The 115,070-nt window shown below is 70.9% G+C and carries 97 protein-coding genes and 1 tRNA gene (2 of these 98 running past the window's edge); 50 read left to right on the top strand and 48 right to left on the bottom strand.

All coding sequences use genetic code 11. The annotated features are described in order from the left end of the window. The 10 genes from secF to WC969_03860 all read right to left on the bottom strand — a co-directional run. Positions 1-863 carry the 5' portion of a protein translocase subunit SecF gene (gene secF, locus WC969_03905; GenBank protein ID MFA6028981.1) on the bottom strand. 148 nt of this gene lie to the left of the window's left edge, so only the first 863 of its 1,011 coding nucleotides appear in the window; it begins with the start codon at positions 861-863; its stop codon lies beyond the left edge, outside the window. Between the two features lie 10 nt (positions 864-873). Further along, a complete protein-coding gene (gene secD, locus WC969_03900) occupies positions 874-2,301 on the bottom strand; it encodes a protein translocase subunit SecD (GenBank protein ID MFA6028980.1) in 1,428 nt (475 codons plus the stop codon). Positions 2,302-2,323: 22 nt separating this feature from the next. Continuing rightward, the gene (yajC, locus tag WC969_03895) at positions 2,324-2,632 is read right to left on the bottom strand and encodes a preprotein translocase subunit YajC (protein ID MFA6028979.1); all 309 of its coding nucleotides are present in this window, start codon (positions 2,630-2,632) and stop codon (positions 2,324-2,326) included. 92 nt (positions 2,633-2,724) lie between these two features. Continuing rightward, positions 2,725-3,873, bottom strand: coding sequence for a tRNA guanosine(34) transglycosylase Tgt (tgt, locus tag WC969_03890; GenBank protein ID MFA6028978.1), 1,149 nt, complete (start codon positions 3,871-3,873; stop codon positions 2,725-2,727). Next, positions 3,870-4,907 (bottom strand): tRNA preQ1(34) S-adenosylmethionine ribosyltransferase-isomerase QueA, encoded by a 1,038-nt coding sequence (gene queA, locus WC969_03885; GenBank protein MFA6028977.1) that lies wholly within the window; start codon positions 4,905-4,907, stop codon positions 3,870-3,872. Before queA ends, tgt begins: the two co-directional genes overlap by 4 nt. Then, a complete protein-coding gene (locus WC969_03880) occupies positions 4,904-6,100 on the bottom strand; it encodes a SpoIID/LytB domain-containing protein (GenBank protein MFA6028976.1) in 1,197 nt (398 codons plus the stop codon). The genes queA and WC969_03880 overlap by 4 nt, the downstream gene beginning before the upstream one ends. Further along, positions 6,097-7,125: a Holliday junction branch migration DNA helicase RuvB gene (gene ruvB / locus WC969_03875; protein MFA6028975.1), complete on the bottom strand. Its 1,029-nt coding sequence runs from the start codon at positions 7,123-7,125 to the stop codon at positions 6,097-6,099. Before ruvB ends, WC969_03880 begins: the two co-directional genes overlap by 4 nt. Then, complete coding sequence (ruvA, locus tag WC969_03870; protein ID MFA6028974.1) at positions 7,122-7,739, bottom strand: Holliday junction branch migration protein RuvA; 618 nt, start codon at positions 7,737-7,739, stop codon at positions 7,122-7,124. Before ruvA ends, ruvB begins: the two co-directional genes overlap by 4 nt. Next, positions 7,736-8,254 (bottom strand): crossover junction endodeoxyribonuclease RuvC, encoded by a 519-nt coding sequence (gene ruvC, locus WC969_03865; protein ID MFA6028973.1) that lies wholly within the window; start codon positions 8,252-8,254, stop codon positions 7,736-7,738. The genes ruvA and ruvC overlap by 4 nt, the downstream gene beginning before the upstream one ends. A 4-nt stretch (positions 8,255-8,258) precedes the next feature. Further along, a complete protein-coding gene (locus WC969_03860) occupies positions 8,259-9,011 on the bottom strand; it encodes a YebC/PmpR family DNA-binding transcriptional regulator (protein MFA6028972.1) in 753 nt (250 codons plus the stop codon). A gap of 151 nt (positions 9,012-9,162) precedes the next feature. Here WC969_03860 and WC969_03855 point away from each other — a divergent pair, with 151 nt between their 5' ends. The 5 genes from WC969_03855 to WC969_03835 are packed head-to-tail and all read left to right on the top strand — an operon-like array spanning position 9,163 to position 14,389. After that, positions 9,163-10,116, top strand: a complete 954-nt coding sequence (locus WC969_03855) for a glycosyltransferase family 2 protein (GenBank protein MFA6028971.1) — start codon at positions 9,163-9,165, stop codon at positions 10,114-10,116. Between the two features lies 1 nt (position 10,117). Continuing rightward, positions 10,118-11,404: a radical SAM protein gene (locus WC969_03850; protein ID MFA6028970.1), complete on the top strand. Its 1,287-nt coding sequence runs from the start codon at positions 10,118-10,120 to the stop codon at positions 11,402-11,404. Beyond that, on the top strand, positions 11,401-12,207 hold the full coding sequence (locus WC969_03845) for a class I SAM-dependent methyltransferase (protein MFA6028969.1): 807 nt from the start codon (positions 11,401-11,403) through the stop codon (positions 12,205-12,207). The genes WC969_03850 and WC969_03845 overlap by 4 nt, the downstream gene beginning before the upstream one ends. Then, positions 12,204-13,970 (top strand): hypothetical protein, encoded by a 1,767-nt coding sequence (locus tag WC969_03840; GenBank protein ID MFA6028968.1) that lies wholly within the window; start codon positions 12,204-12,206, stop codon positions 13,968-13,970. The genes WC969_03845 and WC969_03840 overlap by 4 nt, the downstream gene beginning before the upstream one ends. 11 nt (positions 13,971-13,981) lie before the next feature. Further along, positions 13,982-14,389 carry a hypothetical protein gene (locus WC969_03835; GenBank protein ID MFA6028967.1) on the top strand — a complete coding sequence of 136 codons (408 nt, stop codon included), beginning with the start codon at positions 13,982-13,984 and terminating at the stop codon, positions 14,387-14,389. 354 nt (positions 14,390-14,743) lie between these two features. On the opposite strand, the gene WC969_03830 is transcribed toward WC969_03835, so the two are convergent. Further along, the gene (locus WC969_03830) at positions 14,744-17,134 is read right to left on the bottom strand and encodes an SDR family NAD(P)-dependent oxidoreductase (GenBank protein ID MFA6028966.1); all 2,391 of its coding nucleotides are present in this window, start codon (positions 17,132-17,134) and stop codon (positions 14,744-14,746) included. 130 nt (positions 17,135-17,264) lie between these two features. Between WC969_03830 and WC969_03825 the strand changes: the two genes are divergently transcribed. From WC969_03825 to WC969_03795, 7 genes are all read left to right on the top strand, one after another. Next, positions 17,265-17,336 (top strand) — tRNA-Arg (locus WC969_03825). 172 nt (positions 17,337-17,508) lie between these two features. Next, positions 17,509-18,645 carry a HEAT repeat domain-containing protein gene (locus WC969_03820; GenBank protein MFA6028965.1) on the top strand — a complete coding sequence of 379 codons (1,137 nt, stop codon included), beginning with the start codon at positions 17,509-17,511 and terminating at the stop codon, positions 18,643-18,645. Beyond that, entirely contained in the window at positions 18,642-21,872 is a 3,231-nt protein-coding gene (locus tag WC969_03815; protein ID MFA6028964.1) for a FlgD immunoglobulin-like domain containing protein, read from the top strand. Before WC969_03820 ends, WC969_03815 begins: the two co-directional genes overlap by 4 nt. Next, positions 21,869-23,095 carry a PorV/PorQ family protein gene (locus WC969_03810; protein MFA6028963.1) on the top strand — a complete coding sequence of 409 codons (1,227 nt, stop codon included), beginning with the start codon at positions 21,869-21,871 and terminating at the stop codon, positions 23,093-23,095. Before WC969_03815 ends, WC969_03810 begins: the two co-directional genes overlap by 4 nt. Positions 23,096-23,266: 171 nt before the next feature. After that, positions 23,267-24,832, top strand: a complete 1,566-nt coding sequence (locus WC969_03805) for an SDR family NAD(P)-dependent oxidoreductase (protein ID MFA6028962.1) — start codon at positions 23,267-23,269, stop codon at positions 24,830-24,832. Positions 24,833-24,918: 86 nt separating this feature from the next. After that, positions 24,919-26,043: a hypothetical protein gene (locus tag WC969_03800; GenBank protein ID MFA6028961.1), complete on the top strand. Its 1,125-nt coding sequence runs from the start codon at positions 24,919-24,921 to the stop codon at positions 26,041-26,043. Between the two features lie 319 nt (positions 26,044-26,362). After that, positions 26,363-26,893, top strand: a complete 531-nt coding sequence (locus tag WC969_03795) for a DUF350 domain-containing protein (GenBank protein ID MFA6028960.1) — start codon at positions 26,363-26,365, stop codon at positions 26,891-26,893. Positions 26,894-27,114: 221 nt separating this feature from the next. Here WC969_03795 and WC969_03790 read toward each other — a convergent pair whose 3' ends face one another. Next, a complete protein-coding gene (locus WC969_03790) occupies positions 27,115-28,995 on the bottom strand; it encodes a YfhO family protein (GenBank protein ID MFA6028959.1) in 1,881 nt (626 codons plus the stop codon). 103 nt (positions 28,996-29,098) lie between these two features. On the opposite strand from WC969_03790, the gene lgt reads away from it, so the two are divergent. Then, complete coding sequence (gene lgt, locus WC969_03785) at positions 29,099-29,929, top strand: prolipoprotein diacylglyceryl transferase (protein ID MFA6028958.1); 831 nt, start codon at positions 29,099-29,101, stop codon at positions 29,927-29,929. Positions 29,930-30,056: 127 nt separating this feature from the next. On the opposite strand, the gene WC969_03780 is transcribed toward lgt, so the two are convergent. The 7 genes from WC969_03780 to WC969_03750 all read right to left on the bottom strand — a co-directional run bounded on the left by WC969_03780 (position 30,057) and on the right by WC969_03750 (position 39,332). Continuing rightward, positions 30,057-31,205 carry a glycosyltransferase family 4 protein gene (locus WC969_03780; protein ID MFA6028957.1) on the bottom strand — a complete coding sequence of 383 codons (1,149 nt, stop codon included), beginning with the start codon at positions 31,203-31,205 and terminating at the stop codon, positions 30,057-30,059. Next, positions 31,202-33,109, bottom strand: a complete 1,908-nt coding sequence (gene asnB / locus WC969_03775) for an asparagine synthase (glutamine-hydrolyzing) (protein ID MFA6028956.1) — start codon at positions 33,107-33,109, stop codon at positions 31,202-31,204. Before asnB ends, WC969_03780 begins: the two co-directional genes overlap by 4 nt. 4 nt (positions 33,110-33,113) lie before the next feature. Continuing rightward, the gene (gene typA / locus WC969_03770) at positions 33,114-34,952 is read right to left on the bottom strand and encodes a translational GTPase TypA (protein MFA6028955.1); all 1,839 of its coding nucleotides are present in this window, start codon (positions 34,950-34,952) and stop codon (positions 33,114-33,116) included. Next, positions 34,949-36,742 carry a mechanosensitive ion channel domain-containing protein gene (locus WC969_03765; protein MFA6028954.1) on the bottom strand — a complete coding sequence of 598 codons (1,794 nt, stop codon included), beginning with the start codon at positions 36,740-36,742 and terminating at the stop codon, positions 34,949-34,951. Before WC969_03765 ends, typA begins: the two co-directional genes overlap by 4 nt. A gap of 90 nt (positions 36,743-36,832) precedes the next feature. After that, positions 36,833-37,618 carry an undecaprenyl-diphosphate phosphatase gene (locus WC969_03760; GenBank protein ID MFA6028953.1) on the bottom strand — a complete coding sequence of 262 codons (786 nt, stop codon included), beginning with the start codon at positions 37,616-37,618 and terminating at the stop codon, positions 36,833-36,835. Next, a complete protein-coding gene (locus WC969_03755) occupies positions 37,615-38,442 on the bottom strand; it encodes a carboxypeptidase-like regulatory domain-containing protein (GenBank protein MFA6028952.1) in 828 nt (275 codons plus the stop codon). The genes WC969_03760 and WC969_03755 overlap by 4 nt, the downstream gene beginning before the upstream one ends. After that, on the bottom strand, positions 38,442-39,332 hold the full coding sequence (locus WC969_03750) for a hypothetical protein (protein MFA6028951.1): 891 nt from the start codon (positions 39,330-39,332) through the stop codon (positions 38,442-38,444). Before WC969_03750 ends, WC969_03755 begins: the two co-directional genes overlap by 1 nt. A 229-nt stretch (positions 39,333-39,561) precedes the next feature. On the opposite strand from WC969_03750, the gene WC969_03745 reads away from it, so the two are divergent. The 7 genes from WC969_03745 to WC969_03715 all read left to right on the top strand — a co-directional run bounded on the left by WC969_03745 (position 39,562) and on the right by WC969_03715 (position 49,728). Next, entirely contained in the window at positions 39,562-44,892 is a 5,331-nt protein-coding gene (locus tag WC969_03745) for an ATP-binding protein (GenBank protein ID MFA6028950.1), read from the top strand. Further along, complete coding sequence (locus tag WC969_03740) at positions 44,892-46,097, top strand: response regulator (GenBank protein ID MFA6028949.1); 1,206 nt, start codon at positions 44,892-44,894, stop codon at positions 46,095-46,097. The genes WC969_03745 and WC969_03740 overlap by 1 nt, the downstream gene beginning before the upstream one ends. After that, positions 46,094-46,852 carry a LysM peptidoglycan-binding domain-containing protein gene (locus WC969_03735; GenBank protein ID MFA6028948.1) on the top strand — a complete coding sequence of 253 codons (759 nt, stop codon included), beginning with the start codon at positions 46,094-46,096 and terminating at the stop codon, positions 46,850-46,852. Before WC969_03740 ends, WC969_03735 begins: the two co-directional genes overlap by 4 nt. 2 nt (positions 46,853-46,854) lie before the next feature. After that, positions 46,855-48,528, top strand: coding sequence for an outer membrane beta-barrel protein (locus WC969_03730; protein MFA6028947.1), 1,674 nt, complete (start codon positions 46,855-46,857; stop codon positions 48,526-48,528). Further along, positions 48,525-49,121, top strand: coding sequence for a ribosome biogenesis GTP-binding protein YihA/YsxC (yihA, locus tag WC969_03725; protein MFA6028946.1), 597 nt, complete (start codon positions 48,525-48,527; stop codon positions 49,119-49,121). Before WC969_03730 ends, yihA begins: the two co-directional genes overlap by 4 nt. A 72-nt stretch (positions 49,122-49,193) precedes the next feature. After that, positions 49,194-49,358: a hypothetical protein gene (locus WC969_03720; protein ID MFA6028945.1), complete on the top strand. Its 165-nt coding sequence runs from the start codon at positions 49,194-49,196 to the stop codon at positions 49,356-49,358. 127 nt (positions 49,359-49,485) lie between these two features. Then, the gene (locus WC969_03715) at positions 49,486-49,728 is read left to right on the top strand and encodes a YtxH domain-containing protein (protein ID MFA6028944.1); all 243 of its coding nucleotides are present in this window, start codon (positions 49,486-49,488) and stop codon (positions 49,726-49,728) included. A 52-nt stretch (positions 49,729-49,780) separates the two neighbouring features. Here the strand turns inward: WC969_03715 and WC969_03710 are convergent, their stop codons facing one another. The 3 genes from WC969_03710 to WC969_03700 are packed head-to-tail and all read right to left on the bottom strand — an operon-like array spanning position 49,781 to position 52,472. Then, positions 49,781-50,374 (bottom strand): DUF502 domain-containing protein, encoded by a 594-nt coding sequence (locus WC969_03710; GenBank protein MFA6028943.1) that lies wholly within the window; start codon positions 50,372-50,374, stop codon positions 49,781-49,783. Between the two features lie 11 nt (positions 50,375-50,385). Next, positions 50,386-51,408 carry a hypothetical protein gene (locus WC969_03705; protein ID MFA6028942.1) on the bottom strand — a complete coding sequence of 341 codons (1,023 nt, stop codon included), beginning with the start codon at positions 51,406-51,408 and terminating at the stop codon, positions 50,386-50,388. Positions 51,409-51,410: 2 nt separating this feature from the next. Then, on the bottom strand, positions 51,411-52,472 hold the full coding sequence (locus tag WC969_03700; protein MFA6028941.1) for a PilT/PilU family type 4a pilus ATPase: 1,062 nt from the start codon (positions 52,470-52,472) through the stop codon (positions 51,411-51,413). 130 nt (positions 52,473-52,602) lie between these two features. Between WC969_03700 and dusB the strand changes: the two genes are divergently transcribed. After that, positions 52,603-53,571, top strand: coding sequence for a tRNA dihydrouridine synthase DusB (gene dusB / locus WC969_03695; GenBank protein MFA6028940.1), 969 nt, complete (start codon positions 52,603-52,605; stop codon positions 53,569-53,571). Positions 53,572-53,695: 124 nt separating this feature from the next. Here the strand turns inward: dusB and pyk are convergent, their stop codons facing one another. From pyk to WC969_03675, 4 genes are all read right to left on the bottom strand, one after another. Continuing rightward, the gene (gene pyk / locus WC969_03690) at positions 53,696-55,135 is read right to left on the bottom strand and encodes a pyruvate kinase (protein MFA6028939.1); all 1,440 of its coding nucleotides are present in this window, start codon (positions 55,133-55,135) and stop codon (positions 53,696-53,698) included. Next, positions 55,132-55,950 carry an alpha/beta hydrolase gene (locus WC969_03685; GenBank protein MFA6028938.1) on the bottom strand — a complete coding sequence of 273 codons (819 nt, stop codon included), beginning with the start codon at positions 55,948-55,950 and terminating at the stop codon, positions 55,132-55,134. Before WC969_03685 ends, pyk begins: the two co-directional genes overlap by 4 nt. Before the next feature lie 50 nt (positions 55,951-56,000). Continuing rightward, the gene (locus WC969_03680; GenBank protein ID MFA6028937.1) at positions 56,001-58,610 is read right to left on the bottom strand and encodes a cation-translocating P-type ATPase; all 2,610 of its coding nucleotides are present in this window, start codon (positions 58,608-58,610) and stop codon (positions 56,001-56,003) included. Between the two features lie 159 nt (positions 58,611-58,769). Continuing rightward, entirely contained in the window at positions 58,770-60,686 is a 1,917-nt protein-coding gene (locus WC969_03675; GenBank protein MFA6028936.1) for an MFS transporter, read from the bottom strand. Between the two features lie 152 nt (positions 60,687-60,838). Between WC969_03675 and WC969_03670 the strand changes: the two genes are divergently transcribed. Then, a complete protein-coding gene (locus WC969_03670; protein ID MFA6028935.1) occupies positions 60,839-61,693 on the top strand; it encodes a hypothetical protein in 855 nt (284 codons plus the stop codon). A gap of 87 nt (positions 61,694-61,780) precedes the next feature. Here the strand turns inward: WC969_03670 and WC969_03665 are convergent, their stop codons facing one another. From WC969_03665 to WC969_03615, 11 genes are all read right to left on the bottom strand, one after another. Further along, a complete protein-coding gene (locus WC969_03665; protein MFA6028934.1) occupies positions 61,781-62,191 on the bottom strand; it encodes an ACT domain-containing protein in 411 nt (136 codons plus the stop codon). Continuing rightward, complete coding sequence (locus tag WC969_03660; protein MFA6028933.1) at positions 62,188-62,706, bottom strand: DUF2914 domain-containing protein; 519 nt, start codon at positions 62,704-62,706, stop codon at positions 62,188-62,190. Before WC969_03660 ends, WC969_03665 begins: the two co-directional genes overlap by 4 nt. A gap of 80 nt (positions 62,707-62,786) precedes the next feature. Then, positions 62,787-64,199, bottom strand: a complete 1,413-nt coding sequence (locus WC969_03655) for a glycoside hydrolase family 13 protein (protein ID MFA6028932.1) — start codon at positions 64,197-64,199, stop codon at positions 62,787-62,789. Then, positions 64,199-64,894 carry a M23 family metallopeptidase gene (locus tag WC969_03650; GenBank protein MFA6028931.1) on the bottom strand — a complete coding sequence of 232 codons (696 nt, stop codon included), beginning with the start codon at positions 64,892-64,894 and terminating at the stop codon, positions 64,199-64,201. Before WC969_03650 ends, WC969_03655 begins: the two co-directional genes overlap by 1 nt. 1 nt (position 64,895) lies before the next feature. Then, entirely contained in the window at positions 64,896-66,068 is a 1,173-nt protein-coding gene (locus tag WC969_03645; protein MFA6028930.1) for a hypothetical protein, read from the bottom strand. Beyond that, positions 66,065-67,003, bottom strand: a complete 939-nt coding sequence (locus WC969_03640) for a DUF2157 domain-containing protein (GenBank protein MFA6028929.1) — start codon at positions 67,001-67,003, stop codon at positions 66,065-66,067. Before WC969_03640 ends, WC969_03645 begins: the two co-directional genes overlap by 4 nt. Continuing rightward, positions 67,000-67,779 (bottom strand): 3'-5' exonuclease, encoded by a 780-nt coding sequence (locus WC969_03635; protein MFA6028928.1) that lies wholly within the window; start codon positions 67,777-67,779, stop codon positions 67,000-67,002. The genes WC969_03640 and WC969_03635 overlap by 4 nt, the downstream gene beginning before the upstream one ends. Continuing rightward, positions 67,776-70,298, bottom strand: coding sequence for a DUF3536 domain-containing protein (locus tag WC969_03630; GenBank protein MFA6028927.1), 2,523 nt, complete (start codon positions 70,296-70,298; stop codon positions 67,776-67,778). The genes WC969_03635 and WC969_03630 overlap by 4 nt, the downstream gene beginning before the upstream one ends. Further along, positions 70,299-72,239 (bottom strand): 1,4-alpha-glucan branching protein GlgB, encoded by a 1,941-nt coding sequence (glgB, locus tag WC969_03625; GenBank protein ID MFA6028926.1) that lies wholly within the window; start codon positions 72,237-72,239, stop codon positions 70,299-70,301. Further along, on the bottom strand, positions 72,236-73,270 hold the full coding sequence (locus tag WC969_03620; GenBank protein ID MFA6028925.1) for a DHH family phosphoesterase: 1,035 nt from the start codon (positions 73,268-73,270) through the stop codon (positions 72,236-72,238). The genes glgB and WC969_03620 overlap by 4 nt, the downstream gene beginning before the upstream one ends. Further along, positions 73,267-74,424, bottom strand: coding sequence for a diadenylate cyclase (locus tag WC969_03615; protein MFA6028924.1), 1,158 nt, complete (start codon positions 74,422-74,424; stop codon positions 73,267-73,269). The genes WC969_03620 and WC969_03615 overlap by 4 nt, the downstream gene beginning before the upstream one ends. A gap of 164 nt (positions 74,425-74,588) precedes the next feature. On the opposite strand from WC969_03615, the gene WC969_03610 reads away from it, so the two are divergent. The 4 genes from WC969_03610 to WC969_03595 are packed head-to-tail and all read left to right on the top strand — an operon-like array spanning position 74,589 to position 78,188. Further along, entirely contained in the window at positions 74,589-75,581 is a 993-nt protein-coding gene (locus tag WC969_03610) for a sugar phosphate nucleotidyltransferase (GenBank protein MFA6028923.1), read from the top strand. After that, complete coding sequence (locus tag WC969_03605) at positions 75,578-75,721, top strand: hypothetical protein (protein MFA6028922.1); 144 nt, start codon at positions 75,578-75,580, stop codon at positions 75,719-75,721. Before WC969_03610 ends, WC969_03605 begins: the two co-directional genes overlap by 4 nt. Before the next feature lie 47 nt (positions 75,722-75,768). Then, on the top strand, positions 75,769-76,443 hold the full coding sequence (locus WC969_03600; GenBank protein MFA6028921.1) for a response regulator transcription factor: 675 nt from the start codon (positions 75,769-75,771) through the stop codon (positions 76,441-76,443). Further along, positions 76,440-78,188, top strand: a complete 1,749-nt coding sequence (locus tag WC969_03595; protein ID MFA6028920.1) for an ATP-binding protein — start codon at positions 76,440-76,442, stop codon at positions 78,186-78,188. Before WC969_03600 ends, WC969_03595 begins: the two co-directional genes overlap by 4 nt. A gap of 10 nt (positions 78,189-78,198) precedes the next feature. Here WC969_03595 and WC969_03590 read toward each other — a convergent pair whose 3' ends face one another. Beyond that, a complete protein-coding gene (locus tag WC969_03590) occupies positions 78,199-79,125 on the bottom strand; it encodes a patatin-like phospholipase family protein (protein MFA6028919.1) in 927 nt (308 codons plus the stop codon). 155 nt (positions 79,126-79,280) lie between these two features. On the opposite strand from WC969_03590, the gene WC969_03585 reads away from it, so the two are divergent. The 6 genes from WC969_03585 (at position 79,281) to phoU (ending at position 84,891) form a co-directional block, all read left to right on the top strand. Further along, on the top strand, positions 79,281-80,420 hold the full coding sequence (locus tag WC969_03585; protein MFA6028918.1) for a putative porin: 1,140 nt from the start codon (positions 79,281-79,283) through the stop codon (positions 80,418-80,420). Between the two features lie 108 nt (positions 80,421-80,528). After that, positions 80,529-81,548, top strand: coding sequence for a phosphate ABC transporter substrate-binding protein PstS (gene pstS / locus WC969_03580; protein ID MFA6028917.1), 1,020 nt, complete (start codon positions 80,529-80,531; stop codon positions 81,546-81,548). After that, complete coding sequence (gene pstC, locus WC969_03575) at positions 81,545-82,522, top strand: phosphate ABC transporter permease subunit PstC (GenBank protein ID MFA6028916.1); 978 nt, start codon at positions 81,545-81,547, stop codon at positions 82,520-82,522. The genes pstS and pstC overlap by 4 nt, the downstream gene beginning before the upstream one ends. Further along, complete coding sequence (gene pstA / locus WC969_03570) at positions 82,519-83,370, top strand: phosphate ABC transporter permease PstA (protein ID MFA6028915.1); 852 nt, start codon at positions 82,519-82,521, stop codon at positions 83,368-83,370. The genes pstC and pstA overlap by 4 nt, the downstream gene beginning before the upstream one ends. Then, positions 83,367-84,182, top strand: a complete 816-nt coding sequence (gene pstB / locus WC969_03565; protein ID MFA6028914.1) for a phosphate ABC transporter ATP-binding protein PstB — start codon at positions 83,367-83,369, stop codon at positions 84,180-84,182. Before pstA ends, pstB begins: the two co-directional genes overlap by 4 nt. A gap of 10 nt (positions 84,183-84,192) precedes the next feature. Beyond that, positions 84,193-84,891 (top strand): phosphate signaling complex protein PhoU, encoded by a 699-nt coding sequence (phoU, locus tag WC969_03560; GenBank protein ID MFA6028913.1) that lies wholly within the window; start codon positions 84,193-84,195, stop codon positions 84,889-84,891. Between the two features lie 63 nt (positions 84,892-84,954). Here the strand turns inward: phoU and WC969_03555 are convergent, their stop codons facing one another. Together WC969_03555 and WC969_03550 are read right to left on the bottom strand one after the other, a co-directional pair. Further along, positions 84,955-86,187 carry a hypothetical protein gene (locus WC969_03555; protein MFA6028912.1) on the bottom strand — a complete coding sequence of 411 codons (1,233 nt, stop codon included), beginning with the start codon at positions 86,185-86,187 and terminating at the stop codon, positions 84,955-84,957. Continuing rightward, positions 86,184-87,077, bottom strand: coding sequence for a TIGR01777 family oxidoreductase (locus WC969_03550; GenBank protein ID MFA6028911.1), 894 nt, complete (start codon positions 87,075-87,077; stop codon positions 86,184-86,186). The genes WC969_03555 and WC969_03550 overlap by 4 nt, the downstream gene beginning before the upstream one ends. 46 nt (positions 87,078-87,123) lie before the next feature. Here WC969_03550 and WC969_03545 point away from each other — a divergent pair, with 46 nt between their 5' ends. The 5 genes from WC969_03545 to WC969_03525 all read left to right on the top strand — a co-directional run bounded on the left by WC969_03545 (position 87,124) and on the right by WC969_03525 (position 92,257). Further along, positions 87,124-88,368, top strand: coding sequence for a hypothetical protein (locus WC969_03545; GenBank protein MFA6028910.1), 1,245 nt, complete (start codon positions 87,124-87,126; stop codon positions 88,366-88,368). A gap of 505 nt (positions 88,369-88,873) precedes the next feature. Beyond that, entirely contained in the window at positions 88,874-89,185 is a 312-nt protein-coding gene (gene groES / locus WC969_03540) for a co-chaperone GroES (protein MFA6028909.1), read from the top strand. 27 nt (positions 89,186-89,212) lie between these two features. Continuing rightward, a complete protein-coding gene (groL, locus tag WC969_03535) occupies positions 89,213-90,841 on the top strand; it encodes a chaperonin GroEL (GenBank protein MFA6028908.1) in 1,629 nt (542 codons plus the stop codon). Between the two features lie 190 nt (positions 90,842-91,031). Further along, on the top strand, positions 91,032-91,181 hold the full coding sequence (locus tag WC969_03530; GenBank protein ID MFA6028907.1) for a hypothetical protein: 150 nt from the start codon (positions 91,032-91,034) through the stop codon (positions 91,179-91,181). An 11-nt stretch (positions 91,182-91,192) separates the two neighbouring features. Continuing rightward, entirely contained in the window at positions 91,193-92,257 is a 1,065-nt protein-coding gene (locus WC969_03525; GenBank protein MFA6028906.1) for a hypothetical protein, read from the top strand. Positions 92,258-92,328: 71 nt separating this feature from the next. Here the strand turns inward: WC969_03525 and WC969_03520 are convergent, their stop codons facing one another. The 5 genes from WC969_03520 to WC969_03500 all read right to left on the bottom strand — a co-directional run bounded on the left by WC969_03520 (position 92,329) and on the right by WC969_03500 (position 96,621). Then, positions 92,329-93,903 carry a hypothetical protein gene (locus WC969_03520; GenBank protein ID MFA6028905.1) on the bottom strand — a complete coding sequence of 525 codons (1,575 nt, stop codon included), beginning with the start codon at positions 93,901-93,903 and terminating at the stop codon, positions 92,329-92,331. Between the two features lie 104 nt (positions 93,904-94,007). Next, entirely contained in the window at positions 94,008-95,231 is a 1,224-nt protein-coding gene (locus WC969_03515; protein ID MFA6028904.1) for a hypothetical protein, read from the bottom strand. Between the two features lie 199 nt (positions 95,232-95,430). Then, positions 95,431-95,700 (bottom strand): cupin domain-containing protein, encoded by a 270-nt coding sequence (locus WC969_03510; GenBank protein MFA6028903.1) that lies wholly within the window; start codon positions 95,698-95,700, stop codon positions 95,431-95,433. 4 nt (positions 95,701-95,704) lie between these two features. Continuing rightward, the gene (locus WC969_03505; protein MFA6028902.1) at positions 95,705-96,196 is read right to left on the bottom strand and encodes a hypothetical protein; all 492 of its coding nucleotides are present in this window, start codon (positions 96,194-96,196) and stop codon (positions 95,705-95,707) included. A 32-nt stretch (positions 96,197-96,228) separates the two neighbouring features. Then, entirely contained in the window at positions 96,229-96,621 is a 393-nt protein-coding gene (locus tag WC969_03500) for a hypothetical protein (protein MFA6028901.1), read from the bottom strand. A 151-nt stretch (positions 96,622-96,772) separates the two neighbouring features. Between WC969_03500 and WC969_03495 the strand changes: the two genes are divergently transcribed. The 11 genes from WC969_03495 (at position 96,773) to WC969_03445 (ending at position 107,334) form a co-directional block, all read left to right on the top strand. Then, complete coding sequence (locus WC969_03495) at positions 96,773-97,243, top strand: cyclic nucleotide-binding domain-containing protein (GenBank protein MFA6028900.1); 471 nt, start codon at positions 96,773-96,775, stop codon at positions 97,241-97,243. 14 nt (positions 97,244-97,257) lie between these two features. Continuing rightward, positions 97,258-99,543 carry a carbamoyltransferase HypF gene (gene hypF / locus WC969_03490; GenBank protein ID MFA6028899.1) on the top strand — a complete coding sequence of 762 codons (2,286 nt, stop codon included), beginning with the start codon at positions 97,258-97,260 and terminating at the stop codon, positions 99,541-99,543. Next, positions 99,521-99,778 carry a HypC/HybG/HupF family hydrogenase formation chaperone gene (locus WC969_03485; protein ID MFA6028898.1) on the top strand — a complete coding sequence of 86 codons (258 nt, stop codon included), beginning with the start codon at positions 99,521-99,523 and terminating at the stop codon, positions 99,776-99,778. The genes hypF and WC969_03485 overlap by 23 nt, the downstream gene beginning before the upstream one ends. Continuing rightward, on the top strand, positions 99,775-100,869 hold the full coding sequence (gene hypD / locus WC969_03480) for a hydrogenase formation protein HypD (GenBank protein ID MFA6028897.1): 1,095 nt from the start codon (positions 99,775-99,777) through the stop codon (positions 100,867-100,869). The genes WC969_03485 and hypD overlap by 4 nt, the downstream gene beginning before the upstream one ends. Further along, the gene (hypE, locus tag WC969_03475; GenBank protein MFA6028896.1) at positions 100,866-101,918 is read left to right on the top strand and encodes a hydrogenase expression/formation protein HypE; all 1,053 of its coding nucleotides are present in this window, start codon (positions 100,866-100,868) and stop codon (positions 101,916-101,918) included. The genes hypD and hypE overlap by 4 nt, the downstream gene beginning before the upstream one ends. Positions 101,919-101,922: 4 nt before the next feature. Continuing rightward, a complete protein-coding gene (locus tag WC969_03470; protein ID MFA6028895.1) occupies positions 101,923-103,635 on the top strand; it encodes a putative transporter in 1,713 nt (570 codons plus the stop codon). Continuing rightward, positions 103,636-104,538: an AEC family transporter gene (locus WC969_03465; GenBank protein ID MFA6028894.1), complete on the top strand. Its 903-nt coding sequence runs from the start codon at positions 103,636-103,638 to the stop codon at positions 104,536-104,538. Between the two features lie 67 nt (positions 104,539-104,605). Further along, positions 104,606-105,247, top strand: coding sequence for a hypothetical protein (locus tag WC969_03460; protein MFA6028893.1), 642 nt, complete (start codon positions 104,606-104,608; stop codon positions 105,245-105,247). Positions 105,248-105,249: 2 nt separating this feature from the next. Beyond that, positions 105,250-105,963, top strand: a complete 714-nt coding sequence (locus tag WC969_03455; GenBank protein MFA6028892.1) for a GNA1162 family protein — start codon at positions 105,250-105,252, stop codon at positions 105,961-105,963. A gap of 115 nt (positions 105,964-106,078) precedes the next feature. Then, the gene (locus WC969_03450) at positions 106,079-106,675 is read left to right on the top strand and encodes a hypothetical protein (GenBank protein ID MFA6028891.1); all 597 of its coding nucleotides are present in this window, start codon (positions 106,079-106,081) and stop codon (positions 106,673-106,675) included. Then, positions 106,672-107,334: a GNA1162 family protein gene (locus WC969_03445; GenBank protein ID MFA6028890.1), complete on the top strand. Its 663-nt coding sequence runs from the start codon at positions 106,672-106,674 to the stop codon at positions 107,332-107,334. The genes WC969_03450 and WC969_03445 overlap by 4 nt, the downstream gene beginning before the upstream one ends. A 69-nt stretch (positions 107,335-107,403) precedes the next feature. Here WC969_03445 and WC969_03440 read toward each other — a convergent pair whose 3' ends face one another. Both WC969_03440 and WC969_03435 read right to left on the bottom strand, forming a co-directional pair. After that, the gene (locus WC969_03440) at positions 107,404-108,390 is read right to left on the bottom strand and encodes an inorganic phosphate transporter (protein MFA6028889.1); all 987 of its coding nucleotides are present in this window, start codon (positions 108,388-108,390) and stop codon (positions 107,404-107,406) included. Further along, positions 108,387-109,013 (bottom strand): DUF47 family protein, encoded by a 627-nt coding sequence (locus tag WC969_03435; GenBank protein ID MFA6028888.1) that lies wholly within the window; start codon positions 109,011-109,013, stop codon positions 108,387-108,389. The genes WC969_03440 and WC969_03435 overlap by 4 nt, the downstream gene beginning before the upstream one ends. 88 nt (positions 109,014-109,101) lie before the next feature. On the opposite strand from WC969_03435, the gene WC969_03430 reads away from it, so the two are divergent. Then, positions 109,102-110,067 (top strand): metallophosphoesterase, encoded by a 966-nt coding sequence (locus WC969_03430; protein MFA6028887.1) that lies wholly within the window; start codon positions 109,102-109,104, stop codon positions 110,065-110,067. 704 nt (positions 110,068-110,771) lie between these two features. Further along, complete coding sequence (locus WC969_03425) at positions 110,772-111,632, top strand: DMT family transporter (protein MFA6028886.1); 861 nt, start codon at positions 110,772-110,774, stop codon at positions 111,630-111,632. 117 nt (positions 111,633-111,749) lie between these two features. On the opposite strand, the gene WC969_03420 is transcribed toward WC969_03425, so the two are convergent. After that, positions 111,750-115,070: the 3' portion of an ATP-binding protein gene (locus tag WC969_03420; GenBank protein MFA6028885.1), read on the bottom strand. 156 nt of this gene lie beyond the right edge of the window; the window shows 3,321 of its 3,477 coding nt (coding positions 157-3,477); its start codon lies off the right edge, out of view; its stop codon occupies positions 111,750-111,752.

Below are 115,070 nucleotides of genomic sequence, written 5' to 3'. Positions count from 1 at the left end.
AGCGGGGCCGCGATGGCGACGCTCGAGTAGCAGCCGAGGATGGTGCCCCAGGTCATGCCCATGGCGAAGTCGTGGATGACGGGGCCGCCGAAGATGTAGAGCGCCACGACCGCGATGAGCACCGTCAGGACCGTGATCACGGTCCGGGAGAGCGTCTCGTTCATGCTCTGGTTGATGACCTGCCCGAGGTTCTCCTTCCGGTAGATGCGCATCTTCTCGCGCATCCGGTCGAAGACGACGATGGTGTCGTTGATGGAGTAGCCGGCCAGGGTGAGGATGGCCGCCACCAGGGTCAGGTTGAACTCGCTGCGCATGAACGAATAGAAGGCGAACAGGAACAGGACGTCGTGGACCAGCGAGAGCACGCCCGCCAGGCCCCAGACGAGGTTGTTGAAGCGGAAGGCCACGTAGACCACGATGCCCAACAGCGAGAGCACGATCGCCAGCAGGGCCTGCCGGAAGAGGTGCTTGCCGACCGCCGGCCCGACGTAGTCCTTCTGGTCGATGCGGAACTTGTTGTCGGGACGCGCCGCCTGCAGCTCCGCGAGGAACTTGTCGACGCTCTCGGCCGAGCCCTCTCCTTCGCCCTTGATGCGGATGGTGAAGGTGTTGGTCCCGGTGAACTGCTGGATGCCCGCGTCCTTGCTCGCGGTCTTCTCCGCGTCGAGGCGCACCTCGTGGATGGCGACGGGCTTCTCGTAGGTGATCTGCGTCACGTTGCCGCCGGTGAACTCGATGCCGTAGTTCAGGCCGCGCACGGCGAGAACGACGACGGACAGGATCGTGATGATCCCGGAGACCGCGAAGAACTTGTAGCGGTTTCCGATGAAGTCGATGTGGGTCCGCTGGTGGAAGAATTCCATGTCGGGCTCCTTATCCGATGTGCAGCTTGTCCACGCCGCGGTTGGCCAGGTAGGCGTGGAACATCATGTGCGTGACCGTGATGGCCGTGAACATGCTGCAGAGCAGGCCGAGGGTCAGCGTCACGGCGAAGCCCTTGATGGGGCCGGTGCCGAACTGGAACAGGAACACCGCCGAGATGAGCGTCGTCAGGTTCGAGTCCAGGATGGCCGAGAAGGCGCGGTCGTAGCCCGCGTCCACGGCGATGCGAACGGGCTTGCCCGCGCGCAGCTCCTCGCGGATGCGCTCGTAGATCAGCACGTTGGCGTCCACGGCCATGCCGGCGGTGAGCAGGATGCCGGCGATGCCGGGCAGGGTGAGCGTCGAGCCGAAGTAGGCCATCATCGCGAGCAGGAAGAGCAGGTTCAGGAAGAGCGCGAAGTTGGCGAACACGCCGGCGAGCTCGTAGTAGACGAGCATGAAGCCGACGATGAGGACGCCGCCGATGAGGCAGGCGAAGAGGCCGGAGCGGATGGAGTCCTCGCCGACGCTCGCGCCGACGGTGCGCTCCTCGATGACCTTGACGGGGGCCGGCAGGGCGCCGGCGCGCAGGACGATGGCGAGGTTGCGCGCCTCCTCCATGCGGAAGTTGCCCTCGATGATGCCGCTGCCGCCGCGGATCGGGCTCTTGATGACGGGGGCCGAGTAGACGAGGCCGTCGAGCACGATGGCCATGTTCTTGCCCACGTTGGCCGCGGTGAGCTCGCCGAAGATCCGTCCGCCATCGGGCTTGAACTTGAAGGAGACGATCGGGATGCCGTTCTGGCCGGTCTCGACGCGCGCGGACTCGAGCATGGCTCCCGTGACGGGGGCGGTGGCCTTGAGGAGGTGGAAGCTGTTCTCCTTGCCCGGGAAGAGGGCGTCGCCGGCGGGCACGAGCTTCGCCGCCGCGGGAGTGATGGTCGCGGTGCCGTCGTCGGCGTGCGTGAAGGGGTCGCCGAGCTCGGCGATCTTCGTGCGCGCGTCGCGGCCCTTGTCCGTATCGTCCTCCATGCGGAACTCGAGCAGCGCGGTCTTGCCGATGATCTCCTTGGCGCTGCGGGTGTTCGTGATGCCGGGGAGCTGGACGACGATCCAGCGCTCGCCCTGGCGGGCGATGAGGGGCTCGGCCACGCCGAACTGGTCGACGCGGTTGCGGATGATCTCGATGGCGCGGTCGAGCGCGTCCTTGATGTCCGCGTCCTGGGGGAGCTTCGTGACGTCGAGCTCCATGAGGAGGTGCGTCCCGCCGCGCAGGTCGAGACCGAGGTTCAGGAGCCAGCGCGGGCGCAGACGGCCCGCCTCGAGGCGGTCGCGCTCCTGCGGCGTCTTCGAGTACCAGTCGAAGCTGGGGTAGAGCGCGGCGCACGAGAGTACGACGAGGGCCAGGACGCCGGCCCACTTCAATTGGAGTTTGCTCATGTTGGCTCCGTTGGGGCCCCGCTCAGGAGGCCTTGGCTTCGACGGCGGCGTTCTCGGGGCGGACGACCTTGGTGATCGTCGAGCGGGCGACGGTCACGACGACCTTGTCGGCGATCTCGACCTCGACCTCGAGGCCGCGCAGGCCGCGCACGGTGCCGAAGATGCCGCCGCCGGTGACGACGCGGTCGCCGCGCTGGAGCGCGTCGAGCATCTTCTGGTGCTCTTTGACCTGCTTCTGCTGGGGCCGGATGATGAGGAAGTAGAAGATGGCGAAGATGGCGAGGATGGGGAGCATGCTCATGATCGGCGACGGCTGGGCGGCTGGATTCATCGAAGGCCCCTTGGTGTATATATATGACGACTGTTGCGCCGGAATCTTACCAAATAAGGTGGGGGAAGGAGAAATGACGGCCCGGAGGGGGGCTAAGCGGGGGGGACTTCGGGGGCCTGGCGATAGCGCGACAGGAAGTCGCGGCGGGCCTCGGAGAAGCGCCCGGCGCGGATGCTCTCGCGGATCTCGCGCATGAGCCCGAGGGTGAAGTGCAGGTTGTGGAGGGTGAGGAGGCGGTAGACGGAGAGCTCCTCGCAGCGGTAGAGGTGGCAGAGGTAGGCCCGCGTGTGACGGCGGCAGGCGAGGCAGGGGCAGCCCTCCTCGATGGGCCGCTCGTCGCGCCGGAACTGGGCGTTCTTGATGTTCATCCAGCCCGTGCGGGTGAAGACGCGCCCGTTGCGCGCGTTGCGCGTCGGCCAGACGCAGTCCATCATGTCGACTCCCCGGGAGACGGCCTCCCAGAGGTCCTCGGCCGCGCCCATCCCCATGAGGTAGCGGGCCTTCTCCCCCGGCAGGGCGGCCGTGGAGGTCTCGAGGATGTCCCAGGTCCGGGACTTGTCCTCGCCCACCGAGAAGCCGCCGAGGCAGAAGCCGTCGGGCTCCAGCGAGAGCAGATGCTCCGCGGCCGCGCGCCGCAGCTCGGGGACCATCCCGCCCTGGAGGATGGGGAAGAAGAGAGACCGCTTGCCGCGCTCGCGCTCGCGGCGGACGGCCTCCTTGGACGCCTCGGCCCAGCGCTGGGTGCGGCGCAGGGCCTCGCGCGCGGCGGAGTCCTCGCAGGGCCAGGGCACGCACTCGTCGAGGGCCGTCCAGATGTCGGAGCCGAGCCGCGCCTGCAGCGCGATGACGCTCTCCGGGGTCAGGACGTGCTTCGAGCCGTCGTGGTGGGAGGCGAAGGTCACTCCTTCCTCGGTGACCTTGCGCAGGGGGGAGAGGCTGAAGACCTGGAAGCCGCCCGAGTCGGTGAGGATGGCGCCGCCGTAGTCCATGAAGCGGTGCAGGCCTCCGGCGCTCTCGACGGTCTCGGCCCCGGGCCGCAGGTAGAGGTGATAGGAGTTGGCGAGGATGGCCTTCGCGCCGAGCCCGTCGAGGTCGTCGGCGGCGAGCGCCTTCACGGTGCCCTGGGTGGCGACGGGCATGAAGACGGGGGTCTCGACCTCCCCGTGGGGCGTGCGCAGGAGCCCGCAGCGCGCGCGGCTCGAGGGGTCCTTCGCGGTCTCGGTGAAGCAGGGCTCGCTCATAGGACCAGGTTCGAATCGCCGTAGGAGAAGAGGCGGTAGCCCTTCGCGAGCGCTTCGCGGTAGGCGTCGAGGATCCGCTCGCGCCCGGCGAAGGCGCAGGCGAGCAGCAGCGGCGTCGAGCGGGGGAGGTGGAAGTTCGTGAGCAGGGCGTCGACCCCTTTGAACTCGTGGCCGGGCCGGATGAAGAGGGCGGTGCTGCCGCGCAGGGTCCCGGGCGCGCGCGCGAGGGTCTCGAGGGTCCGGGTGGCGGTGGTGCCGACGGCGACGACGCGGCCGCCTTCGGCGCGCGTGCGCGCGAGGAGCTCGGCGCTCGGCGCCGGGACCTCGAACTCCTCGGGCAGCATCGCGTGCTCGCGTACGTCCTCGGCGACGACGGGCTTGAAGGTCCCCCGTCCCACGTGCAGGACGAGCTCCGCGACGCGCACGCCGCTCCCGCGCAGGCGCTCGAGGAGCTCCGGGGTGAAGTGGAGGCCGGCGGTCGGGGCGGCCACCGAGCCGTCGGAGTCCGCATAGACGGTCTGGTAGCGCGCGAGGTCGCAGGGAGCGGCGTCCGGGGCCCCGGCCGAGCGCCGCGTCTTGAGGATGTAGGGCGGCAGGGGCGCGGTGCCGAGCCGGGCCATGAGCCCGCGCACGTCCGTCGTCGAGAAGCGCAGAAGGCACTCCCCGTCGTCGGCGACGGCCTCGACGAAGGCCTCGGCGCCGTCGAGAAGGATCGTCCCTCCGGCCTTCACGCGCGAGGCGAGCGCGGTCCAGGTCCCGGGGGAGAGCTCCTTGAGGAGGAGGAGCTCGACGCGCCCGCCGCTCGGCTTGGCTCCGACGAGGCGCGCGGGCACGACGCGGGTGCGGTTGAGGACGAGGCAGTCCCCGGCGCGCAGCCAGCGCCCGAGTTCGGAGAAGCGCGCGTGCTCGAGCGTCCCGAGGCGGCGGTCGAGGACGAGCAGGCGCGAGGAGTCGCGGGGCTCCGCCGGGGCCGAGGCGACGGCGGTCTCGGGGAACGCGAAATCGTAATCGGCGAGACGGAAGGAATCCGTCATCGCAGCTCGTCGCGCACGACGATGTCCGCCCCCGGGAAGTAGTGGGAGAGGATCTTGCGGTAGCTCTTGGCGTCGTCGGCCATGGCCCGCGCGCCCCACTGGCAGAGGCCGACGCCGTGGCCGTAGCCGCGGCCGACGAACTCCCAGCCGTGGCGGCGTCGGACGATGCGCCAGATCTGGGAGCTCTTGATGTCCGCCGCCCCGAGCCAGGAGCGCAGGTCCCCCGCGCGGACCGTGAAGGAGCGCCCGTCCACGCGCAGGCGGATCTCCTTGAGATGGCCGGAACCGTCGCGCTCTCCGGGGGCGATGCGCTCGAGACGCGCCCCCATCATGCCGCGGCCCTGCAGGGCTTCCAGGATCGTGTCGTCGGTGAAGTAGGCGGTCCAACGCGCGTGCGGGGAGTCGGCGCACCAGCGGTCGCGGACCCCGCGCAGGGGCTTCGGCGGCTTCTCCTCGCCGCCCCAGACCGCGGTCGCCGGCGCGGTGTGCCCGCCGCAGCAGGAGTGGAAGAAGACGTTGAGGGGCGCGCCTTTCCAGGAGAGGGTCTGGCCCGCGGTCTCGCGGACGGCCCGGCGCGCGCGCTCGTCCTCGACGTCGAGCCCGCTGTAGACCTGGGAGCGGTCGTCGTCGGTGAGGTCGTAGCCGAGCTCGGCGTACTTCCCGAGGTTGTTGAGCGCCCAGGTGCGGGCGACGACGGCCTGCGCCTTGAGGGCTTCGAGCGGCCAGTCGGGGCTCATCTCCCGGGGGAGGACGCCGTAGAGGTACTCCTCGAGGCCGAGTTCGTTGACGACGGTCACCGTCCCGCCCTCTCCCGGCTTGAGGAGGAGGTTCCCGCGGTAGCGCCGCGTGCCGACGAGCACGCTGCCGCCGGGGTTCTTCGGCGTGAGGCGCACGATGCCGCCCAGGGACATGTCCCCGAGCCGGACGCCGCCGCCCCGGGAGGCGCGCACCTCGAAGGCCCGCCCTTGCGGGAGGGGATGGGAGCGGCCGTCGCTCTGATCCGTCGCGACGAACGGCGCCTCGGGACGCAGCACGGCCTTCTTGACGCGGCTGAAGAGGCCGATCTGGACGATGGAGCGGCTGACCCTCTCGAGCGCCGCGCTCGGGGCGGCCGGGCCGGACGAGGCGTCCGCGCCGAAACAATGGAGGAGGAGGAGCAGCGCCAGGACTCCTTTGAGCGCGGCGCGCTTCACAGGAACAGGTCGCCGGCCCGCTTCGGGAGGGGGACGCCGAGGTGCTCGAAGGCGCGCTTGGTGGCGACGCGGCCGCGGGGGGTGTGCTGGAGGAAGCCCGCCTGGATGAGGTAGGGCTCGACCACGTCCGTGAGCGTGTCGACCTGCTCGGAGACCGCGACCGCGAGGGTCTCCACGCCGACCGGACCCCCGGAGAACTTCTCGATGAGCGTGCGCAGGAGGCGCCGGTCCATCGCGTCGAGGCCGGTGGCGTCGACCTCGAGGGACTCGAGGGCGCCGCGGGCGGAGTCGAGCCGGATGACCCCGTCGCCCTTGACCTCGGCGAAGTCGCGCACGCGCCGCAGGAGGCGGTTGGCGATGCGCGGGGTCCCGCGGCTGCGGCGCGCGATCTCCTCGGCCCCGTCCGCGTCGGCGCGGATGCCGAGGAGCTTCGCCGAGCGGCGCACGATGGAGGTGAGCTCGGGCAGCGAGTAGAAGACGAGCTGGCCGATGATGCCGAAGCGGTCGCGCAGGGGACCGGTGAGCAGGCCGGCGCGCGTTGTCGCGCCGACGAGGGTGAAGCGCGGGACCGCGAGGCGGACGGTGGAGGCGGCCGGGCCCTTGCCGGTCGTGATGTAGAAGGTGAAGTCCTCCATCACCGGGTAGAGGGCCTCCTCGACGAGCCGGTTGAGACGGTGGATCTCGTCGATGAAGAGGACGTCCCCTTCGGAGAGGTCGGTGAGGAGGGCCGCGAGGTCGCCGACGCGCTCGAGCACGGGGCCCGCGGTCATGCGCATGTTCACGCCCATCTCGCGGGCGAGGATCGAGGCCAGCGTCGTCTTGCCCAGACCCGGGGGGGAGTAGAAGAGCGCGTGGTCGAGCGGCTCCTTGCGCCGCCGCGCGGCCTCGATGAAGACCTTGAGGTTCTCCTTGAGCTTGTCCTGGCCGGTGAACTCGTCGAGCGTCTTCGGCCGCAGGGCCAGGTCGACGCGCTCCTCCTCGGGCTGCGGCGCTCCGTCGAGCACGGGGTTGCGTTCGATGGTCACAGGCGTTTGAGGGCCATGCGCAGGATCTCCTCGACGCTCGCTTCGCGTCCGCCGAGCTCGCGGGCGATGGACTCCACGGCGGGCGCGGATTCCGAAGGCTTGTAGCCGAGCGCGGAGAGCGCCTCGACGGCGCGGGAGAGCGTCCCGGCCTCCGCGCGCCCCGCGCGCAGGACCCGTTCGGGCCCGCGGACCTCGATGCCGCCGAGCTTGCCCTTGAGGCCGGCGAGGAGCTTCTCGGCGGTCTTGCGGGTGAAGCCGAAGACGGCGGAGAGGACTTTCGCGTCGCCCTCGAGGACGGCGCGGTGGAAGTCCGGCAGGGAGCGCGAGGCCTTGTCGAGGTACTCGAGCGCCTTCTTCGCCCCCGTCCCGGGGACGTTCTCCTTGAGACAGAGGAAGAGCTCCTTCTCCTCGCGCTCGAGGAAGCCGTAGAGGGTGACGGTCCCGCCGTAGAGCGCCGCGCTCTCGACGACGTGGAGCGCGGCCTCGCCGCCCTCCCCGCTCAGGCGCGCGGAGGTCGCGCCGTTGACGCAGACCTCGTAGCCGACGCCGCCCGCGTCGAGGACGACCCTCTCCGCCGAGCGTTCGAGCACGCGGCCGCGCAGGAAGGCGATCACTTCCGTCCGCCTCCGATCCGGTCGAGCACGCGCATCCCCTGCATGCGCGCGCTGCGCAGGTGGCAGAGCGCGATGGCGGCGGCGTCCGCGACGTCGTCGGGCCGCAGGACCGCGTCGAGGCGCAGGGCCGAGCTCACCATGCGCTGCATCTGGGCCTTCTCGGCGGAGCCGGAGCCCGTGAGGGCCGACTTCACCTGCCGGGGGTTGTACTCCCGCACGGGCGCGCCGTAGAGCTCGGCGGCGAGGAGGATGACGCCGCGGGCCTGAAGGGTCGCGCGGACGCTGGAGGCGGCTTTGACGAAGAACATCTCCTCGATGGCGACGACCTCCGGGCGGCCGATGCGCAGGACCTCGAGGAGGTCCTGGTGGATCGTGCGCAGACGGGAGGTCAGCGCGGCCGACGCGGGGGTCCGGATGAGGCCGCTCGCGCGCAGCGAAGGGGCGCCCCCGCGCTCGCCCTCGAGGAGGGCCCAGCCCGTGTCCGCCATGCCCGGGTCCACGCCGAGGACGCGCATCCGCTTACTTGGCGAGGGCGTCGAGGACGCTGTCGGGGATGTCGAAGTTCGCGTAGACGTGCGAGACGTCGTCGTGCGCGTCGAGGCCCTCCATCAGCGCGAGGACCTTCGGGGCCAGGTCGGCGCCGACGGGGACGCGCGTCTTGGCGAGCATCGTGATCTCGGCGGACTCCGGCGTGAGGCCCTTGGCCTTGAGGCCGTCGAGCACGGCCTGGAAGTCCTGCGGCGGGGTCACGACCTCGAAGACCTCGGAGTCGTCGGACTTCATGTCCTCGGCGCCGAGGTCGAGGACCAGGGACATGAGGTCGTCCTCGGAGGTCTTCGAGCGGGGGACGGCGATGAGGCCCTTCTTCTCGAAAAGGAAGGCGACGCAGCCGGACTGGCCCATGCTGCCGCCGTTGTTCTCGAAGATCTTGCGGACCTCGTTGGTGGAGCGGTTGCGGTTGTCGGTGGTGCCGTCGGCGAGGATGGCGACGCCGCCGGGGGCGTAGCCCTCGTAGGAGAGCTCCTCGAACGTCGAGCCCGGCAACTCGCCGGTGCCCTTCTGGATGGCGCGCTTGACGTTCTCGGCCGGCATGTTCGCCGCCCGGGCGTCGTCGACGGCCTTGCGCAGGCGGGGGTTGCCCTCGGGGCTGCCGCCGCCGATCTTGGCCGCGATCGTGATCTCGCGCACGATGCGGGTCCAGACCTTGCCGCGCTTCGCGTCGACCAGCGCCTTCTTGTGCTTGATGCCGGCCCAGTGGGAATGTCCGCCCATCGAATCCTCCGTGGGAATGCCTGCTCGTCCCCGAACAGCGCCGCTATTGTAGGAAAATTCCCATGGATATACTAAGGGTACCTTGAAGTTCCGCGCGCGTACGCGGGCGGCGCGCTGGCGTGCGCGCGCGAAGATGGCTATAATCCCGCGCATGGAGAAGCTTTCGGTCGTCGTCCCCGCGTACAACGAGCAGGAGGTCCTTCCCGAGTTCCACCGCCGGCTCTCGGCGGCGCTCGAGGGTCTGGGCCTCGAGGCGGAGATCCTCTTCGTCGACGACGGAAGCCGCGACGCGACCGCCGCGGTCCTCGCGGGCCTGCGCGAGCGCGACCCGCGCGTGCGCGTGCTGCGCTTCTCGCGAAACTTCGGGCACCAGATCGCCATCACCGCCGGACTCGACCACGCCGTCGGCGACGCGGCCGTCGTCATCGACGCGGACCTCCAGGACCCGCCCGAGACCCTCCGCGACATGGTCGCGCGCTGGCGCGAGGGCTTCGACGTGGTCTATGCGGTGCGCTCTCAGCGCGAGAGCGAATCCTTCTTCAAGCGCGCGACCGCGGGGCTCTTCTACCGGCTCCTGCGCTCCATGACCGACGTCGACCTGCCGGTGGACGCCGGAGACTTCCGCCTCCTCAGCCGCCGGGCGTACAAGGAGCTCAACGCGATGCGCGAGCGCCACCGCTACGTGCGCGGCCTGGCCAGCTGGCTCGGCTTCCGCCAGGGCTCGGTGACCTACCGCCGCGAGGCGCGCTTCGCCGGCGAGACCAAGTACCCCCTGCACAAGATGCTGCGCTTCGCGCTCGACGCGATCGTCTCCTTCTCCGAGAAGCCGCTGCGCCTGGCGACCTACCTCGGCTTCAGCGCCTCGCTCGTGAGCCTCCTCTCCATCGTGTACTTCCTCGTCTACAAGCTCTTCCCGGACTTCGTCGGCTTCCCGCCGCTCCCGCCCGGCACCACCGCCGCGATCGTCGCCATCTTCTTCCTGGGCGGCGTCCAGCTCATCTGCCTCGGCATCATCGGGGAGTACCTCGGCCGCCTCTACGAGGAGTCCAAGCGGCGCCCGCTCTACGTGCTCGACGACTCCGAGCCGCGCCCAGAACCGCGCTGACGTGTTCTCCTTCCAGACCAAGCTCTCGATGCTGCGGGCCGTCCTCACCAAGGACGCGCCCTTCTACATCCAGTACTACATCGACTCGCGCTGCAACCTGATGTGCCGGCAGTGCAACATCGTCGAGGCGAACGCCGACGCGCCCGAGGCGGACCTCGACGGCGTGCGCCGCATCGCCGACAACCTGCGCGCCGTCGGCGCCGGCGTCGTGCTCCTGACGGGGGGGGAGCCGTTCCTGCGCCCCGACCTCCCCGACATGGTCCGGGTCTTCCGCGAGCGCGGCCTCGACGTGCGCCTCCAGACCAACGGGATGCGGATGGCGACCCCCGAGCGGCTGAAGGCCTGCGTCGACGCGGGCGCGCGCGACATCAACGTCTCGCTCGACTCCCTCTACCCCGACAAGCAGGACTACATCAACAGCGTCCCGGGCTCCTGGGAGCCGGCCCTGCGCACGGTCGCCGACATCTCGAGGATCTTCCCGACGAAGGGCTCGATCTGCAGCTTCGGCTGCGTCCTCTCGCGCTACAACTTCCGCGAGATCCCGCATCTCCTCGAGTTCGCGACCCGCATCGGCTGGCACCTCTCGCTGGTCCCCGTGCACATCACGCGGCCCGACCTGCCGATGGGCTTCCGCTCCTACGACGCGCGCTTCAACTTCCGCCCCGAGGACCTCCCGGCGCTCGACGCCGTCTTCGAGCGCCTCTACGCGATGAAGCGCGAGGGCTTCCTCCTCTTCGACTCCTTCACCTTCCTGCGAAGCGCGCAGAACTTCATCCGCACGGGGACGCCGACCTGGCGCAAGGACGGGGTGTGCGACAGCCCGCACCTCTACTTCGCGGTGCGGCCCAACGGAGACTTCGCGGTCTGCTGCGACCATCGCCTCAAAGGGGAGCGGGTGAGCCTCCTCGACCCGGACTTCCCGGAGGTCTTCCGCAGCCGCGCCTTCCGCGAGCGCGTCGCGGCCCAGACGGGCCCCTGCGGCGGCTGCCATTACGGGAGCTACCCGGAGATGACCATCTCGGTGCGCGACCCGCAGGCGCTCTGGGAGCGCTTCCTCCTGAACTTCAAGGCGGAGCGCAAGAGCATCCGGCCCGTGAGCGCCGACGAGCTCCTCGCCCTCGCGCGGGGGATCCGCGAGGCCCATCCCGAGGTCTACGACCTGCGGGCGCATCCCGAAGAGGGGAACAATCCCGTCATCCTCCGCTGGGAGGACCCGAAGGGCCGCGCCGAGCTCATGAAGGAGTACGCCGAGGAGCGCCTGCGCGAGGGCCGCGTGAGGGCTCCATGAGCGTCGACGAGGGACGCGTCCGCCGCGAGGCCGAGTTCCACGACCGCTGGGCGCGCTCCATCGAGCTCGACGCCCTGCCCGTGCTGGAATCCTTCGAGGCCGCCACCGCCGTCGAGAACCGCCGCGCCTACGAGCATCTTTCGCCGGTACGCGGGAAGCGTCTCCTCGACCTCGGCTGCGGAGCCGGAGAGAGCTCGGTCTACTTCGCCCTCCAGGGCGCCGAGGTCGTCGCCTCGGACGTGTCCCCGGAGATGCTGCGCGTCGCCGAACGGCTGGCCGAGCGCCGCGGCGTCCGCCTGAGCACGGCGCTCGCTCCCGCCGAGAAGCTCCCTTTCCCCGACGCGCACTTCGACCTCGTCTTCGGCAACGGCGTCCTCCATCACGTCCAGCTCGAGCCGGCCCTGCGCGAAGTCCGCCGCGTCCTGAAGCCGGGCGGGAAGGCCGCTTTCGTCGAGCCGCTCTCGCACAACCCGCTCATCGGGGTCTACCGCGCGCTCGCGAAGGAGACCCGCACTCCCGACGAGCGGCCTCTGCGCATGTCGGACATGGCGGCCGTGCGCGCGCTCTTCCCGGGCGCCGAGCACCGGGAGTTCTGGCTGACCTCCCTCTACCTGTTCATCCATTTCTTCCTCTTCGAACGGCTCTCCCCGAGCAGGACCCGCTACTGGAAGCGCGTCCTCGTGGAGGCCCCGCGCTACGAGCGGATCTTCCTCCCGCTCAAGCGGCTCGACGACCGCATCCTCGACGCCTTCCCCTGGCTCGGGCGCTTCTGTTGGAACACCGTCCTGATGGTGGTCAAATGACACGATGGAGACTCTCGCTCTGGGCGCTGGCCGCGGCCGCGGCGCTCTGCGCGCCCTACGCGCTCTCCGGCGCGTTCCGGCACGCCTGGCAGGCCCACTACCCCGCGGAGGCCTCCGCCTGGGCCAACGACGGCCGCGCCACCCTCCTCGGCCTCTACGGGACCGAGAACCAGGGCGACGAGCTCGTCTACGCCGCGCGCGTGCGCGAGGCCTCGGAGCGCCTGCTCCCCTACGACCCCTTCATCCTCGAGAACCGCAGCCGCCGCGTGCTCGCCGCCGACGGACTCTCCTACCATGCCATGGGGCTGGTCCTGCGCGCGGTCGGCGACATCAATCGCGCGTGGCTCCTCGTGCGCGTCCTCTGCGCGCTGCTCTGGTTCTGGCTCGTGCGCCGCCTCGCCCTCGCGCTGGGCGCGGCCGAGCCGCTCGCGCTCTTCTGCGCCGTCTTCGTCGTGACCTTCAGCTACGCCCTGACCCTCTGCGGGGTCTGGATGCTCGACCTCTCGGGGCCGCCGCTCAAGGCCCTCGCGCGCGGAGCCTGGACGCTCCTCTCGGCGGGCCGCACCGAAGGGCTCCAGCGCCTCCCGCGCCCGGGCGTGACCTACGTCGTGCTCTTCCTCGCCGCCCTGCTCTGGACGCGCGCGGCCGAATCCTCCCGCCGGCGCTGGGCGCTCGCCGCCGGACTCTTCGCGGGCCTCACGCCCTACTTCCGGCTCGACGTGGGGAGCACGGTCCTGCTGGGCGCCGCCCTCTTCACGCTCGCTCACGCGCGCACGCGCCTCCTGAAGCCGCTGGCCGCCGGCCTCGTCCTCGCCGCGCTCGTCGCCCTCCCGTACGCCCTCGTGAACTATCCGCCCGACCCCGAGCTCGTGATGCGCTCGAAGGGGAGCTTCGGTCGGCAGCTCTACCCGCTGAGCCTGCCCTACCTCCTCGGCGCGCTCGCGGCCTGGCGCTGGGCGAAGCGGCCCGCCCAGACGCTCCTCGGCTGCCTGCTCGCCGCGGTCTTCCTCATCCAGAACTCCCAGCTCCTCACCGGAGTCTCCATCGGCTGGGACCACTGGAGCTACTTCGCCAACGTCCTGCTCTTCCTGCTGCTCCTCTCCTGGCTGCCGCGCCGCTGGGCCGAGAGCCGCGCGTGGCTGCCGGCGGCGGGCCTGTGCTGCGTCCTCGCCTTCATCCAGGGCGTCGGCTACGCGGCCATCCACTACCCGTTCCAGGGCCTGCCGAAGGAGCACGACGCGGCGCTGCGCTGGCTCGAGCGCGAGGCCCCGCTCGACAGCGTCGTCCTCTCGCTGGACCCCGAGGTGAACCTCCTCGTCCCGGCCTTCACCCCGTCGAAGGTCGGCTTCAGCGAGACCGTCGCCCACATCTCGGACCTGCCGCTCCTCGAGAGCACCCGCCGCGTGCAGGAGGGGCTGCGCCTGCTCGGAGCCGACTCCCGGCGCTTCAAGAAGGACTGCGTCGACCCCTACTTCTTCCCCGACCGCCGCCTCATGGACACGCGGAGCTTCCCGGCCTGCAGGCTCGTGAAGACCTTCTACTTCCACGAGACGCTCGACGACAGGGTGCAGGCGCTCTGGGCCGAGGCGGCCGCGAAGCCGCTGGAGAAGCCCTACCGCGTGGACTTCGTCTGGATCGGCCCCTTCGAGCGTCAGTTCATCGGGAAGGGCTTCCCCGCGTCGGGGAAGCTTCCGCTCGAGAAGGCGTTCGAGACGGGCGCCGGAGAGCGGGCGATCACGCTCTATCGCGTCCGCAGAAGCTGAGGGGGACCATCATGCTCACGCTCCGCAGGATCTTCGTCGGGACGCTGGCCGGGGCCTCTGCCGGAGCCCTCGCGGGCGCCGCGCTGGCCTGGGGCCCCATGGCGGCGTCGTTCGTCGCATGGCCGAGCGTCTGGCGCGACTGCGGCCCGCACCTCTTCATCCCTCTCTGGATGGGCGCCGTCATCGGCTTCGCCGCCCCGCTCTGGAAGGGGTCCTTCAGCGGCGTCTTCCTGACGCTCGCGGCCGGGATGGGCGCGGGCCTCACGGCGACGAGCGCCTACGAGGCCGCTTTCGGCAAGGCGTACGTCCTCCCGTCGGGCTTCGCGTCCTACGCCGGGATCTTCCCCATGCTGCTCCTCTTCTGCGGCGGCGCGGCCGCCGCCGTCTGGACCTTCAGCGTCGCCCGCCTCCTCGACTAGCGGGAAATCCCCTGAGGGGATTTTCCGCTCTCTAAGCTCAGTTGTTCCCACCATCGAGTCCCTAATAATCACAGCGTTTCATCGGGAACTCGATGCCTGGAATAACTTGTCTTAACGTCTGAAAATCCGGCGCCCCCAAGTCCGTCGCAAGAATATGGGCGCCGGATTTTCAGAAAGAGTAAGGCCCCGGTGAAGGATTCCGCGTGCTCCACGCACGGGCACCGAGGCCCTACACCCACAGCATAGCCCCGCGCGCGCCGGGCGTCCCGAGACTTCCGGGCACGGCTGGGGAGTCTTGCGGTCTATGCGCGCGGGTTCGCGGGAGGGGGGAAGAAGGTAACCGAACGGTTCGCCTTACCGGGACGCGTCCATCATGCGCTTCCAAAGCCGCGCGCTGTACGAGCGCGGAAGGACGCGGGCGAGCAGGGACATCGCGAACGTGCGCCCTCCGACGAAGAGCGTCTCGGAGCGGCCCGCCTCGAGCGCCCGCATCACGCGGTCGGCGACCGCCTCGGGCGCGAGCAGCTTCTCGCCGGGAACGACCTTCACCCCGGCGCTCGCCTGGAAGTTCGTGGCCGTCCCGCCGGGGCAGACCGTCACGACGCGCACGCCGGGGGGGAGGTCCTCCTCGGCGAGCGCCTCGCTGAAGAGCAGCGCGTACGCCTTGCTCGCCGAGTAGGCGGCCATCCCCGCCAGGGGCTGGAAGGCGGCCGAGGAGGCGAAGTTCACGAGGACGCCCTCGCCCGCGGCGCGGAAGTTCCGCATCGCGGCCTCGCTCAGGGCGGTGAGCGCTCCCGCGTTGACGGCCAGGAGGCGCTCGAGGCTCCCTTCGGGCGAGCGGCCGACGTCCGCGCGCAGTCCGACGCCGGCGCAGTTGACGACGATCCCCGTGTCGGGATCCTCCGCCTCGCGGCGCGCGGCCGCGAGGCCGGAGGGCTCCGCGAGGTCGGCGAGGACGGCGCGCGCGCCGGGCAGACGCTCCGCCAGCTCCCGCACGCGCGGGTCGCGGTCGAGCAGCACGACCTCGCGGCCGGAGGCGCACAGGCGGACGGCGAGCGCGCGGCCGATGCCGGAAGCGGCGCCGGTCACGAGCGCGCGCTCGCGCGCGCGTCCGGGCCGGAGCTCCAGCGCGGCCGAGCGCAGCATCGGCAGGAGATACTCCGGACCGCGCGGGGCGGCCGCGAAGCCGAGCGCGCGCAGGCGGGCGTCGGAGACCGTGAAGACGTCGAGGAAGAGGCTGCGCAGGGTGAAGGGGAGCAGCGCGCGCAGCGGACGCCCCAGCCGCGCGAGCGGCTCCGGCAGCGTGAGGGAGCCGCCCGGCCCGCCGGCCGCCGTCGACATGTCGCGAAAGAGCGTCCCGAAGCGGACCGGCTCCCCGTCGCTGATGAAGAACACGCCGCCCTCGGCCTTCGGCTCGGAGGCGAGGAAGCGGAAGGCGCGCGCGCACTCCGAGGTCTCGACGAGGCTGAGCCGACCGGGCCAGTCGATGCGCGCGGCCGGGGAGCCGGCCGCCGCCATCGCCGAGAGCTTGCGCACGTGCGTGAGGGGGGACATGCCCGCGCCGTAGCACCAGGGGATGCGCAGCACGGTGAAGGGGAGGCCGCTCTCGCGCAGGAGCCGCTCGCCGTCGGACTTCGCGCGCCCGTACGCGCTCGTCGCATGGGAAGGCGCGTCCTCGTCGACGGGGACGCGGCACTCGTCCGCCGCGGGTCGGTCGACGGCGCCGAAAGAGCTGGCGAAGAGGACGCGGCGCAGGCTGGAGAGTCCGGCGAGCGCCGAGATGAGCGCACGCATGCCGCGGACGTTGTTCTCGTAGACGCGCTCCCCGCCGAAGAAATCCTTGTCGGCCGCGAGATGGAAGACCGCCTCGACGCCCTCGAGCTCCGCGCGGCGCGCGGGCAGGGATTCGAGGTCGCCCTCGAGGACCCGGCAGCCGGAGAGCTCGTCGCTCAGGCGCGAGCGGTCGCGCACGAGAAGCAGAGGATCGGCCGGCCGTCCGCCGAGCCCCTCGGCGAGGAGGAGGCGCGCGAGATGGGCGCCGATGAAGCCCGTCGCGCCGGTGACGAGGACCTTCGCCGCGCCCGGCGCCGCCCGCAGAGGCGCGACGGACATGCGGCGGCGGCAGACGAAGACGGTCCGCGAGGCCGGCCAGGGATGGCGCACGCGCTCGACGCGCAGGAGCGCGAAGCCGCACGCGTGCAGGAGCGCTCGCCAGGCCGCCCCGTCGCGGAAGTTCAGGACGTCCTGCGGATAGAGCCAGGCGTCCCAGAACGAGGTCCAGACGCGGTCGGCGCGGTCGCGCGCGTCGACCTCCTTGACGACGAGGATCCCGCCGGGCTCCAGGGCCGCGGCCGCCTTGAGGAGCAGCTCCTTCTGCCGGTCGTCGGGATGGTGGTGGAGGACGTCGTTGAAGAGCACCGCCGCCGCTCCTCCGTGCGCGCAGCCGAGGAAGTCTCCCGCCTCGAAGGAGGCGTTGGGGGGGGCGCTCTTCGCGGCGAGCGCGACGCGCGCGGCGTCCCGGTCCACGCCGAGCACGCGCAGGCCGGGGAGGGCGTCGGCGAGGAGCCCCGCGAGCATCCCCTCTCCGCAGCCGGCGTCGAGCAGAAGCCCCCGCGAGGGGAGGACGTCGCGGAGCAGGGAGAGGGGGACCAGGGAGTGCTTGAGCAGCGCTCCGCCGAAGCCGACGCCGTTGCGGGCGTAGACGCCGCTTCTGCGGAGGATGCGGCCGAGGTCGGTGGAGGCCATGCCGTTCGCGCGTACGCGCGCGAACAGAGTCAATCAGATTCCCGGCGGCCTTTCAAGCGGGGCCGCGGAGGTCGACCGGGGTGGTTGACAGCCCGTCGGGGGGAACCTACAATACCCGACGGAGCAGAACGCGCCCGTAGCTCAACGGATAGAGTAGCGGTCTTCGGAACCGCTGGTGCAGGTTCGATTCCTGCCGGGCGCACCCCTTTCCGGCGATTCCGGCCCGGCGATTCCGGACTCCGCCGATCCGGAATCGCCGGAGGTGTTTCTTGAAGGAGCTTCCGCTCTCCCGCGAGCCCTCTGCGATCGCCGCCAGGGGATCGCAGACCCCAAGTACGAAATCTTTTCGCAACCGCGCGCGGCTAAAGTATGGCGTGCCCGCAACGGCCCTGCTCCTGCTCCTCGCTCTGCCCCTGAAGGCCGCAGAGGTCTCCGCGCCCCCGATCGGGAAGCGCGCCTTCGCCGCTCTCACGGCCGGCCTCTCCGCGACCGACCCCGACGTGCGGGCGCTCGCCGCCGAGCAGTGGGGACGCCTCGGGAACCCGGCCGCGGTGAAGCTGCTGCTGCCGCTGCTCGAGGACCCTTCCGACGCCGTCCGGGTGAGCGCCGCCGCCGCGCTCCACGCGCTGGGAGACGACGCGGGCGTCAAGCCCCTCTTCGTGGTCGCCCTGCGCGGCGCGGCCCCCGCCGTGAAGGCCAAAGTCCCTCCCGCTCCCGCGGCCAAGGGCGCCGAGAAGGACGAGGACCCCTTCGCCGCCGCCGAGGAGATGAAGTCGGCCGCCCGCAACAAGGTCCGCGCGACGGCCATCCGCGTCCTCGCGGAGATCCGCCCGGCCCCGCTCAAGAAGATGCTCGACCGGCTCCGAGACGACCGCGACGGCGGCGTGCGCGACGCCGCGCTCCTCGCCCTCGGCCTGCTCGGCGAGACCCGGGAGCTCGACCGACTCGCCGAAGCCCTCTCCGACGAGGATCCCGGGGTGCGCGCCCGCGCGGCCGCGGTCCTCGGGGAAGTCCCCTCGCCGCGGGTCTCCTCGCTCCTCCTTCCGCTCTCCGCCGACAAGGACCCTCGCGTGCGCGCCGCCGTCATGCACAGCCTCGGGCTGACCCAGGATCCCGAGGCCCTCGAGGCGCTCGTGGGCGGGGCCAAGGACCCCGACGAGCTCGTCCGCGCGAAGGCGGTCGAGGCCCTCGGCCTCCTGCCCGGAGACGGGCCCGTGAAGGCTCTCGAGGAGGCGCGCGCGACCTCGAACACCCACGTCGAGCTCCTCGCGACGGCGGCGCTCGCGCGCCACGGCGCGAGCGAGGGCGTCCTCCTCGCCCAGCGCGCCCTCTCCCAGACCGACGTCGACGCCCGCATGCTCGCCGTCGAGGTCCTCGAGCTCATCGCGAGCAAGGATGCCTCGAGCGTCCTCGAGGCCGGCCTTGACGACCGCGAGGCCCGCGTGCGGGTCCGCGCGGCCGCGGCCCTCCTGAAGATCGTCGCCCGACCCGCCCCCGCGAGGGCCCCGTGAGACTCCCTCTCTGCGCCCTCCTCGTGCTCCTACTGCCGCTCGGCGCGGGGGCCGCGCGGCCGGATGCCCGCGCCGAGGCCCGCCGCTTCGGACTCGACGTCCCCGAGCTCCCCACGGGCGACGAGCTCAACCGGGCCGCGGCCGGGCGCCGGGCGCTCCAGCGCTTCAACTCGGAGAACCGCGGAGGCAACGCGGGCGCCATGCGCGCCGCGGCCGCCGGGGGGGGGACCGTGCTCCCGGCCGCCCGGCAGGTCGCGGAGACCTTCCTGCTGAAGAGCCGCGAGGCCCTCGGCATCGACCCCGGGGAGCTCCGCCTCGAGCTCGCGCGCACCGACGGGGGGTACACCCATCTGCTCTTCGTGCAGGTCCACGCGGGGCTCCCGGTCGAGTTCTCCCGGATCAAGGTCCACGTCGACGCGGACGGCAACATCCTCTCCCTGCAGAACGGCTTCCGCCGCGTGGGGCCGCTGGACTCCGCCCCGACGATCCCCGAATCGGCCGCCGCCGCCGCCGCCGCCGCCGACCTCGGCATCGGAGGCCCGACGCCGCGCGGCGGCCGTCTCGTCTTCTATCCGCGCCGGGACACCGGGGAGCTCGCCCTCGCGTGGAAGTTCCGCCTGGAGGGCGCCGGCGGCCGCTGGTTCTATTATGTGGATGCGCGCGACGGGAGGATCCTCTTCCGCTACGACGACCTGCGCCACCAGGTCTGCATGGCCTCGGGGACGGTGAGCGGCGAGGTCTATGAGTACGACCCCGTCACCTGGCCCTCGCCGACCAAGGTGACCCGGCCCATCGCCCATCAGCGCGTCTACGTGGGCAACGCCGCGACCTCCGCTCTCACCGACAGCGCGGGCTTCTTCTGCAGCGCGACCCCGGGAAAGGTGTTCTCCCAGCTCCAGGGCCCCTACGCCAGCGTCGCGAACTACACGGTCCCCGCCGCGCATTACGACAACGGCGCGGGCGTCTGGGCCACCCAGGGGACGCCCGTCGGCTCGGCGCACCCCTACGCCGACAACTCCATCACCACCGCCACCATCAACGCCAGCGCGGGGGTCTGCCCGGGAGGCCGGGACCCCGTGAAGGTCCTCCCCGTCTTCAGCGCGTTCCAGGTCGGCGTGCTCACGCCGGAGGGGGACATCTCCGACGACGACCAGGTCGAGGTCGTGGACCCCGTCTCCGGGAACGCGGTCGCGGCCTACGTCGGGTCGAAGGGCGCCTTCCGCGGGACCGCCGTCCCCGGCCGCTCGCTGCAGATCCGGCTCAGGACCAACGAGGCCGGCACGCAGTACGGCTACGACGTCGGCATCTCCTCTTATCTCTGCCTCGTCAACGCGCCGACCGTCTCCGAGAACACCACCTCCACCTACACCTGGACGAACCTCCAGACCTACGACGGCACGCGCGACGAGATCAACATCTTCTATCACATCAACAAGGCGCACGATTACTTCATGGCCGGGCCGAACTCCTCGACCTCGACCTGGATCAGCAAGCCCATCGTCGCGATGGCCCGCGTCGGCCCGAACCTCGCCAACGCCTTCTACGACCCGCTCCAGCAGTCCCTCTACTTCGGAGACGTGGCCAACGGCTTCGCGACCGACGGGAGCGTCATCCGCCACGAATACGTCCACTTCGTGGTCGACCAGATCTACCCCGTGCTGAACTTCGGCCAGAACGGCGCGATCTCCGAGGCCCTCTCCGACTACTTCCCCGCCAGCGACCTGGCCTACAGCGCCATCGGCAAGTACACCTCGGGCGCCTTCGGCGGCGAAGGCGCTCTGCGCGAGCTCGATTACACGAAGCCCGGCGGCTCGCTGCGCGTCTTCCCGACCCACTGGGCCGGGGAGGTCCACGACGACAGCCTCATCCTCAGCCAGGCCCTCTGGGAGATCCGTCAGGCCCTCATCGGCTCGCTCGGAGCGACGAACGGCCGCAAGTGCTCCGACCGCCTCGTCTTCCGCTCCCTCTTCTTCTACCCCGACAGCTTCCGCGACTTCCTCGAGGCGATGCTCCAGACGAGCTATCACGCCTCGACGCTCGCGCCCGCCTGCGGAGGCGACAACGTCGCCAACGGGCCCATCACCGCCCAGTTCTCCGCGCACGGGATCGTCGAGTCTCCCGCGCGCGACGGCGGGGACTCCTACGAGCCCAACGACGGCGTCCAGTCGGCGACCGACGTCTCCACGGCCACCCTCCTGCACGGACGCATCTATCCCGCCGCGGACCTCGACTACTACGCGATCGCCGCCGCCCCCGGGCCGATGTCCCTGACCCTCTCGCTGCCCGCAAGCCCCTCGCAGCCCGGGAGCTACTACGCGTACGGCATGACGCTGCTCGACAGCAGGTTCAACCTGCTCGCGGAGGCCCTGCCCTCCATCGACATCAATCCGACGCTCTCGGGCAACTGCCCCAACGACCCGCTGAACCCCTGCCTCACCACCAGTTCGCAGGTCCGGCTCACCTATTCCGCGCCCGCCGCCGGCCAGTACTACGTCATGGTCGCCGCCGCGCCCGCCGACTACGCCTCCAACGACGTGACGAACTCGACGCTCTTCTACTCCCTCAGCGCCGATTACTCGCGCACGGGGCCGGTCGACTCCAGCGTCGTCGCCGCCTCCTTCGACAACGACCTCGTCGGCTTCCGGGTCAAGGTCGCGAGCTTCGTGCAGTCGCAGAACTACGGGTTCTCCTACGCCCGGTTCCGCGACCACGCCCTCAACGTCGTCCCGCAGACGGAGACCAACGGCGCGGGAGTCCCGTACCTCGCCTTCGTCTCGTCGTCCGGGAGCATGGGGACCATCACCGGCACGCTGCGCCTGGTCCCGGGCTTCTCCGACCGCTTCCCGGCGGTGGGCTCGGTGCACCTCGAGGTCTTCGGCGTGAACCCCCTGGGCCACTCGCAGTCGCTGGGCCTCTCGCCCGAGCTCCACCTCACGGCCCAGCGGGCCTCCTTCACGGCGTGGAACAACGTCTTCAACCCCGCGCGGGGGGAGAAGGCGACGCTCAAGTACGAGTCCACCGACGCCGGGCACGTGCGGCTGCGCCTCTTCACGATGGCGGGCTCGCTGGTGCGCACGCTCATCGACGAGGACCGGCCGGCGGGCAAGGGCTCGGTCGACTGGGACGGCTCCAACCTCTCCGGGATCCGCGTGGCCAGCGGCATCTATCTGCTCCATCTCGAGGCGCCCGGCATCACCAAGATCCAGAAGGTGGTCGTGGTCAAATGAGCAAAAATTTCGCTGCGCGAAATTTTTGGGGTTTCGTCCCGGCAGGGCTGCTCTGCAGCCTGCTCCTCTCCTTCTGCGCACTCCTTTCGCCGGCGGCCGCATCCGCCGGCGAAAATGCCGGGGTCACCGCGGCGCCCATCCTCCAGCTCAACACCTCCGCCCGCGCCGCCGGCATGGGTTCGGCGTTCACGGCGGTCTCCGACGATGCCTCCGCTCTCCTCTTCAATCCCGCCGGGCTCAGCCTGCTCGACCACCGCGAGCTCTCCTTCGACTACATGAAGGGCTTCGTGGACCAGAACGTCGAGCACATCTCCCTCGTCAGCCCCCTTCCGCTCTCCGGCCTCCTCGGCAACGGCTACGCGAGCATGGGCGGCTCCATGCTCTTCGCGCAGAACGGGACCATCGAGGTCAACCGCACCAACCCCGACGGCTCCCTGCGCGACTCCCGGAGCATCAGCGCGGGAGGAGACTTCGTGGGACAGCTGGCGTACTCCGAGCGGCTCCTGGAGACCACCCTGGAGAACGAACGCGGGGGACGCGCCCTCGAGATGAACCATTACTTCGGTTTCGCGGGGAAGTACATCCGCTCGACGCTCGCCGAGCAGTACTCCGCGAGCGCCTTCGCGGGCGACGCGGGCTACCTGGTGAAGATCCCCGACTACCGCCTCACGCTCGGCGCGGCCGCGCAGAACTTCGGCAGCGAGATGAAGTTCATCGAGGAGGGGGACCCGCTCCCCCTGACCTTCCGCGGCGGAGCGGCCTGGGTCCTGCCGCTCGACGCCTACACGAACCCGCCCAACCAGGCCCTCCTCTTCTCCGGGGACGGCGACTGGCTCTACCACGAGAAGGAATGGCACGCCAACCTGGGCATCGAATATTCCGCGATGCGGACCTACTCCGCGCGCATCGGCTACCAGCTCAACCGCGACGCCGCCGGCCTGACCTTCGGCTTCGGCGTGCTCTGGCAGGGCCTGCGCTTCGACTACGCCTGGGCGCTCAGCGAGGCCCTCGGGGACGTCCACCGCTTCAGCGTGACCTGGCGCTTCGGCCGCGTCTCGCAGCGCAAGCGCGAGGTCGCCCCGCGTCCCTTCATCGAGAGCATGCCCGAGCGCGAGGACATCCGCGAGATCGAGAAGAAGACCCCCGAGGTCATCGAAGACCGGCCGAGGAGGCCGCGTCGCACGATCTCGGATAATGATGTGGCGCCGGGCTGGATCTACTAGGAGCACCCAACGAAGCCCAGGACGGCCTTGGAAGCCCCGCGGAGCGAAAGCCCTGCGGGGCTTCCCTTCGGGCGACGTCTCCCCTCGAAACTAGACCACTACTGATTGTGACCTAAGATGACGAGGCGGGAATCACCGACGGGGATTCCCGCCTCGTGGTACAATGTACGTGTGAAGACCGACGCGGGAGGGCTCCCGCACTCCTCTAAGAGCCCGTCGAAGAGCCCGTCCATCGAAGAATTCCGCCGCTGCGTGGAGACCCTCGAGGGGCTCATCGCCGACCCGCGCCTCTTCGTGGAGGTCCCGGCCGAGGAGCGCCGCCGCCTCATGAAGGCCGCCGGCCGCCTCTCGCGGCCCTCCAAGCTCGAGCGCATCCAGACGGCGAAGTCGGTGCGCAAGCTCCGCCACCGCATCGCCCGCCAGGAAGACCGGGCCGCGCGCGCCTCCACCGGCATCCGCGAGGCCCGCACCGCCTCCGTCTTCACGGCCCCGCAGAAGGCCCTCCCGGCGCCCGAGACGCCCTCCGCGACGCTCAACGTCCCGCAGGCCTGCTACGTCTGCAAGGCGCAGTACGCGCGCCTCCACCACTTCTACGACAACATGTGCCCCGAGTGCGCCGAGTTCAACTACGCCAAGCGCTTCCAGAGCGCGGACCTGGGCGGCCGGACGGCCTACATCACCGGCGCCCGCCTCAAGATCGGCTACCAGGCGGGCCTCAAGCTCCTGCGCGCGGGGGCCCGCGTCATCGTCTCGACCCGCTTTCCGCACGACGCCGCGGCGCGCTACGCGGCCGAGCCCGACGCGAAGGACTGGCTCGCTCGCCTGCGCGTCTTCGGCCTCGACCTCCGGCACTCGCCGAGCGTCGAGGTCTTCGCCCGCTACCTGCTGAAGACCGAGACCCGCCTCGACGCCCTCCTGAGCAACGCGGCCCAGACGGTGCGCCGGCCGGTCGCCTTCTACCAGCACCTCCTCGAGCGCGAGGCGCTCTCATGGAACGGGCTCTCGGAGTCCGAGCGCGCGATCCTGTCGGGGCACTACGAGTGCGTCTCGCTGCTCGGCGGCCCCGGCCGGGAGGACGCGCGGGACACCCGCGCGCTCACCTCCTGGGACGGCGGCGCCGTCGGACTCGGGATGAAGGAATCGGCGCGGCTCTCGCAGGTCCGCATGACCTACGACGACCACATCACGGGACGGGACATCTTCCCGGCGGGGAAGCTCGACGCGGACCTCCAGCAGGTGGACCTGCGGGTCACGAACACCTGGCGCATGGCGCTGGCCGACGTCCCGACGCCCGAGCTCCTCGAGGTCCTGCTCATCAACGCCGTGGCCCCTTTCGTCCTGGCGGCGCGGCTCAAGCCGCTCATGCTCAAGGCCGGCACGCGCGAGGTCCACGTCGTCAACGTCTCGGCGATGGAAGGCATCTTCTCCCGCGGGACCAAGACCGACAAGCACCCGCACACCAACATGGCCAAGGCCGCGCTCAACATGATGACGCTCACCTCGGCCCCGGACTACGCCAAGGACGGCATCTGGATGAACGCGGTGGACACGGGCTGGGTCACCGACGAGGACCCGGCCGCGCTCTCCCAGCGCAAGCAGGCCGTGCACGATTTCCAGCCCCCGCTCGACGCCGTCGACGGCGCCGCCCGCATCCTCGACCCCTTGTTCGCGGGCCTCAACACCGGCGTCCACGTCTACGGCAAGTTCCTCAAGGATTACAAGCCTTCCACGTGGTGACTCCCCTCTCCCGCCACGCCGGGAGAGGGGGCACGGGGGTGAGGGGGGCGATTCCTCTCCCGTCGTTTTTATATAGAATCGCCCCCGTGAGAAGCCCTCTCGCGCACGCCGCCGCCCTCTGCGCCGTCTTCGCCTTCCTCTTCTCCTGCACGCGGTACTTCTCGCCCCGCCCGTCCGCGCCGTCGGACCGGGAGAGCGTCGAGACCTACGCGGAGTTCCAGAGGGGCTTCCGGCCGTTTCGCACCTCCGGCGGGAACGCGGGAGGAGACGCGGCGCCCTCGGAGTCGGCGTCGGACCCCGCGGAGAAGACCTACCAGCATATCCGCCGCCTTCCCGACGGCTACGCGCTCGACTACGGCTTCCTGAACTTCAACGGGGACGCCCTCGAGGTGCGGGCCACGCTGAGCGACGCGATCGTCGCCGAGTCCGTGCGGGAGTTCGGCTTCCGCGACGAGGATCTGCAGGCCCTCGACGCCTGGTATCAGAAAGCGCAGAAGGACTCCATCGACATCGCCAAGGGGGACAGCTTCTCCGGCAAGGTGACCGCGAAGGACCAGGCGGAACTCGCGCGCAAGCTCCAGGAGCTCAAGACGAAGAACGCACAGGTCCAGAAGGACCTCGACGCCACCCTCGCCGCGCTCTCCGTCGAATACCGCCGCCGCCGCGTCGAGCTCTACCAGAAGGCCGGCTTCCGCTACAAGAACGCGAACACCATCGAAGCCGACGTCCCGTCGCTCGCCCGCCGCAACGCCCCTCGGATGCGATCGATCGTCGAGGCCTACTCCTCCATCGCCGGGGGCCGGAACTACGGCAGCGAGGAGCTCGTCGGCGCCGTCGTGGCCATGGCGCAGACCGCCGTCCGCTACGAGATCCCGCCGAACCGCGCCGGCACCAAGGTCACCGGAGGCATCCTGCCGCCGCCCAAGACCCTGGTCCTCGGCCAGGGGGACTGCGACACGAAGACCGCCCTCATCGCGAGCATCCTGCGCAGCTGGCCCAACGTGAAGACCGTCGGGCTCGAGATCCCGGAGCACTACCTCATGGCCGTGCACCGCGTGCCGCGCAAGGGGGAGGTCTATATCGAGTACGAGGGGAAGCCCTACCTCCTCATCGAGTCCGCCGGTCCCGCCTGGCTCCCGCCCGGCCAGGTCGGGGACTACACGATGTCCTATCTCGAATCCGGCAAACAGTTCGCCATCCAGCCCATCTGAGTACTCCGACCGCATAATTATGGCGATTTTGGCGGCCCGGGCCTGATGCGGATTCAAGAAGCGACGACTGAAGATAGCTTGAGCTATCTGAAGGAGGAGCGACGACGAAGCCGCCCAGGGACGGGCCGCCCCGTCCGTAATAGTTTCGCCGCCTCCGGCAGCGAAACTTCCTGGAGAGGGGCCGGGCGCTTTCGGCCGCCAGCCGCGTTGCTCCTCGCTCACATACCTCGGGCCGGTATGCTCGCTCCTCGCGCCTTGCCGGACGGCCGAAATCGCCCGGTCAAAATTGCCATAATTATGCGGTCGGAGTACTAAACCCATGACCAAACTCCTGCTCAGCATCGTGCAATTCGCCCTCTCCGTCGGGCTCTCCGCCCTCGTCGTCTACCTGACCTACGAGGGCTTCAAGCGCACGATGCCGCACATGGACGCCGAGGAGGAGATCCGCAAGGGCAACGCCGCCGTCGCCATCATGATCGGCGCCCTGATGATCGGCTCCGCCCTCATCCTCCAGGAGTCGGTCTACCCCATCATCTCCATCTGCACCCTCGTCGCGGCGGGGGAATGCGGATGCGTCATGGACTTCCTCCGCATGGCCGGTTATGCGCTCGGGCACCTCGTGCTGGGAATGCTGCTCGCGATGGGCTGCGTGCGCCTGGCGCTGGAGTTCTTCGAGCGTCTGACGGGGGACATGAACGAGGACCTGCAGGTCCGCAAGGGGAACACCGCCGTCGCCCTGATGATGGCCGCGGTGGTCATCGTCCTCTCGGTCTATATGCGCTCGGGCGCGAGCGCCGTCACGAAGGCCCTCATCCCCCAGCCGAGTCTGGGCAGCATCGAAAATCCCTAGAAGCCATCCAGAAACCCCGCTGCGCCTGCAAACGCGGCTTTCGGCCTCCGGCGTCGTTGTTCGAACCGCTGCGTACCTCCAGTACGCCGCGGTTCTCTTGCCTAGCCGGAGGCGCGAAATCCACGTTTTCGCGTATCAACGGGGCTTCTGGATGGCTTCTAACGGGATTTTCGATGTTTCAGATTTATCTTAACCTTCCGGAGACTTCGAGCGCCTTCCGTTCAAACGGAGGGCGCTCGAAGTTTCCGGACCAGCGCGAGCGAGAGCACGAAGAGGGCCAGCGCGAGCCCGGCGATGAGGCCCGGAGAGCGGAAGCGGAACTCCACGCGGTGCGCGCCCGCCCCTACGCGGACCCCAGGAAAAAAGCCCTCGAAGCGCTCGATGCGCCGGGGCTCGCCGTCCACATACGCCTCCCACCCCGGATAGTCCGACTCCCCGAGCACGACGAGAGACTCCTCGGCGCCTTCGACGCGCGCCCAGGCGCGGCCCGGGCGCCAGGCCGCGAGCGCCGCGCGCGCGGCCGACGCGGGCTGCGCGAACACCCGTCCCCGGTAGCCGGGGTTGGGCCGCACGAAGAGCGCCGCGCGCTCCACGCGCGCGGCCCCGGTGGAGACGGAGACCCAGGCGGCGGCGCCCGCCCAGTCGAGCAGCGGCGAACCGGGCCCTTCCTCGTCGAGGCGCCGGCGGTAGTCGTCGGCGGAGCGCAGGCGCAGGGTCTGGCAGTCCGACACGTCGTGGACGCCCAGCGCGGTGCCGTAGGCGGGGGCCAGATAGTCGCGCATGAGGAGGTAGTCTTCCTCGCGCTCCAGCGTCCCCTGCTGCCAGAGGGTCATCAGCGCGCGGCTGTGATGGAGGCGCACGGGGCCCGGGAGCGCGGCCAGGCGCCGCGCGAGCGGGGGAGGATCGGTGAAGAAACCGGGGCGGGCCCACGCGACGCGGTCGGGAAGGGCGAAGACGGCGAGGTCCAGCGCGACCAGGGCGGCGGCGAGCCAGCGGCCGCGCGGCAGACGCGCGACGCCGAGCGCGGCGAGCGGCGCGCTCGCCGCGGCCGCCAGCAGCAGCCAGTTCGAAGGCGAGCGGAAGAAGCGCAGGGGCGCGAAGGCGGAGTAGCCCGGCAGATGCGCGCCCAGCGAAAGCAGGAGCCCGGCGAGGCCGCAGGCCGCGAGCGCGCGCTCGAGCCGTCCCCCGCGCAGGACGGCGAGCGCGCAGAGGGCGAGCGCGACGGGCCCGATGTAGAAGACCGCCATCGCCGGGTCTCCCTCGACCGCGGGGCGCAGCGCGTACCATTGCGGCAGGAGGAGCTCCTTGAGGAGCTGGAGGGGCGGGACCGAGAACTGCACGGCGGCTTCCGCCGAGAGCAGCGTCCCGCGGCTCGAGCGCAGGAGGAACTCGAGGAACGGGATCCACTGCGCCGCGCTCAGGGCGGCGCCGAGCGCCGCTCCCTTCGCCAGGCAGCGCAGACCCTCCCGCCCCTGCGTCGCGGCCAGGACCAGCGCGAGGAGCGCCGTCTGGATGAGGAAGGGCGGGTAGCCCCCGAGCCAGCCGAGGGCGAGCGCGGCGGCGACGCCCCACGGGGAGAGCGCGAGCTGGGCGTAGAGCACGGCCGGCAGCCAGGCCGCGGCGGCCGTGCAGTGGGGGAACACGACCCGGGCGGTGAAGAACGCGTTGAGCGCGCCGAGGGCGGCGGCGGCGAAGGCCGCGGGGCGCTCGCGCGTCAGACGCCAGCCCAGGGCGCCCGAGAAGACGGCCGCGACGAGCGCATGGAAGACGGTCCAGCCGCGCAGGAAGCCCGCGAAGTCCGGAGCCAGGGAGAGCAGCCAGAGCGGCGGATAGAGGGCCATCGCGATCGGGTCGGCGGCGAAGGGCGCGCCGAGTCCGCGAGCGCCGTTCCAGAGCGGGATCCTCCAGGGCCAGGAGGACTTGAAGACCGCCCAGTTGGGATAGGCGACCGTCAGCGCGTTCCCGTCGACGGGGACGAGCCCCTCGAGCAGGAGCCGCCGCCAGACGACGAGCAGGAGGGCGACGCCCGCCAGCAGAAGCCCGGCGAGCAGGAGGCGCTCGCGCGGCGTTCGAAGGGGACCTTCCTGAGGGGCGGGGGACATCCGCCGCGATTATAGGATTTCCGGGAATCCCGGACGCGGGGATTCCCGGAGGGGTTTTTTGTAGACTCCCTCGGGGAGCCGCGTCGAGGCTCCCCGGAATCACATGCACCCGATCCTCGTCTGGACCGACGGCGGCCCCGTCCACGGCTACGGCATCCTCGTGGCCGCGGGCTACCTCGCCGGCATCCTCTGGCTCTGGTCGCGCAGGCGCGAGGTGGAGGGGGGGGACGCGGAGTTCTGGGCGCTCGTCTACACGATCTTCTTCTGCGCGATCCTCGGCGCGAAGCTCGGCTACGTGCTGCTGGACTGGAAGCAGTTCCGCGGCGACCCGGCGGGAGCGCTGAGGGACTGGCGTTCGGGCTGGGTGTTCTGGACCGGCTTCGCGGCCACGATGGCCGGCGGCTGGGTCTTCCAGCGCGTCTACAACCGGAGCCATCGCCCGCGGCGCTACCTGCCGATCGCCGACTACTTCGGGCCGGCGCTCGCGCTCGGCCACACGCTCGGGAGGCTCGGATGCTTCCTCGAAGGCTGCTGCCACGGCCGCCCCACGACGCTCCCCTGGGGAGTCCGCTTCACGGACCCCGCGGCGGGGCTCGACGAGGCCTTCCGCGGGCTCGCGCTGCACCCGACGCAGCTCTACGAGGCGGCCGGGGAGGCCGCGATCTTCGCCTTCATGCTGGTGAAGGTGCTGCCGGGCATCCGGAAGGGCCGCTACGCCTACGGCACGGCCTTCTTCGGCTACATCCTGCTCTACTCGGTCCTCCGCTTCGTCGTGGAGTTCTTCCGCGGAGACGACCGGGGGACGTTCTTCCTTCCGTGGCTCTCGCCGTCGCAGTGGTTCTCGCTCATTGGTTTAATTCTTGCCGCATACGCCTTGAGGCGGAACGGAATAAGAGAACGAAATCTTGAGGGAAGGAGCTTATACCTTCCGTAGCTCCTCTCCCTGCGGGGGGAGGCTGGAGGGGGGGGGGGAACCCCTCACAGAGAAAAGGCCCGCGTCAGCGGGCCTTTCCCTTTGGGGTTCTCCCTCCCCCTGCACCCCCTCCCGAGGGGAAGGGGAGTTAAGGAACAACGTTTCTCTTCGTCTTCTCTTCCAGCACTTTCTCGAAAAGTCCCCGCGTCTTCGCAAAATTCGAGTCCCAGGTATTTCCTTTAACGGCCACCGGGCCCGTATTGCGCAGGGCGGAGCGCAGGGCGGCGTCGCCGAGCAGGCGCGTGAGGTCGGAGGAGAGGCGCACCGCCTCGGGCCGCTCCGGCAGGAGTTCTCCGTAGACCGTCCCTTCCAGGAGCTCGGCGGCGCCGACCCGTCGGCTGGCGAGCACCGGCGTGCCGCAGGCGAGCGCCTCCTGGACGCTCTGGCCGAACTCCTCGTAGAGCGCGGGGTGGCAGTAGACGTCGAGCGCGTGGTAGAAGCGCTCGACGCGCGGGTCGGGGGGGAGGAAGAGGATGCGCTCGCCCAGGCCGGCCTCCCCCGCCAGACGCCGATACGGTCCCAGGCGGCTTTCGCTCCCCAGGACGAGGACGCGCAGCTTCCCGCGGAGACCCGCGTCGAGGCGCGCGAGGGCCTCGAGGAAGAGTGGGACCCCGCGCTTGCGGAAGTCCCCCGAGGTGATGAGCCCGACGAGGGGGGCCTCGGCCGGGACGCCGAGCTCTCGGCGCGCGGCGGCGCCGAGCTCCGCGCGGCCCCCGGGCCGGAAGCGGCGAGGGTCGTGCCCGGGATGGACGACCTCGACGAGACCCGCCGGGACCCCGAAGCGCGCGACGACGTCGCGGCGCATGAGCTCCGAGTTGGCGATGAGGAGGCGGAAACCACGCTCGCGGAGTATGCGCGCGTGCATCCAGCCGGGGCCCGAGGAGTCCGGCAGCGGGGTCCCGTGCACGGCCTCGTGCGCGGCGTGCACGCAGTTATGCAGGCTCAGGACGTCCTGGCGGAAGGTGTCGCCGTGCCCGCAGACGAGGTCGAAGCCCCCGCGCGCCGCGACGCGGGAGGCGAGGGCGTCGAAGACGCGGCGCTTGAGGCGGGAGCCCCAGGGCCAGCGCGGGACGCGGTGCGCCGCCGCGCCGGCCGCGCGCAGGCGCTCCGCGTCGAGTCGCTCGCCGCAGACGTGGTACTCCCAGCCGAGCGCGGCGAAGCGGCGGGCCTGCTCGAAGACCGTCGTCTCGGTCCCGGTGAGCCCTCGCACGCTGCGCGCGGCGACGAGGAGCTTCACGGGACCCACCGGTCGTACCACCTCGCCAGGGAATAGAGCATCCAGACGCGCGGAGCGTGGTCGGCGAGGCCGCGGCGGTGCTCGGCGAGAAGACGGGCGGCGAAGTCCGCCCGCACCCAGCCGTCGCGGAAGAGGCGGGAGGAGGAGAAGACGCGGCCGACCTCGGACCCGAGTTCCCCGCGCAGCCACTCCTTGAACGGGAAGGAGAAGCCCATCTTCCGCCGTCCGCAGATCTCGGAGGGCAGGCGGGTGCGGGCGAAGTCGCGCAGGAGCCCCTTGAGGCGCCCGCCGGGCAGGCGCGTTCCGGGCCCGAGCGAGAACGCGAACTCGACGAGCTCATGGTCGAGGAAAGGGGCGCGGGCCTCGAGGGCGTGGAGCATGCTCACCCGGTCCACGCGCTGGAGGAGGATCTCGCTCATCTTCCCGTAGAACTCCACGAGCGAGACCAGGGCCTCGTCGTCGTCTTTGCGCGGGCAGTGCTCCGCGTGGAGGCGGTAGAGCCCGGCGACCGACGCGATCGCCCGCTCCCCGCGCCGCGCGCCGAGCGCGGGCCCGGCCGCGTGCGGGTGCAGCGACGGGGGGAAGCCCACCGAGGAGCCCAGGTAAGCCGGCTCGCCGGCGGCGATGCGGCGCCAGAGGTCGAAGCGCTGATGCCCGCGCGGGGTCGCTCGATAGAGGGGGGCCAGGAGCGCGCTCGCCCCGCGCGCGAGCAGGCGCCAGCGCGGGTCGCGCGCGCGGCCGAGCGTCGTGAGCGCGTCGAGCATGACGTCGTAGCCGAAGAAGGTCTCGTCGGAGCCCTCGCCGACGAGGGCGACCTTGAAGCCGTCGGCGCGGGCGCGCCGGCAGAGCCCGTAGAGCGGCACCCAGACCCAGTCGGAGACGGGTTCGTCGAGGACGAGGGCGTCGTCGCGCAGGAGGCGAAGGACCTCGGCGGAGTCGAGCGCGACCTCGCGGTGGTCGAGGCCGAAGGCGCGGGCGCTGAGGCGGGCGGCGTCGGTCTCGCTGTAGCCGGGGAGGTCGGGGTAGGAGGCGGTGTAGGCGGCCATGCCGGCCCCGCCGGTCTCGCCGAGATAGGAGGCGATGAGGCCCGAGTCGATGCCCCCGCTCAGGAAGAGGCAGACGGGTACGTCGCTGACGAGGCGGCGCGCGACGGCCGTGCGCAGGAGGCCGTCGAGACGCTCCTCGAGGCTTCCGCCGGCGGTCGCCGCGGCGGCGTAGGGCTGCCACCAGCGCTCGACGCGCGGCTCGCCGCCGGCCTCCTGGACGAGGAGGTGCCCCGGCGGCAGACGCCGCACCCCCGCGAGGAGGGTGTTCGGGGAGGGGACGAACTTCAGCGTGAGGTAGTCGTCGATGCCGTCGGCGTCCGGAGCGGGGGCGCGGAGCATGAGCGGAAGCAGGCCGCGGAGCTCGGAAGCGAAGCTGATGCGCCCTCCCTCGACGCAGTAGAAGAGGGGCTTCTTGCCGGCGCGGTCGCGCGCGAGGACGAGGCGTCCGGTGCGGGCGTCATGGAGCGCGAAGGCGAACATCCCCGCCAGGCGGGGCAGCAGGCGCTCGAGTCCCCAGACCCGCGCCGCCTCGAGCACGACCTCCGTGTCGCTCTCGGTCCGGAAGGAGCCGCCCTCGGCGCGCAGCTCCTCGCGCAGGGCCCGATAGTTGTACACCTCTCCGTTGAAGACGATGCTGAAGCGTCCGTCCGCCGAGACCATGGGCTGGTCGGAGCGGGGGTCGAGGTCGAGGATGGAGAGCCGCCGGTGGGCGAGGCCGAGGCCCTCCGGCAGGACCCGGATCCCGGCGGCGTCCGGCCCGCGGTGGGCCATCGCGCCGGCGGACCGTTCGAGGAGTCGGCGGGCGGCCTCGGCGTCGAAGCCCGGACCGCTCTGGAAGAGGCCCGCGATGCCGCACACGGCGTCAGTCCCGCCTGTCGTCCTCGTCGTCGCGCTCGGCGCGCTTGCGCTGGCTGCGATCGAGGATCTTCTTGCGCAGACGGATGCTCTTGGGAGTGACCTCGACGAGCTCGTCGACGTCGATGAACTCGATGGCCTGCTCGAGCGAGAGGAGACGCGGCGGCGTCAGCACGAGCGCCTCGTCGGAGGCCTTCGAGCGCATGTTCGACATCTGCTTCTGCTTGGCGGGGTTCACGACGAGGTCGTTGTCGCGGCTGTTCTGCCCGACGACCATGCCGGGATAGACGGGGACGTTCGGCCCGATGAACATCGTCGCGCGGTCCTGCAGGTTGTAGAGCGCGTAGCCGGTGGATTCGCCCGGCTCCTTGGCGATCATCACGCCGTTGGCGCGCAGCGGGACCTCGCCGCTCTTGGGCGCGTAGCCGTGGAACGAATGGTGGAGCACCCCGGTGCCGCGCGTGAGCGTGAGCAGCTCGGACTTGAAGCCGAGCAGGGCGCGGGCCGCGATGACGTACTCCAGACGCAGCCGTCCGACGCCTTCGTGGTGCATGTTGACCATGCGCGCGCCGCGGCGGCCCAGCGACTCGAAGACGGCGCCCTGGTAAAGGGCCTCGATGTCGAGGACGAGGAGCTCGGTCGGCTCCTCGAGGACGCCGTTCACTTCGCGGTAGATCACCTCGGGGCGGGAGACGGCGAACTCGAAGCCCTCGCGGCGCATGGTCTCGATGAGGACGGAGAGATGGAGCTCCCCGCGGCCGGAGACCTTGAAGTGGCCCTCGCCCGGAAGCTCCTCGACGCGCAGGCCGACGTTGATGCGGCGCTCCTTCTCCAGGCGCGCCTTGAGGTGCCGGCTCGTGACGAACTTCCCCTCGCGGCCCGCGAAGGGGCTGTCGTTGACCATGAACTCCATGGCGAGCGTCGGAGCGTCGATGGTCGTCGGCTCCAGGGCCTGCGGGTTCTCCGGGTCGGAGATCGTGTCGTTGACCTCGATGTCCTCGGGGCCCGAGAGCGCGACGATGTCCCCGGCGCGCGCGGAAGCGACCGGCTTGCGCTCGAGGCCGACGAAGCCGTCGAGGCGGGTGATCTTGCCCTTGACGACGCGTCCGTCGGGCTTGAGGAGGGAGACGGGCTGCCCCGGGGCGAGGCGGCCGTGGTGGATGCGGCCGATGCCGATGCTCCCGTGATAGCTGGAGTAGTCGCTCATCGTGATCATCATCTGCAGCGGCAGCCCTTCGTCGGCCTGGGGGCCGGGGATGTGCTTGATGATGCTCTCGAAGAGCGGTTCGACGCTGGTCCCGCGCTCCTTGAGGTGGCGCGAAGCCCAGCCTTCCCGCCCGGAGGCGTAGAGGACGGGGAAGTCGATCTGATGGTCCTGGGCGCCGAGGTCGATGAAGAGGCAGGCGACCTCGTCGAGGACGGCCGCGGGCCGCGCGCCGTTGCGGTCCATCTTGTTGATGACCACGATAGGGGCGAGCCCCTGCGCCAGCGCCTTGCGGAGCACGAACTTCGTCTGCGGCATCGGGCCGTCGGCGGCGTCGACGAGCAGGAGCACGCCGTCGACCATCCTCAGGATGCGCTCGACCTCCGAGCCGAAATCGGCGTGGCCGGGAGTGTCGACGATGTTGACCGTGACGTCCTTCCAGCGCACCGAGGTGCACTTGGCGAGGATCGTGATCCCGCGCTCGCGCTCGAGGTCGTTGGCGTCGAGGACCATCTCGGTCGGCCCGCCCTCGTGGACCTTGAAGGCGCCGGTCAGCTTGAGCATCGAGTCCACGAGCGTCGTCTTGCCGTGGTCGACGTGCGCGATGATCGCGACGTTGCGGATGTCCGGGCGGCGCTTCATCGAGCCGACCGGGACTTCACGTAGTCCTTGAGGACCGTGACGGTGGAGGAGCCGATGAGTGCGTAGGGGAGGAGGATCGAGACGGGCGATCCGTCCTGTGCGGTCTCGAGCACGACGTAGCGGAGGGTCATATCGGATACGACGCCTTCCTCGTCGCCGACCCGGATGCGGTCGCCGACCTTGAAGGGCTGGGTGGCGAGGATCCAGGAGGCCTCGAGGAGGTTGGAGAGGAAATCGGTGGCGGCCACGCCGGCGGCCACCCCCAGGGCGCCGGCGCCGGTGAGGAGCGCCGACCAGGAGACCCCGGCGAGGGCGAGGGAGACCGCGCCGCCGACGAGGTAGATGAAGGCGTTGACGACGGTCCGCACGAGGCCGGCGCGGTCGGGGTTCCAGCCGCGGCGCGCGGCGAGGCGGCGCAGGAAGGCCCCGCTCAGGCGTGCCAGCAGCGCCGTGGCCGCGAAGCCCGCGAGGGCGTAGATGAACGGCCGGGCCGCAAGGAGCGCGCCGTGGAGGAACCAGGCGAGTCCGGCGAGCGCGGCGCCTCCGCCGAGCCGCAGCGTCCGCCGAAGGAGGGTCGGCGCGGGGGCCGCCGGGGTCTCGGCGGCCGGGGCGTCCTCGCGCAGACGGCTCGTCTCCATCTGACGGTAGAGCCGCAGGGGCTGGGAGGAGAGCTGCGTGTAGTCCATCAGCGTATGGGTGCCCGGCTCCTTCTCGAGCACGACGTAGCGGAAGGTCATGTCGCGCACGACGTAGTCGGTGCTGCCGATGCGGACCTTCTCGCGCAGGCGGAAGGGGTGGTTGAAGAGCAGGATGACTCCGTGGATGAGGTTCCCCAGGAACTTCTTGAGCGCCATGGTGACGGCGAGGCCGCCGATGCCGAGGCCGGCCAGCAGCGTCGTCCAGTCCATGCCCGCGACCTTCAGGGCGATCGTCGCGCCCGTCGCCCAGAGCGCCACGTCGGCGAGCAGGCGCGTCGCGACGAGGCTGTTGGGCTCGAAGCCGCGCCACTTCCAGAACGCGTTGAGGACCTTCGAGGCGGCCCAGGTCGCGGCCCAGGTGACGAGCAGGACTCCGCCGCCCTGCAGGTACGGCGCGCCCGCCTTCAGGGCGGAGAGCGCCCAGCCGGGAAGGAGGGCGACGGCCTTGGCCTTGGCGGCCAGCAGGGGAGCGGGGAGCGCGGCGGCCAGCGCGAGCGTCCGGGCCCCGCGCGAGGACGACGCGGGGAAGAGCGTCGGGCGCAGCGGGGAGAGGGAGCCTTCGACGGCCGCGGACCCCGCGACGTTCCTGCTCCTGCTCCAGAACGAACGCCAGCGCGTCTCCAGCGCGGAGGCGTCCGCGCGGCCGGCGCCGGGCGCGGAGACTTCGGCGGCCAGGGCGCCCGCGGCCTCGAGGACGGGCCGGACCTCCGGTCGCGCGGCCGCGCTCGCGCCGAGGGGGACGAACGCGGACGCCGAACCGGAGGGCGAAGCGGCAGGCTGCGCGGCCTCGACGGAGGGGACGACGGCCGAGGGGGACGCGGAGGGCGCGGCCGCGAGGCCCGGCGTCACGGAAACCTTCGGGAGAGGGGAGAGGGCGGGGAGCGCCGGGAGGATCTGGAGCGGCGCGGCCGTTCCCTGGACGCAGACGCCGCCCCCGGGGAGCGCGACCCGGACCGGGGCGAGGCCCGTCGCGGCCGAGGCCGCGGGGACGCCGACCCGGACGGTCTGGGCCAGGACGCGGACCGGCTCGGCGGCCTGCGCGACGAGGAACACCGCGCAGAGCGCGAGGAGCGACGGACGGCTCTTCACCATCACCGGTACATTATATCCGCGCGCGAGAGGCGCGCGAAGAGGCGGAAGTCCCAGGGTCGTCGAAGGCATTTGGCCTAGTCGCCGTGGGTCCTAGGCTCGGCAGGCCGACGCGAAGATAGCGGCCGCGAGGAGGATCCTGTACGCGGCGAACGGCAGGTAGCCGGCCCGTCGAGTCCAGCGCAGCAGGAAATGGATGGCCGCCGCCCCGCTCAGGGCCGACGCGGCCACCGCGAGCAGCACGCCCGGGTCGAGGAGCCCGGCGCCGAGCTTCGGGACCTTGTGCAGCGCCGCCGCCGCCGTGATCGGGGTCGCGAGCAAAAACGAGAAGCGCGCGGCGGCCTCGCGGTCGAGACCCAGGAAGAGTCCCGCCGTGATCGTCGCTCCCGAGCGGGAGACCCCGGGAACGATGGCCAGCGCCTGCGCGGCGCCGATGAGCAGCGCGCGGGAAGGGGAAGGGTCGCCCGCGTTCCCGCCGTCCTTCGCGAAGCGGTCGGCCCACGCGAGGAGGAGGCCGAAGAGGGCGAGGGTCGCCGCGACGAGCGCGGGCGTCCTGAAGACGGTCTCGGCCTGCTTCTCGAGGAGCAGCCCGGCGAGTCCGGCCGGGACCGACGCCAGCGCCAGGACCCAGAGCCGCCGCGCCTCCTCGGAACGCGGTTCCCGGAGGGCGGCGCGGAGCATGCGGGCCCAGTCCGCGCGGAAGTACGCGAGCAGGGCGGCGAGGGTGCCGGCGTGCAGGGCGACGTCGAAGGCCAGGCCGGGGTCGGGCCAGCCCGCCAGCCAGGGGAGCAGGCTCAGGTGCGCGGAGCTGGAGACGGGGAGGAACTCGGTGAGTCCCTGGAGGAGCCCGTAGACCAGGGCCTGGAACGGGCTGATCACTCCTGGGAGTCCGGCGAGAGGGGGAAGAGGGCGATGTCGCGGCGCACGGTCCCGGCGCCGCCCTTCCAGGGCCGGTGCTTCGGGACCGAGTTGCGCAGGACCGCGCGGGCCGCGAGGGTCATCGAGCGGTAGTTCGCGGAGGGGTCGTCGAAATGGTCCCCGTCGTAGTCGGATTGGTCGACGATGACGCGGTACCCGCCCGACGAGGAGGGGAGCTTGACGCGGAAGCGTCCGTCGGAGCCCGAGACGGCTCCGCCCTGCCCGCCGTCGTCGGCGAGGAAGGTCAGGTTGGCTCCGGCCACCGGCTTCAGCGAGAGGATGTCGTAGACGCGGCCCTCGAAGCGCCAGAACTCGGCTTCGACGGGAGCCGGCGCGGCCGGCGCGGGAGCCTCCGGAGCCGGCGTCTCGACCGGCTCCTCGGCTGCGGCGGGAGCGTCCGTCCCCGCGGCGGGGACCGTCGCCGCCGCGGTCGCGGCGGGGGGGAGGGCCTGCGCGGGCTTGTTGGCGATGGCCGCGGTCATCTCCTCGGCGGCCCGGCGTTCGCGCATGAAATCCTTGCCCAGGTAGAAGAGGGCGACGCCGAGGACGAAGACCAGCGCGAGGAGGACGTAGCGGAACGGGGAGGCCTTGGGCTTGTAGTGGACGTTGTCGACGTGCGCATCGGGGACCGGCACGATCTCCGGATCGGGGCCGTCGAGGTCCTCATAGCCCGGCAGGCCGGCCTTCTTCGCGCCCGCGCCGCGGTGCGCCCGCAGGTCGTAGAAGCAATGGGGGCAGGTCTCGAGCTTGCCGCTGATCGCCTCGTGGCAGCCCGGGCACTCCATCAGACGGCGAGCGTCGAGAGGCGCTCCTCGAGCTTCGCGTGGGCGTCGTCGCCCTCGTTCTCGAGGAGGAAGTACTTGCTCGCCTTCGTCGAGATGAGCGTCAGGCAGTTGGCGGCCACGCCCGCGCGCTGGTAGGCGGCGAGCTTGTGGTGACCGTCGAGGACGAAGCCGGCGAAGAAGGAGTGCATCGTCTTCCCGCGTCCGGTCGCGATGGTCTCGGGGATGGGACGCTGCATGAGCCCGAAGAGGAACACGCGGGGCCGGTCCCCGTTCTGGATCATCTGCTGGTAGAGGCGGATGTTCTCCTGCTTGAGCCGGTTCTGCGGGACGAGAGGGATGACGAAGTCGTGCTGCTTCTCGACGATGTCCTCGTGCCGGTAGATGCGCGGGTTGCGCCCCTCGTAATGCTCCCAGTCCGAGAGCAGGTCCTCGGCGGCGGGGTCCTCGATGTCCCAGATCTCCTGGAACTCGGCGTTGTGGAAGTAGGAGTTCTCGTCGTCGGCGGCGTAGGGCCCCGTGAGCGTGACGTTCGTGTTCATCAGGTAGTATTCGCCCTTCTCCATGATGTCGAGCATCGGCAGCAGCTCGCGCACCATGTCGGCGTCGATCGGGCGGGGGAGCGCGATCGTCTTGGGCAGGTTGAAGAGCTTCTTGTGCGGCGCGGGACGCGGGTCGCGCAGGCACTTGAACCAGAAATGGCAGGTGTCGCAGTCGTTGCCGATCTCGAAGCGGCGGGCGCCGTTGATCTCCAGGTAGAGGGAGTTCGCCTGCGCCTGCTTCTTGGCGACCCCGATGCGGATGACGCCTTTCGACTGCGTGAGCTTGATCTTCCAGAGGCGCTCGCGCACCTCGGACGGCTCGAGTAGGGCCTGCGTGGGTTCGGATTTCATTTGCGCGTATTGTAAACGATAAATCCACCGTCCGCAAGGGCGGTCTCTTTGCTAGCATGGCCCGCATGAACGCACGGGAACGGACCCCGCGTCCGTACGCGCGCGGGAGTGCGCGCGTCCGAGGCCTTTTCGGACCTCCCGCGGCCTTTTCCCGCCTGTTACGGGAGTGTTTCGCCTTAACAACCCCGTCATCGGCCCCGCACCCGCGCCTTATATACTCAATAGCGTCATGACCAATCCTTGGGACGAAGAGTCTTTCAAGCAGGTCGGAGACCTCGACGCCGCGCGCCTCGCCCTGCGCGGCGCCGTCGCCACCATCCGCGACCTGCAGGAACTCAGCACCAATCTCAAGGGCAATCTGCAGGAGGCCGCCAATCGGGAGAAGGCGGCCCAGTCGGAGCTCGGGGAGCTGCGCCGTCAGATCGAGGCCTGGAAGGCCGAGGGGCTGAAGTGGGAGGAGGACCGCAAGGGCCGCGCCGCCCGCGAGGAGCGCGAGCGCGAGCGCATGCGCCTCGAGGTCATCGACGGGGAGCGCGGCCGCATCGAGCGCGAGCGCATGCTCCAGGAAGAGCAGCTCTCGCGCCTGGCCGCCCAGCTCGAGGAGTGGCGCGCGGTCCACCAGTCCCGCCAGAACGACGTATCGACCCTCAAGCGCATCCTCGAACAGCGCGAGGCCGAGCTCCTCGCCGCGCAGCGCGAGAAGGAGGAGCTCGCCGCCCGCGTGCACCGCGACGGGGAGCTGCTCCACCGCATGCGCCAGAAGCGCGACGAGGAGATCCTCGACATGGTCCGCGCCCGCGAGGAGGAGCTCGAGCGCTCCCGCCGCGACACCGCCGACCTCGTGCTCAAGAACCAGGACCTCGCCCGCACGCTCGCGGCCCAGGGACAGGACTCCGAGCTCCGTCTCAAGCAGCGCGAGGAGGAGCTCCTCAAGCGCGCCGCCGCCAAGGAGTTCGAGCTGCAGGACAAGTACGCGAAGCGCGAGGCCGAGCTGCAGAAGGCCTGGGCCGAGCTCGAGAACGGGCTCTGGGCCCGCGCCAAGGAAGCCCGCGAGAAGCTCGACGCCGCCGTGCAGAAGCAGTTCGACGAGCAGGCCCGCCGCCTCGCCGACCGCTCGGAGGAAGTCGAAGGCCTCCTCGCGCGCGGGAAGCACGAGCTCGACGCCGAGCACGCGAAGCGCACCTCGGAGCTGGAGACCCGCTACGCGGTCCTCGAGAAGCGCCTGCAGGACTCGCACGTCCGCGCGGAAGCCGAGCGCCTCAAGCGCTTCGAGGACGAGCTCGCCAAGGAGAAGACGAGCCTCCTCGCCGCCGCCGACGAGCGCGCCAAGACCTTCGAGGCGGAGCGCGCCGCGCGGCTCGAGGAGCTCCGCCGCCGCGAGGAAGCCCTCGACGCCGAGACCGCCCGCCTGCGCGGGGGACTCGAGGCCGATCTCTCCACCCGCGAGGCGAAGCTCCTCAACGAGACCCAGGAGCGCGAGCGCGCCCTCGAGGACCGCTTCCAGCGCCGCCATCTCGAGCTGCAGGAAGCGTTCATCGCGAAGGAGAACGACCTGCGCGAGGACTGGACCCGCCGCAAGGTCGAGCTCCTCGCCGAGCACGAGAAGGCCGTCGAGGCCGAGCGGGCGGCCCTCGCCGCCCAGCTCGAGCAGCGCAGCCGCAGCCTCGACGAGCAGTACGCCGCGCGCGTCGTCGAGCTGGAGAGCACCCAGCGCGCGCTCGAGGAGCAGTTCCGCTCCTGGAAGGCCGGCGTCCAGGAGGAGTCGCTGCGCAAGGAGAAGAACCTCGACAAGCAGTGGCATCATCGCGAAGGAGAGCTCGTCGCCCGCTACGAGGCCGCCCTCGACGGAGAACGCCGCACCGCCGGCGTCGAGCTCGAGAAGACCCGCGCCCAGTTCGAGTCCCAGCTGCATGCCGCCGAGCAGGCCCACATCGCCGACGCCGAGCGCATGCGCCTCGATTACGAGAGCCTCGAGCGCGAGCTCCGCGAGGCCTTCGAGCGCCGCGACGCCGAGCAGCGCGAGCGCCAGCTCGCCGAGCTCGCCCGCGCGCGCGCCCAGCAGGACGCCGCCCTCGCCGCCCAGGCGCTCCACTATGAGGGAGAGCTCGAGCGCCGCGAGAGCGAGGCCAGGAACGCCCAGCAGTCCCTGCGCGAAGAGTCCCAGTCGCGCCAGGGTGCGCTGGAGCGCTCCCTCGCGGACAAGGAGCTCGAGCTCTCCAAGGCCCGCGCCGCCGTCGACCAGGCGGAGAAGGACGCCGCCGCCGCCTGGCAGAAGTCCCGCGAGCGCGAGGAGGCCTTCGAAGCCGAGCGCGCCGCCTGGCAGGGCGCCGAGGGCACTCGGCAGTCCCGCCGCGAGGAGAAGTACCTCGCGCTCGAGCGTCGGCTCCAGGAAGTCTGGACCGAGAAGGAGCGCGAGTTCCTCACCCGCCACCGCGAGGAGCTCGCCGAGCTCGCGCGCCGGCAGGCCGCGGAGCTGCAGGCCGCCGAGGCGGAACGCCGCCGCGACCTCGAGCGCCACGCCGCGGAGGCCGCCGCGCAGGAAGCGGCGCTCCAGGCCCGCTACGAGGACTGGAAGAAGGAAGAGGGCGCCCGCCTCGAAGCCGAGCGCGTCGAATGGCTCGAGCGCCAGCGTCGCGCGCTCTCCCGCGAGCGGGAGACGCTGGGCAAGGAGCTCTCCGCGAAGTCCTCCCAGCTCGACGCCGAGCACGCGGTCCGGGTACGGGAGCTCGAGGCGCGCCGACAGGCGCTCGAGGAGCGCGTGCGCCGTCAGGAGGAGGACGCCGCCGCCGCGTGGCGGGAGCGCGAGCGCGTCCTCGGAGAAGACCTGCAGAAGCGCCTCGCCGGCGAGCGGGAAGCCCTCGATGCCCTTTATAGGAAGAAGGAGGAGGACCTTTCCGCCGCGCACATCGCCCTCGAGGGGGAGCTGCGCTCCGCCTGGGAGCGCCGCGCCCGGACGCTGGAGGACGAGGCGGCGGCGCGGCTCGAAGCCGCCCGGCGCGAGCTCGAGGCCGCGGGGGCGCAGGCCGCCGCCCAGCGCGCCGAGCAATGGGAGCTCCTCAAGAGCGCGGAGCGCGACGCCCTGCGCGCGGAGCTCGCCAAGGAGGCGGACGCGCGCCGCCAGACGGACCTTGCGCGTCAGGCCGAGTCCGAACGCGCGCTCAAGGCGCGCGAGACCCGTCTCGAAGAGGCCTTCGCGGCCCGCGAACGCGAGCTCGAGCGCGGCTTCAAGGAGCGCGAGACCGCGCTCGCCGCGAAGCTCGAGGCCGAACGGGAGAAGGCCCTCGCCGAGCGCTCGCTCGCCGAAGGCTCCCTGCGCCAGCGGACGGGAGAGGCCGAGAAGGCCCTCGCGCGCCGCGCCGTCGAGCTCGAGGAAGCCGCCTCCCGCCGCGAGCGCGAGCTCGCCGAACAGCTCGAGCGCGCCCGCCTGGAGCGCGACCGCGCCGCCGCCGCCCTCGAGGAGGCCCGCGCGGGCCTCGAGCGCGCCTACCGAGAGAAGGAGAAGGAACTCGCCCGCGAGCTCGAGCGCCGCCGCGCCGAGGCCGACGCGGAGCAGGCGGTCCTGGAAGAGGAGCACCGCAAGAAGGCCGCCGCGCTCGAGGCGGCGTACGGGGCGCGCGAGAGCGAGCTGGCGGAGCGCTACCGGAGCGCCGAGGAAGGGCTCGCGGCGAAGATCGCCGAGCTCGACCAGGCCCGTGCCGCGCGTCTGCGGGAGACCGAGTCGCTGCGGCGCAGCCTCGAAGAGGATTTCCGCAAGAAGGCCTCCGGGCTCGACGACGCCCGCGCCGCGCTGGACGCCGCGGGACGACGCCGCGAGGAAGAAGCCCGCGCCGAGGAGGTCCGTCGCGACGCCGCCCTCGCCGAGGAGAGCCGCGCCGCGGCCGCCCGCGCCGAAGAGCTGCGCACGCGCCTGGAGAGCGACCACGCGCGCCGGACGACCGAGCTCGAGACCCAGCGCGCGGCGCTGGAGCGCGAGCGTCTGGAGATCTCCGACGCGCTGCGCCGCGATTTCGAGGAGAAGGAGCGGGCGCTGCGCGACGCCCTCGAGACCGCGCGCGTCGAGGAACGCTCGCGCCTCGAGGCCGAGGCCCGCGCCCTGCGCGCCGAGACCGAGAAGAGCCGCCGCGACCTCGCCGCCGAAGCCGGGCGCCGCGAAGCCGAGCGCGAGAAGTCCCTGCGGGACGCCCGCGCCGAGCTCGAAGCCGAACGCCAGCGCAGCCTCTCCGAGCGGAAATCCCTCCAGGAGGAACGCGCCCTCCTCGAGCGCGAGGCGACGGAGCGCGAGACCGTCCGGCTCACCGAACTCGACCGGCGCCGCGCGGAGCTCGAAGAGGAGTACCGGCGCCGCGAAGCCGCCCTCTCCGGCGCACGGGCGAAGACCGACGAGCAGGTCCGCCTGCGCCTCGCCGAGGATCTCGCCCGTCAGCAGGAAGCGCTCCGACTCGAACTCGAGGAACGCTTCGCGCGCGAACGCGCCGGCCTCGTCGCGAAGGAGACCGCCTCCGCGCGCGCCGAGCTGGAGACGCGCCTGCGCGCGGAGCATGAGGCGGCCTTCAAGGCCGAAGAGGCCTCCCTGCGCTCCGCCGACGACGCGCGGAGCGCCGAGCTCTCCCGCCGCGAGGCCGAGCTGGAGGCCCGCGAGAAGGAGGTCTCCCGCCGGCACTCCGAGCTCGAGTCGCTGAGCCAGGGCCTCGACGCCGGGACCCGCGAGCGTCTGGCCAAGGAGGAATCCTCGCTCTCCGAGCGCGAGAAGGCCCTCGCGCAGAGCCGCAAGACCGTGGACGAAGCCCGCCGGGAGATCCTCTCCAAGGAAGCGGAGGTCCGCGCCCTGCGCGACCGCCTCCTCGCGTCCTTCAAGGAAGGCCACGGCGGCTCCATCCCGCCGGCGGCCTTCGAGAGCGAACTCAACGACCTCGTCTTCGGCATCGCCCATCAGATCCGCAACCCGCTCGGCATCGTCCGCAGCCTCGTGGAGGACCGCCTCAGCGGCCGCCTCGTCCTGCCGGGGGAGCGCCGCGCCATGGACGCCATCCTGCGCTCCATCGAGGGGCTGCGCGAACGCCTCGAACAGCTCGTCGACTACACCCGGCCGCTCGCGCTCAAGCCGCGCGCCGTGGACGTCCGCGACCTCGTCGCCCGCGCCCTCTCCGAGACGGAAGCCCGCTGCAGGGCCGCCGGCGTGCGCGTCGTCCAGCGCATCGCGGAGGACTCCCCGGAGCTGCGCGCCGACGGCAAGGCCCTGCGCGTGGCCCTGCTCCACCTGATCGTCAACGCCGTCGAGGCCATGCCTCAGGGAGGGACGCTCACCCTCTCCGTGCGGCCCGAGGACGCCGGACGGGCCCTTCGCATCGAGGTCTCCGACACCGGACCGGGCGTCCCGACGGCCCAGCAGAAGGAGGTCGGCCGGCCGTTCTTCACGACGAAGCCCGGCGCCGTGGGCCTCGGACTCGCCATCGCCCGCCGCATCGCCGCGGCGCACGGCGGGAAGCTCGAGTTCGTCGCACCGTCGGGCGAAGGCTGCCGCGCGGCGCTGCTCCTGCCCGCGCCGGCGCAGAGGCGATAATGCCCCGCATCCTGATCGTCGACGACGAAGCCGACATGCGCATGGCGCTGGCGAACGTCCTCGAGCGCCTCGGCCACGAGGTCTTCGAGGCCGGCGACGGCCCGGCCGCGCTCGCGCGCCACGCGGAAGGCGGCGTCGACCTCGTCCTCCTCGACATGCGCCTGCCGGGCATGGACGGCGTCGAGATCCTCCGCCGCCTGCGCGAGCGCGACGCCGAGGTCCCCATCGTCATGGTCACGGGCTACGGCAGCGAGGAGCACGCGGCCGAGGTCCTCGCGCTCGGCGCCGACCACTACCTGCCCAAGCCCTTCAGCAACCGCGAGCTCTCCGAGGTCGTCGAGCGCGTCCTCGCCTCGCGGCGCGGCGGGGGAGCCGTCGGGACGCTCGCCCGCCGCATCGAGGAGAAGATCCACGCCCCCATCGCCGTCGAAGCGGGGCCCCTGCCCCGCCCGCGCCGGGGGTTCGGCTGGTCGGCCCTCCTCCTCGGCCTCGCCGCCGCGGCGGCCGCCCTCTGGGCCGTGCGCGCCGGGAGGTCCCGCGACTACGTCGTCCCCTTCTCGCACCCCTCCGCGCTCGTCTGGAGGGGGGACCGCCTCTGGGCCGCCGACTGGCTCGCCCAGACCGTCTACGAGCTCGAGCTGAAGGCCGGCGGCCTGCGCCCGCTGCGCACCGTCGTCCTGCCCCGCTCGCACATCGGCGGGCTGGCCCTCGACGGAGAGCGCCTCTACCTGAGCGATTCCTGGGACCGCTCCCTCCAGGTCCGGCGCCTCGACGACCGCCTCACCCTCCTCACCTCCGTCCCCAGCCCGGGTCCGCGTCCGGCCGCCCTCTACCACGACGGGCGCTACCTCTGGTCGAGCGACGCCGCCGCCGGACGCATCTACCAGCACGACCCGCAGAGCCTCGCCGTGCTGGCGAGCTTCCCTTCGGCCGCGCGCTCGCCCGCCGCCCTCTTCAAGGACGAGGCCTACCTCTGGTCGGCCGACGCCGACACCCGCTCGCTCTTCCGGCACCGTCTCGACAACCGCCTGCGCGTGCTCGAGGCCTACACCCTGCCGGAACTCGACCGCGGCGCGAAGCCGCTGGCCTGCATGACCCTGCGCGGCCGCGCCGTCTGGATCGGACGCGACGGCTCCTCCGAGCTCCTGCTCCGCCCGCTCTCCGCCTTCAAGCGCCGCGCGCCCGCGAAGGAGGACGCCCCTTGAAGCGGCTCCTGAGCGCGGTGCCCCTCCTCTTCGTCTGCGCGCTCGCGCGCGCGGGGGAGGCGCGCCTCGCGCTCGAAGGCCGCGCCGACGACGGGCTCCGCCCGCTCTCGGGCGTCTGCCTCCTGGACTTCGAGGTCCGCGAGGAGGGGGGAGCGCTGCTCTGGCGGGGCTCCCGGTACGTCCCCGTGCGCGAAGGGCGCTGGTCCGCCGAGCTCGAGGCTCCCGGACTCCCCGCGGCGGGCTGGAGCGTCCGGGCGCAGGGGCCCGCCGGCACGGGCTGGAGGGCCGTCGTCGACTCCGCACGCGCCTCCGAAGCGGCGTCGGCGGCGCCGGTTCCCGTGATCCCCGCACCCGCTTTGCCGCAGGCGCTCATCGACGTCCCCGTCGCTTCTCAAAGCCGCGGCGAGCTTCCCGTCTCCGTCTCCGCGGGAAGCTCGAAAGAGGAGCCGCGCCTGCGTCGGCTCGAGCGAGAGCTCGAGCGCACCCGACGGACGGCGGAGCTCTCGCAGAAGGAGGCCGAGCATTCCCGCGCGCGGCTGGAGGCCGTCGAGCGCACGCTCAGGCAGGGCGGAGCCGCCGCAGGAACTCCGCGCATCTACGAGGTCCATGACGGCGACACCCTGCGCTCCATCGCCGCGAAGCTCTATGGCGACGCGGAACGCTGGACCGAACTCTATGAAGCGAACTCCGACCGCCTTCAGAGGGGCGGCGACCCGGTGAGCGGACAGCGGCTCGTCGTCCCGCCGCCGCGCTGAACATGGGGAGCAAGACCGCCGCCGCCCTCTGCGCCGCCCTGCTCCTCGCCGGGCCCTCGGCGCGCGCGGGAGGACCGGAAGAGCTGCGCATCGTCCAGTTCTCCGACACGCTGCTCCTGAGGGTCGGCTCCGAACTCGTGCAGCTCGCCCCCGGGTCCGCCGGCGCCGCGGTGCCGGCCGGCCGGCGCACGGAGGTCCTCTCCGGCGAGGCGACGCTCGCCGCCGCCGGCGTGCGCCTGCAGGTCCGCCCCGGCGCCGCCTTCGTCTACCGCTGCGTGCCCGACGGCGCCGTGCTCAGCGTCGAAGCCGGCGCGGTCGAATCGGTCCTCTCCGACGGACGGCTCTTCCCCGTGGCGGCGGGCCAGACCCTGCGCCTCGGAAGCTTGCCGGCGGCGCTGGAGCCTCCGGCAGCCCTTCCCGAGAGGACTCCCGCGGAGACGGCTTCGCGCGGCCCGTCCCTGGAGCCGCGCGAACCGGGGTTCGACCCTCTCGACTCGCTCGCTCGGCTCTTCGAGGGCCTCTCGCGGCTCAAGAAGCCGCAGCTCAAGCTCGTCCTCGACCTCCATCCCTACTACCGGCTCGAGCAGGCCTACCAGAGCAACATCTACCGCGTCCCGCGCGACGGCGCCGCCGGCGCCCGCGTCGGCGGAGGCGTGCGCAGCTCCTGGATCACGACGAACAACGCCGGGCTGAAGTTCGAGCTCCCCTTCAGCCGCCGCCATCGCCTCGAAGGCGGCTACGACGCCGCGTACACGGCCTACACGACGCAGCCCGCCGCCAACAACGCTCTCAAGCAGACCCTTCGCGGAGAGTACGTCTTCAGCGGCGTGCGCGGGATGCAGGGGAAGGTCTGGGACGCCCTCATGAGCACCGTCGACCCGGCTTTCAGCGAGACCGTCTCGCGCGAGCGGCGGCTGCAGAACGACTTCGGCGCGCGCGTCGATTCCGCCCGCAGCCGCAGCCTCGTCTGGGCGGCCGAGGGTTCGGTCGGCGCCCACAAGTACCGCAACCCGGTCCTCGCGAGCTCTCTCGACCGCCGGGAAGTCCTCGCGGGACTGGAAGGCGGCTGGCTCTTCCAGCCCAAGACGAAGCTCTACCTCGCCTACAAGCGCGGGCTGATCCACTACACCGCCGGCCGCGCGACCCACTCGCGCTCGCATCAGGCCAGCGCCGGCCTCAGCGGGAAGCTCGCGCCCAAGGTCACCGGGAAGCTCGAAGGCTCCATGCTCTACCGCGAGTACGAGGTCTCCCCGGGCGCCGGGCCCCGCGTCGTGCGCAACTGGCTGAGCGCCATCCAGATCGACTGGCAGGCGGGAGAGCGGAACAAGGTCGGGCTGCGCATGTATCGCGACATGAACCAGACGACCTACACGAATAACCGCTACTATGTCGCGACGGGCGCCCGCCTCGACCTCAAGCGCTCCTGGCGCCGCTGGAGCGCGGGGGTCTACGGCAGCTGCGAGGCCGACACCTATCCCGAGCTCACCACCTCGGGAGGGCTCACGCAGCGGCGCAAGGACGACCTTTGGGGGGCGGGACTCGACATGGACTGGAAGCTGCGCAGCTGGCTGGGCGTCGGAACCTCGTACGCGCGGGTCTGGAAGCGCTCGAACTTCCCCGCGAGTTACGACTACGACGACGACACGACCTCCGTCTGGCTCCGGCTTCAGTTTTGACCGACCCCCGCTCGCGTCCCCTGCTCGACGACGTCCGCTACCTCCTGAGCGAGGTCGATCCGGAGAAGCTCGGCTCCTCGGCGGCCGAGGTGGCCTTCGTCGGCCGCTCCAACGTCGGAAAGAGCACCCTGCTCAACGCCCTCTGCCGCCGGGACCTGGCGCGCGTCTCGGGCACGCCGGGACGCACGCGGACCATCAACGTCTTCCTGGCCGGCCTCGACCGCTGGCTCGTCGACCTGCCCGGCTACGGCTACGCCTCCGGCGACCCGCGCGAACGCGCGGCCTGGGGCCCGATGATCGAGGGCTATCTGACCGGACGCCCGACGCTGCGCGGCGTCTTCGTCCTCGTCGACGCGAAGGTCGGACCGACGCCTCTGGACCTGCAGATGCTCGACTGGCTGCGGGACCGCCGGCTGCCCTGGCGCGTCATCGCGACGAAGGCGGACCAGGTCAAGCCGTCGCGCGCCGTCGCGCGGCGCCGGGAAGCGGCCGCGGCGCTCGGTCTCGCGCCCGAGGACCTCGCCTGGGTCAGCGCCGACAAGGACCTGGGCATGCGCGAGCTGCGGGCCGAGACGACCGCCCTCCTGCAGTAGGGGGGGACCGCCCCCTTGACGGAACGGGATGCGCCTGTTACGCTCATCATCCGCGCCGAGAGGAGTCGTGCCATGGATGTCCTCGCTCTCGGCGTTTCCAATACCGCCTTCGGCGTCGCCCCTTCCTCGCTCTCCGCGCTCTTCCTCGTCGCCTGCGGCCTCATCCTCCTCGGCTGCGCCCTCCGGCTGCTCTCGGAGACGGACGACCGTCCCGACCTCGGCTGGGACCCGGATTAGACGGTCGCAGCCCCTCTCCTCCCTCCGGGACGAAGGCGGGTTCCTCTGCGAGGAACCCGCCTTTTCAGGCATTGACAGCCCCGCACTCAAGGGGCTAGTATCCAAGGAGAGGGAGGAAACCTCGACCATGAGCGACAACAAGTGGCTGCCGTACTTCCTGTTCGGAGCGGCGACGGGCGCCGTGCTCGGCGTGCTGTTCGCCCCGAAGGCCGGGAAGGAGACGCGCGAGGACATCGAAGAGTGGATGAAGGAGAAGCGCGACGAGACGACCCACGCCCTGCATGAGGCGCGCGAGAAGGCGCACCTCCAGGCGGAGAAGCTCGCCGCCGCCGTGAAGGCCGGCAAGGAAGCCTACAAGACGCACGCGTAAAGTCAAAAGAGCCCCCCGTCCGGGTCACCGGACGGGGGGCTTTTATTTTCGCCTACTTCGGAGGGATCCGGGAGGGCAGGGCGGAGCCGGCGGAGAGGACCGCCTGCACGCCCTGCTCGAGGGTGAGTCCCGTCTCCGAGACCGCGCCCTTCGGGACGAGCACGATGTCGCCGATGTAGAGGTTGTTCGTGGGCACGAAGACCGCCACGAGCTCCGCCTCCGGCCCCTCGCCCCAGGCCGTGCGGCCCGTCACGAAGCCCAGGGAACGGACCCCGGGCCGGGGATACTCGACGAGCACGACGCTGCGGAACTGCCCCTGCCCCGGCGCGAAAGCGTCGGTCATGCGCTTGAGCGTCCGATAGAGCCCGTTGAAGACCGGTATGCGCAGCATCAGCTCCTCGACGGACTCGAGGAGCTGCCGGCCGAAGAAGTTCGAGGCCAGCGAGCCGACGACGAAGAGGATGCCGAGCGCGGTGGCGAAGCCGAGCCCCGGCACGCGGTGCCCGATGAGGGCGTGCGCGGGACCGGCGAGGAGTCCGTCGACGGTCCCCACGACCCAGACGAGCAGGTAGGCCGAGATGCCCGCCGGGCCGACGATGAGGAAGCCGGTGATGAGCTGACGTCGGAGCTGAAGAAGCAGACGCATGGGGACCTCCCTCACGGCGTCTCGAAGCGCAGGGACTTGAGGATGCGCTGGTAGACCGGCAGGTAGCGCTCGAAGAGGTCGGAGGGCGCGGCGTAGGAGACCGCGAGGTAGCCGTCCGCGAGCCGGATGAAGGCGGTCTTCGCCTCGTCCTTCACGCCGACGTGGAGCGCCGCCTTGCCGGCGACCTCCTCGCGGCCTTCCTCGAGAGCGCCGCGCCACTCCTTCTCGCGCCAGGCGGCGGTCTTCATGTCCACGTAGCCCTGCTCCGAGCGGCGGTGGCGGCTGAGCGTGACGGTGATGGGCCGGCCGTCGCGGCGCAGGTCGAGACGCAGGTAGATGGAGGCCGTCTCGTCGCGCCAGGCGTCGTCGAGATGCCAGCCCGTCTTGGGAGACTCGAAGGAGAGGTCTCCGACCACGCGGTAGCGGCGATAATCGGCCGCGCCCGGGGCCTTCGGCGCCGCGGAGTCCTTCGAGACGCACTCGACCGGCGCGAACGGGTCCTCGGTGTAGCGCCGCTCCGTCCCCGCGGGGCAGCGGACCGCGCGAGGCGTGCGGACCGTCCCGGTCCCCGAGGAGAAATCGGGCTCCGCGACGGGCTCGAGGACCTTGGGCGAGGCGGCCACGCACTTGAAGGGCTTCATCTGTCCGGGCGTCGGGATCGGCACGTAGCCCCGCGGGCACTGCGGCCCGGTGCGGAACCCGGCCTGGATGCGCTCGCACTCGTAGTCCTTGTCCTCGGCGGCGGTCGGCACGGCGCGATGGCCCGGGGGGCAGGCGCCGGTCGGAGGCGTCAGGCGCACGTCGGAGAGCGCGCACTTGAAGGGGTCGAGCGGGTCGGAGACGGTCACCGCGCGGGAGCCGCGCGGACACTCCACCCCGTCGCGATAGCGCTCGTCCGCGACGGCGCAGACCCAGGGCTCGCGCGAGTCGGGCGTGCGCATGGGCTTCGTCCCGGCGGGACAGCGCGTCACGGCCTGCACGGCGGATGCGGGAGCCGCGAACGCGGCTGCGAGGAGCCAGGCCGCGGCGCTCACGCTCACCCCAGGAGCTGCGGGTTGCGCATCGCGAGCACGGCGGTCTCGCGCGTGATGAGCTGACGCTGGAAGAGCGCCTTGACCGAGGCGTCCTTCGCGATCATCCCGAGGCTCGTGCCGGTCTGGAGCACGTCGTTGATCTGTCCGAGCTTGCCCTCCCGGATGAGCTGTCGGACGGCGGGCGTGCCGAGCAGGACCTCGATGGCGAGCACGAGCCCCTTGCGGTCCGCGCGCGGGAGGAGCTCCTGGGAGATGATGGCTTCCACGCTGTTGCAGAGCTGGTCGCGGATGATCTCCTGCTCGTCGCCGGGGAAGGCGCTGAGGATGCGCTGGGCGGTCTTCGCGGCGTCCGGGGTGTGCAGGGTGGTCAGGACGAGGTGCCCGGTCTCGGCCGCGGTGAGCGCGGCCTTGATGGAGCCGGGCGTGCGGACCTCGCCGATGCAGAGCACGTCGGGGTCCTGGCGGAGGGCGTCCTCGATGCCGTCCTCGAAGGAGTTGGTGTCGACGCCCACCTCGCGCTGGAGGAAGAAGGACTTCGCGGCCCCGAAGAGGGTCTCGATGGGGTCCTCGATGGTGACGATCTTGCCCGGAAGGCCCTGCCGGTTGATGTGGTCGAGCATCGCGGCCATCGTGGTGCTCTTGCCGCTGCCGGTCGCGCCGGTGATGAGGATGATCCCGCGGCGCTTCGAGGTGAGGGTGGCGATGATGGGGGGCAGGCCGAGCGCGGAGAGGGGGTAGATCTTCGTCGGGATGATGCGGATGGAGGCCGCGATCGTGCTCTGCGCCTTGCACAGGTTCATGCGGAAGCGCCCGCACTCGCTGAGAGTGAAGGAGACGTTGACGCGGTTCTGCTCCTGGAAGACCCGCTTGTGGTGCTCGTTGACGTAGGCCGCGCACATCTGCCAGATCTGGGCGGAGTCGAGCGCGGGGTAGCGGGTCGCGGCGACATCCTGGCAGACGCGGTAGATGGGGGGATGCCCGTGCAGGAGGTGGAGGTCGGACCCCCCGAGGGAGGAGGCCTCCCTGAGCAGCATCTCCAGCGTGACGGCGGTGGTCCCGGACATGGCTCCTCCGATGCGCAGAGAAAGACTAGCGAGAAAGGACGTCCCTTTCAAGAGCCCGTCGGGAATCCCTCCGCGGGGATTCCCGACCTTGCGCGGGAAGGGAGCGGTCTTTTCGGGTTAGAATATGACCGTGCCGATCGAGATCGGTCCGTTGTCGTTGACGAGCAGGGTCGTGCAGTCGCCCATGGCCGACTGCACCGACCTCGCCTTCCGCATGGTCGCGCGCCGGCGCGGGCTCGAGCTGGCGTTCCTGGAGATGGTCTCGGCCCACTCGCTGACGCACCGCAACGCGAAGACCCTCGCCATGATGAAGACCGCTCCCGGCGACCGGCCGCTCGGAGCCCAGCTCGTGGGGCACGACCCCGCCAAGATGGCCGCCGCCGCCGCGATCGTCGAGGAGATGGGCTTCGACGTCCTCGATCTCAACCTCGGCTGTCCCGCGCCCAAGGTCGTCACGACCGGGGCCGGCGCGTCGCTCCTGCGCGAGCCGGAGCTCGCCGAGCGCATCTTCAAGGCCGTTCGCGGCGCCCTGCGCCGCATCCCGCTCACCGTGAAGACGCGCATCGGCTTCGAGGACGCCAGCGGCTCCGAGGCCGAGGAGATCGCCCGCCGCGCCGAAGCGTGCGGCGTCGCGGCGGTCACGGTCCACGGCCGCACGCGCCGCCAGCGCTACGCCGGGGAGGTCCACGCCGGAGCCCTCGCTCGCGTCAAGCGCGCGGTGCGGATCCCCGTCCTCGCCAACGGAGGGGTGATGAAGGGGGAGGACGCCCGGCTCCTCGCCGAGGCCACGGGCTGCGACGGCGTGGTGCTCGGCCGCGGCGCGCTCGGGAACCCCTGGCTCTACCGGGACTGCGAAGCCGCGCTGGCGGGCCTTCCGCCGCCGCCGCCGCCGAGCCTCGAGGACCGCCGCGCGGCGCTCGTCGAACACCTGGAGAACGAGCTGCGCTTCGAGGGGGAGCGCGCCGCGCTGCTCACGATGCGGCGCGTCTGCTGCTGGTACATGGCCGGTTTCCCCGGCGCGGCCGCGTTCCGCGCGTCCGTGTTCGTCTGCGAGGACCCGGCCGCGTTGCGCGCTCTTATCGATACCTTCGGCAGATAAGGTGGCGCGCAACGCGGCCCCTCACCCCGCGCGCTGAGCGCGCTCGCCCCTCTCCCGCCACGCCGGGAGAGGGGCAGGCGATGCGCCCTCCAGGGAGCGCGAGCGGGGTGAGGGGTCGGCGAGCCTACGAACCCGTAGGCTCGCCGACGACGTGGAGCTTCATCAAATTGGTCGTGCCCCTCAGTCCGAGCGGGGTGCCGGCGACGAGCGCCACGACGTCCCCGCGGCGCGCGAGCCCCTCCTCGAGCAGGCGCCGCTGCGCGGCGCGCGTGAGGTCGTTGACGTCGCGCACGAGGGCGATGCGGCGCGGCAGGACGCCCCAGACGAGACTCAGGCGCCGGCGCGTCGCCTCCGAGGGAGAGAGCGCGACGATCGGGCAGGAGGGGCGGTAATGCGCGATGAGCCGGGCGCTGCGCCCGCTCTCGGTGAACACGGCGATGCAGCGCAGGCGGAAGTCCTCCGCCGCGGCGCAGACCGCCTCGCTGACGGCCTCGGGGACGCCGCGGACGGCGGCCCGAGCGGTCGACGGAGCGAGGCGCGGAGCGGATTCTGCCTCGCGCACGATGCGGTCCATCATGCGCACCGTCTCGAGAGGATACTCGCCCACCGAGGTCTCGCCGGAGAGCATGACCGCGCTCGTGCCGTCGAAGACCGCGTTGGCGACGTCGGAGACCTCCGCGCGGGTCGGCCGCGGGCTGTGGGTCATCGACTCGAGCATCTGCGTCGCGGTGATCACCGGCAGGCGGGCCGCGCGCGCGCGGAGGATGATGTTCTTCTGCGCCACCGGGACCTTCTCGGGGCTCATCTCGACGCCCAGGTCGCCGCGCGCGACCATGACGCCGTCGCTCTGCGCGAGCACCTCGTCGAGCGCCGCATAGGCCTCGGGCTTCTCGATCTTGGCGACCAGGGGGACGGCGCGCCCGAGGCGGCGCAGGGCCCGCCGAGCCGCGCGCATGTCCTCGGGCCCGCGCACGAAGCTGACGGCCACGTAGTCGGCGCCGTGCCTCAGCGCGAAGGACAGGTCGCGGAGGTCCTTCTCCGAGAGCGACGGCGCTCGCACCGCCACTCCGGGGAGGTTGATGCCCTTGTGCTGACCGAGTTCGCCGCCGTGGACGACCTCGCAGCGGACCTCGGCGCCGCGGACGGCGCGCACGCGCAGCTCGAGCAGGCCGTCGGCGAGCAGGATGCGGTCGCCCGGCCGCGCCTCGCGGGGCAGGCGCCGATAGGTCGTCGAGACCCGGCGGGCGTCTCCGGCGCACTCCGCGGCCGTGAGGATGAAATCGTCGCCGTCCTTCAGGCGCACCGGCCGGCCGCCGGCGAGAGGGCCGGTCCGGATCTTCGGTCCCTGGAGGTCGGCGAGGACCGCCGTCTCGCGCCCGAGACGCTTCGAAGTCCTCCGCAGGGTCTCGAAGGCCCGCGCGTGTTCGGCGTGGGTGCCGTGGGAGAAGTTCAAGCGGGCCACGTCCATCCCGGCGCGGAGCAGCCCCTCGAGCATGCGGGGGGAGCGGACCGCGGGGCCCAGCGTGCAGACGATCTTCGCGCGGCGGGACTCTCGACCGTTCATCGTACCTCCAGGTGTTCGCGCATGAAGCGGCTGACGCCGTCCGCCCAGCCGGGAAAGGTGAGGAAGCCCTCGTTATGGGTCCCGCCCGTGCGCAGAAGGCGCTTGCGGCCGGGCGCGGCGTCGTAGAGGCGCTCGCCCATCGAGAAAGGGATCATCTCATCCTCCGGGCTGTGGACGACGAGGAGGGGGACTTTCAGCCGGAGGATCTTCGAAAGGTTGTCGTAGCGCGAGCGGATGAGCCGGTGGAGGGGGACGCGGGGGAAGATGAGCCGGGCCATCGCGGGCGCCGAGGTGAACGCGCTGTCGAGGACGAGCGCGCGGGGAGGCCGGGCGAGCGCCGTCTCCAGCGCGACCGCGCAGCCGAGCGACTCCCCGTAGTAGACGGTGCGCGACGCCGGGACGCCGCGCGCCTCGAGCCAGCGCGCGGCGGCCAGGCCGTCGCGGTAGAGGCCGCGTTCGTCGGGCGCCCCCTCGCTCTCTCCGTAGCCGCGGTAGTCGAAGAGCAGGACGTCGAAGCCGCGCGCGGCAAGCAGCCGCGCCTTCTCGACGCGCGTGCTGACGTTGCCGGCGTTGCCGTGGAAGACGAGCACGGCGGGCCGATGGGGCGCCGTCGAGTCTGCGATGAACCAGCCGTGCAGCCGCCGTCCGTCCTCCGTCTCGATGCGGACGCTCTCATAGGGGAGGCCGTAGGTCCCCGGATGGAGGGTGAGGCGGCGGTCCGGCGCGTAGAGGCACGCCTGCTCGAGCGCGCGCACGCCCGCCCAGAACATGAGCAGGAGGATCGGGATGAGCCAGAACGGGGAGACCGTCTTCACGCCCGGCTATTCAAGCGCCTTCGGGGGGCCGGGTCAATCGTCCCGCGGGGCTATTTCCGAGGGGCCCCGGCGGCGGGCTTCTCCCTGCTCAGAGGGAGCGTCAAGAGGAGCATGCTCAGCAGGCAGACCAGGATGGTGCTGCCCTCGTGCAGGATCATCCCGAGGGACAGGGGGATGACCCCCAGGATCGCCGAGGCGACCATGGCGACGATGACCCCCAGAGAGATGGCGAGGTTCGCCGCCATGATGCGCTTGGCGTAGGCGCTGAGCTCGAAAGCCGACACCAGGCCCGTGAGAGAATCCCGCATGAGGACGACGTCGCCGTTCTCCAGAGCGGCGTCGGTGCGGCGCGCGCCGCCCATGGCCACGGAGACGTCGGCGGCCGCGAGGGCCGCCGCGTCGTTGAGACCGTCGCCCACCATCACGACCTTGAGCCCCGAGGCCTTGAAGTCCTCGACGGCCTTGAACTTCTGGTCCGGAGTGAGCTCCGCGCGGTACTCCTCGACGCCGACCTGCTCGGCGACGCGGGCCGCCACGTCCCGGCGGTCTCCGGTGAGCATGACCACGCGCTTGCCCATCGCGCGGAGCCGGGCCACGACCGCGCGGGACTCGGGACGGATCTGGTCGCGCAGGAGGATGCGGCCCATCAGGGGGCCGTGCAGGACCCACAGGGCCATGGTGCCCGAACCCGGATCCTCGGGCGTCGTCGTCGGCTTCGCGAGGCCGTTCGCCTCGAGGAAGGAGAGGCGTCCGACCAGGGTCGGCTGTCCCTCGAAGAAGCCTTTGACGCCGAAGCCCGCGACCTCCTCGGCCCCGGAGGCCTCCTCGTCGACGAAGCCGAGCTTGCGGACATAGCGCATGACGGCGTCGGCGACCGGATGGGTCGAATGCCGCTCCAGGGACGCGGCGGCGCGCAGGAGCCGGCTCTCCGCCTCGAAGGGCTCGGAACCTTGTCCCTCGAGGACCTCGATGCGCTCGACGTGCAGTTCGCCGGTCGTCAAGGTCCCGGTCTTGTCCATGGCCACCACGTCCGCGGAGTACAGCCGTTCCACGGCCGCGCCTCCCCGGAAGAGGATCTTCTCCATGGCTCCGCGCCCGATGGCCGCGAGGACGGCGGAGGGGATGGAGAGGACCAGGGCGCAGGGACTGGCGACGACCAGCAGGGTCACGGCGCGATGGAAGGCGGACGTCGCGCCGTGCACCATGGAAAAGGGCGGCACGCCCATCGAGACGAGCACCGCGAACATCGCGACGCTGGCTCCCAGGATGAGGAGGGTGTAGGCCGTCCCGAACCGGTCCGTGAAGCGCTGGCTCGGGGCCCTCAGCTGCTGGGCTTCGCGGATGAGGCGGGTCAGCTTCTGGAGCGTGCTCTCGGAGGCGGGGTTCAGCGCGCGGGCGCTCACGACCCCGGACCGGTTGAAGGAGCCGCTGCGCAGGATGTCGCCCGGCTCCTTGGAGACGGGGAGCGACTCGCCGGTCAGGTGGGACTCGTCGACCGAGGTGCGGCCCGAGATCAGCTCGGCGTCCACCGGGATCTGGTCGCCCGGCAGCAGCTGGAGGACGTCGTCCCGGCGGACCTCTTCGACCGGGAGCTCCTTGACGCCTCCGTCCTTCATGACGCGCGCGGTCTTCGGCGCCGACTGGAGGAGCGAGTCGATGCCCTTCTGCGTGCGGTGCTCGGCGAAGAGCTCGATGGCGTGGGAAGCCGAGAACAGGAACAGGAGCAGAGCGCCTTCCGGGATCTCTCCGATGAACGCCGCTCCGGCGGAGACGACCAGCATCAGGAAGTGGATGTCGAACTTGCCTTCCGGAAGGTCGTGCAGGGCGTCGACGGCCGCGTCGTAGCCGCCCGCGGCCATGGAGGCGAGATAGAGGGCCGTGGGCAGCCAGGCCGGTCCGACGGCCGCGGCGGAGAGACCGAGGGCGGCGAGCCCGAAGGCCGCGCACAGGCTCGCCAGGGCGGCCATGGTCGTCCAGGACTCGTGCTCCGCCCCGGAGTCCGGCGCCTCCTCATCGGACGCGAGCCGCTCTACGGCCGGAGAAGTCGCGGCCGGCCGGACGCCCGCGCCGGCCTGAAGCCCGGACGCCGCCGGGCCCGCGAGCTCGCCGGCCGAAGCCGCGTCATCGGAAGCATAGCGGCGCGTCCCGGCCCCCTGGAGCAGGTCCAGGAGGGCGGCGCCGGTCCCGTACAGGGAGGAGGCGGAGGTGCCGTCGGCCGCGGCGGACTCGAGCAGCGGCTCGGCGGAAGCGGAGAGCCCGGAAGCCTTCTCGCTGAGCGCATGACGGGCGTCCTTCCCGAGGAAGGGAAGGACCGCGGAGGAGACGGCGCGCGGGGAGGAAGCAGCGGCCGCAGGGGGCGTCCGGACGACGGGCGCGGGAACGACGCCGGAAGGGAAGACGGAGGCGGCGGCCGGTGCGCCGGGGAGGACCTGCGGAGCGGAACCGAGGACGGGAAGTCCCTGGCCGAGGGCCAGGCCCGCGGGGCTCGAGGGCAGCGCCGCGCCGACCTTCGGAAGCGTCACGAGGACCTGGAGCGTCGGGACGGAGACCCCGGCCGCGCGGGTGCCGAACGCGGCGACCTGCGCCCAGCCCGGCGCGGGCAGGCACAAGGAGGTCAGGAGTGCCAGCAGCAGGCAGGCGGCGGATCGCGCGGTCTTCATGACCACAGGATAGCCGCGGAGGGGAGAGGGGACTACAGCCCTTCGGGCCGCGCGCGCCGCGTCGAAGTGCCCAGAAAAGATTGGGCCCACGGCCCGGCGCACGGACCGAACGCCATCGGGGGCGGAGGGAAGACCGTCTTCAGACCCGCAGAGGCCGGGTCAATCGTCCTGCGGGACCGCTCCGCCCGGGACGCCCTCGCCTTTGAAGCGCTTCGCGGCGAGGAGGTAGATGGGGGCGAGGACGGTGAAGATGGCGGCCAGCGAGTAGAAGCCCCCGGCGGCCCCGAAGGAGTCGAAGGCCCAGCCGGCGGCGAGCAGCGCCAGCATGCCGACGGCGCGGGCGAGGCCGTAGACGAAGCCGGTGACGGCGCCGAGCTCGCTCTCCGGGACGTGCGACTGCATGTAGGAGGCGGTGCCGAGCTCGTTGCCGATCATGGCGGCGGCGATGAGGAAGGAGACCGGGACGGCGACCCAGGCGGTCGGGAGGAACGGGTAGGCCCAGATCGAGAGCGAGGCCAGCGCGGCCAGGCGCAGCCAGGTCGAGAAGCGGCTCTTCTCCCCGCGGCGCTCCAGGTAGAAGGCGCCGACGAACTCTCCCATGTTCCAGGCGAAGAGCAGCACGGCGGCCATCGCGGGATCGCCGAGGATCTTGGTCGCGTAGACCACGGCGATGAGCGTGTGGAAGATCTTGTGCACCGAGTTCAGGGGGATGTTGACGAGCACCAGCGTGCGCAGGTGCCCGTCCGCCCTGACGGCGCGCATCCCCCGGAGCAGGTCCGCCCACCAGACCCGGAGAGCGTCGAGCCCGCGGCGGCCGCTCGAGACGATCGGCGCGTCGGTGGAGCCGTCCGCCGGGCGCAGTCGCCAGAGCTTGAGCAGGGCCAGGCCGGCGGCAAGGCAGAAGACCGGGTGCACCCAGACCGCGCTCATCGCGCCCATCCCCTTGATGAGCATCCCCGCGCCGAAGACGCCGGACATCGCCGCGATCTCCCGCCAGACGTAGAGCCGCCCGTTGTGTACGCGCAGGCCGCCCTCGTCCTTGCCGACGATCTGCGGGAGCGCGGCGCGGCGCGCGACGTCGAAGAGCTCTCCGGCGACTCCGTTGAGCATGAAGAGGCCGTAGACGATCGGCATCGCGGAGGCGCCGCCGGCGGCCAGGACGAACGGAAGCGTCACGATCGCCGCGCCCTGGACGAGCCCCGTCAGCGCCATCGCGCGTCCGGCGCCGACGCGGTCCACGAGCGCTCCGCCCAGGAAGCCCGCGAAGAGGCTCGCGCACTCGGCGGCGAGATAGAGCGCGCTGACGGCCACGGCGGCGTTCATCGTCTGGAGCAGGAGGAGGGGGACGGCGAGATTGAGGGTCTCGATGCCGACTTTGACCGCCGCGACGCCCGCCGCGTAGATCCTGAAGGTGGCTTTAGCGGCCGGGGTCTGCGGGGAGAGCTCCGGGGCCTGCGGCGCGGAGTCGGCGTCGACATGCGCGGGCTCGACCGCGAGGAGCCCCGCGGCCTTCGAGCGGCCGGAGGCGGCGGGAAGCTCTTGGTCCGAAGCGTAGCGGCGCGCGCCGGAACCCTGGAGCAGGTCCTGGAGCGCCGCGCCGGTCCCGTGCAGAGCCGCCGGAGAGGAACCGTCGGCCGACGCGATCTTCAGCAGAGGCGCGGAGGAGGAGGAGAGCTCGGAGGCCTTCTCGCTCAGCGCCCGGCGGGCCGGGACCGTCGCGGCCGGCTGGACGGGGGCGGCGACGCGCGAGGAGGCCGCGGACGGGGCGGAATGGACGAGGACGGCCTGGAGGGACGCTCCCGAAACGACCGCGGAGGGGGCGGCGGCATGGACGACCGCGGCGACCTTCGCCGAGGGGCCGAGGTACGGGAGCGCTTGTCCGAGGACCAGTCCGGAAGAGCCCGCCAGCAGGATGGCGCCGGTCGGGGAATGCGTCTGTACGACTTGGAGCGTCGGGACGGCGGAAGCGTTCGCGCGGGTCCCGAGCGAGGCGACCTGCGCCCAGGCCTGCGGCGGGAGCCAGAGGCCGGTCAGCAGCGCCAGGACGAGGCAGGTGATGGAGCGCACGAGCTTCATGGGGATAGGATAGCCGCCGGCGGACCTCCCTGCGACGGACTTCCGGTCCCGACGGCCACAACGAAAGGCCCAGAGGAGCATGGGCCCAATGCCGGGACATGGGGCATCGCGGGTCCTAAGACGCTCCGAGCGTTCCGCGGTAGAATCGAGCCATGCTCAGAACCCTCGCCCTTCTCGTGCTGGCCCCGAACCCGCTCTGCGCCCAGACCCGCGCCGTCCCCATCGTGACGACGGCCCTTCCCGTGGTCTCCATCCCGGTGCTGGCCCCGACGCCCTCTCTCGCTTTCCCGGGGATGCTCGCGCCCCTTCCCGGCCTGAACCTCCAGCCCGCGCTCGTGCGCGCCGCCGCGTCGCCCGCGCTCCTTCCCTCATCCGTGAAGTCTCCCGCGGCGGCTCAAGCGCTGCCGGCCAAGACCGTCGTGGAGATGAAGGCCTTCGGCGCCGCGCTGGAGGCGGGCCGCTCCGAACCCGTCGCTCTCGAGAAGGGCCTGTCGGCGGCGTACGAGGGCTCCGCGCAGAAATCCGCCTCCCCGCTCGTCGAGGCCGCCGCCCCCGCGCCCGTTCCCTCGGGCCTCCTTCCCGCGCTGCGCTCGCTCTCCCTCGCGCGAAGGTCGGTCGAAGAACCCGCTCCGCCCGCGGGTCCCTCGGGCTGGCGAAAGCTCCTCGCGGCGGGGAAGAAGGCCGGCGCCGTCCTTCTCGGCCTCTACGGCGGGATGAAGCTCGGCGACATCGCCTACTCGCTGCTCGTGCACCGGATGCCGCTCGCCGGCGGCCTGCTCGCGACGGCGGGGATCGCGGCCGGCGTCCTGTGGCTGCGCCGCACCCGCGCCTCCAGCGGACGCGGACCGCTGATGCCCTCGCTCATGGGGACCATCGCCGGCGTCATCCTCGGGAACCTGGTCTGGACCCTCGCCGGCTCGGCCGTTCTGGGCCTCGGCGCGGGCGCAGCGATCGGCCTGGCCGCCGGCCTCTACGCGGGCGGCGTCCTCTTCCCGGACAAGAAGTAACCGTCCCCCATCGGCTCTTCATAAGAACGCCCCTCTCCCGCCAAGCGGGAGAGGGGCAAGCGCGCTCCGCGCGCAGGGTGAGGGGTGCTAGAGCGTCTGCTGCAGACGCTCTAGCACCTTGAGCGCCTTCTGGGTGTTCTCGACGGCGAGCAGGAGCCGCGAGACGCTCCCGCCGATCGCCGTGCCGTAGATGTTCGTGATGTTGACCGCCCCTTCGCCGAGGGCCTTGGTGACCTTGTGCAGCTGCCCCGGCTTGTCCTCGACCTCGACGGAGAGCATCTGGCTCTCGACGCTGGCGTAGCCCGCCTTCGAGATGACGGCCGAATGGTCGCCCTCGCCGCTGAGCGCGATGCGCACGAGCGCGGAGTCGTCGCGCACCTCCGAGGAGATGCCGACGATGTCGATGCCCTGGTCGCCGAAACGCTTGGCGAGGTCGGCCAGCGCGCCGGGCTTGTTGGGGAGGAAGACGCTGTACTGCTTGATGACTTCGATCTTCATTTGACCACCTTGAATCCCGCCGTCCGGAGGACTTCCCCGGAGGAGGAGAGGACTTCGACCTTCCAGTCGCCCGGACCGGCCTGCCGCGTGCTCCAGGTCCGGGTCTTGCGGTGCTTCAAGGAGAGCGTGCTCTCCCCGGCGGGCCGCCCGTCGCGCGACCAGCGGTGCTTCACCGTGGTCGGTACGGAGGAGGCCTTCAGCTCGTTCCAGAAATAGATCATCCCGGCCTGGATGGGCACCCCGGCCGCCGCGGCTCCGACGGGCTCGCGGTCCTGGATGGCCGTGCAGACGGCGCTGCGCGCGACGACGACGGGAGCCGGGGCGGCGCGCTGGTCGTTCTCCGCTCGCGCCGTCCCTGCGGCGTTCGCGCCGCCTTGGGCGGCGCGGAGGTCCGTCGCAGGGGCCGCCGCGCTCTGCGCGGACGGGACGGAGGACGCGGGGTTCTCGGGGGTGCTCTGCGCCGAGCAGACGCCCGCGAAGACGGAGAGGACGATGGCGACGAGGAATCCCTTCATGAGCCTTTTCCTCCTTCCGGTTGGAGAATCATCCTTCCTCGATTATAGCGCTTAAAGCCGATGGGAAGGCAAGGGGTCCGTCACGGACGGAGTTCGAGCACCGAGTAGCCCCAGGGCTCGAGCTCCAGCCCGGAACCGAGCGGGTGGGACTTCGAAGACACCGTCTCCGCGGCGCCGCGCAGGTCCTCGGCGGAGTACGGAGCGCGGACCGGCGCGTCCGAGCGGTTGACGAGCACGGCGAAGCGTTCTCCCGGCAGGCGGCGCTCGTAAGCGAGGAGGTCCCCGAAGGTCTCCAGCAGCTCGAAGTCCCCGGAGGCGAAGACGGGCCGGGTGCGCCGCAGCCGGATGAGACGGCGATAGAGGCCGAGGAGCTCGCGGTCCCAGCGGGAGTCGTCCCAGGGCATCGCCGCCCGCGCGCCGTGCGCGAGCGTCCCGTCGAGGCCGACCTCCTCCCCGTAGTAGACGCTCGGCGCGCCGGGGACGAAGAACGAGAAGACCAGGGCCAGGCGCATGCGGCGCTCGTCGCCCCCGTAGGCGGTGCGCATGCGGTCGGTGTCGTGGGTCGTCAGGATGTTCATCTGGGCGAGGTTCACGGCGGCCGGGTAGTGGCCGAGCATCGCGCGGACCTCCGAGCGGAAGGCCGCCGCGTCGATGGGCGCCATCGGGCGGCCGCCGTACTCGTGGGTGACGCGCAGCTTCTCGCCGGCGAAGTAGCGCAGGCAGGCGGCGGGAAGGAGGTAGTTCATGACGGCGTCGAACATGTCGCCCTGGAGCCAGCGCTTCGCCTCGCCCCAGATCTCGCCGACGAGGTAGGCCTCCGGGTTGACGCCCTTGCAGACGGTGCGGAACTCGCGCCAGAAGGCGTCGTCGTCGATCTCGTTGGGCACGTCCAGGCGCCAGCCGTCGACGCCGAACGCGAGCCAGTGGCGGGCCACGCGCAGGAGGTAGCGCCGGACCTCCGGGTTCGCGGTGTTGAACTTGGGCAGCGCCCCGAGGTTGTACCAGCAGGCGTAGTTCGGCGTCCCCTCGTAGGCCTTCAGCGGCCAGCCGCGCACGTGGAACCAGTCGCGATAGGGGGAGGCGTCCCCGTTCTCGAGGAGATGGACGAACGGGAAGAAGCCGCGCCCGCAGTGGTTGAAGACGCCGTCGAGGACCACGCGCATGCCGCGCGCGTGCGCGGCGTCGAGCAGGGCGCGCAGGGCCTCGTCCCCGCCGAGCACGGGGTCCACCTGCAGGTAGTCGCTCGCGTGGTAGCGGTGGTTGGCCGGCGACTGGAAGATCGGGTTGAGGTAGAGCGCGTTGACGCCGAGGTCGCCGAGGTGGTCGAGACGCTCGGAGACCCCGTAGAGGTCCCCGCCCTTGAAGCCGAGCTCGGTCGGGGGGGAGTCCCAGCTCTCGAAGACGCCGTCGGGCTTGAAGCGCTCTCCCCGCGCGAAGCGGTCGGGGAAGACCTGGTAGAAGACCGCGCGCCGCACCCAGTCCGGGGCGGCCATCAGAACCGGCTCTTCGGCAGCTCCCCGCGGGGGGGAACGGACCGGTCCTTCACGCGCATCTCGAAGTGCAGGTGCGGGCCGGTCGAGTGCCCGGTGGAGCCGAGCTTCGCGATGCGCTGTCCCTGCGCCACCTTGTCGCCGACGCCGACGAGGAGCGCGTCGTTGTGCGCGTAGATCGTCACGTGCTCCTTGTCGTGGCGCAGGAAGACGACGTTCCCGTACCCGGTGAGCTTGTCGCCGGCGTAGGCCACCTCGCCCGGGGCGGCGGCGTAGATGGGGCTGCCGCGGTCGGCCGCGAGATCGAGGCCGTGATGGAACTTCCCCCAGCGCGGACCGTACTCGGAGCTCACGACGCCGGCCTCCATCGGCCAGCGCCAGGCGCCCGTGTACTGCGGGACGGGGAAGGTCTTCGGGACGGCCGGGGCCCCGGGGCGCGGCGGGCGGGCCGCGCCCGGCGCGCCGGGGATGACGCCCGCGGAGACGAGCACGTCGAGGACCTCCCCTTCGTCGAGGTTCTTCGAATCGTGATACTTCTTCAGGATCCTGGCGATCTTCTTGTAGCGGTCGAACTCGGAAAGCGCGCGGCGCCCCTCGGGCGTCAGCGCGATCGCCTTGCGTCCGAGGCGCTGGGCCTCCGAGCAGCCGGCGGACAGGAGGGCGGCGAAGGCGGCGGCCAGGAGGGCCCTTCTCCTCATGTCAGAACCCCGCGCTCGCCCCGCCGCCGCCGGAGGAGCCGCCGCCGAAGCCCGGCCGCTCGGCGGGGGCGGGCCCGGGCTGGGCGGCCGCGACGCCGACGGCCGCGGCGAGGAACTGCCCCGGGGCGAGGCCCTCGTCCTTCGGGACGACGAGCTCTCGGGCGGTCCAGCCGCCGCGCTCGCCCGCCGGGCCGGCGTCGAGCCGGCGGCGGAGGAAGACGGAGAGGGCCATCAGGAAGGCGCCGAGGAGCGCCGCGTCCCAGACATGGCGCTGCAGGCCCAGGTACGGCTTCAGCGTCACCAGCGAGAGCAGCGCGGCGATGCTCCCCGCCGCGAGGAAGGCGCGGCTGCGCCGGGACAGCGCCGAGGCGAGCAGAAGCGGCGGGAGGAGTCCGACCGCGGCGAGCGTCGCCCACTCATAGAGGCTCCCGGCGCGGGGGGCGGGGCGGCCGAAGGAGAGGATGTGCGCGAGCCGGAGGTTGAGCACGAGGTACGCGGAGAGCGCGAGCGCGCCCTGGAGCATGTCCCAGGCCTCGCGCTCGTGCTCGGGGATCTCGCGGCGCGCGCGCATGAGCGCGACGACGGCGAGACTCCCGCCCGCCCAGATGAGCCGCGCGGCGTGCTCTCCGGGGCCGGCGGTGAAGAGGGCGAAGGCGGCCGCACCGATGGAGACGAAAGCCGCGTAGACGTAGCCGACCCGCAGGTACAGGAGCAGGAAGGCCGCGCACACGGGCAGAGAGAAGGACAGGGTCACGGCGCGCGGCGTATGCGGGATGGCCGGCCCGAGCGCGAGGACGAGTCCGAAAGCGATCTGCGATGCTCCGGAGGAGAGCAGGCCCTCCTCCACGCCGAAGCGGTAGAGCCGGTAGCGTGCGAGGAGGAGCTCTCCGAGAACCCAGCAGACGACGCCGGTCAGCGCGATCCACGCGCCCTGCAGCGGCTGACCCTCGACGAACTCGGCGATGAGCACGTTCACCGCGGCGACGGCGACGAGGGCGAGCGCGAAGAAGAGGATGCGGACCGCGAGGCCCGCGCAGCGCAGCGGCTCGCCGGCCTCCGCCTCGAAGGCGCGCAGGTCCTCCTCGCCGACGAGGCGCGAGCGCCGCCAGGCGCGCGCGAGCGTGAGCAGATGGAGCCGGCCCTCCTCCTCGAGGGGGAAGACGCGCAGCCTCACGCGTCCTCCATCCGGCGGCGCAGGGAGAAGAGGAGGACGACGAGCGCGGCGGCCGAACCGAGGAGATAGAGCGCGACGAAGCCGACGCCGGGGCTCTCGAGGGACTTCAGGAAGCAGGCGGAGAATCCCAGGTAGCCGAAGCCGACGCCGTAGAGCAGGTAGGCGAAGCGGCGCTCGCTCAGGCCGAAGACGATGCTCGCCGCGCAGAGGGCCGCGAGGAAGACGAAATCGACGCCCGCGAAGCCGTCCTTGAAGACTCCGGGCAGCAGCAGCACGGCGGCGCCCTGGATCGCGATCGTGAGGTAGGTGTCCCGAAAATGGGGCTTGAGCCCGGAGCGCGCGGTCTGCACGCCCGTCCCGGCGAGCGCCGCGCAGAGTCCGAGGGCGCTCCACTTGAGGAGCTCGAAGTCGTGGATGAAGCGTCCGAGACGCACGCCGAGGAAGCCGGCGAGGTTGAAGACCGCCATCGTGAGCACGAAACGGTTGTCGAAGCGGTAGGCGAGGAGGAAGAAGAGGGCGGCCGAGCCCAGCAGATAGAGGTCCCAGAGGTCCTTGAGGAGCCCGAAGCGGCCCTCGAGGTAGCCGAAGAGGATCCCGAGGAAGGCGCAGCCGAGGTAGAGCACGTAGTCGAAGGCGGCGTGGGGGGAGTTCCAGCGCTCCGGGACGAAGGGTTCGGCGCGGCGGGCGCACCAGAGCAGGCAGCCCGCGCTCGCCGCGGCGAGGAGGCCCGCGATCGTCAGCGGCCCGAGGTCGCGCAGATGGTCCTTGACCGTCCCGCCGACGCCGAAGACCACGAGGAGGGCTCCCAGGTAGAGCAGCGCGCGCAGTTCGGCGTGCACGCCGACGAGCTCGCCCGAGCGCAGGCGGCCGAGCAGGGCCAAGCGCTCCTCCGGGAGGCCGCGGGCGCGGAGCGTCGCGAGGGGATCGAGGCTCACTTCCTCTTGGGAAACACGCCGTTGAGCGCTTTCGCGCAGATGTCGGCGACCTCGGCGGAGAAGTCGCGGTTGCGGCTGAGCCACTGGATGTAGCCGGGCTCGAGCTCGAGCACCTCGCGCAGGGTCTTGCCGCGGTACTTGCCGAAGCTGAAGGCGGCCTCGCCCTCGCGCCAGTTGAGCTTCCCGAGCGCGTCCACGTTCAGGTCGCAGAAGTCGTGCAGGCCGGCGATGTCCTGCGCGAGGTCGGGGCGCCCGGGGCGGCCGTGATAGCGCTCGACCTGCGCGAGGAAGACGTCGAGCGAGGCCTCGGCGTCGGCCGTCGCGTCGTGCGCCTTCTCCAGGAGCTTCCCGCAGTAGAACTCATAGGCCCGCCCGAGCGTGCGCGGCTCGAGCTTGTGGAAGATGGTCATGGCGTCGACGACGCGCCGGCCTTCCATGTCGAGCGGCTTCGCGACCCGCGCGAGCTCCGCCTGCAGCATCGGAAGGTCGTAGCCGCGGATGTTGAAGCCGCCGAGGTCGGCGCCGTCGAAGAGCTCGCGGATCTTCGGGGCCAGGACGCGCAGCGTGGGCGCCTGCGCCGCCATCTCGTCGGTGATGTGGTGGATGGCGATCGCCGCGGGGGGGATGGGGCGCTCGGGGTTCACGAGCGAGTCGAAGCGCTCGCGCGCGCCGTCGACCTTCAGGCGCACGAGGGCGATCTGCACGATGCGGTCGCGCAGGGGGTCGGTCCCCGTGGCCTCGAGGTCGTAGAAGACGAGGTCGCGCTCGAGCTTCACGCGGACACCGACTCCCCGGCCTTCGCGGCCGCCGGCAGCGGGAGCGGCTCGAGGCGCACGCCGAGGAGTTCGGCCGCCTCGACGAAGCGCGCCCGCCAGGGGTCGGCCGGCGTCCGGCCCGCGTCGCGCAGGCCGCGGAACGCCTCGGCGGCGCGCGCGCGGGCGGCGGCCGCCGTGCCGTGCAGGAGGGAGAAGAGGAGGTTCTGCGCCTTCCAGAGGTCGACGGAGAACGGAAGGCGCTTGAGGAGCCGCAGGGACTCGAGGAGGCGCGCGAGCGCCTCGTCGTCCTCGCTGCGCTCGACGACGGCGCGGACCCGGCGCTCGATGAGCGTGCGGAGCAGCGCGGGCAGCGGCCCGGGCTCCACGCGCACGCCGGCGCGCTCGCACTCTTCGAGGAGGGCGGCGGCGCGCGGCAGGTCGGGTTCGGTGCGCTCGAGCGCGCGGCGCAGGTTGTGGTGCAGGGCGACCTCGGCCGCGGTCTGGATCGCCTTCGGCGGCGGCATGCCCCGGGCCCTCAGGAAGCGCAGGAGGGGGGCGTGATGCTCGTAGACCTGGCGGTGGGAGACCACGGCCTCGAGCAGGGCGTTCTCGAGCACCCGGCCCACCATGCGCCGCTGCTCGTCGGCGAAGAGCCGGGAGAGGTCGTAGCCGGAGTCCCCGAAGCGGCGGCCCAGGACCATCATGCAGCCGGTCATGTCGGCGCGGTCGAAGCGCTCGACGAGGTCCTTCTCGAGCGCCTTGTAGTCCTCGTCGCCGCGGTCCTCCTGGACGCCGCCGTGGAAGGCGTGGTCGCCCAGGTGCATCGCCGCGAAGAGGTAGCGCTTCTCCTCGAGGGTGAAGCGCGAGACGAGGCGCACGCGGCCGAGGGCGAGCCGCGCCCGGCCGGCCTGCGCGCGTCGGAAGGCGTCGCGCTCGACGTCCGCGCTGTAGACCTGCGCGTGCTTGGGCGGCTCCGCGAAGAGGGCGTCGAGCGCGTACTGGGCGCAGAGGCCCTCGAAGCCGACGGCGGCCGAGCGCGCCAGACGCTCGTAGACGCGGCGCCCGCTGCCGTGCTCGGCGAGGTTGCTCTCGGCCTTCTCGAGGCGGGAGGCGAGCTTCTCGTGCCAGTCCCCGCCGAAGAGCTCCCCGGCGAGGTCGGCGGCGCGCGCCGCGTACTGCAGGACCTGGACGGTCTCCAGACCGGAGAGGTCGTCGAAGAACCAGCCGCAGCTCGTGTACATGAGCAGGAGGTGGAGCTGGAGCTCGAGGAGCTTGAGGACCTCGACGCGCTCGTCGCCCGAGAGCGGCTTGAGCGCGTGGCGCAGGAGGAAGGAGTCGATGCTCCGCGGGGAGGGATCGAGGACGATCTCGACGTACGCGTCGCGCGCGGCCCAGGGGTCTCGCAGAAGCGCCGCGGCCCGCTCCTCGTAGCGCGCGCCGGCCTCGTCGCGCAGGGCGTCGAAGGCGGCGCGCAGGGGGCCGCGCCAGGCCTGCCGCCAGCCCGGCCCGGCGCCGCAGTTGCAGCCGCAGTCGGAGCGCCAGCGCTCGACGCCGTGGACGCAGCTCCAGGAGCTGTTCTCGTGGAGCTCGACCTCCCAGGTCGGCGGATGCAGCGCGAGGAACTGCGAGAAGTTCGTGAGCTTCGCCAGGCCCTTCTCCTCGATGGTCTTGAGCGCGTAGGCGAGCGCCATCTCGCCGAAGCGGTGGTGGTGCCCGTAGGACTCCCCGTCGGTGGCGATGCTGACGAGCTGGGCGTCCTCGCGCTCCTCCGAGAAGGCGGAGACGAGACGGCGCGCGAAGTTCGCTCCGTCGGCGAGGAGCTTCTCGAAGGCGATGCCCAGCGAGATGGGGCCGTCGTAGAAGAAGACGGAGAGGGTCTTCCCCGAGGGGAGCCAGACCCGGTAGGCGCGGGTGGGGTCGATGCCCTTGCCCGCGTCCGTCCACTCCTTCGCGCCGAAGCGGCGCAGGCGCCGGGCCTGCCGGGGGGCGAGGATCGTGTAGCGCACGCCCGCCTCGGCCAGGACCTCGAGGGTCGCGAGGTCGACCGCGGTCTCGGGCAGCCACATCCCTTCGGCGCGCCGCCCGAAGCGGCGCTCGAAGTCCTTGAGGCCCCAGAGCGTCTGCGTGACCTTGTCGCGGCGGACCGCCAGCGGCATGATCATGTGGTTGTAGGGCTGGGCCAGCGCGGACCCGTGTCCGCCGAAGCGGCGGCGGCTCTCGCGGTCGGCCTCCAGGATGGCCCGATAGGTCTCGGGCTCCCGGCGCTCGAGCCAGCTCAGCAGGGTGGGGCCGAAGTTGAAGCTGATGCGGGCGTAGTTGTCGACGAGCTCGGAGATGCGCCCGTCCGCGTCGAGCACGTGGGCCGCCGCGTTGGCCCGGTAGCACTCGTAGGCGATGCGCTCGTTCCAGTCATGGAACGGCTTGGCCGAGTCCTGGACCTCGATCTCGTCGATCCAGGGGTTCTCGCGCGGCGGCTGATAGAAGTGTCCGTGGACGCAGACGAAGCGTTCCTTCGACTTCGGGACCTCGACGGTGCCCAATCAGCCCTCGGCCCTCAGGATGACGCAGCCCAGCGGGGGGACCGTCGCCCGCAGCGAGAAGGGCCGGCCGTGGCGCGGCTCCGGGGAGGCGTGCAGGCCGCCCTCGTTGCCGATCCCGCCGCCCCAGTAGTCGCGGGCGTCGCTGTTGAGGATCTCCCGCCAGTAGCCGGCGGCGGGCACCCCGACGTGGTAGCCGATGCGCGGCACCGAGGTGAAGTTCAGGAGGACGAGCACCGGCTTGGAGCGGTCGCGCCCGAAGCGCAGGAAGCTCAGCACGCTCGCGTCGCAGTCGGAGCAGTCCACCCATTCGAAGCCGGGAGACTCGTTGTCGAGCTCGTGGAGCTGGGGGTTCTCGCGGTAGGCGCGGTTGAGGTCCGCGACCCAGCGCTGGACGCCCTGATGCGGCTCCCACTGCAGGAGGTGCCAGTCGAGGCTCTTCTCGTTCCACCACTCGTCGCGCTGGCCGAACTCGCCGCCCATGAACAGGAGCTTCTTCCCCGGCTGCGTCCACATGTGGGCGAAGAGGAGCCGGAGGTTGGCGAACTTCTGCCAGTCGTCGGAGCCCGCCATCTGCGTCAGGAGCGCGCATTTGCCGTGGACGACCTCGTCGTGCGAGAGCGGCAGCACGAAGTTCTCGTGCCAGGCGTAGATCATGCGGAAGGTCAGCTGGTTGTGATGGTACTTGCGGTGGATGCCGTCCTTGCGCATGTACACCAGCGTGTCGTGCATCCAGCCCATGTCCCACTTGAAGCCGAAGCCGAGCCCGCCCAGGTAGGTCGGACGCGAGACCGCGCCCCAGGCCGTGGATTCCTCGGCGTACATCTGCGCGCCGGGATGGCTCTTGTAGACCTCTTCGTTGAGGCGGCGGATGAGGCCGATGGCCTCCAGGTTCTCGCGGCCCCCGTAGATGTTGGGGATCCACTCGCCTTCCTTGCGCGAGTAGTCGCGATAGAGCATCGAGGCGACCGCGTCCACGCGCAGGCCGTCGGCGTGGAACTTCTCCATCCAGAACAGCGCGCTCGAGATGAGGAAGCTCCGCACCTCGTGACGGCCGTAGTTGAAGATGTAGCTGCCCCAGTCGGGGTGGAAGCCCTCGCGCGGGTCCGCGTGTTCGTAGAGGTGCGTGCCGTCGAAGTAGCCCAGCCCGTGCTGGTCGGTGGGGAAGTGGGAGGGCACCCAGTCCAGGAGGACGCCGATCCCCGCCTGGTGGAGCTGGTCGACGAGGTACATGAAGTCCTGCGGCGTCCCGTAGCGGCTCGTCGGGGAGAAGTAGCCGGTGCTCTGGTAGCCCCAGGAGCCGCCGAAGGGATGCTCCATGACCGGCATGAACTCGACGTGCGTGAATCCCATGCGCGTCAGGTACTCGACGAGCTTCGGGGCGAGCTCCCGGTAGGTCATGGAGCGGCCGCCGTCCTCGGGGACGCGCATCCACGAGCCGACGTGCATCTCGTAGATGGAGACGGGCGCGTGGAGGCCTCCGCGCTCGGCGCGCTTGGACATCCACTCGGAGTCGTTCCACTCGTAGGCGAGGTCCCAGACGACGGAGGCCGTCTTCGGCGGGACCTCCGCGTAGAAGGCCATCGGGTCCGCCTTGTCGACCTTGTAGCCGTGCTCGTGCGAGCGGATGTGGTACTTGTAGACGGTGCCCTGCCCGAGCCCGGGGACGAAGCCCTCCCAGATGCCCGAGGAGCCGTGGGGGTGGAGCCGGTCCTTGTTGCGGTCCCAGTCGTTGAAGTCGCCGATGACGGAGACGAAGCGCGCGTTCGGGGCCCAGACGGCGAAATACACGCCGTCGACGCCGTCGCGCTGGGCCAGGTGGGCGCCGAGCTTGTCGTAGAGCCGGAAGTGCGAGCCCTCGTTGAAGAGGTACGCGTCGTCGTCCGAGAGCAGCGTCGGCCCGTGCGGCAGCAGGTCCTTGCGCGTCCGATGGGCGGAGGTCATGACGTGAAGGGGTACGCCAGCTCCGCCGGGTCTTTCACGCCTACGGCCTTCAGGAATCCGTTCCTCACCTCGACCTCCTTGTCGCGCCAATCCGAATCCGTCGCCTCCGCCGGCATCGTGACCGAGCCGCCGGCGATCATGCCGTGCCCGCCCGCCGAGCCGACGCCGAGCAGCCGCGTGAGCACGCGCCCCGCGTGGGCGTCCTCCCTGCGCGAGCGCAGGGACACGTAGAGCCGGCCGGCGAAGCGGCCGGTGCAGAACGACCAGCGCATGCGCTCGTGCGTGAGCAGGAAATCGGCCATCTGCGCGACCCGGTCCGGGGTGGGGACCTCCCCGAGGTGAACGCCGATGATGTCGCGCAGCACGAAGGCGTCGCGGATCGCCCGCCCGAGCAGTCCGAAGAAGGCGCGCGGGTGCAGGGGGTTCTGGATGCGGGCGAGGGTCTTGGTGTTGCTGCGCTGGATGAGCGCCAGATAGGCCTGGATGTCGCGCGGCCCCGTGTCGCGCCCGAGGTTCTCGGTCTCCGAGGTGATGCCGTAGACGAGCGCCGTGGCGATGCGCGCGGGGATCTCGAGCCCGCTGGCGAAGAGGACCTCGGCGGCGATCGTCGAGGTCGCCCCCGCGCTCGGGTCCACCCACAGGAAGTCGGCCTCGGTCGCCGGGTGCAGCGCGTGGTGGTCGATGACGACCGTCGCTTTTCGCCGGCGCTTGAAGGGGTTGTTCTGGAAGGGCGGCTGCGTATCGATGAGGACGACGTGCTCGTAGCGCTTGAGGTCGTCGGCGCGCAGCGGGCGGATGGGGATGCGCAGCGTCTTGGCCATCATCTGGTTCTCGATGCGGCCGATGATGCCGCCGTAGGCGATGCGGGAGCGGATGCCGTGGAGCTTCTCCGCGGCGTAGGCCAGGGCCAGCGAGGTGGCCATGCAGTCCGGGTCCGGGTGGTTGTGGGTGAGGAAGAGCAGCGGCGAGATCTCCTTGCCGTGCCCGGCGAGGAAGTCGAGGAACTCCTGCGGCGTCGGCTTCTCGCTCATCGGGCCTTGAGGTGCACGCGCACCGCGGGCGGGTCGAGGCGCACGAGGACGATCCCTTCCGGGAGCGCGATGCAGTCGCGCCCGAGCAGGACCTCGCTCTCTCCCGCGTCGGCGCGGGAAAGGTCGAGGTGGGCCCGCAGGCGCTCGGCGTCGAGCAGGTAGAGACTGCGCTGCGCGCCGGCGACGGTGGCGCGCACCGAAGACGGCTGCGCGGCGTCGACGGCCAGGGAGGGGGGGAGGTTGTGGAAGACGACCGGCACGACGTACTCGCGCAGCATCGGCTTCTCGCCGTGCACGAAGTGGAACCAGAGCCCGAAGCCCAGGAGGACCGCCGCGGCCTTGGCCTTCAGGTTGCGCTTCCAGACCGGCAGGCCGGGAGGGGCGCCGGGCACCGTGTCCTTTCGGAAGGCGTCGATGCGCGCGCGCAGCTGTCCGAGGTCGCGCACCTCGCCGAGCTGGCCGTCCTCGGCGATGGAGATCATCCCGCGCTCCTCGCTGACGACGAGGCAGAGGGCGTCGGTGAGCTCGGAGAGTCCGACCGCGGCCGCGTGGCGCGTGCCGAGCCGCGCGTTCTGCGCGAGGTCGCGGCCCAGCGGGAGGTAGACGCTGAAGCGCTCGACGCGCTCGTTGCCGATGACCATCGCGCCGTCGTGCCCCTCGGAATGCGGGTCGAAGATGCTCAGCAGCAGCGCCCGCGAGATCTTCCCGTCGAGCTCGTGCCCCTCGGTGATGTGCCGCTCGATGGGGTCGCGTCCGCGCAGGACGATGAGGGCGCCGTAGCGCTCGCGCGCGAGTTCGCCGAGCGCCTGGACGAGCTCCTCGATCTCGGCGTCCGGATGGGGGGAGAGACGGCGCTTGCCCAGGCTCCAGACCGCGAGGCGCTCGAAGAAGTGACGGATCTCCTCCTGGAAGATGACGATGAGGGCGAAGAGCGAGACCGCGAAGAAGCCCTGGAAGAGGTAGGCCGTGAGCACGAGGTTGAGGATGCGGGCGACGATGTAGATGCCGGTGAGGATGAACATCCCGATGGCCACGAACGCGGCCTTCGTGCGGCGGAACCAGGTCCAGGCGAGATATAGGAGGAGGGAGACGATCGCGATGTCGAGCGCGTCGGCGAGTCCGAAGCCCGTCAAAAGGTCGAGGATCCTCGGCATTTTTCCGGGACGCGCGCGCGGAGCGCGACCCTGTGAGAGCATACCATACCCGCGCCGACGCGAGGAAGCCCGCTTCCGCTCGCCGCGCGGAGTCAAACGGCGGTCATGCCGATTTTACCCCGCCGCCATGGTCCCGCGATGCGAGCCCGAGTATCCTCTCCCTCATGAAAACGAACATGCACGCGAACGCCGTGAGTCCGATCCGGATCGGACATCGCTGGTCCGTCGTCCTCTCGGGAGGAGACGGCCAGAGGATGCTGCCCTTCACCGCCGCCTGGCTCGGTGAAGCGCGGCCGAAGCAGTACTGCTCCTTCCTGGGGAAGAGGACCATGCTGGAGCATACCCTCGCGCGCGCCGCGAGGGTCGCCTCCCCGAGCGAGGTCGTGACCGTCATCGGTCAGGGGCACTGGCGCTTCCTCGACGAGCCCCTGCGCGTGGACCTCCCCGGCCGCGTGCTCGAGCAGCCCGCGAACCGCAGGACGGCCCCGGGGATCCTGCTCCCTCTGGCCTACGTGCTGGCATGCGACCCCCGGGCGACGGTCGCCGTCATGCCCTCCGACCACTTCATCCTCACCGACGACGCCTTCATCGATCGCATGACGCGGGGGCTCGAGGCCGCCGAGAAGCTCGAGGACCGGGTCGTCCTGCTGGGGATGCCGGCCAGCCGGCCGGAGCCCGAGTACGGGTGGATCCGCCCCGGGGAGCGTCTGGCCCCCGGCGTCCGCTCCGTCGCCGGGTTCCATGAGAAGCCCGACGCCGCCGCCGCCCACCGGTTCTACCGGCAGGGGTGTCTGTGGAACACCTTCATCATGGCGGCCAAGGCGAGGACGCTCTGGGACCTCGCCGAACGCATGCTCCCCCGCATCCACGAGCGCTTCGAACGCCTGCGCTCGGCCTTCGGGACCACCGAGGAGGCGCGTACGCTCCAGGCGGTCTACCGGGACATGCCGGAGGCCGACTTCTCCCGAAGCGTGCTCCAGGCCGCTCCGGAGGCCTGCGCCGTCCTGCCGATGGACGGCGTCGTCTGGGACGACTGGGGCCGCCCCGAGCGCGTGCTCACCACGCTTCATCGGATCGGCCGGACGCCGAACTTCCCGGCGGGACTGATCGTCCCCGCGAAGGAGTCGCGCAAGGACGCGTCATCCCTCGCCGCATGAACCGGACGATCCTGCGGGATGGGGAGAGGGAGGAGTCCGTCGCGGGCGCGCTGCGCTGGCTGGACCTGCTGCTGCGCTCCCATCCGCTCCTGGACGGGGGGCGGGGGGCGCGGCCGTCAAGAAATCGTCACATCCGCTAGACGCGGCGGTCATGGCGCGCGGACGGCGGATGGGCTAGAATAGCCCCATGGCCAACGCCAAGATCCTGGTCGTCGAGGACGAGAAGGACATCGTCCGGCTCCTGCGCTACAACCTGGAGAAGGAAGGCTACCGCGTCGTCGCCTGCCACGATGGGGAGTCCGCGCTCGAGTCCTTCCGCAAGGAGCGTCCGGACCTCGTCGTCCTCGACCTCATGCTCCCCAAGCTCGACGGCATCGAGGTCTGCAAGCGCCTGCGCCAGGGCTCCCGGGTCCCCATCCTCATGCTCACGGCCAAGAAGAGCGAAGCCGACCGCATCGTCGGCCTCAAGATCGGCGCCGACGACTACGTCACGAAGCCCTTCTCGGTCGGGGAGCTCGTCGCGCGGGTCTCGGCGCTGCTGCGCCGCGCCGCCCCCGCCCCCGCGGCCGGACGCCGCGCGGGCGCGCTCGATATGGACTTCGAGCGCCACGAGCTCCGCGTCGACGGCGAGCCGGTCTCCGTGACCCCGAAGGAGTTCGAGTTCCTCAAGCTCCTCGTCGAGGCCGACGGGAAGGTGCTCACCCGCGACGACCTCCTCGAACGCATCTGGGGCTACGACCGCTCCATGGACATCGACACGCGCACCGTCGACCAGCACATCGCCCGCCTGCGCCGGAAGCTCGGAGCCGAGGGGGAGCGCATCCTCACGGTCACCAACGTCGGGTACCGCTTCCGCGCATGAGTTCCCGCGCCCGCATCCGGCTCATCATCCTCGCCGTGGCCGCCCTCTCGGCGGCTCTCACCGGCTTCGCCGGCTGGCGTTCGGCGCGCGTCCATCTCGTCGAGGAGCTCGCCGAAGGGCTCCTCGAGCGCACCCGCCTCCTCGCCCGCGAACTTCCCGCGGAGCGCTCAGGGACGGCCGCCCTCGCCGCGTGGGTCTCCAGGTCCGCTCCCATCGCGGACGCCCGCATCAGCCTCATCGCCCCCGACGGACGACTGCTCGCCGACTCGAGCCTGAAGCCCGACGGCCTCGCCCGCGCGGAGAACCACGCCGACCGGCCGGAGTTCGTCGCGGCCCGCCGCGGGGGAAAGGGGACGGCGCTGCGCCACAGCCATTCGACCGGCATGGACTTCCTCTATGCCGCCGCGCCGGTCTCGGAGCGGCCCGACGCGCCGGTCCTGCGCCTGGCCATGCCGCTCGGCCGAGTGGACGAGGCCCTCTCCCGCATGCGGCGCACCGTCGTCTACTACGCCTTCATCGCCCTGCTCTTCGCGCTCTTCTTCGCCGCCTTCGCCGCGGCGCTGCTCCATCGCCCGGTCGAGCTCCTCGCCGAGGCCGCGGACCGCATGGCCGCGGGCATCGGCCTCCCCTCTCAGCGCGGGAAGGACGAGCTCGACCGCCTCGCGGAGGTCCTCCACGAGCTCGCCCTGAAGTCTTCGGGCGCGCTTCAGGCGCTCGGCGAGGAGAAGTCCCGCCTGCAGGCCACGCTCGCCCACATGGCCGAGGGCGTGGCCGTCGTCGACGCCGAAGGGCGCCTGCGCGAGGTCAACCCCGCGATGGAGGCCCTCTTCGGGCTCGAGGCGGCGCGCGCGCGCGGCGTGCCGCTCATCGAGGTCCTGCGCCATGGAGAGCTCAAGACCCTGCTCGACCGCGCCGCCGCAGGGACGGCCCCCGTCTCCGGCGAGCTCACGGTCTTCACGCCCGAGGAGCGCGTCTTCGAGGCGCACGCGACGCCGATCCTGGAGAACGGCCGCCCGCACGGGACGGTGCTCGTGCTCCACGACATCACGCGTCTGCGCCGCCTCGAGGAGATGCGTCGGGACTTCGTCGCCAACGTCTCGCACGAGCTGCGCACTCCGCTGGCCTCGATCAAGGGCTTCGCGGAGACCCTGCGCCGCGGCGCGCTCGAGGACGCGGAGCACCGCCTGGAGTTCGTCGGGACCATCGAGACGCAGGCCGACCGACTGACCCGGCTCGTCGACGACCTCCTCGAGCTGGCCTCCGTGGAGTCCGGCCGCCGCCCTCTGCGTCTGGAGCGCGTCGAGCTCGGGACCTTCGCCCGCGACGTCGCCGCCTCGCTCGCGCCCCTGGCGGAGAAGCGGCGCGTCCGCGTCGAAGTCGCCGCCGACGCCGGCCTCGCGGTCAAGGCCGACCCCTCCGCGCTGCGCCTGCTCCTGCAGAACCTGCTCGACAACGCCATCAAGTACAACCGCGAGGGGGGAGAGGTCCGCGTGAGCGCCTCGCGGGAGGGCGCGAGCGTCGACCTCTGCGTGAGCGATACGGGCCTCGGCATCCCCGCCGCGGACCTTCCGCGCGTCTTCGAGCGCTTCTACCGCGTCGACAAGGCGCGCTCGCGCGAGCTCGGCGGCACCGGGCTCGGTCTCGCCATCGTCAAGCACCTCGCCGAAGCGCACGGCGGCCGCGTCCGGGCCGAGAGCGTCGAAGGCTCGGGCTCGTCCTTCCACGCCGTCCTGCCGGCAGCCTGAAGCCCCCCGCTCACTCGATCCGGAAATCCGCGGGCCGCGAGAGGAACTCCTGCGCGTCGCGCGTCCCCTGGTCGAAGGAGCGGCGGCACTCCTCGCGGTCGAACGCGAACACCCCCATCTTCAGCGGCTCGAGGGGATCGAGCTCGAAGAAGCGCAGGCCGTGCTCCTCTCCCGGTCCGTCGAGCGCCGCGAGCGCGTTGTGCACCTGCGCGCGCAGGAGCTCTCCGACGAGCGCGGAGGTGAAGCCGCGCGGCGAGAGCCGCGGGACGCGGGGCGCATGGCGGCCGACGACGGTGACGAACACGAAGTCGCGAGCGCCGCGCGACGCCAGCGGCCGCAGGTCCGCGAACGAGAGCAGATGCCCGTCGACGAGCAGCCGCGCCCGCGGGCCGGCCGCCCCTGCGGCGAGCTCGACCGGCGGGAACAGGTAGGGGACGGCGACCGAGCCGAGCACGCAGTCGACGAGCGGCCCGTCCCAGCGGCCTCCTCCCGCGGCCGGGGAGAACGAGGCCTGGAAGAGCCCGCCGTCGCGGATGTCCGCGCTCACGACATAGAGCCAGCAGCGGCCACGGGCGCGAGCGCGTTCCTCGTCGATGAACCGCGCGAGGAACGCGCGCACGGGGGCCTGCGCGAAGAGGCTGGGCGGGAAGAGGCGCGGACGCGGGCGCAGGAAGGAGCGCCGCGGGACATCGCGCCAGGCCTCCCGCAGAGCCTCCAGCCCGTCCTGATAGTAGGCGGCGGCGTTGACGCTTCCCGCGCTGGTGCCGAGGACGGAGTGGAGCGACCAGCCGCGCCGCGCGCAGAGCTCGTGGAGCACGCCGCCCTGCCAGCTCCCCAGCGCCGCCCCTCCCGAGAGGATCAGCGCGGTCGGGCGCGAGCCGAGCGGAGCCTGCTCGAGGGAAGGGCCGTGCGCTCGCCGGGGGGAGGTTTCCGCCATGGCGCGATTATCGCATTTCGGTGCGTCATGAGATGTTCACACCCTCGCGACGCCGCCGCAATGGGCCGGAGCCCGCGGGACTGCTGTAATCTCCGTGACGACAACGCCGAGGAACGCGCCGACGCGCGGACCCCTCTTACAAGGAGACACGCACCATGAAGAACGCCGTCGCCGCCGCCCTGCTCGCCCTCGGGCTCGCGCTCCCCGCCGGAGCGCAGGAAGTGAAGCTCTCGAACTATCTCGAGAGCGTGAAGTTCGGAGGGGACTTCCGCCTTCGTGCGGAGAACTTCCGACGGCAGACCCCGACCAAGCTCGACCGCAACCGCCAGCGCTACCGCCTGCGCCTGGGCGCGGAGGTCCAGTTCCCGGACCAGCTCCTCGGCGTCTTCCGCTTCGCCTCGGGCACCGGCGAGCAGGTCTCGACGAACCAGACCTTCTCGAGCCTCGGCACCCAGAAGGGCATCTACATCGACCAGGCCTACCTCGCCTGGCGTCCGAGGGTCGGAGACAACGGGAGCGTCTACCTCCAGTCGGGGCGCATGCAGAACGCCCTCTGGCAGACCTACACCTCGGACATCCTCTGGGACACCGACCTGAATCCCGAGGGATTCGGCGAGGGCGGAGAACTCCTCCTTTCGGAGGCGGGCTTGACCCTCTTCGCCAACGCCCAGCAGCTGGCCGCGGCCGAATCCTCGAACAGCACGGCGCGCCCGTGGTGCTTCAGCCAGCAGCTCGGGCTGGAGACGCGTCTGCCGCTCGAGTCCCGCCTGCGCATGGCCGCCGCTTATCACGGCTGGACGAACATCGACGCGTTCGCCTTCGGCCAGGGCGTGACCCAGGACGGCAACCGCCGGTATTCCACGAACATCCCGAAGAACCGCTTCGGAGTGGCCGAGATGACGGCGGAAGTCCGCTCCTGGCTCGGGAGCCTGCCGCTCTCCCTGCAGGGGACCTACATCAACAACCTGCGAGCCCGCAGCGACCTCGGCTCGGCCGAGAACTTCGGCTGGCAGGCGGGCGCGATCCTGGGCAAGGCCTCCGCCGCGAAGACCTGGGAGGCCGCCGCCTTCTATAAGTTCGTGCGCACCGACGCGACGGTCGCCGACGCCTCCGACTCCGACTTCGGCAACGGCGGCACCAACCGCAAGGGCGCCATCCTGTGGCTCGCCTGCAGCCCGCGCGACTGGATGCAGGTGAAGGCCAAGTACTTCATCACCCGCCTGCTGGCCCCCAACCAGGGCCAGACCGACGACTCCATCAACCGCGCCCAGCTGGACTTCCAGGTGAAGTTCTAGACGCGCGCGAGCCCTCGACGGGGGATCCCGCCGTCACACGATGTTTGAACGAGCGTCATGCGAACGTCAAACGTCGAAGTTAGAATCGAAGCAATGGAGAAACCGAACATGAAGAACCTTCTCAGTCCTCTCAAAGCCGCGGCGTGCCTCCTGCTCGCCGCATCCTCCGCGGCAGCGGCGGAGGTGACCACCCTCAACGGAGCCGGGGCCTCCTTCCCCTACCCCATCTACTCCAAGTGGTTCGACGACTACCGCACGGTGCGCCCGGACCTGCAGATCAACTACCAGTCCATCGGCTCGGGAGGAGGGATCCGCCAGATCACCGCCCGCACCGTGGACTTCGGCGCCACCGACGGGCCGATGACGGACAAGCAGCTCTTCGCGGTGGACGGGAAGCTCCTCCACCTGCCCACGGTACTCGGGGCCGTCGTCCCCGTCTTCAACGTCAAGGGCGTCGCCGCCCTCAACCTGAGCGGAGAGGTCCTCGCGGACGTCTTCCTCGGGAAGATCCGCATGTGGAACGACAAGGCCGTCGCCGACCTCAACCCCGGCGTCGAGCTGCCCTCGGCGCCCATCACCGTCATCCACCGTTCCGACGGCTCCGGCACGACCTTCTGCTTCGTCGACTACCTGAGCAAGGTCAGCCCCGAGTGGCTCAAGAAGGTCGGGCGCGGCACCTCGGTGAACTGGCCCGCCGGCCTGGGAGGGAAGGGCAACGAGGGCGTCGCGAGCATGGTGAAGGGGACGCCCGGCGCCATCGGCTACGTCGAGCTCATCTACGCCAAGCAGAACGGCATCGCCTACGCGGCCGTACGCAACAAAGCCGGCAAGTTCACGCTCGCGGACATCGACTCCGTCACCGCGGCGGCGGCCTCCTCCGCGAAGTCCGTCCCCGCGGACTTCCGCGTCTCCATCACCGACGCGCCCGGCGAGAAGGCCTACCCCGTCTCGACCTACACCTGGCTGCTCGTCTATCAGAAGAATCCGGCACCGCGCGGAGAGATCCTCAAGGGCTTCCTGCGCTGGATGCTCAAGGACGGGCAGAAGAGCGCGTCGTCCCTAGGCTACGCGCCCCTGCCCTCCGAAGTCGCCGTCAAGGTCGCCGCGGCGGTGGAGACCGTGCGGTGACCGTCCTCCTCGCGCAAGCCCCCGCGCGAGGAATCGTGAGCAAGGCCGCCGGCCCGCGCGAGCGGGCCGGCGACCGCGTCTTTCAAGCCGTGCTCTGCGCGGCCGCCCTGAGCGTCGTCGCGCTCGCGTCCGCCCTCGGCTTCCAGCTCGCGGCCGGCTCCCGCCTGCTCTGGAGGACGACGGGGCCCGCCTTCCTGTGGGGGACGACATGGGACCCGGTCGCCGAGGTCTTCGGCGCGCTCCCGTTCATCTTCGGGACCCTCGTCACCTCCGCGCTGGCCCTCCTCATCGCCGTGCCGCTGGGCGTCGGCGCGGCGGTCTTCCTCGCCGAGATGGCGCCGCGCCGGGCCGCCGCGGTCTGCAGCTTCCTCATCGAGCTCCTCGCCGCCGTCCCCAGCGTCATCATCGGCCTCATGGGGATCTTCGTGCTGGTCCCGGCGGTGCGCGCCGTCGAGCCCTTCCTCATCTCCGCGCTGGGCTGGACCCCCTTCTTCTCCGGCGCCCCCTACGGCGTGGGGGTGCTGAGCGCCGGGCTCGTCCTCGCGGCGATGATCCTGCCGTACATCACGAGCATCACCCGCGAGGTGCTCCTGAGCGTCCCGCAGTCCCTCAAGGAGGGCGCGCTCGCGCTCGGCGCCACGCGCTGGGAGAGCGTCCGCACGGTCTCCCTGCCCTACGCGCGCTCGGCGGTGCTCGGAGCGGTCTTCCTCGCCCTCGGCCGCGCCCTCGGAGAGACCATGGCCGTGACCATGGTCATCGGCAACACCCCCAAGATCTCGGCCTCGCTCCTCGACCCCGGCTACAGCATGGCCGCCGTCATCGCCAACGAGTTCGCCGAGGCGACCTCCGACGCCTACGTCCACGCCCTCATCGGCGTCGGCCTCGTCCTCTTCGTCCTGACCCTCGTCATCAACGGCGCCGCCCGCTGGATGATCCACCGCCTGGGAACGCCGGGGAAAGGAGCGCCGCGGTGAGATTCCCCGACTACGCGCGCCGCCGCCGGACGGACCGCCTCGCGACCGCCGTCGCCGCCGCCTGCGCGCTCGTCTCCGTCTCGCTGCTCTTCGCCATCCTCGGCTACATCGCCTTCAAGGGCGCCTCCGCGGTGGGCTGGGACTTCCTCACGAAGCTGCCGAAGCCGGTCGGCGAGACCGGCGGAGGCATCGCCAATTCCATCGTAGGGACGGCGAAGATCGTCGGTCTGGCCTCGCTCCTCGGCATCCCCGTCGGCGTGCTCGGCGGCGTCTACCTCGGGGAGTACGCCTCGACCCGCACGGCGGCCCTCGTCCGCTTCGCCGCCGACATCCTCAACGGCGTCCCGTCCATCGTGATGGGCATCTTCGCCTACGCCCTGGTCGTGCTCCCGCTCAGGCATTTCAGCGGCATGGCCGGCAGCGTCGCGCTCGCGGTCATCCTCGTTCCCATCGTCCTGCGCAACACCGAGGAGTTCATGCGCCTGGTGCCCCGCAGCGTCCGGGAGGGGGCGCTCGCCCTGGGCATCCCGCGCTGGAAGACCGTGCTGCGCGTGGCCCTGCCTACGGCCGCGCCCGGCGTGCTCACGGGCGTCCTCCTCGGCCTCTCCCGCATCGCGGGCGAGACCGCGCCGCTCATCTTCACGGCCTTCGGGAACCGCTTCTGGGACCAGGGGATGCTCCACCCCATGGCCGCCCTGCCGCTGACCATCTACACCTACGCCATCTCGCCCTACGAGGATTGGCACCGCCAGGCCTGGGCGGGCGCCTTCATCCTCCTCCTGTTCGTGCTGACGACCAACGCGCTGGCCCGGCTGCTGACGAGGCGCCCCGCCGGAGGACACTCATGACCGCGACCATTCAAGCCCCGCCGCCCGCCCTCGACCCGTCGGCTCCGAACGCCGAGGACCGCCGGGTCGTCCTCGAGACGCGGGGGCTTCGCGCCGGCTACGGCGCCGCCGAGATCCTCAAGGGGGTGGACCTCCCCGTCCGCGAGCGCCTCGTCACCGCCGTCATCGGTCCCTCGGGCTGCGGCAAGTCCACGCTCATCCGCTGCCTCAACCGTCTCCATGAAAGCGCCCCGGGCGGCTGGTGCGAGGGCGGTCTCCTCCTCGACGGAGAGGACCTCATGGCGCTGGACCCCGTGCTCCTGCGCCGGCGCATCGGCATGGTGTTCCAGCGCCCCAACCCCTTCCCGAGCATGTCCATCCGCGAGAACGTGGCCGCAGGCCTCACGCTCAACGGCGTCCGGGTCCGCCGCGTCGTCGACGAGCGCGTCGAGCGCGCGCTGAGCGACGCGGCCCTCTTCGACGAGGTCAAGGACCGCCTCGACGAGCCCGCGCTCGGCCTCTCCGGCGGGCAGCAGCAGCGCCTCTGCATCGCGCGGGCCCTCGCCGTCGAGCCGGAGGTCCTCCTGCTCGACGAGCCCTGCTCCGCCCTCGACCCCATCGCCACCGCCCGCATCGAGGAGCTCCTCTTCGAGCTCAAGAAGCGCCTCACCATCGTGACCGTCACCCACAACATGCAGCAGGCCGCGCGAGTCTCGGACCACACGGCGTTCCTGCTGATGGGCGAGCTCGTCGAATCCGGCCCGACCCAGCAGGTCTTCACCCGCCCGAAGGACAAGCGCACCGAGGACTACATCACCGGCCGGTTCGGCTGAGAGGACTCCCATGACCACGAAGAAGCGTTTCGACGACGACCTCGGCGCGGCCCGCGCCCGCCTGCTCGAGATGGGCGCGGCGTGCGAGGAGATGGTGCACTACGCGGTGAAAGTCCTCACCGAGCGCGACCCTTCGCGCATCGACGAGGTCCGCCGGCGCGAGGAGCTCGTCAACCGGCTCCACGTCGAGGTCGACGAGCGCTGCCTCCAGCTCCTCGCGCTCTACCAGCCCGCCGCCGGCGACCTCCGCACCATCGCCGCGGCGCTCAAGATCAGCACCGACCTCGAGCGCATCGGCGACCAGGCCATGAACATCGCCGAGACGGGCCTCTTCTTCCTCGAGCAGCCGCGCATGCGGCTCTTCGACATCCCGCGCATGGCCGAGCTCGCCGCGGCGATGCTCAAGGACGGACTCGACGCTTTCACCCGGGGGGACGTCGAGAAGGCGCGCGCCGTCCTCCAGCGCGACGACGAGGAGGACGCGCTCAAGAGCCGCGTCTTCAACGAGCTCATGCAGCTCATGCAGGCCGACGCCTCCACCATCCAGAGGGGCATCGACATCATCCTCGTCGCCCGCAACCTCGAGCGGATCGCCGACCACGCGACCAACATCGCGGAGGACGTCATCTTCATGGTCGCGGGCAAGGACATCCGCCATGGGGCCGGGGTCGGGAATCCCGACTCCGGGCTCCCCGGGGGATCGAAGTAGAGCGGACGTTCCTCATCAAGCCTTAGAGGCGACGAGCGGGGATCCCCGGCCGGGGATTCCCGCTCAGGCTTTTTCGCGCTCGGCTTCGCGGGCGAGGGGGACGGCGGCGGCGAGCCAGGCGGCCGCGGCGGCGAGCGCCGCCGCGGGGAAGGCCCAGGCGGGGAGCGTCCCGCAGAGCGACTTCGCCAGCGAGATGAGTCCCGCCGTCACGCCCTTCGAGCAGCGGTAGTTGAAGGCGTCGACGACCTGCTTGGCGCGGTAGCGCGCGTCGAAGGGCAGTGGGATATAGAGGAGCTCCTTGCTCGCCCGGAAGGCCGAGTAGTCGATCCCCTTGAAGACCAGCAGCGAGAACGCCGCCGCCCCGAGCGAGGGGTGCAGGAGCATGAAGGCCGCGGTGAGGAGGTGGATCGCGGGGATGCCGAGCAGGGTCGCGCGCAGCGGCAGGCGGCGCAGGATCAGCGGCGTCACGGCGAACTGCATCGCGAAGGCGAGCCCATTGGCCCAGGCCCAGAAGCTCCCCAGATAGGCCGAGCGCGCGTCCTTGAGCGGGATCTCGACCTCGAGCAGCCCGTAGAGCCGCAGGTTCGTCACCGTCGAGAAGACTTGCGAGAGCGTGACGAGCGCGGCGATGAAGAGGAGGATGCGGTGCTCGCGGATGACGCCCAGGTGCAGCGCCGAGGGCTCCCGGGCCTCCGCCTCGTCGGGCTTCGGCTCGCCGGCCAGACGGTAGGCGGCCCAGGCGAGCGCGGCGGTCGGCAGCAGGGAGAGCCCGGAGAGGAGCACGAAGGTCTCGGAGCCGAGGCGCACCGCCAGCGACTTGAGGAGGAAGCCCGCGAGGATGGGTCCCAGCGAGGCGCCGCCGAGGATGGGGCCGTTGAAGGCGCGCGCCTCGGAGGACTCGAGCGAGCTGTTGATGAAGGCCCAGAACTGCTCGACGAGGATGACGATGTAGACCTCGCCGAACACGTAGAGCACGGCCACCGCGGACTTCGCCCCCGTGCGCAGGGCCGCGTGGCAGAGGACGAGGACGCAGGCCGCGAAGGCGAGCGAAGTCATCAGGGTCCGGCGCGGGCCGAGGCGCGAGAGGACCTTCCCATAGGCGTAGATGAGCGCGAACATGAGGACCGGAGCGACGGTCATCGCGTAGGGCATCGCTCCGGAGCCGAAGGCCTCCATGAAGAGGGAGGCGGCGGTGCTGCGCACGAACTCATAGCCGCCGACGAGGCAGGCGGCGGAGAGGGAGATGCAGGCCATCGCCAGGATGCGCTCGCGGCGCGCGGGGGGGGAGACGTTCATGCGAGGAGCTCCTCGAGGGCCTGGTCGAGGCGGGGATGACGGAAACGGAAGCCGCTCGCGAGCAGGCGCCTGGGCACGGCGCGCTGGCCCTCGAGCAGGACGGAGGAGAGCTCGCCGAGTCCGAGGCGCAGCAGCGACGCCGGCGCTCGGGCGATGCAGGGACGACGCAGGGCCCGCGCGAGGGCCCGGGCGAACTCCTCGTTGCGCACGGGTTCGGGCGCGCAGAGGTTGCAGGGGCCGCTCGCACCCGCAAAGAGAAGGTGCACGACCGCCGAGACTTCGTCGTCGAGGTGGATCCAGGGCAGCCACTGCCGCCCGCCCCCCAGGCGCCCGCCCAGGCCGAGGCGGAAGGGGAGGAGCATGCGCTTGAGCATGCCGCCGCCGAGGCCGAGCACGGCGCCGGTGCGCAGGAGGACGACCCTCATGCCGCAGGACTTGCCGCGCAGGGCGGCCTCCTCCCAGCAGGCGCAGACCTCGGCGAGGAAGCCCTTCCCGCGGGGACGCTCCTCGTCGACCTCGCCCTCGGGGACGTCGCCGTAGACGCCGACGGCCGAGGCGTTGAGGAGGATGCGGGGGGGCTTCGCGCAGCGCGCGCAGGCGTCGACGAGCGCGCGGGTCGCGTCGACGCGGCTCTTGAGGAGGCTCAGCTTGCGGACCTCGCTCCAGCGCCGCTCGGCGATCGGCTCGCCGGCGAGGTTCACGAGCGCGTCGGCCCCGTCGAGGGTCGCCGCCCAGAGCCCCGGCCGGGCCGGGTCCCACTCGAGGGCGTTGAGTTCGGGGTGCACGGCGGGATGGCGCGAGAGGGCGAGGACCTTGTGGCCCTCGCGCTCGAGGCGGGCGATGAGCGCGCGTCCGATGAAGCCGCTGCCGCCGGCGATGACGATGCGCATGCGACAAGGGTAGCGTTTTCCCGGGACGCCGTGCTAGACTCGAGCCATGAAGACCGTCGGGGCGCTCCTGACGCTCCTGCTCGCCGCGGGTCCCGCGTGGGCGGCGAAGCCGTCGATGCCCTCGGACTCCGCGGTCCCTGCGGCGGGTCATAGCGCCGCAGGGACGGCGCGAGAGGAGAACGGCCCGCGCGCCGACGACCCGGTCCGCTGGGAGGTCGCCGCGATGGTCGACCTCTTCTACGACCTGCGCATCGCCGAAGGCCTCGCGGCGGCGAAGAAGCTCGAAGACCGCCATCCCGAGCACCCCGCCGGGCCGTTCTTCCAGGGCATCGCCTACTACCAGCGCATCCTCGTCGAGACCCCCATCTCCACCGCGAGCGTCCGCGCCTTCGAGGAGCGCATGGCGCGCGCCGCGAAGCTGGCCGGCCGCGCTCCGGCCGACGCCCCCGCCTGGCGCGAATACTACCTCGGCGCCGCCTACGGCTTCCAGGCGCGCGTGAGCAGTCTGCGCCGGGACTGGGTCTCGGCGATGCGGGACGCCCGCAAGGCGGTCGGTCATGTGAAGAAGGCCGTGGAACTCGACCCGGACCTCGAGGACGCCTACCTCGGCCTCGGCATGTACCACTACTTCATGGCCCGCATGCCGCCGACCGCCCGTCCGTTCGCCTACCTCCTCATGGGCCTCTGGGGGGACCGCGAGAAGGGCATCGCCGAGATGAAGCGCTCGGCCGAGCGCGGCTCCGTCGCGGTCTCGGAAGCGCTGGCGGTCCTCGCTTTCGTGGACACCATCGAGGGCCGCGGACGCGAGGCCGACCTCGGCCTCGAGCGGCTGATGAAGCGCCACCCGCACAACCCGGCCTTCCGCCTCTGGCGCGCGACGCTGCTGCAGCGCGCGGGACATTGGAAGGAGGCGGCGGCCCTGGCCGACCCCGGCCCTTGGGCCGGAGAAGTCGACCCGGCCGCGCGGGAGACCTCCCGCGCCGTCGGGCACTACATCGCCGCGGAGGCCTTCCTCATGCTGCGCGACGCCTCCGGCGCCGCGGCTCATCTCGAGGCGCTCGAGCGCCTGAGCGTGCCCGAGCGCATGCGGGGCTGGACCGCCCTGCGCCGCGCGAACCTGCTCGACCTCCAGGGCCGCCGCGCCGACGCGCTCGCCGGCTACCGCGCGCTCGACGGCCGGCTGAAACCCCTCGCCAGGGGCTTCATCGCCGCTCCCTTCCCCGAGGGTCCCAAGGACCTCCTCCGCCTGCGCTGGCCGCTCAACGGTCTTCCGAGCGACGATACGCAGTAACCGCGCGGGAAGGGGGGACCCGGAACCTTTCCCGCCCCCCGCGCGTACTCCTTCTATCATGGCGTCAGGCACCGCAACTTTCGCAACTTATTCGGACGGACGACCCGGAAGGGGAGATTTACGCCCCTGCCTGCCTGCACGGAATAAGTTGCGAAAGTTAACGTCTGACCCCATTAGGATCACGCCAGCGACAGTTCCTTAACTCCCCTTCCCACGAGTTCGCACTATCAGCTTCCTCATTGCGTGCGATCGCGGCACTATCAGGGCCGGGGTGCCGCCGAGGGGGAGAAGGGGGAGGGGGAACCCTCATCATCTATTCCACGAAGTGAAGTGCGCCCCCACCCTGCCCTCCCCGCAGGGGAGGGAGTTCGGAAAGGATTCCCGAGGGGAAATCGGCGTGCATCTAAATTGGCACTCACACAACGCGATTGACAACTTTGAGGACGCTGAGCTATAATAGCAGTCACCTAGTCGGAGTGCTAAAGATATAAAGGAGGAAGCAGATATGGCCGAAGCGACGCTGACGAACGTGAAGATCCAGCCCCTGGGCGACCGCGTCATCATCAAGCCCGTCGAGCAGAAGGAAGTCCGCAAGGGCGGGATCATCATCCCCGACACCGCGAAGGAGAAGCCGCAGGAAGGCGAGGTCGTCGCGGCCGGTCCGGGCAAGACCACCGAAGAGGGAAAGACGCTCCCCATGTACGTGAAGAAGGGAGACCGCGTCCTCTACGGCAAGTACTCGGGCACCGAGATCAAGCTCGACGAGAAGGAGCTCCTGATCGTCCATCAGGAAGACATCCTCGGAATCCTGAAGTAACGCACCAACCTTAGGAGGAAGAACGAAATGGCGAAGCAGATCGTCTACAGTGAAGATGCGCGCGCCCGCCTGAAGGCCGGCGTCGAGAAGCTCGCGAACGCCGTGAAGGTCACCCTCGGGCCCAAGGGCCGCTCGGTGATCCTCGAGAAGAAGTACGGCTCCCCCACCGTCATCGACGACGGCGTCACCATCGCCAAGGAGATCGAGCTGCAGGACCCGCTCGAGAACATGGGCGCCCAGCTGGTCCGCGAGGTCGCCTCGAAGACCAACGACGTCGCCGGCGACGGCACGACGACCGCCACGATCCTCGCCCAGGCCATCATCAACGAGGGCCTTCGCAACATCGCGGCCGGCGCGAATCCCATCCACCTCAAGCGCGGCATCGAAAAGGCCGTCTTCGCCGTGGTGGCCGAGATCAAGAAGGCCTCCAAGCCGGTGAAGACGAAGGAAGAGCGCTCCCAGGTCGCGACCATCTCCGCCAACGACCGCCAGATCGGCGAGCTCATCGCCCAGGCCATGGAGAAGGTCGGCCACGAGGGCGTGATCACCGTCGAGGAAGGCAAGTCCGCCGAGACGACCCTCGAGGTCGTCGAAGGCATGCAGTTCGACCGCGGCTACGTGTCGCCCTACTTCGTGACCGACGCCGAGCGCATGGAGACCGTGCTCGAGAATCCGTCCGTCCTCATCACCGACAAGAAGATCTCGGCGATGAACGACCTCCTGCCGGTGCTCGAGAAGATCGCGCAGTCCGGTTCGCCGTTCGTGCTGATCGCCGAGGACGTCGAGGGCGAGGCCCTGGCGACCCTGGTGGTCAACAAGCTGCGCGGCACCCTCAAGTGCGCCGCCGTGAAGGCCCCCGGCTTCGGCGACCGCCGCAAGGACCTGCTCCAGGACATCGCGACGCTGACCGACGGAAAGGTCATCAGCGAAGAGCTCGGGCTCAAGCTCGAGAAGGCCGGCATCGACATGCTCGGCCGCTGCAAGCGCGTCGTCATCGACAAGGAGAACACCACCATCGTCGGCGGGGCGGGCTCCAAGTCCGAGGTCAACAAGCGCGTCGAGCAGATCCGCAAGCAGATCCAGGACACCACCTCCGACTACGACAAGGAGAAGCTCGAGGAGCGGCTCGCGAAGCTCCAGGGCGGAGTGGCCGTCATCAGCGTGGGCGCGGCGACCGAGACCGAGATGAAGGCCAAGAAGGCCAAGGTCGAGGATGCGCGCAACGCGACGAAGGCCGGAGTCGAGGAAGGCATCGTTTCCGGCGGCGGCGCGGCCCTCATGCGCGCGGCCAAGGTCCTCGACGCCCTCAAGGGGAAGGACGACGACGAGACCACGGGCATCCGCATCGTCCGCAAGGCCCTCGAAGCCCCGATGCGCCAGCTGGCGTTCAACGCCGGCCTCGACGGCTCCGTCGTCATCGAGAAGGTCGGGACCCTGAAGGACGGCTGGGGACTCGACGCCGAGACCTCGGAGTACGTGGACCTCATCAAGAGCGGCATCGTCGACCCCGCGAAGGTCGTGCGCTGCGCCCTCGAGAACGCGGCCTCCATCGCCGGCACCCTGCTGACGACCGAGTGCCTCGTCGCCGACATCCCGGAGAAGAAGGAAGCCGCTCCGGCCGGCGGCCACATGCACGGCGGCGGAGACATGTACTGAGCCGCGCTTCCCGGCCTCGCGCCGGGACCTGCGGACAGAGGGCCCGTCCCCTTCGGGGGACGGGCCCTCGGCTTACGGCATGTTCCGTCCCGGGCCCCGTTGAGGAACCTGGAGGACTAGGACTCAAAGCGCCGCCCGCTTGCCCTTCCGCTCCTGCCTCCGGACGCCGACGCCGGCTATCCTATCGGTGATGAACGCGATCCTCGAAAAGCCCGCCCTGAAGCCCCCGGCCGAGCGGCCTCATTCCTGGCTGCGCGCCGAACGTCCCGGCGCTCCCAGCTTCGTGCGCAATCCGTGCGGACTACGGCTTTCCGTCCGTCCCGATCGTCGCCGTCCATAAGGGGAGGAGATATGAGAAGCGCGCGGACGCTCCTGAGCGTCTCTCTCGCGTTCTGCCTCTCGGCGGCCTCCGTCCTTCACGCACAAGTGCTGGCGGCGGTCCCGCACGCCCCGACGACCGTCGCCGGGACGGTCGTCCCGCTCCCGTCGTCGCTGACGGGGACCCCGCGCCTGCGGATCCTCGCCCTTCCATCGCTCGCCGCGACCCTCGGGAACGCCCTGCCGGCGCTCGAACTCCCGCGGATATCGGCGGCGGGACCCGTGCAGACGGCGTTCGCCGCGGCCGACGCCTCCTCTCAATGGACATCCGCCGAGGACTGGGACGAGGCGCTCCGAAGCTACGGCGTCCCGGAGAGCCTCATCGCGCACCTAGCGGCCTTCATCGCCTCCAGGCACCCCGGAGACCCGGCGCACGTCTATCACGGTCTCCTCCACACGCAGAAAGTCGCGGATGTGGCGGCGGCCATCCTCGCCGGCCGCGCTCCCTCTGCGCCTCACGCCCCCCTGCTCATCGCCGCGGCCCTCCTGCACGACATCGACCCCGAACGGGTCGGGGGGACCCCGCCGTCCGTCCCGGCGACTCTGAAGCATCTCGATGAGGACCCGCAAGCGCAGGCCCTGCTGGAGGAACTCGAGCACGCCGGCTGCGGCTCCCCGGCCCAGCTCGCCGCGCTCATCAAGTTCACGGACTTCAGCCCGTACAAGGACGCCCAGGCCGCGCTGACGAAGGAGGCCGAGGAGATGGCCGAGCGCGCCTTCCCGACCGAGGAGGACCGGGCCTGGGCGAAGCGCTGGGGGCCCCGCCTGGCCTTCGCGGACCAGGTCTCCATGTACACCGACGACCCCGAGACGGCCGCCGCCGCCGTCCGGGGTCTCGCCGCGGAGATCCGGACGGCCGCCGCGCTGAGGACCGGCGAAGCGCAGTCCCAGCCGACCGACGAGGGTCTGCTCTCCGGGACGCACGCATTCATCAAGCCGTTGATGGACGGCCCGCACTTCGAGCTCCTGCCTCCCTCTCACGCCGCCCGCGTGGGAGAGGTCTACCTCTACTTCCTGGCCCTGTCCCGCACGCGCTGAGCCTCGACGAAGACCCCCGGCGCTCGAGCGCCGGGGGTCTTCGTCGCCTGCTCCCGCGGGGGGATCGCCGGCTATCGCGCTATGGCGGAGAGGATCTCCCGCGAGGCGGCTTCGCCCTTGCGCGACCAGACGAAGACGTTCGGGACCCGCGGGTCGGCGGTGCCGCCGACGGCGAGGGCGAGCACCCCGGGGGCGCCCTTGCTCATGTTCCGGTCGGTGACCCGGTCGTCGAAGAACTGATCGCCCACCACCACCATGCTCTCGGCGGGGACCTCGTCCTCGCCGGCGGGCGCCCCGCGCAGGTCCGCGCGCGTGCGCAGCAGGCGGATGCCCATGCTCTTATCGGCCTTCGTGAGGGTCAGGAAGGGGGGGTTGCGCGGGTTCTTCGGCATCCGGCCGACGACCTCGTAGTCCATAGCGCGCCGCGCGAGCTCGTCCTGCAGGAGGCGTGCGGCCGCCTCGAGGTCGGCCTTGGAGGTCCCCGGCCGCAGGTAGCGCTGATAGCCGCTCTCCTCGAGGTCCTCCTTTCCGGAACCGTAGCGGGCGGCCACGGCCTTGCCGGCGGAGCGCAGAGCGTCCTTCTCCGCGCCGGTCCAGGAGACCTTCTCCTCGTGCACGAGGACCGGCTCCCCCTTCGCGTCGAAGCGCAGTCCGCGCAGTCCCCGACGGGCCATGACGACGAGCCGCGCCTTCTGCTGCGGCGTCATCCCTTCGATGGAATCGAGGATGCCGACCTGGATGTGGCCCTCGGGACGCTCCGGCCGGTCGGTGAGGATGGCGACGGCCGTGCCGGCTTCCCCGGCGGCCTGGAGGGCGGCGGCCTGGGCGCGCGAGATCGGTTGGAGCCAGGGCGCGAGGGTGTCGTCGTAATCGAAGACGGCGAGCTTCGGCTTGCGCGCGGAGAGCCCGGCGAGGATCTCCTTTGCATGCGCGGCGGAGACGGGACGCAGGCTCATGACGAGCCCCATGCCCGCAAGCTCCGCGAGCGCGGCGCGGTGCACCTCGTAATCGGCGGCGCCGCCCTGCGGGTTCGCCTCGGCGATGCGGCGCAGGGCCGCTTTCGCTTCGCCGCCGGGGACCTTCGCCGCCGCCGCGACCGCCGCGAGTCGGCGCGGGAGGGGGAGCGAGGAGTCGACGGCGGACGCCTCGAGCTCGCGCAGAGAGGCCGACGCTCCGGCATCGACGACGCCGGCGCGCATGGAGGAGGCGGAGAAGAGCTTCTCGAGGACCGCCCCTTCGCCGCCGCGCTCACGGGAGGCGGAGATCTCCTGAGCTCCCGTTTCCAAGGTCCCCTTCGCGCGGACGGCTTGCGCGGGAGCAGCCTTCGAGGGGACCTCTGCGGCCGCCGCAACGACGCCGGTCTGCGCCGTCGCGATCTTCGCCGACGGAAGGGGAAGAGCGAGGGTCGGCGCCGCGCCGACGGAAGGGAGGATGCTCGGGAGCGGCGCCGTCTGGAGCGTGAGCGTCGCAAGGCTTCCCTTCGCGCTGGAGGCCGCGTTCAGCGTCGGGACGACGGGGACGACGGAGACGGCGCCGGCGACCGTCGCAACGGCCGTCCGGACGGTCTGCGCCCGAAGGGGAAAAGCGGAGGAGAAGGCGAGAACGAGCGCAGCGGCTGCGGTCCGAAGGAGGGAGGTCGGCCTCATGCTGTCCATAGGGTAGCGCTCAGAGACGCGCGGCGCATGGGACGAAGGGGCAGATTGTCGAGGACGGAGGGCCTACTCCCGGCGGGGGTACCGGGTACGCCGCGTCAGTCGAAGCGTTTGAAGCTCGAACAGTCCCTCGTCCCCTCGAGGACGGCGCGGGGCCGATAACGGCCGACGTCACCGACCATGCGGTAGTGCCCGTCGCGGACCTGGCAGAGCGAGGCCACGGTGACGCATTGAGAGCGGATGCCCATGTTCCCTTCGCAAAGGAGATACATCCAGGTGCTGCCCATCGTCTCGTGCTTGCGCAGATAGCCGAGGATGCCGGCCCGTTTGGGGAGCGACGTCCGGCAGGCATCGTCCTCGGCGCAGGCGACGATCTGCGGGACCGAGAAATCCGGCACCGCCTCCTCGCCGCCCTTCGGGTCGTCCGTGGGGAGGACGCTCCGCGCGGACGCCGCCGCGGACTCCGGGGCGGCCTTTCCCGACCGGTCCCGGCGCAGGGACTCCACGTCGGGAGCGGAGGCCTCCTCGGCCTTGTAGCCGGTGCGCTGCTCGACGACGGGAGCCGCGCTCCCCGCCTGGGGGGAGACCCCGCTGCCGCGGGAGGCCGCGCCCGCGACGGAGCGGAAGACCCGCTCCGGCGGCGCCAGCGCGGTCGCCGGGGGATGCGCGAAGGCCGGGACCTTCCCCGAAGGCGTCAAGGACTCCCGCAGGGAGGCGGCCCCGGCGCCGAGCGAGGCGAGGAGACCGGCGAGCTCGCGCACGGCCGCGTCGTAGCCCTCCTCGCGCGCGCCGCGCATCAGCGCGGCGTAGGTGCCGGCGCTGAGCCGGCCCGCGTCTACGAAGCCCACGCTCGAAAGGCCCTCGCCGTAATAGCTCATGCCGATGCCGCGCGGCTCGTCGCGGCGCTCGGCCCAGACGTTGGCCCACTCGTCGACGACGGCGGAGGGTTGGAACTCGGCGAAGAAGCCGGGGTCGCTCTTCTTGAGCCGGCGCTCGTCGTAGCCGGCGGTCACGAGGCGGCGGATGCGCGCCTTGCCCGCTCCAGTCGTCTCGAGCTCCGCGGCCGCCTTCAGCGCTGAGCGCGCGCCGCGGCCCGAGGAGAGCACGTCCACCTTCGCGCCGACCTCGTTGGCCCGGGCGACGAGGGCGGCGAGGGAGTGTTCGAAGCCCGCCTCGTCGCGCGCGGCCTCGGAGTCGTAGGGGAGGACGACGACGCCCGGGGTCCCGGCCAGCGCCTTCGCGAAGGGGCCGGGGCCGCGGGTCCCGAGGCCCATCTGCTCGAAGACGGAGGGCTCCAGCGGCGCGCTCAAGGGATCGGGCACGGCGGCGTCGTCGACGACCAGCGTGAGGGTCCGCGCGTCGGCCGCGATCTGCTCGCGCTCCCAGCGGGAGACCAGCGTCTCGAGGGCGCGGGCCGCTTCGGCGCGGGAGGGGGAGAAGCGGCTCCCGTACCAGTAGAAGGCGGCGCCGCCGAGCGCCGCGCCGAGAAGAAGGACGAGGAAGGTTCTCAGAGCCGTTCCCTCAACCGAACTTGTAGTGCTTTCGAACCGGCTTCACGACCTGCCAGACGCAGTCGAGGCCCTCGGGGAAGACCACGAGGTCTCCGGGGCCGAAGGAGGCCGTCTCGGACCCCGCCTTCACGACGACCTCGCCCTCGAGGATGAGGCAGGTCTCCTTCTGGTCGTAATGCCAGTCGAAGGTCGAGGCCTCGCAGGTCCAGATCGGCCAGGACTTCGCGCCGAGCGCCCGGACCTCCGGTTCCGTCGCCTTCTTCACGCTGATGCTCGCCATCGGGCTATTCCTGGACGAAGAGGTCGCCGGCGACGGCGCCGCTGCCGTTGAGGTGGAGCCAGTCGCCGTTCTTCCAGCCGGTGAGCAGCACGGAGCCGTTGAGATAGGTGGAGCCGACGAAGCGGCCGTCCTTGTAGACGGACACGTACGCGTTGACGTTCACCCACTGGGTCACGAAGTTCCCGTTCACGAAGAACGAGAGCGTCTGCGTCACCGTCGTGTAGCCGGTCGCGTAGCCGCCTTCTCCCCGGGCGTCGACCGAGCCGGAGACGCTGACGTTCGCATAGTTCGACTGCGGGACGTAGCCGGAGCCGTTGAGGCTCAGGGTTCCGCTGACGCGCACGTGCCTCGAAGTCTTCAGGGCCGGCTGGGGGGAGACCTCGGCGACGGCGAAGCCGCTCGTGCCGGCGGACCGGATGCTCTCAGGAGTCTCGAGCGCGCAGGCGCAGGCGACCCCGAACAGGACCAGCGAAGTCGTCGCTAGGAGGCTCTTCATGCCCCCCAGAATAGCAGGACGCGGCGCGAGGGTCAATCCTCGCGCCGCGTCCCGGTGAAGCGGTAGCGACGGACCTTCCCGTCGGGGAGCGTGCGCAGCACGCTGCCCTCGACGGCGTCGCCCCTCATGACGCCCTGCCACTGCCAGGTCCCCCGTCCCTCGCGGTGGAGGGCGGCCTGCCAGGACGCGGCGCCGCCGGCTCCCTCGCGCTCGGAGCCGTACGACGACGGAGCGACGCCTTCGGCCGCGCAGCTCGCGACCGTCAGCAGTCCGTCCTTGAAGATCAGGGTGTCTTTGCGGCGGCAGGAGAACAGCGCGTCGGACTTCACCTGCACTTCCCACGCCGTGCCCTCGAGCGGGGAAGCGTTCCGTGCGGAATACGCCATCGCGACGACGGCAACGGCGACGAGCAGCAATGGTCTCATGCACTCCCCTCGGCAGTGGAATGCCCGACGCGGGAGGTATAACAGGAGGACTCCCGAGCGTCAAGACCCAATTTTGTAACACGCTTGCGCTCCCGTCGGGGAGGAGGGGCCGGAAATGCTAAAATGTTCCGGAAGGGAAGGAGAAACGCCGATGGAACCGCTGGAGTACACGGTCGCCCGCCACGAGTTCTTCAAGGACTTCAAGCCGCAGCACCTGAAGATCTTCCAGGACTGCGCCGCCGACGCCCGCTACAGCCGCGACCAGTTCCTGCTCCGCCAGGGGCAAGGCGCCGAGCGCTTCTTCATCCTCCGCAAGGGCGAGGTCCGCCTCGAGCTCCTCACCCCCGAGAACGGCCACATCCCCATCCAGACCCTCGGGCCGGGGGAGGTCCTCGGCTGGTCGTGGATCATCCCGCCCTACCAGTCGACCTTCGACGCGCGCGTCGTCGAGGCCGCGCACGTCATCGTCTTCGACGCGACGACCCTGCGCAAGCGCTGCGAGCAGGACTTCGAGCTCGGCTACCGCGTCCTCCAGCGCTTCTCGCTCGCGCTCTCCGCCCGCCTCGAGGCCGCCCGCACGCAGCTCGTGGACTACCACATCCGCCTGGAGCGCGGGTACTGACCCGCGCCGCCCTCATGCGACGACAGCTGCGAGTGACGCTCACCGGCGCGGTCCAGGGGGTCGGCTTCCGCCCCTTCGTCTACCGCCTCGCGCGGTCCCTCTCCCTCGACGGCTGGGTGCTCAACGGCCCGAAGGGCGTCCGGGTCTCCGTCGACGGAGACGAGAAGGTCCTGCGCGAGTTCCTCGCCCGCCTGCGCTCCGAATGCCCTCCTCCGGCCCGCATCGCCGCCGTCGCGGCCCGCTGGGCCCGCGCCGGCGCCGCCCGCGGCTTCGCCATCCGCGCGAGCTCCTCCGACGAGGCCCCCAGCGTCGAGGTCCTCCCCGACCTCGCGACCTGTCCGGACTGCCTCAAGGAGATCCGTGCGCCGGGGGAGCGCCGCCGGGGCTACCCGTTCACGAACTGCACGCGCTGCGGGCCGCGCTTCACCCTCGTCACGAGCCTCCCCTACGACCGGCCGAACACGACGATGAAGGGCTTCCCGCTCTGCGCGGACTGCGCGCGCGAGTACGGCGACCCCGCCGACCGCCGCTTCCACGCCCAGCCCGTCGCCTGCCCCGCCTGCGGCCCCGCCCTCTGGCTCGAGGAGGGGGGACGCCGTACCGCGGAGAAGGAGGCCGCGCTCGAGGGTGCGGCCCGCGCGATCGAAGAGGGCCGCATCGTCGCGATGAAGGGCGTCGGCGGCTACCTCCTCCTCTGCGACGCGCGCTCCCCCGAGGCCGTGCGCCGCCTGCGCGCGCGCAAGCGCCGCCAGGAGAAGCCCTTCGCCGTCCTCTTCCCCGACCTCGCCGCTCTGCGCCGCGTCTGCCGCACCGGGAAGCTCGAGGCCGACGCGCTGCGCTCGAGCGCCGCCCCCGTCGTCCTCCTGCTCAAGCGCGGAGACATGGGCGTGGCGCCCGAGGTCGCACCCGAGAACGCGCGCCTGGGCGTCATGCTCCCCTACGCGCCGCTCCACCACCTGCTCATGTCCCGGCTGGGCTTCCCCGTCGTCGCCACGAGCGGGAACCTCGCCGAGGAGCCCATGGCGACGACGGAGGAGGAGGCCCGCGCGCGGCTCGCGGGCGTCGCCGACCTCTTCCTCATGCACGACCGTCCCATCGCCCGCCACGCCGACGACTCCGTCGTCCGTCTCGCCGGCCGCGAGCTGACCCTGCTGCGCCGCGCGCGCGGCTACGCTCCCGCGCCCCTGCGGGTCCCCGGCGCCCAGCGGAAGGTCCTCGCGCTCGGGGCCCACCTCAAGAGCACCGTCGCCGTCTCCTTCGACGACCTCATCGTGCCGAGCCAGCACATCGGCGACCTCGAGGCGGGCCCGGCCTACGACGCCTTCCGCCGCGCCGTCGACGACCTGAAGGCGCTCTACCGCTTCGAGCCGGAGGCCGCCGCCTGCGACCTCCACCCCGACTACCTCTCGAGCCGCTACGCCGAACGCCTCGGCCTGCCGCTCGTCCGCGTCCAGCACCATCACGCCCATGTCGCCGCGCTCATGGCCGAGCACGGCCTGCGCGGCCCCGTGCTGGGGGTCGCCTTCGACGGGCTCGGGCTCGGCCCGGACGGGACCCTCTGGGGAGGGGAGTTCCTCCGCGTGGACGCCGCCGGCTATGCGCGGCTCGCGCACATCCGCCCCTTCCCGCTGCCCGGCGGCGAGCGCGCGGTCCGCGAGGGCCGCCGTGCCGCGCTCGGCCTGCTCCACGAGGCGGGGCTCCCGCTCGAGCGCCTTCACCCGCTCTTCCCCGAGGGGTGGGAGGCGCTGCGCCGCCTGCCCGCCTCCCCGGCCTTCTCCCCGCGCAGCTCGAGCGTCGGCCGGCTCTTCGACGCCGCCGCGGCCCTGGCCGGCCTGCGCCCCGTCAACGCCTTCGAAGGGCAGGCCGCGATGGCCTTCGAGGCCGCGCTCGGCGCCCGTCCCGCGCACGGCGCCTATCCCTGGGCGCTCCTCCCCGGGAAGCCCCTGGTCGCGGACTGGGCGCCCATGCTCGCCGCCCTGCTCGAGGACGCCGACCGCGGTCGCGGCGCCGCCATGGTCTCCGCGCGCTTCCACAACGGCCTCGCGGACCTCATCGTCGACGTCGTGCGCCGCTGCGGACTCGAGCGCGTAGGCCTCACGGGCGGAGTCTTCCAGAACGCCTATCTCCTCGAGCGCGCCCGGACGCTGCTCGAGCGCGCCGGCTTCCAGGTCTTCACGCACCGCCGCCTGCCCTGCAACGACGGGGGAGTCTCGGCGGGCCAGGCCTACGCCGCGTGCCTGCTCTCGTCGGCCGGCCGTCCCCAACGGAGGGAGTCCCATGTGTCTCGCGGTCCCCGGTAAGGTCCTCAGCATCGGCGTCCCCGACGGCGGCGGCCTGACCCGCGGCCGCGTGGACTTCGGCGGCACCGTCAAGGACGTCTGCCTCGCCTACACGCCCGAGGCGAAGGTCGGCGACTACGTCATCGTCCACGTCGGTTTCGCGCTCAACGTCATCGACGAGGACGAGGCGCTCAAGACGCTCTCCCTGCTCTCCGAGATGGACGCCATGGTCGCGGCCGAGGAGCGCCCCGCTTGAAGCATCTCGACGAGTACCGCGACCGGAGGGCCGCCGAGCGCTACGCCGCGCTGCTCGCCCGCCTGACGACGAAGCCCTGGACCGTCATGGAGGTCTGCGGCGGCCAGACGCACTCCATCGTCCGCTTCGGCATCGACCGCCTCCTGCCCGAGGGGCTCGAGCTCGTCCACGGCCCCGGCTGCCCCGTCTGCGTCACCCCGCTCGAGCTCATCGACAAGGCCGTCGAGATCGCCTTGAAGCCCGGCGTCGTCCTCTGTTCCTTCGGCGACATGCTCCGCGTGCCCGGCTCGACGAAGAGCCTCCTCCAGGCCAAGGGCGAAGGGGCGCAGGTCCGCATCGTCTACTCTCCGCTCGACGCGCTCGATCTCGCGAGGAAGGACCCCTCCGTCGAGGTCGTCTTCTTCGCCGTCGGCTTCGAGACCACGGCCCCGGCCACCGCGATGGCGGCGCAGCAGGCGCTCCGGCTCGGCGTGAAGAACTTCTCGCTGCTCGTCTCCCACGTCCTCGTCCCGCCGGCCCTCGAGGCCCTCATGTCCTCCGGGAAGAACCGCGTGCAGGGCTTCCTCGCCGCCGGCCACGTCTGCGCGGTGATGGGCACGGAGGAATACGAGCCCATCGCCGAGAAGCGCCGCGTCCCCATCGTCGTGACCGGCTTCGAACCGGTGGACATCCTCCAGGGGCTCTGCCTGCTCGTGCGCCAGCTCGAGCGGGGGGAGCACCGCGTCGACAACCAGTACGCGCGCGTCGTGCGCCGCGGAGGCAACCGCCCCGCCATCGAGCTCCTGCGCGAAGTCTTCGAGCCCTGCCGCCGCAAGTGGCGGGGGATCGGACCCATCGAGTCCAGCGGACTGCGCTTCACCGCCCGCTACGCGCAGCTCGACGCCGAGCGCCGCTTCGGCGTGGCCGAGCGAGAGGCGCAGGAGCCCGCGGAGTGCATCGCCGGGCTCGTGCTTCAGGGCCTCAAGAAGCCGCGCGAGTGTCCCGCCTTCGCCGGGCGCTGCACCCCGGAGAGCCCGCTCGGCGCGCCCATGGTCTCCTCCGAAGGGGCCTGCGCCGCCTATTACCGCTACGCCCGCGAGAAGGTGTCATGACGAAGAAGGATTTCCGTCTCGCCTGTCCGACCCCCGCCGAGGCGGGGGAACGCGTCACCCTCGCCCACGGCTCGGGCGGCCGCCACATGCATAAGCTCGTCTCCGAAGTCTTCCGCCCGCTCTTCAAGGACGCCGCCCTCGAGCAGGGCCACGATGGGGCGGCGCTCGAGCTGCCGCCCGGCAAGCTCGCCTTCTCCACCGACTCCTTCGTCATCCGCCCGATCTTCTTCCCGGGAGGCGACATCGGCTCCCTCTGCGTGCACGGGACCGCCAACGACCTCGCGATGTGCGGGGCGCGCCCGCTCTATCTGAGCTGCGCCTGCATCCTGGAGGAGGGCTTCCCGCTCTCCGACCTTCGCCGCGTCGCGGAGTCGCTCGCGAAGACGGCCCGCGCGGCGGGGATGCGCATCGTCACCGGCGACACCAAGGTCGTCGAACGCGGCAAGGGCGACGGCATCTACGTGAACACCGCGGGCATCGGCCTCATCGAAGCCCCGCGGCCCGTCGAGCCGCGCTCCGTCCTCCCCGGCGACGCGCTCATCGTCAGCGGCGACGTCGGCGCCCACGGGGCCGCGGTGCTCTCCGTGCGCGAGGGGCTCTCCTTCGAGACGACGCTCCTCAGCGACGCGGAGACCGTCTGGCCCCAGGTCCGCGCGCTCCTCGAGGCCGGCGTCGAGGTCCACTGCCTGCGCGACCTCACGCGCGGCGGCCTCGCCACCGCCCTCAACGAGATCGCCGAGGCCGCGAAGCGCGGCATCCTCGTCGAGGAAGCCGCGGTCCCCGTGCGGCCGGAGGTCGCCTCCGCCTGCGAGCTCTTCGGCCTCGACCCCTTCTACATGGCCTGCGAGGGCCGCTTCGCCGCCTTCGTGCCCGAGCGCGACGCGCAGAAGGCCCTCGCGGCCCTGCGCGGCCCCTGCGGCGCCCACCCGGCGGCCCTCGTCGGCCGCGTCGTCGACGCGCATCCCGGCGAGGTCCGCATGAACACGCGCATCGGCGTCGAGCGCATCCTCGACATGCTCAGCGGCGAGCAGCTGCCGCGGATCTGCTGACCCTATGAACCCCATCGCCCTGCTCACCGCCCACTCCATCGCCCAGGCCGTCATCCTCGTCAGTCTCGTCGCCGCGCTCGGCCTCGCGCTGGGCAACGTCCGCCTCTTCAAGGTGAACCTCGGCATCGCCGGCGTCCTGTTCTCGGGGATCCTCTTCGGGCACTTCGGCATCACCCTGCCCCAGGAGACGCTCGAGTTCCTGCGGGAGTTCGGTCTCATCCTCTTCGTCTACACCATCGGCATGCAGGTGGGCCCGGGGTTCCTGGCGTCCCTGCGCAAGAACGGCCTGCGCCTGAACCTGCTCGCCGCCTCCGTGGTCCTTCTCGGCGTCGGCGCGACGCTTCTGGCCGTCCGGCTCTGCGGGCTCGACATGCCGGCCGCGGTGGGCATCTACTCCGGCGCCGTCACGAACACGCCGAGCCTCGCCGCCGCCCAGCAGGCGCTCAAGGACGCGGCCGGCCCCGCGGGGGCCCACCATGACCCCGCGGGACTGGCCGAGGGGAGCACGACCGCGGCCGGGGTCTCGGAGGAGATCGCCAAGCGTCCAGGCATCGGCTACGCCGTGGCCTACCCCTTCGGCATCCTCGGCACCATCCTCGTCATGATCCTCATGCGTCTGTTCTTCCGCGTCGACCCCGCCCAGGAGGCGAAGGAGGGGGAGAAGGCGAAGCCCGCCTTCGCGAACCTCAGCATCCGGGTCGAGAACCGCAACCTCGAGGGACTCCCGCTCGAGCGCGTCCCCATGCTGGAAGCCCTCGGCGTGCGCGTCTCCCGCCTCCAGCATGCCGGGGAGGTCCGCGTCCCCCAGCCCGACGCCGTCCTCCACGTGGGCGACGTCCTTCTCGCGGTCGGCCCCCGCGAGAAGCTCGAGGAGCTCGCCCTCGTCGTCGGGAAGCCGAGCGAGGTCGACCTCATGAGCGTGCCCAGCGCCGTCACCGCGCAGCGCGTGGTGGTGACGCAGAAGGAGGTCCTGGGGAAGACCCTCGCCGAGCTCGCCCTCGAGGAGCGCTACGGGGTCACCGTCACCCGCGCCTCGCGCGCCGACATCGAGATCCTCGCCGGGCCCGACTTCGACCTCCACTTCGGAGACACCGTCCTCGCGGTGGGCGAGGCGGAAGGCCTGAAGAAGGTCGCGGCCCTGCTCGGAAACTCCCCGACCCAGCTCAACCACCCCCAGCTCATCCCGGTCTTCGTCGGCATCGCGCTCGGAGTCCTGCTCGGCCAGGTGCCCATCCACCTGCCCGGAGTGCCCGCGCCGGTCAAGCTCGGCCTGGCGGGGGGACCCCTCGTCATGGCCATCCTGCTCAGCCGCGTGCGCCGCATCGGGCCGCTCTCCTGGTACATGCCCATCAGCGCCAACTTCATGCTCCGCGAGCTCGGCATCATCCTCTTCCTCTCCTGCGTCGGCCTTCGCGCGGGGGACCGCTTCGTCGAGACCCTCACGCACGGCGACGGCCTGCGCTGGCTGCTCTGCGGCGCCGCCGTCACCTTCCTGCCGCTCATGGCGGTCGCGCTCTTCGCCCGCCTGCGCATGAAGCTCAACTACCTCTCCCTCTGCGGCCTCCTCGCCGGCAGCATGACCGACCCGCCCGCGCTCTCTTTCGCGAACTCGCTGACGCCCTCGAGCGCGACCTCCACGGCCTACGCGACCGTCTATCCCCTCGTCATGCTCCTGCGCGTCGTCTCGGCGCAGGTCCTGGTGTTCCTCTCCCTCTAGATGCTGTCGATCGTCGCGATCGCCGCCGCCGTCGTCCTTCTCGGCTGGGACTGCCGCCGCCGCGGCATCGTGGGCCCCGAGGCCGACAAGCCCTTCAACGACTACCTCTACTATGTCTCGATGCCCGCGCTCATCCTCGACAAGCTCACCGGCGCCGGGCTGGGCGCCGTCGACCTGCGCCTGCTCGAGGTCAACGCCCTGGCCGTGCTCCTCCTCGTCGGCCTCCTCCTCGCTCTCTGGAAAGCGGGCCGGCTCGGACCGCACGCCGGAGAGCTCGTGCTCTGCGCGGCGTTCGGCAACACCGTCTACCTCGGCTTCCCGCTGACCGCGCTGCGCTTCGGAGAGGACGCCCTCGCGGTGGCCTCGCTGGTCACCGCAGTGCAGTACCTGGCCGTCTTCACGGCCGGTTTCGCCGCCCTCGCGCTCGTCGTCGGCCGCGGGGGGAAGCAGTCGCTCGAGGTCCTCAAGGGCAACACCATCCTCTGGAGCGCGCTGCTCGGGGCCGTCCTCGCCTTCGCCGGCCTGCGCCCGCCCGCCGTCCTCGCCGGGGCGCTGCGTCTGATCGGGAGCGCCACGGCGCCGCTCGCTCTCTTCGCGCTCGGCCTCTTCCTCCACGGCAAGCCCATCGGCCGACGCCCCGGCCCCGTCCTCGCGCTCTGCGCGGCCAAGCTGCTCGCCTTCCCCGCATTGCTCGTGCTCTGCGCGCGGGCCACGGGCCTCGCGGGCCTCTCCGGGGAGGTCTCCCTGCTCGAGTCCCTCATGCCGCTCGCGGTGACGAACCTGGTCCTCGCGCAGAAGCTCGGCCTCGACGAGTCCCTCGTCGCCGAGGCCATCCTCGCGAGCACCCTCGCCTCCGTGCCCCTCCTCCTCGCCTTCGACCGCCTGCGCGGCCTGCTCCCTTGACCGGGGGGGGGTTGTTTGATAGCGTCTTATCGCCGTCCTCATCCATCCCGCACTCTCAGGAGCGCACATGAAGAGGCTGTATCCTCTCGCCGTCGCGGCCCTGGCGGCCGTGCTCTGCGCCTGCCAGACGGTCCCGCCGGTCAAATTGAACAAGAGCAAGGCCTTCAACTCCGACAAGCTCAAGGCCGTCAAGAAGGTGGCCATCCTCCCGTTCTTCCAGGCCAACGCCGTCGGCACCGACGACCCGAACTACAAGGGGAAGTACTCCGACATGATGCCCACCCTCCTCAGCTACGAGGGGATGAAGGGCAACTCCCGCTTCGAGTTCGTCCCTCTCGACGAGGTCATGGCCGTCCTCAACAAGAAGGGCTTCGACGGCATCCAGCTCGCGGCCAACGAAGACGTCTCCATCTGGAAGGCCATCACGAGCCCCGACAAGCTGCGCGCCGGCATGACCATGCAGGCCGCGATGGCGACCGGCAAGGAGCTCGGAGTCCCGGTGCTCATCGGCGCCTTCGGCATGACCGGCGACGCGCCGGCCAACATGCGCTTCGTCATGGCGATGCGGCTGGTCGACCCGGAGACCGGCGAGGTGATCTGGGGCGGCGCGAAGTCGGAGCCGATGAACGTCTCCATCTTCAGCCCCTTCGAGTCTCAGAAGAAGCAGATGCGCGAGCTGGCGGCGAAGCTCATCGCGGAGGTCCCGTGAACATGTTCCGCAAAGGCATCCTCGCCGTCCTCGCCGTCTCGCTGCTCTCCGGCTGCATCGGCGGAGCGCAGAAGGTGTCCTACCTCAAGGACAAGGCCGACATCCCGAACTTCGTCATGGTGCTGCCGCCGGCCAACAACTCGACCGACCTCGCCGCGCCCGACACGACGCGGCGCGTGGCCTGCGAGATGATGCTCGCACTCGGCGTCATCCCCTTCACGAGCCCCTCTCAGGAGGAGCAGCTCAAGAAGATGGGGATCACCGACGGCGGCCAGCTCGGAGCGTACAAGGCTCCGGACCTCGCCGAGAAGCTCGGCGTCGACGGCCTGCTCTACAGCGTGATCAAGAACTTCAACGAGATCAACGTGGGCGTGTACATCAACCGCTCCGTCGAGGCCGAGTTCACGCTGGTCGACAAGCTGGGCAACAAGCTCTGGCAGATCGAGGGGACCGGCTTCAACCGCGCGGTGAACGTGACCCCCGGCGCCATCCTCCAGGAAGGGGCGAAGGCCATGGCGCAGCAGCTCGTGGGCAAGCAGCTCGAGAAGATGCTGAAGATCCACCTCCTGCAGGAAGCGCAGAAGATGACCGGACTGATGATCCCCAAGCTGCCGCAGTGGCCCGTCAACGAGAAGGGCGCCGCGGACGTCTCGCAGCCCGACCAGGGCGGCAATTCGAAGCTCGGCGGAGCGCTCTTCAAGAAGCGCAGCAAGTAATCCGCTCCGTACGCGAAAGGCCCCCGGCTCGCGCCGGGGGCCTTTTTCGCGCCCGCCCCCACATGTAAATGCTATTGTCAAGTCGTCCGAAGACGCCGCATCCCAGGGAGCGCCTATGAAACGGCCGTTCGTGACAGCCCTCGCCGCCCTCGCGCTCGCGAGCGCGTGCGCGTACAAGCCGGTGCTCGTCATCCGCGACCGTGAGGCCGCGGCGAAGGTGAAGACGGTCGCCATCATGCCGTTCTTCGACGCGCAGACGCAGTCGGCCTTCGACCCGCTCTACACGGGCTTCGGGAACTCCTTCATCCCGGCGATCATGTTCGACGAGAAAGCCCGCTCCGTCCTCGGAAGGCGCTACACCCTCATCGGCCAGGACAAGAGCCTCGAGGCGCTGAAGACCGCCGGCACGGTCTACAAGCACGTCGAGAGCGCCTGGTCCGCGGTCAAGGACCCCGACGCCGTCCGCTGGGGCTACACCGTCCCCCAGGCCGTGCAGGCCGGAAAGACGCTCGGCGCGGACGCCGTCCTCATGTGCGCGCAGGGGCAGTACGTCGAGGGGCAGAAGCCCATGCAGGTCCTCGCCCTGCGCTTAGTCGACGTCTCGACCGGAAAGGTCCTCCTCGGCCTCAACGCGAGCGGCCAGCCCGGGCTCTTCAGCAAGGGCGTGGTCGTAAACCAGCTCCTCTCCCGCATCGTCAAGGAGGCCCCGTGAACGCCGACAAGCTCCCGCGCCTCCTGCTCGCCGCCGCGCTGCTCTCGGGCTGCGCCGGCGCGAAGATCAAGTACGTGAAGCCGGACTTCCAGGGCCCGGACTTCGTCGCGGTCCTCCCGCCGGACAACCAGTCCACCGACCTCATGGCGCCGCGCGCGGTCCTGGGGGCGGTCTCCTCGGCGCTCATCGGCCTGGGCTACTTCCCGATCCTCAGTCCGGTCCAGGAGGAGACCCTGCGGAAGATGGGCATCACCGACGGCGGCCAGCTCAAGGCCTACAAGATGAACGACCTCTCGGCGAAGCTCGAGACCGACGGCCTCGCGGTCACGACCATCAACCGCTTCAGCAAGATCAACCTCGGCTTCTACATCAGCCCGACGGTGGACTGCACCGTGGCGCTCCACGACGCCGCGGGAGAGAAGCTCTGGGAGGCGGATTCCGTCTTCACCCAGAAGAAGATCAGTCTCAGCATCGGCGACGCCATCAGCGCGGCCGCCGGGGAGCTCATCGGCGACGCGGTCGGCAAGATGTTCAAGACGCACATGATCATGGAGAGCCAGATGATGGCCGGACTCATGGTCCAGCAGTGCCTGAAGAACAAGCCGGTCCTGGCCTATCCCGGCCCCGGCTACGCCCTGACCCAGCCGAAGAAGACCTGAGCCCGACGACCGCAAAGGCGAAGGCCCCCGGCGTGAGCCGGGGGCCTTCGCCTTTGCGTCCTTCAGAGGCTAGAAGAGACCGTAGAGGAGGTAGCCCGCCGCCGAGATGGCGGCCGAGCAGGGGATGGTGAGGACCCAGGCCCAGACGATCTGCCCGGCGACGCCCCAGCGCACCGCCGTGAAGCGGCGCAGCGAGCCGACGCCCATGATGGCGCCGGTGATGGTGTGGGTCGTGCTGACGGGGATGCCCAGGCCCGAAGCGAGGAAGAGGGTGACCGCCGCTCCGGTCTCCGCGCAGAAGCCGTCGACGGGGCGGAGCTTGGTCACCTTCGAGCCCATCGTCTTCACGATGCGCCAGCCGCCGAAGAGCGTCCCGAACGCGATGGCTCCGTGGCAGGTCAGGACCACCCAGAGCGGGACGTAGAAGTGGTCTCCGAGCAGTCCCGCGCTGAAGAGAAGGCCGGCGATGATGCCCATGGTCTTCTGCGCGTCGTTGCCCCCGTGGCCCAGGCTGTACGCCGCGGCCGAGAAGAGCTGTCCCTTGCGGAAGAACCCGTCCACCTGACCGGGGGCGCTGCGTTGGAAGAGGCGGTAGACGATGACGCCGATGATGAGCCCGAGGATGAGCCCCAGGATGGGGGAGACGATCATGAAGGTCAGGGTCTTGAAGATGCCCTTGTAGACCAGCGCGCCTTTCCCCGCCTTGAGCATCGCCGCCCCCACGAGGCCGCCCATGAGAGCGTGCGAGGAGCTCGTCGGCAGCCCGAAGTACCAGGTGATGAGGTTCCAGGAGCAGGCGCCCAGCAGCGTCGCGAAGATGACGTGGGAATCGACGATCGCGATGTCCACGATGCCCTTCCCGATGGTCCCGGCCACGTGCAGGCCGAAGAAGAGGAAGGCGATGAAGTTGAAGAAGGCCGCCCAGATCACCGCCGCGCGCGGGGTGAGCACCCGCGTGGAGACGACCGTGGCGATGGAGTTCGCGGCGTCGTGGAAGCCGTTGAGGAAGTCGAAGACCAGCGCCAGCAGGATGAGGAGGACGATGCCGAGCGTCATCCCTGCTTCACCAGGATGCCTTCGACGATGTTCACCACGTCCTCGCACTTGTCGAGCAGGGCCTCGAGACTCTCGTAGATCTCCTTGCGCTTGATGACCGCGATGGGGTCCTTCTCGGTCTCGAAGAGGTTGGAGATCGAGGCCTCGCGCAGCTGGTCGCCCACGTTCTCGAGGCGGTTGACCTCGATGCAGAAGTCGAGGATGCGGCGCGTACGCTTGGCGTCGCGCAGCCCGCCGACGGCCTTCGCGAGCGCGGCGGTGGACTGCGTCACCACGTCGGCGAACTGGACGATGTGCTCGTCTCGGCCGTCGAGCTTGTAGAGGCGGATGCGGGTCGTGACGGCGTGGATGAAGTCGGTGACGTCGTCGAGCTCGCAGGTGAGCGCGTGGATGTCCTCGCGGTCGAAGGGGGTGATGAAGGTGCGGTTGAGGGTGTCGATGGTCTCGTGCGTGAGCGAGTCGCCCTCGTGCTCGATGTCGCGCATGCGCTGGACGCCCGCGTCGTCGAAGCGGCCGGCCTCGGCCATCGCCTTGAAGTGCGAGGCGGCGGCGAGGATGTTCTTCCCCTGCTCGTCGAAAAGGTCGAAGAATTTCATTTCGCTGGGGATGAATTTGAAGAGCATGCGTCCTCCTGGGTGATGCGGCGGAGCCATGTTACCAATTCCGTGAAGGGAGGGGAAACGGCCCCGCGGGTTTTGATATCCTCTGCCCATGAGAATCCATCTCCTGCTCTCCCTCGTCCTCCTCGCGACTCCCGGCCTCGGCGCCAAGGAGAAGTCCAAGGCCGCTGCGAAGACCTCCTCCCCGGTCCCTGCGGCGGACCTCAGCGCCGCAAAAAGCGGCGCGAACGCCGCAGGGACGGCGCGAGCGGAGAACGACAAGCGCGCCGCCGCCGCGGCCGTCCCGGCGAAGCCAGCACCTGCGCCGGCCTGCGAGCGCTGCGTCGCCGTCTACGGCGACACTCGGACCGGCGAAGAGATCCATAAGACCATCGTCAAGCAGCTGCTCGCCGCGAAACCGACCGTGGTCCTGCACACCGGCGACTTCGTCGACAAGGGCGACAAGACCGACCAGTGGAAGTCCTCGCTCTCCATCACGAAGGACCTGCGCGCCGCAACCGCCTTCTATCCCATCTTCGGGAACCACGACGTCGGCAAGGACTCGGGGGCGACGCCCTTCTTCGAGGCCTTCCCCGCGCTCGCCGGCCAGCACTGGTACTCCTTCGAGCGCTGGGGGACCCGCTTCATCGGCATCGACACCGAGGCCCCTCTCGCCCCCGGCACCACCCAGTACGCCTGGCTCGAGGGGAAGCTCGCCTCCCGCTCCCTCAACGACCGCGCCGTCGTCTTCATGCACGACACGGTCTTCAGTTCCGGCTACCACGGCGCCTCGGAGAAGACCAAGGACCTGCCCGCGCTCTTCGAGAAGTACAAGGTCTCCCTCGTCTTCACCGGGCACGACCACGTCTACGAGCGCTCCGAGAAGGACGGCGTCGTCTATGTGGTGACGGGCGGGGGGGGCGCGCCGCTCTACCCCAAGGACAAGAAGAACCCCTACAGCAAGTTCTTCGCCTCGAAGAACCACTATTGCATGTTGTCGATTACCCCGGACGCCATGCGGGTGGAGGCATTCACGCCCGACGGGAAGAAGCTAGACGAAGTCATTATCAAGAAGTAGGAAGACCGTTTCCTACCCTCCCCTTCCTGCGAGTTCGCACTATCAGTTTCCTCACTGCGTGCGATCCCGGCACTATGGGCCGGGGTGCCGGCGAAGGGGCGTAGGGGTAGGGGGGGCTTAAAGAACGCGCCTCGGGTTTCAGCCCGAGGCGCGTTTCTCTAAATGGCTCCGGCGGTAGGACTCGAACCTACAACCCTCCCGTTACAAGTGCCCCCGGGTTTCCCCAAGGCTTGGACTATCTCATCTCCGCGGAGCTTTCGCTCCGGACGGAGCCAGGCGCTTCCCCCGATCCTCCGGGGTACGAACTCGCGTTCTAGTCTCTGCACCTTCCCCGCTTGCGCGGGGCTTGGCTCAGGATTACCGTGTCCCCCTGAGGGGATTTAGGCTTCCCTGAATTCACCTGGTTCTTCACCCGCATGTTTCCATGCGGGGCTGCATGTTCCATACAGCGGGATGCTCCACCATTGAGCTACGCCGGAATGGTGCTTACTGCGGAGCTATTTTAGCAGATTCGAAGAGGGATATCTCCGGCGTAGGGTCTCGCCAGGTGTGCGCGACGCGAGGCGCACACCTGGCGGAGGCTCCTCCACCCACCCGCCCACCGGAGCGGTGCGCGGCGGCTGATTCCGGAACGACCCGAAATTCTTAGCAGACCCAGGCGCGCGCGGCAGCGCGCGCCTGATACAAAGTGAGATAATGGACCCATGAAGCTCCGCGGCATCCTCCTCACCGTCTTCTCCTCTCTCTGGTTCAGTTCCGCGGCCATGCTCATCAAGGGCCTCGGCCCAGACGTGCCCGCCGTCTGGGTCGTCTGCCTGAGGAACGCCCTGGCCTTCCCCGAGGTCTGGTGGCTCCTGCGCCGCGAGGGACTGCCCCTGGCGAGCCGCAACTGGCCCCGTCTCGGTCTGCGCGCCATCCTCGCCCTGCTCGCCATGATCACGAACTTCTGGGCCCTGCCGCGCATGCCGCTGGCCAACAACACCCTGCTCAACCAGACCGCTCCGCTCTTCGCCGTGCTCTGGGGGATCCTCTTCTTCGGAGAACGTCCGTCCCGCTCCGCGATGGCCTGCACCGCCCTCGCCTTCGTCGGGGTCTACGTGACCCTGCGCCCCTCCTTCGCGGGAGCCCTTCTGCCCGCGCTCATGGCCCTCTGCGCCGGGCTCACCGCCTCGCTGGCCTTCGCCACGCTGCGCTCCATCGCGCAGGACGAGCCCCATCTGCGCATCCTCGCCTACTTCACCGGACTGGGGGGAGCCGCGATGCTCCCCTGGGTCCTCTCCTCGGGCTGGCTCCCCGACGCCCGCCAGCTGCTCATGCTGGCCGCGACGGCCGCCTGCGCAACGATCGGACAGTTCTTCCTCACCGCCGGCCTGCGCGACGCGCCCGTCTCGCTGGGGAGCGTCGGGACCCTCTTCTCGCTGGTGGTGGGAGTCGGAGGGGGCTGGGCCTTCTGGGGGGAGGTCCCCGACCCCTGGACCTGGACCGGCTGTCTCCTCATCGGCGGCGGCATCGCGGGCGTCATGCTGGATTCCCGTCGTGCACGCACAGCGATTCCTATCGACTGACCGGCGGTAGGGCTCTACCCCCTACGCCCCCCTCGAGAGGGGGGAAGAGACGCGTGTGCGGGGGGAAATGAAACAGCCCCCGGAGCGTGAGCTCCGGGGGCTGTTCTTCTCTGAAGCTTACTTCGCCGGGCCGCCGACCTTGCCGATGTTCTGCCGGGCCTGGCGGAGGATCTCGGAGTAGGCGACGCCGGTCAGGACCTCGATGCCCTGGCTGACGTGCTCGACGCCCCAGATGTGGAACTTGCCCTCGCGCACCGCCTGGACGATCTCGGGCTTGAGGTTGAGCTCGGTGATGTTCGAGGCCGGGATGATGACGCCCTGCTTCCCGGTGAAGCCGCGCGACTTGGCCAGCTCGTAGACGCCCGTGATCTTCTCGTTGGCGCCGCCGATGGCCTGGACGTTGCCGAACTGGTCGGCGGAGCCGGTCACCGCGATCCCCTGGAAGATCGGGGTCCCGGAGAGGGCCGAGAGCGCCGCGTAGATCTTCGTCGAGGTCGCCGAGTCGCCGTCGATGCCCCCGTAGTTCTGCTCGAAGGAGTACTGGAGGTCGACGGTCAGCGGCCGGGTCTTCCCGAAGGTGTTGCGCAGGAAGCCCTGGACCACGCCGAGCGCCTTGTTGAAGCTCGAACCCGTGGTGCCCGCGTTATGGTCCCAGGAGACGACCAGGCCGGAGCCGGCCGTCGCCGTCACCGTGATGCGGCTGGGCACGCCGAACTCGCCCATGACCGCCAGGCCGTTGATCTGGCCGACGACGTAGCCGTCGGTGGCCGCCATGAAGACGTTCTTGTCGTAGAGGGTCCGGTAGTGCCGCACGCCCGCCCCCTCGCGCTCCGAGCGCTCCTTGAGCGCCTGGACGACGTCCTCGGCCTGGACCATGTCGTGGCCGTTCTCCTTCGCCCAGAACGAGGACTCCTTGAGGAGGCCGAGCACGGAGCCGAACTGCATGGAGAGCTTCTCGTTGGAGCCGGTGAGCTTCGCGCCGTACTCCATCACGCTGCGCAGGGCGCCGCGGGTGAGGTCGAGGAGCTCGCCCGCGCTCCGGGCGACCATGTTCTTCATGAAGTCGAGGTAGCTCTCGATGGCCGGCGCCGAGATCTCCAGCGAGGACTCGAACTCGGCGAGGGCGCCGAACTGCGCGCGGAAGTCCTCGTCGTAGTGCTCGAGCATCATCTTGAGCATCGGAGAGCCGACGAGCACCACCTTGACGGCCGTGGGGATGGCGTACGCGCCGCCGCGGTTGGCGAAGCCGACGAGGCCGTCCTCGGTGATGGAGGCGTAGCCGCTGCGCAGCGACTTCGAGAGCGCCTGCCAGACGCCGGGCTCGCGGAGCACGTCCTCGAGCTGGAGCACGAGGAAGCCGCCGTTGGCTTTGTGGAAGGAGCCTCCCTTGAGCAGGGGGCCGCCGGGCATCTCGATGGGCATCATGCCGTTGGTCGTCTGCACCAGGCGCATCTGCTTCTGCGCGGTCCCGAAGAGGTTCTCGTAGGTCGGGTTCTTCTCGTAGACCACCGGCGCCCCGCCCTCAGGGCGGTTCGCGGACAGGACGGAGAACTTGAAGATCTCGCTCGGATCCTGCCGCTGGCCGTTCTTGCCGGGGAGGAACATCTCGTAGTTCGACGCGAGGTGGCTGAAGAAGCCGCGCAGCCCCTTGACGGCGTACTGCGTGTCCGCGTCGGGCTTCGGGTCCGCCTTGTGGAGCGCGTCGTGCTCCTTCTTGAAGGCGAGCATGACCTGCTGCATGGCCTGCGCGTAGCCCTGCACGGCCTCCTGGAGCTTCGCCATGAGCGCTTCGACGGCCGCCTGCTCGACTTTGCCTTCGGCGACGAGCTGCGCGATGGCCTCGTTGCCCTCGAGGACCTCTCCTTCAAAGGAGACCTCGACCGCCGGGCGGTAGCCCTGGGTCGTCTCGACGAGCTGGATCGTGCCCTTGAACGGGCCGGACTCGACGGTCCCGAGCTTGGACTGGATCTCGGCCTTCATGGCCTCGACCTTCTGCTGGAGCTTCTGGTGCGCGGGGTCGTCGTGCGTGACGGCCGGCATCACCGTCGCGAGCACGGGCGCCATGAGCTGGTTGACCAGGGCCGTGACCATCTGTCCGTCGACCAGGGCGATCTGCTCCTGGACCGACTGGTAGTCCTTCTGGTTCTGCATGACCATGGCCTTGTACTGCTCCACGATCTTCGTGCCGATCGGCTGCAGCTCCTTCTGGACCTGAGCCCATTCCGCCTGGGTGATGGTCCCCTTCGCGAGATGCTCCTGGAGCGACTCCTCGCTGATGGGCGCGCCGTCGACGGTCGGGGCGACGAAGATCTGGACGCCTTCCTCGCTCTGCTGCATGCGCACGACGAGGCCGTAGCGGCCGTTGGGGCCGAACTTGATCTGGGAGGTCGCCGCGTCGAGCTCCTGCTGGCGCTGGAGCGCCGCGGCCTGGAACTGGTCCTGGAGCTGCTTCTTCGCCTCGGCGGCGGAGCCGCCCTCGAGGGCCTGCGGCAGGAGCTGAGCGAAGCGGTCGTAGAAGGCGGCGATGGCCTTCTTCAGCGCCGGCGCGGAGCCGGCGGGGAGCTTGAAGAGGAGCGGCCGGTCCTTGTTCTCGACGTTGGTGAGGACCGCCATGTCCTTGGGCGTCGCCATCGTGGGCGCGAGCTCGCTGAGGATGTGGCGCACCGCGGTCTCGCGGCCCGACCCGTCGGGGCCGGTGACGACGACGTTGTAGCCGGGGCCGGCCATCTTGAAGCCGAAGAGCATCGCGCGCAGCGCGCGGTCCTGTCCGATGACCTGGTGGTCGGAAGCGGCGAGCTCGGCGGTGCTGGCCGGGAGGTCTTCGTCCTTCGGGGACCAGCGCAGGCGTTCGATGGGGACCTGGAGCTTCTCGACGGCGATGGTTCCGGCCTTCGGCCTCGCGGCCTCGGCCTTCTCCGCGGCGTAGCGCTTGAGGCCGGAGGGGACGAGGCGGGAGCGGGAGCGGGAGAGGGAGGCCCAGAAGCCCTGGGGCTCGGCGGTCTGCGCGGCGGGCATGAGCCCGTCGGCGACGACCTTCACGCCGTTGTTGTCGAAGAGTCGGCCGGAGGCGGCGCCCTCGCTGCCCTTGGGCGCGGATAGGGCCTCCACGAAGGAGAGGATGTCCCGGCGCGCGGCTCCCTCGGGAAGGGCCTCGGCGGCGGACTTGAGCTTCGCGAGGTCCTGGACGGTGTCGAGCTTGTCCGGGAGGACGACGCCGGCGGTCCGGAGCCCGTTGAGGATCGCGATGACCGGGTGGCGCTCGACCGCCATGACCGACTGCTGCGCCGCGATCGGAGCGGCGGCGGCCGCAGCAGGGGAGATGACGGCGGTCTGCGCCTGGGCGGCGGTCTTGAGCGTCGGATTGCCCGCGAGGCCGGGGATGCCCTGCAGCGAGGCGGGCGCCGCGATGTTCATCGGCGCGAGCTGCACGTCGTAGAC

Source organism: Elusimicrobiota bacterium, from assembly GCA_041660925.1.
Lineage (GTDB): Bacteria > Elusimicrobiota > Elusimicrobia > UBA1565 > UBA1565 > JBAZUV01.
This window is presented reverse-complemented; position numbering and strand designations above follow the sequence as displayed.

Coding starts and splice junctions, on each gene's coding strand:
- WC969_03520 (MFA6028905.1), bottom strand. CDS start 93,903: ATGAGGCCGACCTCCCTCCTTCGGACCGCAGCCGCTGCGCTCGTTCTC.
- WC969_03435 (MFA6028888.1), bottom strand. CDS start 109,013: ATGCTCTTCAAATTCATCCCCAGCGAAATGAAATTCTTCGACCTTTTC.
- WC969_03700 (MFA6028941.1), bottom strand. CDS start 52,472: ATGTCCGGGACCACCGCCGTCACGCTGGAGATGCTGCTCAGGGAGGCC.
- WC969_03790 (MFA6028959.1), bottom strand. CDS start 28,995: ATGTCCCCCGCCCCTCAGGAAGGTCCCCTTCGAACGCCGCGCGAGCGC.
- yajC (MFA6028979.1), bottom strand. CDS start 2,632: ATGAATCCAGCCGCCCAGCCGTCGCCGATCATGAGCATGCTCCCCATC.
- WC969_03720 (MFA6028945.1), top strand. CDS start 49,194: ATGGATGTCCTCGCTCTCGGCGTTTCCAATACCGCCTTCGGCGTCGCC.
- WC969_03730 (MFA6028947.1), top strand. CDS start 46,855: ATGGGGAGCAAGACCGCCGCCGCCCTCTGCGCCGCCCTGCTCCTCGCC.
- WC969_03430 (MFA6028887.1), top strand. CDS start 109,102: ATGAGAATCCATCTCCTGCTCTCCCTCGTCCTCCTCGCGACTCCCGGC.
- WC969_03585 (MFA6028918.1), top strand. CDS start 79,281: ATGAAGAACGCCGTCGCCGCCGCCCTGCTCGCCCTCGGGCTCGCGCTC.
- WC969_03465 (MFA6028894.1), top strand. CDS start 103,636: ATGCTGTCGATCGTCGCGATCGCCGCCGCCGTCGTCCTTCTCGGCTGG.
- WC969_03590 (MFA6028919.1), bottom strand. CDS start 79,125: ATGGCGGAAACCTCCCCCCGGCGAGCGCACGGCCCTTCCCTCGAGCAG.
- WC969_03615 (MFA6028924.1), bottom strand. CDS start 74,424: ATGCCGAGGATCCTCGACCTTTTGACGGGCTTCGGACTCGCCGACGCG.
- WC969_03450 (MFA6028891.1), top strand. CDS start 106,079: ATGAAACGGCCGTTCGTGACAGCCCTCGCCGCCCTCGCGCTCGCGAGC.
- hypF (MFA6028899.1), top strand. CDS start 97,258: ATGCGACGACAGCTGCGAGTGACGCTCACCGGCGCGGTCCAGGGGGTC.
- WC969_03860 (MFA6028972.1), bottom strand. CDS start 9,011: ATGGGCGGACATTCCCACTGGGCCGGCATCAAGCACAAGAAGGCGCTG.
- WC969_03620 (MFA6028925.1), bottom strand. CDS start 73,270: ATGAGCGAGAAGCCGACGCCGCAGGAGTTCCTCGACTTCCTCGCCGGG.
- WC969_03505 (MFA6028902.1), bottom strand. CDS start 96,196: ATGAAGAGCCTCCTAGCGACGACTTCGCTGGTCCTGTTCGGGGTCGCC.
- WC969_03545 (MFA6028910.1), top strand. CDS start 87,124: ATGAAGACCGTCGGGGCGCTCCTGACGCTCCTGCTCGCCGCGGGTCCC.
- WC969_03840 (MFA6028968.1), top strand. CDS start 12,204: ATGACACGATGGAGACTCTCGCTCTGGGCGCTGGCCGCGGCCGCGGCG.
- pstS (MFA6028917.1), top strand. CDS start 80,529: ATGAAGAACCTTCTCAGTCCTCTCAAAGCCGCGGCGTGCCTCCTGCTC.
- WC969_03795 (MFA6028960.1), top strand. CDS start 26,363: ATGACCAAACTCCTGCTCAGCATCGTGCAATTCGCCCTCTCCGTCGGG.
- pstB (MFA6028914.1), top strand. CDS start 83,367: ATGACCGCGACCATTCAAGCCCCGCCGCCCGCCCTCGACCCGTCGGCT.
- WC969_03855 (MFA6028971.1), top strand. CDS start 9,163: ATGGAGAAGCTTTCGGTCGTCGTCCCCGCGTACAACGAGCAGGAGGTC.
- WC969_03550 (MFA6028911.1), bottom strand. CDS start 87,077: ATGCGCATCGTCATCGCCGGCGGCAGCGGCTTCATCGGACGCGCGCTC.
- phoU (MFA6028913.1), top strand. CDS start 84,193: ATGACCACGAAGAAGCGTTTCGACGACGACCTCGGCGCGGCCCGCGCC.
- WC969_03605 (MFA6028922.1), top strand. CDS start 75,578: ATGAACCGGACGATCCTGCGGGATGGGGAGAGGGAGGAGTCCGTCGCG.
- WC969_03680 (MFA6028937.1), bottom strand. CDS start 58,610: ATGAAGACCGCGCGATCCGCCGCCTGCCTGCTGCTGGCACTCCTGACC.
- tgt (MFA6028978.1), bottom strand. CDS start 3,873: ATGAGCGAGCCCTGCTTCACCGAGACCGCGAAGGACCCCTCGAGCCGC.
- WC969_03455 (MFA6028892.1), top strand. CDS start 105,250: ATGTTCCGCAAAGGCATCCTCGCCGTCCTCGCCGTCTCGCTGCTCTCC.
- lgt (MFA6028958.1), top strand. CDS start 29,099: ATGCACCCGATCCTCGTCTGGACCGACGGCGGCCCCGTCCACGGCTAC.
- WC969_03845 (MFA6028969.1), top strand. CDS start 11,401: ATGAGCGTCGACGAGGGACGCGTCCGCCGCGAGGCCGAGTTCCACGAC.
- WC969_03555 (MFA6028912.1), bottom strand. CDS start 86,187: ATGAACGTCTCCCCCCCCGCGCGCCGCGAGCGCATCCTGGCGATGGCC.
- WC969_03470 (MFA6028895.1), top strand. CDS start 101,923: ATGAACCCCATCGCCCTGCTCACCGCCCACTCCATCGCCCAGGCCGTC.
- typA (MFA6028955.1), bottom strand. CDS start 34,952: ATGAAGCGCCGCCCGGACATCCGCAACGTCGCGATCATCGCGCACGTC.
- WC969_03715 (MFA6028944.1), top strand. CDS start 49,486: ATGAGCGACAACAAGTGGCTGCCGTACTTCCTGTTCGGAGCGGCGACG.
- WC969_03765 (MFA6028954.1), bottom strand. CDS start 36,742: ATGGTGAAGAGCCGTCCGTCGCTCCTCGCGCTCTGCGCGGTGTTCCTC.
- WC969_03710 (MFA6028943.1), bottom strand. CDS start 50,374: ATGCGTCTGCTTCTTCAGCTCCGACGTCAGCTCATCACCGGCTTCCTC.
- WC969_03610 (MFA6028923.1), top strand. CDS start 74,589: ATGAAAACGAACATGCACGCGAACGCCGTGAGTCCGATCCGGATCGGA.
- glgB (MFA6028926.1), bottom strand. CDS start 72,239: ATGACCTCCGCCCATCGGACGCGCAAGGACCTGCTGCCGCACGGGCCG.
- WC969_03835 (MFA6028967.1), top strand. CDS start 13,982: ATGCTCACGCTCCGCAGGATCTTCGTCGGGACGCTGGCCGGGGCCTCT.
- WC969_03745 (MFA6028950.1), top strand. CDS start 39,562: ATGACCAATCCTTGGGACGAAGAGTCTTTCAAGCAGGTCGGAGACCTC.
- WC969_03755 (MFA6028952.1), bottom strand. CDS start 38,442: ATGGAGTGCCCGGGCTGCCACGAGGCGATCAGCGGCAAGCTCGAGACC.
- WC969_03495 (MFA6028900.1), top strand. CDS start 96,773: ATGGAACCGCTGGAGTACACGGTCGCCCGCCACGAGTTCTTCAAGGAC.
- secD (MFA6028980.1), bottom strand. CDS start 2,301: ATGAGCAAACTCCAATTGAAGTGGGCCGGCGTCCTGGCCCTCGTCGTA.
- WC969_03670 (MFA6028935.1), top strand. CDS start 60,839: ATGCTCAGAACCCTCGCCCTTCTCGTGCTGGCCCCGAACCCGCTCTGC.
- WC969_03485 (MFA6028898.1), top strand. CDS start 99,521: ATGTGTCTCGCGGTCCCCGGTAAGGTCCTCAGCATCGGCGTCCCCGAC.
- WC969_03655 (MFA6028932.1), bottom strand. CDS start 64,199: ATGGCCGCCCCGGACTGGGTGCGGCGCGCGGTCTTCTACCAGGTCTTC.
- WC969_03650 (MFA6028931.1), bottom strand. CDS start 64,894: ATGAGGAGAAGGGCCCTCCTGGCCGCCGCCTTCGCCGCCCTCCTGTCC.
- WC969_03440 (MFA6028889.1), bottom strand. CDS start 108,390: ATGACGCTCGGCATCGTCCTCCTCATCCTGCTGGCGCTGGTCTTCGAC.
- queA (MFA6028977.1), bottom strand. CDS start 4,907: ATGACGGATTCCTTCCGTCTCGCCGATTACGATTTCGCGTTCCCCGAG.
- WC969_03510 (MFA6028903.1), bottom strand. CDS start 95,700: ATGGCGAGCATCAGCGTGAAGAAGGCGACGGAACCGGAGGTCCGGGCG.
- WC969_03830 (MFA6028966.1), bottom strand. CDS start 17,134: ATGGCCTCCACCGACCTCGGCCGCATCCTCCGCAGAAGCGGCGTCTAC.
- WC969_03740 (MFA6028949.1), top strand. CDS start 44,892: ATGCCCCGCATCCTGATCGTCGACGACGAAGCCGACATGCGCATGGCG.
- WC969_03595 (MFA6028920.1), top strand. CDS start 76,440: ATGAGTTCCCGCGCCCGCATCCGGCTCATCATCCTCGCCGTGGCCGCC.
- hypE (MFA6028896.1), top strand. CDS start 100,866: ATGACGAAGAAGGATTTCCGTCTCGCCTGTCCGACCCCCGCCGAGGCG.
- pyk (MFA6028939.1), bottom strand. CDS start 55,135: ATGAACGGTCGAGAGTCCCGCCGCGCGAAGATCGTCTGCACGCTGGGC.
- WC969_03750 (MFA6028951.1), bottom strand. CDS start 39,332: ATGAAATCCGAACCCACGCAGGCCCTACTCGAGCCGTCCGAGGTGCGC.
- WC969_03660 (MFA6028933.1), bottom strand. CDS start 62,706: ATGAAGGGATTCCTCGTCGCCATCGTCCTCTCCGTCTTCGCGGGCGTC.
- WC969_03675 (MFA6028936.1), bottom strand. CDS start 60,686: ATGAAGCTCGTGCGCTCCATCACCTGCCTCGTCCTGGCGCTGCTGACC.
- WC969_03665 (MFA6028934.1), bottom strand. CDS start 62,191: ATGAAGATCGAAGTCATCAAGCAGTACAGCGTCTTCCTCCCCAACAAG.
- WC969_03460 (MFA6028893.1), top strand. CDS start 104,606: ATGAAGAGGCTGTATCCTCTCGCCGTCGCGGCCCTGGCGGCCGTGCTC.
- groL (MFA6028908.1), top strand. CDS start 89,213: ATGGCGAAGCAGATCGTCTACAGTGAAGATGCGCGCGCCCGCCTGAAG.
- groES (MFA6028909.1), top strand. CDS start 88,874: ATGGCCGAAGCGACGCTGACGAACGTGAAGATCCAGCCCCTGGGCGAC.
- WC969_03500 (MFA6028901.1), bottom strand. CDS start 96,621: ATGAGACCATTGCTGCTCGTCGCCGTTGCCGTCGTCGCGATGGCGTAT.
- WC969_03600 (MFA6028921.1), top strand. CDS start 75,769: ATGGCCAACGCCAAGATCCTGGTCGTCGAGGACGAGAAGGACATCGTC.
- WC969_03810 (MFA6028963.1), top strand. CDS start 21,869: ATGAGCAAAAATTTCGCTGCGCGAAATTTTTGGGGTTTCGTCCCGGCA.
- WC969_03525 (MFA6028906.1), top strand. CDS start 91,193: ATGAGAAGCGCGCGGACGCTCCTGAGCGTCTCTCTCGCGTTCTGCCTC.
- WC969_03425 (MFA6028886.1), top strand. CDS start 110,772: ATGAAGCTCCGCGGCATCCTCCTCACCGTCTTCTCCTCTCTCTGGTTC.
- ruvC (MFA6028973.1), bottom strand. CDS start 8,254: ATGCGCGTCCTCGGCGTGGACCCGGGCATGGCGGACACGGGCTGGGCC.
- WC969_03530 (MFA6028907.1), top strand. CDS start 91,032: ATGAACGCGATCCTCGAAAAGCCCGCCCTGAAGCCCCCGGCCGAGCGG.